113 protein-coding genes, 1 other RNA gene and 3 pseudogenes (2 of these 117 running past the window's edge) are annotated in these 110369 nt (G+C 65.5%); 51 read left to right on the plus strand and 66 right to left on the minus strand.

The genetic code is table 11. The features are described from left to right. Nucleotides 1-294, minus strand: the beginning of a protein-coding gene (locus tag AC3A6M_RS06835) for an RHS repeat-associated core domain-containing protein (protein ID WP_487851978.1). Its footprint begins 360 nt before the window's first position; 294 of the gene's 654 nt are visible here — the first part of the coding sequence; it begins with the start codon at nucleotides 292-294; its stop codon lies beyond the left edge, outside the window. 237 nt (nucleotides 295-531) lie between these two features. Here AC3A6M_RS06835 and AC3A6M_RS06840 point away from each other — a divergent pair. The 3 genes and pseudogenes from AC3A6M_RS06840 to AC3A6M_RS06850 all read left to right on the plus strand — a co-directional run. Further along, nucleotides 532-1427: pseudogene (locus tag AC3A6M_RS06840) on the plus strand (IS3 family transposase); the annotation flags it as partial. 68 nt (nucleotides 1428-1495) lie between these two features. After that, nucleotides 1496-2872: an IS30 family transposase gene (locus AC3A6M_RS06845; protein WP_487851979.1), complete on the plus strand. Its 1377-nt coding sequence runs from the start codon at nucleotides 1496-1498 to the stop codon at nucleotides 2870-2872. Between the two features lie 4 nt (nucleotides 2873-2876). Continuing rightward, nucleotides 2877-3167 (plus strand): annotated as a pseudogene (locus tag AC3A6M_RS06850) (integrase core domain-containing protein); the annotation flags it as partial. Nucleotides 3168-3552: 385 nt separating this feature from the next. Here AC3A6M_RS06850 and AC3A6M_RS06855 read toward each other — a convergent pair. The 4 genes and pseudogenes from AC3A6M_RS06855 to AC3A6M_RS06870 all read right to left on the minus strand — a co-directional run bounded on the left by AC3A6M_RS06855 (nucleotide 3553) and on the right by AC3A6M_RS06870 (nucleotide 6613). After that, nucleotides 3553-4011, minus strand: a complete 459-nt coding sequence (locus AC3A6M_RS06855) for a hypothetical protein (RefSeq protein ID WP_487851980.1) — start codon at nucleotides 4009-4011, stop codon at nucleotides 3553-3555. Between the two features lie 11 nt (nucleotides 4012-4022). Next, complete coding sequence (locus tag AC3A6M_RS06860; RefSeq protein ID WP_487851981.1) at nucleotides 4023-5312, minus strand: RHS repeat-associated core domain-containing protein; 1290 nt, start codon at nucleotides 5310-5312, stop codon at nucleotides 4023-4025. 102 nt (nucleotides 5313-5414) lie between these two features. Continuing rightward, nucleotides 5415-6218 (minus strand): annotated as a pseudogene (locus AC3A6M_RS06865) (IS5 family transposase). A 95-nt stretch (nucleotides 6219-6313) separates the two neighbouring features. Continuing rightward, nucleotides 6314-6613, minus strand: a complete 300-nt coding sequence (locus tag AC3A6M_RS06870) for a hypothetical protein (RefSeq protein WP_487851982.1) — start codon at nucleotides 6611-6613, stop codon at nucleotides 6314-6316. A gap of 931 nt (nucleotides 6614-7544) precedes the next feature. Between AC3A6M_RS06870 and AC3A6M_RS06875 the strand changes: the two genes are divergently transcribed. Beyond that, the gene (locus tag AC3A6M_RS06875) at nucleotides 7545-7742 is read left to right on the plus strand and encodes a YcxB family protein (protein WP_487852185.1); all 198 of its coding nucleotides are present in this window, start codon (nucleotides 7545-7547) and stop codon (nucleotides 7740-7742) included. Between the two features lie 7 nt (nucleotides 7743-7749). Here AC3A6M_RS06875 and AC3A6M_RS06880 read toward each other — a convergent pair whose 3' ends face one another. The 6 genes from AC3A6M_RS06880 to AC3A6M_RS06905 all read right to left on the minus strand — a co-directional run bounded on the left by AC3A6M_RS06880 (nucleotide 7750) and on the right by AC3A6M_RS06905 (nucleotide 12336). Continuing rightward, complete coding sequence (locus AC3A6M_RS06880) at nucleotides 7750-8166, minus strand: hypothetical protein (protein WP_487851983.1); 417 nt, start codon at nucleotides 8164-8166, stop codon at nucleotides 7750-7752. An 18-nt stretch (nucleotides 8167-8184) separates the two neighbouring features. Beyond that, entirely contained in the window at nucleotides 8185-8643 is a 459-nt protein-coding gene (locus AC3A6M_RS06885; protein WP_487852186.1) for a hypothetical protein, read from the minus strand. A gap of 125 nt (nucleotides 8644-8768) precedes the next feature. Then, nucleotides 8769-10265: a glycerol kinase GlpK gene (gene glpK / locus AC3A6M_RS06890; RefSeq protein WP_487851984.1), complete on the minus strand. Its 1497-nt coding sequence runs from the start codon at nucleotides 10263-10265 to the stop codon at nucleotides 8769-8771. Then, nucleotides 10262-10723: a hypothetical protein gene (locus AC3A6M_RS06895; RefSeq protein WP_487851985.1), complete on the minus strand. Its 462-nt coding sequence runs from the start codon at nucleotides 10721-10723 to the stop codon at nucleotides 10262-10264. The genes glpK and AC3A6M_RS06895 overlap by 4 nt, the downstream gene beginning before the upstream one ends. A gap of 83 nt (nucleotides 10724-10806) precedes the next feature. After that, an RNA gene (rnpB, locus tag AC3A6M_RS06900) (RNase P RNA component class A) lies at nucleotides 10807-11151 on the minus strand. 33 nt (nucleotides 11152-11184) lie between these two features. Then, complete coding sequence (locus AC3A6M_RS06905; protein ID WP_487851986.1) at nucleotides 11185-12336, minus strand: S41 family peptidase; 1152 nt, start codon at nucleotides 12334-12336, stop codon at nucleotides 11185-11187. 136 nt (nucleotides 12337-12472) lie between these two features. Between AC3A6M_RS06905 and AC3A6M_RS06910 the strand changes: the two genes are divergently transcribed. Continuing rightward, a complete protein-coding gene (locus AC3A6M_RS06910; protein WP_487851987.1) occupies nucleotides 12473-14182 on the plus strand; it encodes a thiamine pyrophosphate-binding protein in 1710 nt (569 codons plus the stop codon). A gap of 95 nt (nucleotides 14183-14277) precedes the next feature. Here the strand turns inward: AC3A6M_RS06910 and AC3A6M_RS06915 are convergent, their stop codons facing one another. Continuing rightward, complete coding sequence (locus AC3A6M_RS06915) at nucleotides 14278-14487, minus strand: hypothetical protein (protein WP_487851988.1); 210 nt, start codon at nucleotides 14485-14487, stop codon at nucleotides 14278-14280. Nucleotides 14488-14771: 284 nt separating this feature from the next. Here AC3A6M_RS06915 and ftsY point away from each other — a divergent pair, with 284 nt between their 5' ends. The 4 genes from ftsY to rpoH all read left to right on the plus strand — a co-directional run bounded on the left by ftsY (nucleotide 14772) and on the right by rpoH (nucleotide 18929). Then, entirely contained in the window at nucleotides 14772-16013 is a 1242-nt protein-coding gene (gene ftsY / locus AC3A6M_RS06920; protein WP_487851989.1) for a signal recognition particle-docking protein FtsY, read from the plus strand. A gap of 6 nt (nucleotides 16014-16019) precedes the next feature. Beyond that, nucleotides 16020-16679, plus strand: a complete 660-nt coding sequence (locus AC3A6M_RS06925) for a cell division ATP-binding protein FtsE (protein ID WP_487851990.1) — start codon at nucleotides 16020-16022, stop codon at nucleotides 16677-16679. Then, nucleotides 16676-17596, plus strand: a complete 921-nt coding sequence (gene ftsX, locus AC3A6M_RS06930) for a permease-like cell division protein FtsX (protein ID WP_487851991.1) — start codon at nucleotides 16676-16678, stop codon at nucleotides 17594-17596. The genes AC3A6M_RS06925 and ftsX overlap by 4 nt, the downstream gene beginning before the upstream one ends. Before the next feature lie 442 nt (nucleotides 17597-18038). Continuing rightward, nucleotides 18039-18929 (plus strand): RNA polymerase sigma factor RpoH, encoded by an 891-nt coding sequence (gene rpoH, locus AC3A6M_RS06935; protein WP_435571046.1) that lies wholly within the window; start codon nucleotides 18039-18041, stop codon nucleotides 18927-18929. A gap of 141 nt (nucleotides 18930-19070) precedes the next feature. Here the strand turns inward: rpoH and AC3A6M_RS06940 are convergent, their stop codons facing one another. Next, nucleotides 19071-19955, minus strand: a complete 885-nt coding sequence (locus AC3A6M_RS06940; protein ID WP_487851992.1) for a dienelactone hydrolase family protein — start codon at nucleotides 19953-19955, stop codon at nucleotides 19071-19073. Nucleotides 19956-20031: 76 nt separating this feature from the next. On the opposite strand from AC3A6M_RS06940, the gene AC3A6M_RS06945 reads away from it, so the two are divergent. Beyond that, nucleotides 20032-20574, plus strand: coding sequence for a tetratricopeptide repeat protein (locus AC3A6M_RS06945; RefSeq protein WP_487851993.1), 543 nt, complete (start codon nucleotides 20032-20034; stop codon nucleotides 20572-20574). A gap of 8 nt (nucleotides 20575-20582) precedes the next feature. Here the strand turns inward: AC3A6M_RS06945 and AC3A6M_RS06950 are convergent, their stop codons facing one another. Both AC3A6M_RS06950 and AC3A6M_RS06955 read right to left on the minus strand, forming a co-directional pair. After that, nucleotides 20583-21050 carry an MgtC/SapB family protein gene (locus AC3A6M_RS06950; protein WP_487851994.1) on the minus strand — a complete coding sequence of 156 codons (468 nt, stop codon included), beginning with the start codon at nucleotides 21048-21050 and terminating at the stop codon, nucleotides 20583-20585. Between the two features lie 82 nt (nucleotides 21051-21132). Further along, complete coding sequence (locus AC3A6M_RS06955) at nucleotides 21133-21552, minus strand: DUF2141 domain-containing protein (protein WP_487851995.1); 420 nt, start codon at nucleotides 21550-21552, stop codon at nucleotides 21133-21135. Between the two features lie 32 nt (nucleotides 21553-21584). On the opposite strand from AC3A6M_RS06955, the gene AC3A6M_RS06960 reads away from it, so the two are divergent. After that, on the plus strand, nucleotides 21585-22115 hold the full coding sequence (locus tag AC3A6M_RS06960) for a sterol desaturase family protein (protein ID WP_487851996.1): 531 nt from the start codon (nucleotides 21585-21587) through the stop codon (nucleotides 22113-22115). Here the strand turns inward: AC3A6M_RS06960 and crtB are convergent. From crtB to AC3A6M_RS06985, 5 genes are read right to left on the minus strand one after another with little or no spacing between them, the layout of a single operon-like run. After that, nucleotides 22018-23040 (minus strand): 15-cis-phytoene synthase CrtB, encoded by a 1023-nt coding sequence (gene crtB / locus AC3A6M_RS06965; protein WP_487851997.1) that lies wholly within the window; start codon nucleotides 23038-23040, stop codon nucleotides 22018-22020. The two genes, AC3A6M_RS06960 and crtB, sit on opposite strands and share 98 nt — an antisense overlap. Then, nucleotides 23037-24551, minus strand: coding sequence for a phytoene desaturase (locus tag AC3A6M_RS06970; RefSeq protein WP_487851998.1), 1515 nt, complete (start codon nucleotides 24549-24551; stop codon nucleotides 23037-23039). The genes crtB and AC3A6M_RS06970 overlap by 4 nt, the downstream gene beginning before the upstream one ends. Then, on the minus strand, nucleotides 24548-25720 hold the full coding sequence (gene crtY / locus AC3A6M_RS06975) for a lycopene beta-cyclase CrtY (RefSeq protein ID WP_487851999.1): 1173 nt from the start codon (nucleotides 25718-25720) through the stop codon (nucleotides 24548-24550). Before crtY ends, AC3A6M_RS06970 begins: the two co-directional genes overlap by 4 nt. Next, nucleotides 25717-27021, minus strand: coding sequence for a glycosyltransferase (locus tag AC3A6M_RS06980; RefSeq protein ID WP_487852000.1), 1305 nt, complete (start codon nucleotides 27019-27021; stop codon nucleotides 25717-25719). Before AC3A6M_RS06980 ends, crtY begins: the two co-directional genes overlap by 4 nt. Before the next feature lie 14 nt (nucleotides 27022-27035). Continuing rightward, nucleotides 27036-28034, minus strand: a complete 999-nt coding sequence (locus AC3A6M_RS06985; protein ID WP_487852001.1) for a polyprenyl synthetase family protein — start codon at nucleotides 28032-28034, stop codon at nucleotides 27036-27038. A 178-nt stretch (nucleotides 28035-28212) separates the two neighbouring features. Between AC3A6M_RS06985 and AC3A6M_RS06990 the strand changes: the two genes are divergently transcribed. From AC3A6M_RS06990 to AC3A6M_RS07005, 4 genes are all read left to right on the plus strand, one after another. Next, nucleotides 28213-28611 (plus strand): hypothetical protein, encoded by a 399-nt coding sequence (locus AC3A6M_RS06990; protein ID WP_487852002.1) that lies wholly within the window; start codon nucleotides 28213-28215, stop codon nucleotides 28609-28611. Further along, nucleotides 28608-30368, plus strand: coding sequence for a gamma-glutamyltransferase (gene ggt / locus AC3A6M_RS06995; RefSeq protein WP_487852003.1), 1761 nt, complete (start codon nucleotides 28608-28610; stop codon nucleotides 30366-30368). Before AC3A6M_RS06990 ends, ggt begins: the two co-directional genes overlap by 4 nt. 107 nt (nucleotides 30369-30475) lie before the next feature. Then, the gene (locus AC3A6M_RS07000) at nucleotides 30476-31633 is read left to right on the plus strand and encodes a GGDEF domain-containing protein (RefSeq protein ID WP_487852004.1); all 1158 of its coding nucleotides are present in this window, start codon (nucleotides 30476-30478) and stop codon (nucleotides 31631-31633) included. A 129-nt stretch (nucleotides 31634-31762) separates the two neighbouring features. Next, nucleotides 31763-31924: a hypothetical protein gene (locus AC3A6M_RS07005; RefSeq protein ID WP_487852005.1), complete on the plus strand. Its 162-nt coding sequence runs from the start codon at nucleotides 31763-31765 to the stop codon at nucleotides 31922-31924. 401 nt (nucleotides 31925-32325) lie between these two features. Here AC3A6M_RS07005 and AC3A6M_RS07010 read toward each other — a convergent pair whose 3' ends face one another. From AC3A6M_RS07010 to AC3A6M_RS07025, 4 genes are all read right to left on the minus strand, one after another. After that, the gene (locus AC3A6M_RS07010; RefSeq protein ID WP_487852006.1) at nucleotides 32326-32910 is read right to left on the minus strand and encodes a TerD family protein; all 585 of its coding nucleotides are present in this window, start codon (nucleotides 32908-32910) and stop codon (nucleotides 32326-32328) included. 31 nt (nucleotides 32911-32941) lie between these two features. Then, nucleotides 32942-33640 carry a TIGR00266 family protein gene (locus tag AC3A6M_RS07015; RefSeq protein ID WP_487852007.1) on the minus strand — a complete coding sequence of 233 codons (699 nt, stop codon included), beginning with the start codon at nucleotides 33638-33640 and terminating at the stop codon, nucleotides 32942-32944. Nucleotides 33641-33709: 69 nt separating this feature from the next. Beyond that, a complete protein-coding gene (locus AC3A6M_RS07020) occupies nucleotides 33710-34285 on the minus strand; it encodes a TerD family protein (protein ID WP_487852008.1) in 576 nt (191 codons plus the stop codon). Nucleotides 34286-34446: 161 nt separating this feature from the next. After that, nucleotides 34447-35517 (minus strand): DUF475 domain-containing protein, encoded by a 1071-nt coding sequence (locus AC3A6M_RS07025; RefSeq protein WP_487852009.1) that lies wholly within the window; start codon nucleotides 35515-35517, stop codon nucleotides 34447-34449. Between the two features lie 123 nt (nucleotides 35518-35640). Here AC3A6M_RS07025 and nhaR point away from each other — a divergent pair, with 123 nt between their 5' ends. The 9 genes from nhaR to AC3A6M_RS07070 all read left to right on the plus strand — a co-directional run bounded on the left by nhaR (nucleotide 35641) and on the right by AC3A6M_RS07070 (nucleotide 45208). After that, nucleotides 35641-36546, plus strand: a complete 906-nt coding sequence (gene nhaR / locus AC3A6M_RS07030; RefSeq protein ID WP_487852010.1) for a transcriptional activator NhaR — start codon at nucleotides 35641-35643, stop codon at nucleotides 36544-36546. Between the two features lie 63 nt (nucleotides 36547-36609). After that, nucleotides 36610-37962, plus strand: coding sequence for a hemolysin family protein (locus AC3A6M_RS07035; RefSeq protein WP_487852011.1), 1353 nt, complete (start codon nucleotides 36610-36612; stop codon nucleotides 37960-37962). Between the two features lie 116 nt (nucleotides 37963-38078). After that, on the plus strand, nucleotides 38079-38945 hold the full coding sequence (locus AC3A6M_RS07040) for an ABC transporter ATP-binding protein (protein WP_487852012.1): 867 nt from the start codon (nucleotides 38079-38081) through the stop codon (nucleotides 38943-38945). Then, nucleotides 38942-40510 (plus strand): hypothetical protein, encoded by a 1569-nt coding sequence (locus AC3A6M_RS07045; protein ID WP_487852013.1) that lies wholly within the window; start codon nucleotides 38942-38944, stop codon nucleotides 40508-40510. Before AC3A6M_RS07040 ends, AC3A6M_RS07045 begins: the two co-directional genes overlap by 4 nt. 4 nt (nucleotides 40511-40514) lie before the next feature. Then, the gene (locus AC3A6M_RS07050) at nucleotides 40515-41609 is read left to right on the plus strand and encodes a DUF5694 domain-containing protein (protein WP_487852014.1); all 1095 of its coding nucleotides are present in this window, start codon (nucleotides 40515-40517) and stop codon (nucleotides 41607-41609) included. 106 nt (nucleotides 41610-41715) lie between these two features. After that, on the plus strand, nucleotides 41716-42201 hold the full coding sequence (locus tag AC3A6M_RS07055) for a nuclear transport factor 2 family protein (RefSeq protein WP_487852015.1): 486 nt from the start codon (nucleotides 41716-41718) through the stop codon (nucleotides 42199-42201). 18 nt (nucleotides 42202-42219) lie between these two features. Further along, nucleotides 42220-43251, plus strand: coding sequence for a sensor histidine kinase (locus AC3A6M_RS07060; RefSeq protein WP_487852016.1), 1032 nt, complete (start codon nucleotides 42220-42222; stop codon nucleotides 43249-43251). Beyond that, nucleotides 43248-44024, plus strand: coding sequence for a LytR/AlgR family response regulator transcription factor (locus AC3A6M_RS07065; RefSeq protein WP_487852017.1), 777 nt, complete (start codon nucleotides 43248-43250; stop codon nucleotides 44022-44024). Before AC3A6M_RS07060 ends, AC3A6M_RS07065 begins: the two co-directional genes overlap by 4 nt. 11 nt (nucleotides 44025-44035) lie before the next feature. Continuing rightward, entirely contained in the window at nucleotides 44036-45208 is a 1173-nt protein-coding gene (locus AC3A6M_RS07070; protein WP_487852018.1) for an acyltransferase family protein, read from the plus strand. Here AC3A6M_RS07070 and AC3A6M_RS07075 read toward each other — a convergent pair. Both AC3A6M_RS07075 and AC3A6M_RS07080 read right to left on the minus strand, forming a co-directional pair. Beyond that, nucleotides 45186-45548 (minus strand): hypothetical protein, encoded by a 363-nt coding sequence (locus AC3A6M_RS07075; RefSeq protein ID WP_487852019.1) that lies wholly within the window; start codon nucleotides 45546-45548, stop codon nucleotides 45186-45188. The genes AC3A6M_RS07070 and AC3A6M_RS07075 overlap by 23 nt on opposite strands. 917 nt (nucleotides 45549-46465) lie before the next feature. Then, the gene (locus tag AC3A6M_RS07080) at nucleotides 46466-46855 is read right to left on the minus strand and encodes a DUF6228 family protein (protein ID WP_487852020.1); all 390 of its coding nucleotides are present in this window, start codon (nucleotides 46853-46855) and stop codon (nucleotides 46466-46468) included. A 680-nt stretch (nucleotides 46856-47535) separates the two neighbouring features. On the opposite strand from AC3A6M_RS07080, the gene AC3A6M_RS07085 reads away from it, so the two are divergent. Beyond that, on the plus strand, nucleotides 47536-47808 hold the full coding sequence (locus tag AC3A6M_RS07085; protein ID WP_487852021.1) for a hypothetical protein: 273 nt from the start codon (nucleotides 47536-47538) through the stop codon (nucleotides 47806-47808). A 442-nt stretch (nucleotides 47809-48250) separates the two neighbouring features. On the opposite strand, the gene AC3A6M_RS07090 is transcribed toward AC3A6M_RS07085, so the two are convergent. The 6 genes from AC3A6M_RS07090 to AC3A6M_RS07115 are packed head-to-tail and all read right to left on the minus strand — an operon-like array spanning nucleotide 48251 to nucleotide 53308. Further along, nucleotides 48251-49318 carry an AI-2E family transporter gene (locus AC3A6M_RS07090; protein WP_487852022.1) on the minus strand — a complete coding sequence of 356 codons (1068 nt, stop codon included), beginning with the start codon at nucleotides 49316-49318 and terminating at the stop codon, nucleotides 48251-48253. 10 nt (nucleotides 49319-49328) lie between these two features. After that, nucleotides 49329-49928, minus strand: a complete 600-nt coding sequence (locus AC3A6M_RS07095) for an SCO family protein (protein WP_487852023.1) — start codon at nucleotides 49926-49928, stop codon at nucleotides 49329-49331. A 1-nt stretch (nucleotide 49929) separates the two neighbouring features. Continuing rightward, nucleotides 49930-50835: a heme o synthase gene (cyoE, locus tag AC3A6M_RS07100; protein WP_487852024.1), complete on the minus strand. Its 906-nt coding sequence runs from the start codon at nucleotides 50833-50835 to the stop codon at nucleotides 49930-49932. After that, nucleotides 50832-51986 (minus strand): COX15/CtaA family protein, encoded by a 1155-nt coding sequence (locus tag AC3A6M_RS07105; RefSeq protein ID WP_487852025.1) that lies wholly within the window; start codon nucleotides 51984-51986, stop codon nucleotides 50832-50834. The genes cyoE and AC3A6M_RS07105 overlap by 4 nt, the downstream gene beginning before the upstream one ends. A 10-nt stretch (nucleotides 51987-51996) precedes the next feature. After that, entirely contained in the window at nucleotides 51997-52551 is a 555-nt protein-coding gene (locus AC3A6M_RS07110; protein WP_487852187.1) for an SCO family protein, read from the minus strand. 28 nt (nucleotides 52552-52579) lie between these two features. After that, a complete protein-coding gene (locus AC3A6M_RS07115; RefSeq protein ID WP_487852026.1) occupies nucleotides 52580-53308 on the minus strand; it encodes an SURF1 family protein in 729 nt (242 codons plus the stop codon). A 31-nt stretch (nucleotides 53309-53339) separates the two neighbouring features. Between AC3A6M_RS07115 and AC3A6M_RS07120 the strand changes: the two genes are divergently transcribed. Continuing rightward, the gene (locus AC3A6M_RS07120) at nucleotides 53340-53540 is read left to right on the plus strand and encodes a twin transmembrane helix small protein (protein WP_052233521.1); all 201 of its coding nucleotides are present in this window, start codon (nucleotides 53340-53342) and stop codon (nucleotides 53538-53540) included. A gap of 142 nt (nucleotides 53541-53682) precedes the next feature. Here the strand turns inward: AC3A6M_RS07120 and AC3A6M_RS07125 are convergent, their stop codons facing one another. The 7 genes from AC3A6M_RS07125 to AC3A6M_RS07155 form a co-directional block, all read right to left on the minus strand. Continuing rightward, nucleotides 53683-54540, minus strand: a complete 858-nt coding sequence (locus AC3A6M_RS07125; protein WP_487852027.1) for a cytochrome c oxidase subunit 3 — start codon at nucleotides 54538-54540, stop codon at nucleotides 53683-53685. Nucleotides 54541-54607: 67 nt separating this feature from the next. Continuing rightward, complete coding sequence (locus tag AC3A6M_RS07130; protein ID WP_487852028.1) at nucleotides 54608-54808, minus strand: DUF2970 domain-containing protein; 201 nt, start codon at nucleotides 54806-54808, stop codon at nucleotides 54608-54610. Next, on the minus strand, nucleotides 54805-55383 hold the full coding sequence (locus AC3A6M_RS07135; RefSeq protein WP_487852029.1) for a cytochrome c oxidase assembly protein: 579 nt from the start codon (nucleotides 55381-55383) through the stop codon (nucleotides 54805-54807). Before AC3A6M_RS07135 ends, AC3A6M_RS07130 begins: the two co-directional genes overlap by 4 nt. A gap of 10 nt (nucleotides 55384-55393) precedes the next feature. After that, entirely contained in the window at nucleotides 55394-55522 is a 129-nt protein-coding gene (locus AC3A6M_RS07140) for a hypothetical protein (protein WP_487852030.1), read from the minus strand. Between the two features lie 7 nt (nucleotides 55523-55529). Then, complete coding sequence (gene ctaD, locus AC3A6M_RS07145) at nucleotides 55530-57134, minus strand: cytochrome c oxidase subunit I (RefSeq protein ID WP_487852031.1); 1605 nt, start codon at nucleotides 57132-57134, stop codon at nucleotides 55530-55532. A 24-nt stretch (nucleotides 57135-57158) separates the two neighbouring features. Beyond that, nucleotides 57159-58349 carry a cytochrome c oxidase subunit II gene (gene coxB / locus AC3A6M_RS07150; RefSeq protein ID WP_487852032.1) on the minus strand — a complete coding sequence of 397 codons (1191 nt, stop codon included), beginning with the start codon at nucleotides 58347-58349 and terminating at the stop codon, nucleotides 57159-57161. A 358-nt stretch (nucleotides 58350-58707) separates the two neighbouring features. Further along, entirely contained in the window at nucleotides 58708-59628 is a 921-nt protein-coding gene (locus tag AC3A6M_RS07155; RefSeq protein ID WP_487852033.1) for a methyltransferase domain-containing protein, read from the minus strand. 291 nt (nucleotides 59629-59919) lie between these two features. On the opposite strand from AC3A6M_RS07155, the gene AC3A6M_RS07160 reads away from it, so the two are divergent. Then, nucleotides 59920-60486, plus strand: coding sequence for a ComF family protein (locus AC3A6M_RS07160; RefSeq protein ID WP_487852034.1), 567 nt, complete (start codon nucleotides 59920-59922; stop codon nucleotides 60484-60486). Nucleotides 60487-60512: 26 nt separating this feature from the next. Here AC3A6M_RS07160 and AC3A6M_RS07165 read toward each other — a convergent pair whose 3' ends face one another. Next, nucleotides 60513-61091, minus strand: a complete 579-nt coding sequence (locus tag AC3A6M_RS07165; protein ID WP_487852035.1) for a hypothetical protein — start codon at nucleotides 61089-61091, stop codon at nucleotides 60513-60515. Nucleotides 61092-61261: 170 nt separating this feature from the next. On the opposite strand from AC3A6M_RS07165, the gene trmL reads away from it, so the two are divergent. Together trmL and AC3A6M_RS07175 are read left to right on the plus strand one after the other, a co-directional pair. Beyond that, complete coding sequence (trmL, locus tag AC3A6M_RS07170; protein ID WP_487852036.1) at nucleotides 61262-61732, plus strand: tRNA (uridine(34)/cytosine(34)/5-carboxymethylaminomethyluridine(34)-2'-O)-methyltransferase TrmL; 471 nt, start codon at nucleotides 61262-61264, stop codon at nucleotides 61730-61732. A gap of 87 nt (nucleotides 61733-61819) precedes the next feature. Beyond that, a complete protein-coding gene (locus AC3A6M_RS07175) occupies nucleotides 61820-63397 on the plus strand; it encodes a dienelactone hydrolase family protein (RefSeq protein WP_487852037.1) in 1578 nt (525 codons plus the stop codon). 26 nt (nucleotides 63398-63423) lie between these two features. Here AC3A6M_RS07175 and rfaE2 read toward each other — a convergent pair whose 3' ends face one another. Together rfaE2 and AC3A6M_RS07185 are read right to left on the minus strand one after the other, a co-directional pair. Continuing rightward, nucleotides 63424-63906, minus strand: a complete 483-nt coding sequence (rfaE2, locus tag AC3A6M_RS07180) for a D-glycero-beta-D-manno-heptose 1-phosphate adenylyltransferase (RefSeq protein ID WP_487852038.1) — start codon at nucleotides 63904-63906, stop codon at nucleotides 63424-63426. A 106-nt stretch (nucleotides 63907-64012) separates the two neighbouring features. Further along, nucleotides 64013-65197, minus strand: coding sequence for a PilT/PilU family type 4a pilus ATPase (locus AC3A6M_RS07185; protein WP_487852039.1), 1185 nt, complete (start codon nucleotides 65195-65197; stop codon nucleotides 64013-64015). Between the two features lie 120 nt (nucleotides 65198-65317). Between AC3A6M_RS07185 and AC3A6M_RS07190 the strand changes: the two genes are divergently transcribed. Further along, the gene (locus tag AC3A6M_RS07190) at nucleotides 65318-66268 is read left to right on the plus strand and encodes a hydrogen peroxide-inducible genes activator (RefSeq protein WP_487852040.1); all 951 of its coding nucleotides are present in this window, start codon (nucleotides 65318-65320) and stop codon (nucleotides 66266-66268) included. Here the strand turns inward: AC3A6M_RS07190 and AC3A6M_RS07195 are convergent. Then, nucleotides 66246-66815, minus strand: a complete 570-nt coding sequence (locus AC3A6M_RS07195; RefSeq protein WP_487852041.1) for a hypothetical protein — start codon at nucleotides 66813-66815, stop codon at nucleotides 66246-66248. The genes AC3A6M_RS07190 and AC3A6M_RS07195 overlap by 23 nt on opposite strands. Nucleotides 66816-66952: 137 nt before the next feature. Between AC3A6M_RS07195 and ubiA the strand changes: the two genes are divergently transcribed. The 4 genes from ubiA to AC3A6M_RS07215 are packed head-to-tail and all read left to right on the plus strand — an operon-like array spanning nucleotide 66953 to nucleotide 68846. Further along, complete coding sequence (gene ubiA / locus AC3A6M_RS07200) at nucleotides 66953-67807, plus strand: 4-hydroxybenzoate octaprenyltransferase (RefSeq protein WP_487852042.1); 855 nt, start codon at nucleotides 66953-66955, stop codon at nucleotides 67805-67807. Nucleotides 67808-67847: 40 nt separating this feature from the next. Then, nucleotides 67848-68168: an ElaB/YgaM/YqjD family protein gene (locus tag AC3A6M_RS07205; protein WP_487852043.1), complete on the plus strand. Its 321-nt coding sequence runs from the start codon at nucleotides 67848-67850 to the stop codon at nucleotides 68166-68168. After that, the gene (locus tag AC3A6M_RS07210; protein WP_487852044.1) at nucleotides 68168-68563 is read left to right on the plus strand and encodes a phage holin family protein; all 396 of its coding nucleotides are present in this window, start codon (nucleotides 68168-68170) and stop codon (nucleotides 68561-68563) included. The genes AC3A6M_RS07205 and AC3A6M_RS07210 overlap by 1 nt, the downstream gene beginning before the upstream one ends. Beyond that, nucleotides 68556-68846, plus strand: coding sequence for a hypothetical protein (locus tag AC3A6M_RS07215; protein ID WP_487852045.1), 291 nt, complete (start codon nucleotides 68556-68558; stop codon nucleotides 68844-68846). The genes AC3A6M_RS07210 and AC3A6M_RS07215 overlap by 8 nt, the downstream gene beginning before the upstream one ends. Before the next feature lie 22 nt (nucleotides 68847-68868). Here the strand turns inward: AC3A6M_RS07215 and AC3A6M_RS07220 are convergent, their stop codons facing one another. Beyond that, nucleotides 68869-69063, minus strand: a complete 195-nt coding sequence (locus AC3A6M_RS07220; protein ID WP_487852046.1) for a DUF1059 domain-containing protein — start codon at nucleotides 69061-69063, stop codon at nucleotides 68869-68871. A 281-nt stretch (nucleotides 69064-69344) separates the two neighbouring features. Here AC3A6M_RS07220 and AC3A6M_RS07225 point away from each other — a divergent pair, with 281 nt between their 5' ends. Next, nucleotides 69345-70991 carry a sensor histidine kinase gene (locus AC3A6M_RS07225; RefSeq protein ID WP_487852047.1) on the plus strand — a complete coding sequence of 549 codons (1647 nt, stop codon included), beginning with the start codon at nucleotides 69345-69347 and terminating at the stop codon, nucleotides 70989-70991. Nucleotides 70992-71001: 10 nt separating this feature from the next. Further along, the gene (locus AC3A6M_RS07230) at nucleotides 71002-71679 is read left to right on the plus strand and encodes a response regulator (protein ID WP_487852048.1); all 678 of its coding nucleotides are present in this window, start codon (nucleotides 71002-71004) and stop codon (nucleotides 71677-71679) included. Nucleotides 71680-71694: 15 nt separating this feature from the next. On the opposite strand, the gene proC is transcribed toward AC3A6M_RS07230, so the two are convergent. Both proC and AC3A6M_RS07240 read right to left on the minus strand, forming a co-directional pair. Continuing rightward, nucleotides 71695-72510 carry a pyrroline-5-carboxylate reductase gene (proC, locus tag AC3A6M_RS07235; RefSeq protein ID WP_487852049.1) on the minus strand — a complete coding sequence of 272 codons (816 nt, stop codon included), beginning with the start codon at nucleotides 72508-72510 and terminating at the stop codon, nucleotides 71695-71697. 10 nt (nucleotides 72511-72520) lie between these two features. Next, the gene (locus AC3A6M_RS07240) at nucleotides 72521-73222 is read right to left on the minus strand and encodes a YggS family pyridoxal phosphate-dependent enzyme (protein WP_487852050.1); all 702 of its coding nucleotides are present in this window, start codon (nucleotides 73220-73222) and stop codon (nucleotides 72521-72523) included. 107 nt (nucleotides 73223-73329) lie between these two features. Here AC3A6M_RS07240 and AC3A6M_RS07245 point away from each other — a divergent pair, with 107 nt between their 5' ends. After that, nucleotides 73330-74373, plus strand: coding sequence for a type IV pilus twitching motility protein PilT (locus AC3A6M_RS07245; RefSeq protein WP_487852051.1), 1044 nt, complete (start codon nucleotides 73330-73332; stop codon nucleotides 74371-74373). A gap of 9 nt (nucleotides 74374-74382) precedes the next feature. Further along, a complete protein-coding gene (locus AC3A6M_RS07250) occupies nucleotides 74383-75519 on the plus strand; it encodes a PilT/PilU family type 4a pilus ATPase (protein ID WP_487852052.1) in 1137 nt (378 codons plus the stop codon). A 22-nt stretch (nucleotides 75520-75541) separates the two neighbouring features. Here AC3A6M_RS07250 and AC3A6M_RS07255 read toward each other — a convergent pair whose 3' ends face one another. Next, a complete protein-coding gene (locus AC3A6M_RS07255) occupies nucleotides 75542-76318 on the minus strand; it encodes a FadR/GntR family transcriptional regulator (protein ID WP_487852053.1) in 777 nt (258 codons plus the stop codon). Nucleotides 76319-76562: 244 nt separating this feature from the next. Here AC3A6M_RS07255 and AC3A6M_RS07260 point away from each other — a divergent pair, with 244 nt between their 5' ends. From AC3A6M_RS07260 to AC3A6M_RS07290, 7 genes are all read left to right on the plus strand, one after another. Further along, the gene (locus tag AC3A6M_RS07260) at nucleotides 76563-78215 is read left to right on the plus strand and encodes an L-lactate permease (protein WP_487852054.1); all 1653 of its coding nucleotides are present in this window, start codon (nucleotides 76563-76565) and stop codon (nucleotides 78213-78215) included. Between the two features lie 24 nt (nucleotides 78216-78239). Continuing rightward, nucleotides 78240-79727: an FAD-linked oxidase C-terminal domain-containing protein gene (locus tag AC3A6M_RS07265; protein ID WP_487852055.1), complete on the plus strand. Its 1488-nt coding sequence runs from the start codon at nucleotides 78240-78242 to the stop codon at nucleotides 79725-79727. Between the two features lie 36 nt (nucleotides 79728-79763). Beyond that, entirely contained in the window at nucleotides 79764-80852 is a 1089-nt protein-coding gene (gene glcE / locus AC3A6M_RS07270) for a glycolate oxidase subunit GlcE (RefSeq protein WP_487852056.1), read from the plus strand. A gap of 22 nt (nucleotides 80853-80874) precedes the next feature. Further along, entirely contained in the window at nucleotides 80875-82149 is a 1275-nt protein-coding gene (glcF, locus tag AC3A6M_RS07275) for a glycolate oxidase subunit GlcF (protein WP_487852057.1), read from the plus strand. A gap of 94 nt (nucleotides 82150-82243) precedes the next feature. After that, a complete protein-coding gene (locus AC3A6M_RS07280) occupies nucleotides 82244-82726 on the plus strand; it encodes a glutathione peroxidase (RefSeq protein ID WP_487852058.1) in 483 nt (160 codons plus the stop codon). A 152-nt stretch (nucleotides 82727-82878) separates the two neighbouring features. Then, on the plus strand, nucleotides 82879-83934 hold the full coding sequence (locus AC3A6M_RS07285) for a type IV toxin-antitoxin system AbiEi family antitoxin (RefSeq protein WP_487852059.1): 1056 nt from the start codon (nucleotides 82879-82881) through the stop codon (nucleotides 83932-83934). Continuing rightward, entirely contained in the window at nucleotides 83912-84766 is an 855-nt protein-coding gene (locus tag AC3A6M_RS07290) for a nucleotidyl transferase AbiEii/AbiGii toxin family protein (protein ID WP_487852060.1), read from the plus strand. Before AC3A6M_RS07285 ends, AC3A6M_RS07290 begins: the two co-directional genes overlap by 23 nt. Before the next feature lie 29 nt (nucleotides 84767-84795). Here the strand turns inward: AC3A6M_RS07290 and AC3A6M_RS07295 are convergent, their stop codons facing one another. The 9 genes from AC3A6M_RS07295 to AC3A6M_RS07335 all read right to left on the minus strand — a co-directional run bounded on the left by AC3A6M_RS07295 (nucleotide 84796) and on the right by AC3A6M_RS07335 (nucleotide 93224). Beyond that, complete coding sequence (locus AC3A6M_RS07295) at nucleotides 84796-85371, minus strand: hypothetical protein (RefSeq protein WP_487852061.1); 576 nt, start codon at nucleotides 85369-85371, stop codon at nucleotides 84796-84798. Next, entirely contained in the window at nucleotides 85311-85652 is a 342-nt protein-coding gene (locus AC3A6M_RS07300; RefSeq protein WP_487852062.1) for a hypothetical protein, read from the minus strand. Before AC3A6M_RS07300 ends, AC3A6M_RS07295 begins: the two co-directional genes overlap by 61 nt. Nucleotides 85653-85768: 116 nt before the next feature. Beyond that, nucleotides 85769-86092 (minus strand): low molecular weight protein tyrosine phosphatase family protein, encoded by a 324-nt coding sequence (locus AC3A6M_RS07305; RefSeq protein WP_487852063.1) that lies wholly within the window; start codon nucleotides 86090-86092, stop codon nucleotides 85769-85771. Between the two features lie 13 nt (nucleotides 86093-86105). Beyond that, complete coding sequence (locus tag AC3A6M_RS07310; protein WP_487852064.1) at nucleotides 86106-88169, minus strand: glycoside hydrolase family 97 protein; 2064 nt, start codon at nucleotides 88167-88169, stop codon at nucleotides 86106-86108. Between the two features lie 42 nt (nucleotides 88170-88211). Continuing rightward, nucleotides 88212-88526, minus strand: a complete 315-nt coding sequence (locus AC3A6M_RS07315; protein WP_487852065.1) for a hypothetical protein — start codon at nucleotides 88524-88526, stop codon at nucleotides 88212-88214. A gap of 72 nt (nucleotides 88527-88598) precedes the next feature. Beyond that, the gene (locus AC3A6M_RS07320) at nucleotides 88599-89213 is read right to left on the minus strand and encodes an NMCC_0638 family (lipo)protein (RefSeq protein WP_487852066.1); all 615 of its coding nucleotides are present in this window, start codon (nucleotides 89211-89213) and stop codon (nucleotides 88599-88601) included. 194 nt (nucleotides 89214-89407) lie between these two features. Further along, nucleotides 89408-90649, minus strand: a complete 1242-nt coding sequence (gene glcF, locus AC3A6M_RS07325) for a glycolate oxidase subunit GlcF (protein WP_487852067.1) — start codon at nucleotides 90647-90649, stop codon at nucleotides 89408-89410. 2 nt (nucleotides 90650-90651) lie between these two features. Continuing rightward, nucleotides 90652-91719: a glycolate oxidase subunit GlcE gene (glcE, locus tag AC3A6M_RS07330; RefSeq protein WP_487852068.1), complete on the minus strand. Its 1068-nt coding sequence runs from the start codon at nucleotides 91717-91719 to the stop codon at nucleotides 90652-90654. Nucleotides 91720-91742: 23 nt separating this feature from the next. Further along, a complete protein-coding gene (locus AC3A6M_RS07335) occupies nucleotides 91743-93224 on the minus strand; it encodes an FAD-linked oxidase C-terminal domain-containing protein (protein WP_487852069.1) in 1482 nt (493 codons plus the stop codon). Between the two features lie 74 nt (nucleotides 93225-93298). On the opposite strand from AC3A6M_RS07335, the gene AC3A6M_RS07340 reads away from it, so the two are divergent. Both AC3A6M_RS07340 and AC3A6M_RS07345 read left to right on the plus strand, forming a co-directional pair. Beyond that, entirely contained in the window at nucleotides 93299-93853 is a 555-nt protein-coding gene (locus AC3A6M_RS07340; RefSeq protein WP_487852070.1) for a cob(I)yrinic acid a,c-diamide adenosyltransferase, read from the plus strand. Nucleotides 93854-93856: 3 nt separating this feature from the next. Further along, the gene (locus AC3A6M_RS07345) at nucleotides 93857-95047 is read left to right on the plus strand and encodes a rhomboid family intramembrane serine protease (RefSeq protein WP_487852071.1); all 1191 of its coding nucleotides are present in this window, start codon (nucleotides 93857-93859) and stop codon (nucleotides 95045-95047) included. Nucleotides 95048-95058: 11 nt separating this feature from the next. On the opposite strand, the gene AC3A6M_RS07350 is transcribed toward AC3A6M_RS07345, so the two are convergent. Beyond that, entirely contained in the window at nucleotides 95059-96228 is a 1170-nt protein-coding gene (locus tag AC3A6M_RS07350; protein ID WP_487852072.1) for a diguanylate cyclase domain-containing protein, read from the minus strand. Nucleotides 96229-96408: 180 nt separating this feature from the next. On the opposite strand from AC3A6M_RS07350, the gene AC3A6M_RS07355 reads away from it, so the two are divergent. Next, a complete protein-coding gene (locus AC3A6M_RS07355; RefSeq protein ID WP_487852073.1) occupies nucleotides 96409-97125 on the plus strand; it encodes a 2OG-Fe(II) oxygenase in 717 nt (238 codons plus the stop codon). 116 nt (nucleotides 97126-97241) lie between these two features. Here AC3A6M_RS07355 and AC3A6M_RS07360 read toward each other — a convergent pair whose 3' ends face one another. The 4 genes from AC3A6M_RS07360 to AC3A6M_RS07375 are packed head-to-tail and all read right to left on the minus strand — an operon-like array spanning nucleotide 97242 to nucleotide 101244. After that, nucleotides 97242-98186 (minus strand): MYG1 family protein, encoded by a 945-nt coding sequence (locus AC3A6M_RS07360; protein WP_487852074.1) that lies wholly within the window; start codon nucleotides 98184-98186, stop codon nucleotides 97242-97244. 2 nt (nucleotides 98187-98188) lie between these two features. Next, a complete protein-coding gene (dxs, locus tag AC3A6M_RS07365) occupies nucleotides 98189-100060 on the minus strand; it encodes a 1-deoxy-D-xylulose-5-phosphate synthase (RefSeq protein WP_487852075.1) in 1872 nt (623 codons plus the stop codon). Then, nucleotides 100061-100957, minus strand: coding sequence for a polyprenyl synthetase family protein (locus AC3A6M_RS07370; protein ID WP_487852076.1), 897 nt, complete (start codon nucleotides 100955-100957; stop codon nucleotides 100061-100063). After that, nucleotides 100954-101244 (minus strand): exodeoxyribonuclease VII small subunit, encoded by a 291-nt coding sequence (locus tag AC3A6M_RS07375; protein WP_487852077.1) that lies wholly within the window; start codon nucleotides 101242-101244, stop codon nucleotides 100954-100956. The genes AC3A6M_RS07370 and AC3A6M_RS07375 overlap by 4 nt, the downstream gene beginning before the upstream one ends. Before the next feature lie 414 nt (nucleotides 101245-101658). Here AC3A6M_RS07375 and AC3A6M_RS07380 point away from each other — a divergent pair, with 414 nt between their 5' ends. The 3 genes from AC3A6M_RS07380 to AC3A6M_RS07390 are packed head-to-tail and all read left to right on the plus strand — an operon-like array spanning nucleotide 101659 to nucleotide 104587. Continuing rightward, on the plus strand, nucleotides 101659-102774 hold the full coding sequence (locus AC3A6M_RS07380) for an aromatic ring-hydroxylating oxygenase subunit alpha (RefSeq protein ID WP_487852078.1): 1116 nt from the start codon (nucleotides 101659-101661) through the stop codon (nucleotides 102772-102774). Then, nucleotides 102774-103691 (plus strand): DMT family transporter, encoded by a 918-nt coding sequence (locus AC3A6M_RS07385; protein ID WP_487852079.1) that lies wholly within the window; start codon nucleotides 102774-102776, stop codon nucleotides 103689-103691. The genes AC3A6M_RS07380 and AC3A6M_RS07385 overlap by 1 nt, the downstream gene beginning before the upstream one ends. Nucleotides 103692-103729: 38 nt before the next feature. After that, on the plus strand, nucleotides 103730-104587 hold the full coding sequence (locus AC3A6M_RS07390) for a sulfurtransferase (protein ID WP_487852188.1): 858 nt from the start codon (nucleotides 103730-103732) through the stop codon (nucleotides 104585-104587). 3 nt (nucleotides 104588-104590) lie between these two features. Here AC3A6M_RS07390 and AC3A6M_RS07395 read toward each other — a convergent pair whose 3' ends face one another. The 5 genes from AC3A6M_RS07395 to polA all read right to left on the minus strand — a co-directional run. Continuing rightward, nucleotides 104591-104734 (minus strand): hypothetical protein, encoded by a 144-nt coding sequence (locus tag AC3A6M_RS07395; protein ID WP_487852080.1) that lies wholly within the window; start codon nucleotides 104732-104734, stop codon nucleotides 104591-104593. Nucleotides 104735-104807: 73 nt separating this feature from the next. Beyond that, nucleotides 104808-105629, minus strand: coding sequence for a ZIP family metal transporter (locus AC3A6M_RS07400; RefSeq protein WP_487852081.1), 822 nt, complete (start codon nucleotides 105627-105629; stop codon nucleotides 104808-104810). Nucleotides 105630-105698: 69 nt separating this feature from the next. After that, nucleotides 105699-106547: a dienelactone hydrolase family protein gene (locus AC3A6M_RS07405; RefSeq protein ID WP_487852082.1), complete on the minus strand. Its 849-nt coding sequence runs from the start codon at nucleotides 106545-106547 to the stop codon at nucleotides 105699-105701. Between the two features lie 89 nt (nucleotides 106548-106636). Continuing rightward, nucleotides 106637-107854, minus strand: coding sequence for a DUF4382 domain-containing protein (locus tag AC3A6M_RS07410; protein WP_487852083.1), 1218 nt, complete (start codon nucleotides 107852-107854; stop codon nucleotides 106637-106639). 397 nt (nucleotides 107855-108251) lie between these two features. After that, nucleotides 108252-110369, minus strand: partial view of a DNA polymerase I gene (gene polA / locus AC3A6M_RS07415; protein WP_487852084.1) — the 3' portion only. Its footprint extends 636 nt past the window's final position; the window shows 2118 of its 2754 coding nt (coding positions 637-2754); its start codon lies beyond the right edge, outside the window — the gene reads right to left on this strand; it ends in the stop codon at nucleotides 108252-108254.

Consider the following 110369-nt stretch of genomic DNA (forward strand, 5'->3'; position numbering starts at 1 on the left):
TGCCGAGATCGTGCCCTGAATCGCCTGCTGAGCGAACCTAGCACCCGCCATACCTGTAATCGCCGCCCCCGCGCCACTGATAAGTGCACCTTTGTAGTCAATATCACGCCAAGCTTTGTGCTCCACAGTGTGCTGCAGCCCTACGTCAATTACAGCGCCAATCGCGACCGCCACAGCGATTTGAATCCATCGCCCATCCGGGTCGATATATCTGTAGGGATTATTACTAGCATAGACGTAACGATTAAAAGCATTCGCATTGTTTGCATCCGTCACCACCGGATCAATGCTCAAGAATCGTCCACCCGACATGCGCTTGTCGTAGACGAGCCGATTTTCCCTAGTCCGCTCAAGGACTTGGCGCAGGATTTTGCTGGCGGATTGTGCGTAAAGAGCGAATTTTCCCTAGACGCGATTTTGGCTCGCGCGCACGCGCGAGGCAAGCTGTTTGTTTGCCTGTTTGTTAATGTATGAGGTATTCTGATTTTTTCGGACACTCTTGTTTGGTAAAGTTCACCAACAGGAGCCTTTATGAAGACATTGAAGAAGACGTATAGCCCGGAACTCAAAGAAGAAGCCGTGAAACTGGTGCTGGTGCAGGGCCTGTCCATTGAGCAGGTGGCAGCACGGGTGAGCATCCCAAAAGGGACGCTGGCCAACTGGGTAGTTGCAGCCAAACGCGGGCCAGCTGGAGCAGCAGCACCTGGAAGCCGCTCCGTGGCCGAACTGGAGGCAGAGAACGCAAAGCTGCGCAAGCAGCTAGCCCAGGCAGAAATGGAGCGGGACATCGTAAAAAAAGCGGCGGCGTACTTTGCGCAGGAGTCGCTGCCAAGTACGCGTGGATAAAGACGATGCGAATCGACTTCCCTGACTATCCTGTCAAGCTGATGTGCCAGGTGTTGAACGTCTCGCGCAGCGGCTACTACGACTCGCTGCGGGCCAAGCCATCGACACGCAAGCAGGACGACGCTCGGCTGAAAGTCTTGATCACTGCAGTGCATCGGCAGACCCGGGAGACCTACGGGGTGCCTCGGATAAAGCGCGAGCTTGCTGCGCAGGGCCATGAGGTTGGTCGCGATCGTGTTCGCCGGCTGCGCCAGGAGCTGAATCTGCGCTGCAAGCAGCGGCGCAAGTTCATCGCCACGACCAATTCGAACCACAACCTTCCGGTAGCTGAAAACCTGCTGGAACAGCGGTTTGCGCCGAGCCGGCCTAACGAGGTGTGGGTGACGGACATAACCTATGTGCCCACCGCCGAAGGCTGGCTGTACCTGGCTGGCGTGAAGGACGTTTTCACCTGCGAGATCGTCGGCTACGCGATGGGCGAGCGCATGACGCAGGAACTGACAACGCAGACCTTGTGGCGCGCCGTGAGCCACAAACGGCCAGTGCCAGGGCTGATCCATCATTCAGACCGCGGAAGCCAAGGCGGATTCAACCGGTCGTCGCAACACCTTAAATCAAGGAGGTGTTTATGGGACGACCAGCGGGGTGGATGCAAAAGTTAACAGGACGAAGCACGATGCGCTCGCCAGGTGCGCCGTCGCATCGCCGGGAAATCGAGCGACGATTCTGGGAGCAAATAGCAACGGGCATCACAAGTGAAAAGGCTGCTGAGGCGGTTGGGGTATCGCAGGCAGTTGGGACTCGCTGGTTTCGTCATAATGGTGGCATGCCACTTTCTTTGTTGAGCCCAATATCTAAAAGGTACTTGTCTTTCGCGGAGCGAGAAGAGATTGGTCTTCTTTCGTGTCAGGGCGTCGGAGTCCGAGAGATTGCTCGCCGTATCGGACGCAACGCATCAACGGTTTCCCGTGAACTGACACGTAACGCCGCCACGCGCTGCGGCCGACTTGAGTATCGAGCTTCGGTTGCGCAGTGGAAGGCGGAACTGGTTGCTAGAAGACCCAAGCCTTCGAAACTGGTGACTAATCAACGGTTGCACGACTATGTTCAAGACCGCCTGGAGGGCAAGGTTCGCGACGCTGATGGCCGTGACATTTCCGGGCCTCGGTCAGCGCCGTTCATAGGTAGAAACAAGCCGCATCGCGGCGACCGTAAATGGGTCACTAGTTGGTCGCCTGAACAGATTTCCAACCGCCTGCAGGTTGACTTTCCGGATGACGAATCCATGCGCATCTCTCACGAAGCCATCTACCAAGCACTCTATATCCAAGGACGAGGAGCTCTTAAGCGCGAGCTGGTTAGCTGTCTGCGCACTGGGCGGGCGTTGCGCGTGCCGAGGGCAAGGGCACAAGCCAAAGCCTGGGCACACGTTAGCGAGGATGTGATGATCTCCAACCGACCTGCAGAAGCCGAAGATCGTGCTGTGCCGGGACATTGGGAGGGCGACTTGATTATCGGCCTGAATCGGTCCGCAATCGGAACGCTGGTCGAGCGATCAAGCCGATTTACCATGCTTGTCCACCTGCCTCGCGAGGAAGGCTACGGTTTGATACCTAGGACAAAGAATGGCCCTGCACTGGCTGGCTACGGAGCTGTCACAATGGCCAACGCACTCAATAATACCGTGGCTGACATGCCTGCCCTTTTGTGGCAGTCATTGACTTGGGATCGTGGCAAAGAACTGTCTGATCACGCCCGCTTCACGGTCGAGTCCGGGGTGAAGGTATTCTTCGCCGATCCGCACAGTCCATGGCAACGCGGCACAAACGAAAACACGAACGGCCTATTGCGGCAGTACTTTCCAAAGGGCACTGACTTGTCTCGGTGGAGCGCCCGAGAGCTCCACGCCGTTGCCAATACCCTAAATTCCAGGCCCCGTAAAACGCTTTGTTGGAAGACGCCGGCCGAAGCACTGGACGAGTACCTAAAATCTGTACAACAATCTAGTGTTGCGACGACCGGTTGAATCCGCCCAATATTGCGCCCATGCCTACCAAGAGCTGGTGGCGCAGTTCGGCATGCGCGCGTCGATGTCGCGCCGAGGGCACTGCTATGACAACGCGCCGATGGAGAGCTTCTGGGGCACGCTGAAGAATGAGCTTGTCCATCATCGCCGTTATGCCACTCGTGCCGAGGCAAAGGCCTCGATCCAGGAATACATTGAGATTTTCTACAACTGACAGCGGCGCCATTCCCGCATCGGCTTTGTTCCGCCAGCGTTGTTCGCCGAATCCTTCAGCGAACAGCCGCAGGCGGCTTAAGACAAGCGTGTCCGTTATTGACAGTACACCTCATTCGTCACTTCGCCCGTCTCTGGGTCGACCCAATGCATCTGGAACACGCTCTTGGCCAGGTCCACGCCGTAGACAATCGGTGCATTGCTCATGATTCGCTCCTCACTTCAGACTGGTTTCTGACCAGTTCACTGGCAGAGCAATGACTCTGGTCCAAGGAGCCTCGATTGTCCCCTTGCGTAGCTTACGGCGGCGCTTTGATTTGAACAGGAGGGAGGCGTCCATTCCATTTCTCTCAAGAGTTGGAGCCTCCATCAAATCCGGGGCGGTTCAGAGTGGGCGTTGTAGTAGGCATCGCAGTGAATGCGTCCTGTATGGTGAGCCGATGTGCCTTCGCGTTTCTGTTTTCAATTCAAAACCCTCCTGAAGAGCACAGACACGGTAGCGTAGACCCTACATCAAGTAAATTATCCTGGCCAAATACGTTTTTTTTAAGGTCCCCATCAATTGCAATATTAGCCAGATTCGGCGGGATTTCCGTAATTTTAATAGGCCGCAGGGGGATTGCAACTAAATCATATCCAGGCTTTACCTCTGACCTGCCACGATGCGCATTCTGCCAGTCATATATAAACAACCCTCGTTCGGCCAACGCTATGAAACTTTCCGGCGACGGAATCTTTGCCACCAGGTCAACTTGTGTAACTACAGGCAACTCTAGCAACTTAGATTCGATCTCAAATATCGGCATTTCGTTTTTGAGAATTCTCTCTGGAATAGGTCCAACACCGGCTGTAATGAAAGCAGCTATGTGACCGAGAGAGTCAACGGCTAGCCATACACAGTCCATTTGCTCTGGATACTCTTGCATAACAATCCCTTTTATTGCTGGTCAGTCTTGAATTTTGTAGTTCCCTTCGGAAAGGGCTCCCTACCATACGTGTTCTCGCACCGCTCGCACACTGGCACTTGCTGGCCTGTACGAGGTCGAACTGCCTCAGTAAATTTAACATCCTCTTTTTTACCTCCAAGCGCGGAAACAACATGGTCTTCTGCACATTTACCGCCGCCGCAAGCTCGTGCCGCAACTTCGCCAGTCTTAGTGTTCACGCCTGCCGTCACTGTTGCGGGCGCTTTGGATCCAGCCGGCTTAAGTTCAGCTGCGAGCTGGTCGCGGGCAATTCTAGCCTCTCCTATGCCGCTTGGCCGGACACTTAAAAGCCCTAACATAGCGCCATCACCAGCCGCATCAAGGACCCCGCCAATACCACCCCATTTAACTTCGCCGGTTGCGGAATACTGCATCGCCGCATTCAATCCCCCGCTGATCACGGCTCCAGTAGCCATGGGTACAGCAAACAACAACAACAGCGGATTACGACCATCTGGATCAACGTATTTGTATGGGCTATTGCTCGCATACGCGTACCGATTGAAGCTGCCACCGGTGTTGGCATCCGTGGTAACCGGATCAATGCTCAAGAACCGCCCCGCCACCGGATCATAGAACCGCTGCTGCATATCCACCAACCCCAGGTTCGCAGCGTTCAAATGCCCCGTGAACCCGATCGTCGGCTCGGTTCCCGCAGCGGTCGCACCATACGGCTCATAACGCGTACGGCTGATCAGGCCTGCGGTGGAACTGGTCTTCGCCACCGGGCTTCCCAGCCCGTCCGTGTGATCGTACACCACCCCACCGCCATTGACCTCGGCGACGACATGCCTGTTCAGATAGACATACTTCGTGCCCGACGCCAGCGCCTGCCCGGTCGTGGTTTCGTACAGCAGCTTCCCTTCCTGGCCGTACACGTAGATGTGATTGACGCCATCGGTGCCCACGACGCTGGTGCGCCGCCCCAGACCATCGTACGCGTGGGTCGTTATCCCGGGCGCGCTCCTCATCCGGTTACCGATGTCGAAGCTGTAGCTTTGTCCGCCGCGCAGGATGATATTGCCCTGGCTATCGTACTGGTAGCCCAGGGTATAGCTGCCGGTAATGCTGTCGAGGCGGTTGTTGCTGTAGTTGATGTTGTGGGTTAGCGTACGCGCCGTGGCTCCGGCCGTCACCTGACTGGACGTGAGATTGTCCAGTGCGTCATAGCCGTACCAGGCGTCGCCCCACAGCGCAGGCGCACTGACGCGCTTGAGCCGGTTGAGGCCATCGTACTCCATGGTGCGGGTCGTGACGCCCTCGGCCTGATCGGTGATCGAGGCGACGTTGGCGTTGTTATTGTAGGTGTACAGGTCCTTGAGTACATAACCGTCTAAGAGCGCCTAACAAAACCTCTCGACATACCGCCAACAGATGAGCGAGCAGGCAAGCGACAGGAACGCTTGGGGCATGTCTGCTCGCCGCTCATGCCGGATGCGCAATCTGCGAAAGCGGTGTAGCTAACCCAAGGTTCGCTCGACGACCCAACGCCACCGCCCAAGCCTTTCGCGCGACTCCACGCCGTAGCGCGCGATACGAGCCGCGATGCCCCGACTGCGCAGCCAAGCCCGATGGGCTCTCGAAGCGTACGCTCGATCGGCATGCAGCTTACCTAGGCGTTTGCGGGCACGGCCTGCCAGCCCCTTAACTGCCGGGATTGACTCTACCAACCGGATGAGGAAACGTGAATCGTGCACCTGCGCGCCCGAGATCTGGGCCACTAGGGGAAGCCCACGCTCATCCACCAGCAAATGGTGTTTGCAGCCGAGTTTGCCGCGATCGGTTGGGTTTCGTCCCGTGTCCTCGCCTCCAGCAGGTGCCGGTACGCTTGCAGCGTCAACGCAAGCTCGATCCCACATAATCTGGTCGTGCTCTCGGAGCCGTCGAAGAATCGCCTCGTGGATACGCTGCCAAACGCCGGCTAGCATCCATTCGTGAAGGCGACGCCAGCATGTCATGCCGCTGCCGCAGCCGAGTTCGCGCGGCAGATACTCCCATGGTATTCCAGTCTTGAGAACAAACAGGATTCCAGTCAGGGCCGCGCGATCATTGATGCGCGGGCGGCCGCCTTTTGGCAATGGGCTATGGGTTGGAAGATGAGCTGCTATAAGGGACCACAGGTCTTCGGGAAGAAGTGCGCGGGCCATGGCATCAGTCCGTCTACAAACACGGATGCCATGTTAGTGCTCTGACTGAGCCTGCGTACGTCCGCTATCGACCCATTCCAGACGTTGGCACGTTACTAAGCAAGAGTTTTTTTCAAGTTGTGAATTCTGTTGTCAAGTTCCGCCATGTTTTCGCGTAAGTTTATTTCTTCCGCAGCGGACCTCAACAGACGAAGAAGCGGAAGGCAAGTTGGCTGATCTTCGTAAGTAATCGACTCAAGCCATTCAAACGCCAGTCCAAGTTCATTGGCATCCAAAAACTCATCGAACTGCCGCAGGTCGGTTTCGTTGGCTGCGGCAACGTCCGGCAGGAGTAATGTCTTTGCTGTCGCCAACAGGCGTTCCGTTCTTTGCCAAGAGGCTTGATAATCCGACATTTTTCAGCTAGGTGTGGTCAAAGGTAAACGTCCGCTCGTGGCCGATAGCGGACGGTCGGCACGACTCAGTGTACCCGGCTGTTGCCCTTGGAGCAACTACAGGGTTTTGTTAGGCGTACTTAACCTATCCCTGCGCTAGCTGAGGTTTTGACCGTGATGAATCAAATTGCATGACGCCCTCTTAGTCCTTTCTCAGGAGATAGCTGCTTGCCCCTTCATGCCTGCAAACGAACTCGACACCGTCTGCCACATACACGTCATTCTTTTTGTAGAACCGAACTCCATCGACCCTACCGTCTATGGCGCTGCAAGGCAGTCGCTGAAATTTCGATATGACATCAACCTCAAGGTGTGCGCGCCTCAGGTCACTTCGAGCGTATTCGAGCGTCACGTTTGCATCGACTACCCTATAGACCAAGTAGGCACACAAGCCGCCGACTGCAAGCAATCCAATGTAGACCCCTCGAACTCTCATTTCTCACCTGCCTTGATAACGTCGTCTCGGACTGTCTTGCAATTGTTGTCAATGATCGAATACTTCTCCCGATTCGGATCGTTGGCTAGCGAGTTAATCGCCCCCTGCACCTTGGACGCGTCCGTACCGAATGAAGATGACCGAAGGAACAGCTTCGAATCAGGTTTTCTCTCTTGCATGATTGCCTCCCTGCAATGTTTTATGCAGACAATCATACATATAAGAAATAAAAAATATGCGCAAATTGTCACGAATTTGATTTGCTGTGCATGGATTGTATTTTTTCATATTGGAGATCTCGACTTTCCTGAGAAATTATCGCTCAACGAGTGACAGCGCTGGCAGACGAAAGAACTCCCTAACGGACGTCTGCATGCCGCTCATGATCGATTCGCAGTTTGCGGAAGCGTCGAAGCGATACAAGGGTGGCTCAATTACCAGCGCCATCGGCCGAACATCGAGCGCAAGTCGCGGCTCGGGACATTGGCGAGAACTTGGGATGAGGTGAAGATGGTGCGCCGCTACCGCCGCGGCTACCTGCTGATGTTCGCGAAAGGAGGGATTCCGATCCCCTTCCGCTGCCTGGACCAGCACCAGCAGGAACGGCTGCGCGCCTACACCGCGGCACGTGGCCACGCCGACAGCGTGATCTGAGATCGTCTTACTTTGACGGCGCCTGCACCGGCGCATCCTGCCCCGGCTGCTTCGGCACATGCACCCAGCGCCCTTCTACCCGTCGGAAGTCGAGCGTATCGAAGTAATGCGCGATGCCGCCGCGTTCGATCGTGACCTGGGCGGTGTCCGCGTTCATGCGGGCGCCGGCGAAACGGCTGTGCGGTTCGCCGTGGGTAGCGACGCAGCCGGCCGCGAAGGGACCGCCGCGGTCCGAGACGTCGGGGCCTATGACCAGGCGGATGTCGGATGGGAGGTCGGCCAGGGAGGCGACTTCGCCCGGCTGCAGTTGCGTGGCCTGCGGCGAGGACACGGCTGCTGCCGGGACGCCGGCACTGCCGGCAATGACGAAGACGAGGAGCATGATCGAGTTCCGGTGGCGCATCGCGATTCCTTCGGGAGTCATGCTGAACATTCTACGCCTCTACCCCAGCTTCTTGTCCTCGCTTTTCGCTTCTTTCATCGCTTCCGGTTCCAGCAGCTCGGCTTCCTTGTTGAAGCGGATGAACAGTCCCCAGCCCGCCAGCAGGATACCGGATGCGACCAGCACCGAGGCTGCATGCGGCAGCAGTTCCGGCTCCTCGTGCAGGGCCTTGAAGGTGCCGACCAGGCCCTCGATCGACAGCGCCACCACCACCACGACCATGAAGCGCGACAGGTAGCGGCGCACGCGCGTCGGTGCGCTGATGTGGGCGTCGCGGATGACCTCCTCTTCGGCAATGGTCTGCGAAATCTGCAGCGAGACCACCGCGATCGCCAGCAGGCCGATCGCCTCGATCGCGCTCTCGGCGCCCGCGGCCAGTTCGGCGCCGATGGCTTTCCAGCCCGTCATCGCGGCCATGATCATCAGCCCGAAGGAGATGGCGACGAACAGCGCGGCCATGACGGCGTGGGCGGCGGAAAAGAAGGCTTTCAAGACGGCTCCTGCGAAATTGGTGTCCGCCGATTGTGCCTTATCCCCCGGCGCCGGCTCGCACGGCAGCCATGCCGGAGCCCGGGCGGCGGACCTCAGTGCTGCCCCGGCTCCGCCCAGCTCTTCGCATGCGCCACCGCCTTCGCCCAGCGCGCCATCGATTCCTCGCGGCGCGCGGCCGGCATCCGCGGTTCGAAGCGGCGCTCGGCCTGCCACTGGGCCGCAATCTCTTCGCGCGATTCCCAGAAGCCGAGCGCCAGCCCGGCCAGGTAGGCGGCGCCCAGCGCGGTCGTCTCCGTGACGCGGGGACGGACGACCGGCACGCCCAGCAGGTCGGCCTGGAACTGCATCAGCATGTCGTTACGCGCCGCGCCGCCGTCCGCGCGCACCTCGTGCACTGCGCAGGCGGCATCCTTCTGCATGGCGGCCAGCAGCTCGGCGCTCTGGTAGGCGATGCTTTCCACCGCGGCGCGGGCGATGTGGGCGGCGCTGGTCCCGCGCGTCATGCCGACGATGGTGCCGCGCGCGTAGGCGTCCCAGTGCGGCGCGCCCAGGCCGACGAAGGCCGGCACCAGCATCACGCCGGCGCTGTCGGGCACGGACAGCGCCAGCGCTTCGACGTCGGCCGACTGCTTGATGATGCCGAGGCCATCGCGCAGCCACTGCACCGTCGCGCCGGCCATGAACACGCTGCCCTCTAATAGATAATCCGTGCGTCCGTCGACGGTCCAGCCGACCGTGGACAGCAGCCGGTTGTGCGACATCGGCGGCGACTCGCCCGCGTGCATCAGCATGAAGCAGCCGGTGCCATAGGTGTTCTTGACCATGCCGCGGCGGTGGCAGGCCTGGCCGAAGGTGGCGGCCTGCTGGTCGCCGGCGATGCCGGCCAACGGGATCGCGCGGCCGAACCATGCTTCCATCGTCGTCGCCACCTGCCCGCTGCTCGGGACGACTTCCGGCAGCATCGACACCGGCACCTCGAACAGCGCCAGCAGCTCTTCGTCCCAGCGCAGGCTGTTGATATTGAAGAGCATGGTGCGCGAGGCGTTGCTCACGTCGGTCACGTGGCGGCCGGTCAGCTTGAAGGCGAGCCAGCTGTCGACGGTGCCGAAGGCGAGCTCGCCCCGTTCCGCGCGGGCGCGGGCGCCCGGCACGTGGGTCAGCAGCCATTGCAGCTTGGTGGCGGAAAAATAGGCGTCGAGTTCCAGCCCGGTCTTGCGCTGGATGAGGGCCGCGTGGCCGCCGGCGCGCAGGACGTCGCACAGTTCCGCCGTGCGCCGGTCCTGCCAGACGATGGCGTGGCACAGCGGCTCGCCCGTGCGGCGGTCCCAGACCACCGTGGTCTCGCGCTGGTTGGCGATGCCGATCGCGGCCACCTGCGCGGCGCCGATGCCGCTGTCGCGCAGTACCTGGCGCGCGCAGGCGAGCTGGCTGTTCCAGATGTCGAGCGGATCGTGCTCGACCCAGCCGGGCTGGGGGAAGTATTGCGGATATTCCTGCTGGGCGGTGGCGGCGACCTGGCCCTCGCGGTCGAACAGGATGGCGCGCGAACTGGTGGTGCCCTGGTCGAGGGCGAGGATATAGGTCGTCATGCGCGGATGTCCTCCGGAGAGGGTAGAGGCCCGATGGCGCAGGCAGTCCGCGGCGCGTCCGTAAATTCGCGGCTGAGCGGGCTGAGATAGGCCAGCGCCAGCAATGCTCCCCAGAGCATTTCACCGGCCTGGCCGAATGCCATTCCCCAAGACGAGGACAGATCCGCGCCCAAGAAGGGATACAGCGAGAACCCGACTACCGTCGACCAGAAGGACACACTGCGGCCCCACGACCTGAAGCGAACCATGCCGACCATCCCGGCGACGATCACTGTCAGATAGGGTATGAACAATGCCAGCATCAGCCACGGATGCTCATCCATCCACGGATTCGGCTCGGTCTCGTAGGCCAGCTTCAAAGCGGGCGACACATTGCCTTCGCCGAGCAGCAGGCTGGTGAGGCTCGTTACCGCATACAGGACAAACAGACCGCGAAACCAGCTGCGGGTCAAGGTCATCGATGAAAGCTCCTATCGACATTCGATGGAAGCAGTGTCCCATAAAGAACAGGGCCGCGACAATGCGCGGCCCTGTGGAATTCAAGTAAAGCAGGCCGATAGGCCGGATTCTGTGTAGTGGTCTCCCTTGCGGGACGCCCCTATGACAGCCATTCCTCTAGGCGCCGAATTACTCCGGCGCTCAAGCTTCCTACCCGCACGCTCCGCGAGCAACCTCAACGCGTGCCTATTTGGAATTGCTCCAGGTGGAGGTTACCGCGTTTCACCGTAACTGAATACGCTCGTCTCTGTGGCCCTATTCCTCGCCTTATACCGGCTTGCGCCGGCTTTCGACGGACGGCCGTTAACCGTCACCCTGCTCTATGGAGTCCGGACCTTCCTCCCGCCGGTATCTTGCGATACCAGCCAGCGGCTGTCTGGCCTGCTTCACGGCATGCATTGTACTCGATAACCCGCCATGGCTACAGCAATCCGCCCTCGATCCAGCGCTGCACCTGCCTGAGCTCAGTCTCGCGGCCGGCTTCATCGAGCGGCTTCGGCAGCAGGATGTCCGGCGCCACGCCGATGGTGTCGATGCGCATGTCCGGCAGGCGGGTGGTGCGGGTGGTGGCGTAGTTGAGCTGGGCGCGGCCGGACGGCAGGACGTGCGGGCGCAGGTTCGAGACGTCGAGCGAGCCGTAGGTCGGGCGGCCGAGCACCTTGACGCGGTAGCTGGTGCGCGCTTCCAGCACGAACTGCTCGCAGCTGCTGCCGCAGCCGTGGTCGGCCAGCACCGCCACCCGCGCCGGCCTTTTTGCTTCCAGCTTCACCTTCTCGTATTCGATGCGGTTGGTCCCCGCCAGCACGAAGCTGCCCGGCGCCGCCGTGCGCATCTTCGCCAGCACGGGCTCCATGTGCCTGTTGCAGCCGTCCGGGTCGCTGGTCCTGGCGCAGATCTCTTCCTGGGCCTTGATGTTGGCCGGCGTGACGAAGTACTCGGTGCGGTAGCCGCGCAAATCGCCGTCCAGCAGCCAGCCCATCAGGGGCTCGTAGGTGCTGTCGGAGCCGCCGCCGTTGCCGCGCACGTCGATGATCCAGTTCTTGTGCGAGGCCAGCGCGGCGCGGTTGTCCGCCACCAGCTTCTTCATGTCGGGCGCGTAGCGGTCATTGAAGGTCGGGATCACGAACAGGATCGTGTTCCGGCCCAGTACCCGCAGGCGCGGCGCATTCGGGTCGGCGGCGGGCTGGGGGTCCAACTGAGCCAACTGAGCCGCTTGGGCCGCCTGCGGGTCGGCCTTGACCTCTTCCCTGGTTTCGTTGCCTGGCGTCGGCGACACCGAGATGTGGCCGGGGCGCCAGGTGCGCGCATAGGCGTGCATCAGCCTGCCGCAGGTCTTCATGTCTTCGGCCACGGCCGCATCCTGGCGCGCCTTGTCGAAGGCCTGGCGGATCGCCGGTCCGTGGTCGGCCAGCGCGTCCGCGGCGCCGGCGTCGTTGGCTTCGATGAAGGCGTTCAGGTCGTCCAGGTCGGCCACGCACTGGGCCGGCGTGTACGGCGTGTCGGCGGCCGATGCGCCGACGGGCAGGACCAGGACCAAAGGCAGGGCAAGCTTGCGCAGGAAGGACATAGGCATGATTTTGTTGATTAAAGGAAAATATTATCTTACGCCGTGTTCGCGATTTCTGTAATTTTGTGTCGCCATTTCAAAAGCCTGCCCGGAAGCGCTCGCATAGAATGTCCTGATAGCAAAATCTATAAGGATGACGCACATGACGCACCCCTCCCGCACCGGCGGCCAGATCTTGGTCGATGCGCTCCAGGTCCACGGCGTGGACACCGCCTTCGGCGTGCCCGGCGAAAGCTACCTCGACGTGCTCGACGCCCTGCACGATTCGCAGATCCGCTTCGTGATCAACCGCCAGGAGGGCGGCGCGGCGTTCATGGCCGAGGCCTACGGCAAGCTGACCGGCAAGCCCGGCATCTGCTTCGTCACCCGCGGTCCCGGCGCGACCAATGCCTCGATCGGCGTGCACACGGCCTACCAGGATTCCACGCCGATGATCCTGTTCATCGGCCAGGTCGGCACCGACTTCATGGACAGGGAGGCGTTCCAGGAAATCGACTACCGCCGCATGTACGGCCAGATGGCCAAGTGGGTGGCGCAGATCGACCGCGCCGACCGCATCCCCGAATACATCGCGCGCGCGTTCCAGGTGGCGACCAGCGGCCGTCCGGGCCCGGTGGTGCTGGCGCTGCCGGAAGACATGCTGGTGGCCAAGGCCGAGGTGGCGGATACGCGCCGCTACCAGCCGGTGCAGGCGTCGCCCTCCTCCGCCCAGATCGACACCCTCCGCGGCATGCTGAGGGAGGCGAAGAAGCCGCTGCTGCTGCTCGGCGGCGGCACCTGGAACGAGGCCGCCTGCGCCGACGTGCGCCAGTTCGCCGAAGCGAATGCCCTGCCGGTGGCCTGCGCCTTCCGCTTCCAGGACCTGCTCGACAACGCGCATCCGAACTACGTCGGCGACGTCGGCATCGGCATCAATCCGAAGCTGGCCGCGCGCGTCAAGGAAGCCGACCTGCTGATCGCCTTCGGCCCGCGCCTGGGCGAGATGACGACCAGCGGCTATTCGCTGCTGAGTTCTCCGGTGCCGAAACAGCGCCTGGTGCACATCCATCCGGATCCGCAGGAGCTGGGCAGCGTCTACCAGGCCGAGCTGATGATCGCCGGCGGCGCCCCGGAAACGGCGCGCATGCTGGCGGCGATGGAGCCGGTGGACGCCGCGGTTGCAGATACCTGGCGCCACACGGTCGAGGAAGCGAAGGCCGAGCTGCGCGCCTGGCAGGAACAGCCGCCCATCTTCAAGGACGGCTCTGCGCCGCTCGACCTGTGGCAGCTGGTGCAGGACCTGCAGGCAACCCTGCCGCACGACACCATCATCACCAACGGCGCCGGCAACTACGCGACCTGGGCGCACCGCTTCTGGCGCTACGGCGCGATGCGCACCCAGCTGGCCCCGACCAGCGGCGCGATGGGTTACGGCGTGCCGGCCGGTGTGGCGGCGAAGATCGTCGATCCGTCGCGCACCGTGGTCACCTTCGCCGGCGACGGCGAATTCATGATGACCGGGCAGGAACTGGCGACCGCCGTGCAGTACGGCGCCGGCCTGATCCTGATCGTCTTCAACAACAATATGTTCGGCACGATCCGCATGCACCAGGAGCGCGAGTATCCGGGCCGCGTGTCGGGCACCGAACTGCACAACCCGGACTTCGCGGCGCTGGCCCAGGCCTATGGCGGACAGGGAGAGGTCGTCCTGGAAACCGCCGACTTCGGGCCGGCCTTGCAGCGCGCGGTGGCGTTCACGAACGAGCGCAAACTGCCGGCGGTGATCGAGCTGCGCTATGACGGGAATCTGATCACGCCGGGGGCGACGCTGGAGACGATCCGGAAGAATGCCGAGGCGGCGAAGGGGAAATAAGTACCAATATCCCGTCGTTCCCGCGAAGGCGGGAAACCAGGTTGGTTTGCAGGCCGTTCACGCAAACTTGGGTCCCCGCCTCCGCGGGGACGACGTTAGATGCCCGGATTATCCAGTCCCAGCTCCGCCGGCCACGGCACCGGCGCATCGAACATGCTGCGCGGTCCGCCCGAAGGATGGGTCAGGAATGCGGCTACCAGGGCAATGAATACCCAGACGATGACATTGCGCAGCGAGGCAGCTGTGCCGCCCGTCACTTCGTCTCCGGAAATAAGTCGTTTGAGGTATCTGGACAGAATCTTCACGATGATCCCTTGCAGGAAGCATTGTATTTGTGGACGCTCACAATCTATACCAGTCGACGCCGTTTTTCCAGCAAGCGTATTGATGCATAAGCTGATGAGCGGCATTCTAGCGACAATATGGATGAGATGTCGCACAGCTTGCGCCCGCGCGCGGGAACAAATGGCTTTCCTGGCGGCCAGACCGGGACGGGGCTTCGCCGCAACGCTCTGGTAGAATACCGCGATCGTTGACATGCCCGGAAAAATCGGGCATATGCATGCAGTTCCCCTCCCCGACTACATCCATGTTTAGTTTCTTCAAAAAGAAAAAACCTGAAGCCGAGACGCCCGTCCAGGGCGAGTCCGCCGCCGCATCTCCCTCTTCGGCTGCGCCGGAGACACCTGCGGAAGCGCCCGCCCAGCCGGGCTTCCTGCGCCGCCTGTTCGGCGCCAGCGACGATACCTTCGTGCCCACGCCCGAGAGCGCGGCGCCGGCCGAGCCGGTCCCTGAAGAGCCGGCCGCACGCGAAGCCGAGGTCCCCGATCCGGTCGCCACCCAGATTGCCGAACAGGCCGCCGCCCTGTCGAACGCCTACGAAGGCCAGCTCTTCCCGGAGACCGCCGAGCGTCCCGGCAGCGAGCTCGAAAAGAAAAAATCCTGGATGGCGCGCCTGAAGGCCGGCCTGTCCAAGACCTCGAACAACCTGTCGCTGCTGTTCGTCGGCGCCCGCATCGACGAAGACCTGTACGAAGAACTGGAATCGGCGCTGCTGATGTCGGATGCCGGCATGGACGCCACCCAGTACCTGCTCGACAGCCTGCGCCGCAAGGTCAAGGAAGAGAAGCTGCTCGACGCCGCCGCCGTGAAGGCTGCGCTGAAGGAGCTGATGGTCGACCTGCTGCGTCCGCTCGAAAAGCCGCTCGAACTCGGCCGCCACGAGCCGCTGGTGATGATGATCGCCGGCGTGAACGGCGCCGGCAAGACCACCACCATCGGCAAGCTGGCCAAGCACATGCAGCGCTATGAACAGTCGGTGCTGCTGGCCGCCGGCGACACCTTCCGCGCCGCCGCGCGCGAGCAGCTGATGGTCTGGGGCCAGCGCAACAACGTCACCGTGATCTCGCAGCAGTCGGGCGACCCGGCCGCGGTCGCCTTCGACGCGGTGCAGTCGGGCCGCGCGCGCGGCGTCGACGTGGTCATGGTCGACACCGCCGGCCGCCTGCCGACCCAGCTGCACCTGATGGAAGAGCTGAAGAAGATCAAGCGCGTGATCGGCAAGGGCATGGAAGACGCCCCGCACGAAGTGCTGCTGGTTATCGACGGCAATACCGGCCAGAACGCGCTGGCGCAAGTGAAGGCCTTCGACGACGCCCTGCAGCTGACCGGCCTGGTGATCACCAAGCTGGACGGCACCGCCAAGGGCGGCATCCTGGCCGCGATCGCGCGCACCCGCCCGGTGCCGGTGTACTTCATCGGCGTGGGCGAAAAGCTGGAGGACCTGCAACCCTTCAGCGCCGACGAGTTCGCCGAGGCGCTGCTGGGGTAAGGCCAGATGATCGAATTCCAGTCCGTCTCGAAAAAATATTCCGCCGACGCGCTTGCCTTGAATGACGTGTCGTTCAACATCGCCAAGGGCGAGCTGGTCTACCTGGCCGGCCCGTCCGGCGCCGGCAAGTCGACCCTGCTGAAGATGATCGCCGCGGTCGAGCGTCCGACCAGCGGCCGGGTGGTCGTCAACGGCCACGACATCGGCAGGATCAAGCGGGCCGGCGTGCCTTTCCTGCGCCGTAACCTGGGCGTGATTTTCCAGCAGCAGCGCCTGCTGAACGACCGCTCGATCCTGGCCAACGTGATGCTGCCGCTGATCGTCACCGGCGCCGCCAAGGGCCAGGCCGAGCAGCGCGCCAGGGCCGCGCTCGACAAGGTCGGGCTGCTGGACCGCGCCAGCGCGCTGCCGCTGGAACTGTCCGGCGGCGAGCAGCAGCGCGCGGCGATCGCGCGCGCGATCGTCAACCGTCCGCAGATCATCCTGGCCGACGAGCCCACCGCGAACCTCGACCGCGCCGCGGCCGACCGCGTGATCGACGCCCTGCGCGCCTTCAATTCCGTCGGCGTGACCTGCATGATCTCGACCCACGACGAGCAGATCCTGGACTCGGGCGCGCGCGTGATCCGCCTCGAGCACGGCCAGCTGGTGGAGGGCGCCGTATGAACATCTGGTTCCGCCAACACCGCTTCGCCCTCGGCGCCGCCTTCGCGCAGGTGCGCAAGGCGCCGGGCAGCTTCCTGTTCAACGTGCTGGTCGTGGCGGTGGCGCTGGCCCTGCCCTTCGCCGGCGTGACCCTGCTCGACAACGTGCGCCCGATGTCGGAACAGCTCTCGGTCGATCCCGAGATCAGCCTGTTCATGAAGACGGATGCCCCGCGCGAGCAGGCGCAGGCGCTGGCGCCGCAGCTGCGCCAGATCCTCGCTTCCAGCCGAGCCAAGGTCAGCTTCGTGCCGCGCGAGCAGGCGCTCGACAGCCTGAAGACCAAAAGCGGCCTGGGCGACGTCATCGAGACCCTGGGCGACAATCCCCTGCCCGACAGCTATGTGATGAAGCTGGAAGGCTTTACCAGCCGCGCCGACGCCGCCCGCGTGGACGGCATCGCCGAGCAGATGCGCGCCTTGCCGGGCGTGGATTCGGTGCAGGTCGATTCGGCCTGGGTGAAGCGCCTGGCGGCCCTGCTGGGCGTACTGCGCCTGGTGCTGCTGCTGCTGGCGATCACGCTCGGCGTGGTCGTGATCGCGGTGGTGTTCAACACTATCCGCCTGCAGGTGCTGACCCAGCGCGACGAGATCGCCGTCTCCAAGCTGCTGGGCGCGACCGACAACTTCATCCACCGCCCGTTCTACTACACCGGTGCCCTGCTCGGCCTGTGCGCCGGCGCGGTGGCGCTGGGGGCGGTTTCGCTGGCATTGCATCCGCTGAATGCGGCCATTGCCGAGTTCGCGCGCCTGTATGCGTCGGAATTCCAGCTGTCGGCGTTGCCGCCGCTGGGCCTCGCCGGCCTGCTGGCCATCAGCGCCGGGCTCGGGCTGGTGGGGGCGATGCTGTCGGTGCAGCGGCACCTGGCGCGCCTCAACTGATTGATCTTTCGTTAACCCGTCCGCCGCTGGCCAGAGAAATCGGAGCCGGCGGCGGGGTTTACGCCTACAAGAGTAGGTGCGCCACCTCACAGACCTCGCAGCATACGAGGCATAACCTGTCTTCTACCTAATTCAATTAGTACCAGCGTCACGTTTGACCCCTATCAACTGTACCGCTTGTACCTGCTCTACAGTTGAATCAAGCCGGAAATTCGATTCCTTAGAGCAATACTTTGGCAGGACTTAAGGGCGTCGTCAGGGATATGGTGGCGGCTAGCACTCACCTCAAGAGAGTGCTAATATTACGTTTGACTATGACGTAAGTGGCTCCTTGAAGCACACGTTCCGCATCCCGTAACAAGCCGTAAAAATTGCGCCTTCGGGGCTTTTTTTCGGTCACATTGACGATGCAGCACAGATTATTCTACGAGGGAAAATGACTATGTCCGCACAATCCGCATTGGTTCCTGTTGGCAGCCGTGCTCTGGGACTGGGTTTCACCGGCAATCTCGGCAATATCGACGCCTATATCTCGGCCGTCAACCGTCTGCCGATGCTGTCCCACGAGGAAGAGGTATCGCTGGCAAAGCGGCTGCGGGACAACAATGACCTGGATGCCGCACAGAAACTGGTGATGTCGCACCTGCGCCTGGTGGTGTCGATCGCGCGCGGCTACCTCGGCTATGGCCTGCCGCACGCCGACCTGATCCAGGAAGGCAATATCGGCCTGATGAAGGCAGTCAAGCGTTTCGACCCGAACCAGGGCGTGCGCCTGGTGTCCTATGCCATGCACTGGATCAAGGCCGAGATGCACGAATACATCCTGAAGAACTGGCGCCTGGTAAAGGTCGCGACGACCAAGGCCCAGCGCAAGCTGTTCTTCAACCTGCGCAGCAACAAGACCGGCCTGGACGCGATGTCGCCGCAACAGGTCGACGACCTGGCCAAGATGCTCGACGTGAAGCGCGAAGAAGTGATCGAGATGGAAACCCGCCTGTCGGGCCGCGACATCGCGCTGGAAGCGCCGACCGACGACGAAGACGACAAGTTCTCGCCGATCGCCTACCTGTCCTCGGACCAGCAGGAACCGACCAAGGTGCTGGAAGCGAACGACACGGTGCGCCTGCAGTCGGAAGGCCTGGAAACGGCCCTGGGCAAGCTGGACCCGCGTTCGCGCCGCATCGTGGAAGCACGCTGGCTGGCCAACGACGACGGCTCGGGCGCGACCCTGCACACGCTGGCCGAGGAATTCGGCGTGTCGGCCGAGCGCATCCGCCAGATCGAAACGGCGGCGCTGAAAAAGATGAAGACCGCGCTGGCGGCCTACGTCTAAGCGATCTCCGCTTGAAAAGCAAAGGCACCTTCGGGTGCCTTTTGTTTTGCCCCAAACCGGGGTCAGACTCCCGATTTTGGAAATAGCGCAGAAGATATTGCCAAAATTCGGAGTCTGACCCCGGTTTGAGCGAAGTTGACGTTAGGTCAGCTTTTCCTTGAAGAAGGCGACCGTCCGGCTCCAGGCCAGCCTGGCGGCTGCCTCGTCGTAGCGCGGCGTGGTGTCGTTGTTGAAGCCGTGCTCGGCGCCGGCGTAGACGAAGTGCTGGTAGTTCACCTTGTTGGCCTGCAGCGCGGCTTCGTAGGCGGGCCAGCCTGCCAGGATGCGCTCGTCCTTGCCGGCATCGTGGATCAGCAGTGGCGCGCGGATGCGGGCGACCTCGCCTGGCGCCGGCTGCGAACCATAGAAAGGCACGGCCGCCGCCAGTTCCGGCAGTTGCGTGGCCAGGTAGTTGGCGATGCCGCCACCCCAGCAGAAGCCGACCACGCCGATCTTTCCCGTTCCCTGGGGCAGCGCGGCGAGGCCATGGGCCGCGGCGATGAAGTCGGCGCGGGTCTTGCCTTGCTCCAGCTTCGCAAACAGCGCACGCGCCTTGTCCTCATCGCCGGGATAGCCGCCCAGCGGATATAGCGCGTCCGGCGCGTAGGCGATGAAGCCCTCCAGCGCGAGGCGGCGCGCGATGTCTTCGATATGCGGATTCAGGCCGCGGTTCTCGTGCACGACCAGGATCGCCGGCAGCTTGCCCTTGGCGTTGGACGGCATGGCCAGGTAGCCGCGCACCGTGCCGTAGCCCTGCGGCGAGGGGAACTCCTGGTAGCTCGTCTTGAGGCGCGCATCGGCGGGACCCACCAGCGGCGCCGCGAACGATGGCGACAGTTGCGCCAGCAGGGTGGCCGCGGTGACGCCGCCCGCCGCGTAGCGCCCTGCCCGCAAGAGGAAATCGCGGCGCGACAGGCGCCCATGCACATAACCATCGAACAGTTTCAGCACTTCCGGATCGAAATCTGCGGCGGTCAAACGCTTCATGCTTGTCTCCCTTGTCATATTCCAGATATCGTACACCCGGAACGGCCCCGTTGCGCCGTCGACGAAAGGAACTCCGATGCTGAAAAACGCCGCCATCGCCGCCCTGCTGCTGGGCGCCTGCCTGCAGGCTGCCGCGCAGCCCCAACCGGCGAGCGACTACAACCGCGGGGTGGATGCCTACCGCACCAAGGATTACGCGGCGGCGCGCCGGCACTGGCAGAAGGCCGTCGAACAGGGGGATATCGATGCGCACAACAACCTCGGCTACCTGCTCTACAACGGCCTTGGCGGCGAGCAGGATCCGGCCCGCGCGGTATCGCTCTGGCAGCAGGCTTCCATGAAGGGCCAGCGGGAATCGCAATGGCACCTGGGGTATGCGTACGAGTCGGGTAAAGGCGTCGCGCGCGACGACGTCGCCGCCTATGTCTGGTTCCGCTGCTCGGACGCGTCCTTCCCTACCATTCCGCCGGTCGACGACGGCGAGGCCGGCATGGCGAAAGACCTGACGGCATCCATCGCGCGCACGCTGGCCAGGATCCCGGAGGCGCGGCGCAAACAGGCCGATGAGCTGGCCCAGCGCTATATCGACAGTTTTTCGGCCGGCCGCACCAAGGATTGAAGTGACGCTCAGTCCTTGTCCCGGCGCCGCAGCAGCGACAGGATCACGAACGCGAACACGGCGCTCACCACCGCCGTCGTCTCCCGTCCCATGCCGGCCGCGACCCCGATGGCGGCCGTCAGCCACACGCTGGCCGCCGTGGTCAGGCCCTTGATATCGTTCCGTTCGCGCAGCTTGAGGATGGCGCCGGCGCCGAGGAAGCCGATCCCCGCCGTCACGCCCTGCAGCACGCGCGACAGGTCCTCGATCTTCATCCCCGCCTGTAGCGGGATCAGGATGAACAGCGCCGAGCCGAGCGCCACCAGCATGTGGGTGCGCTGCCCCGCCGACGCGCCGACCGACTCGCGTTCATAGCCCAGCAGGCCGCCGAGCAGCATCGCGACGATCAGGCGCACGACCACGCGCGTGATGTCGTCGGCATTGCCCAGGTCCGAAAATTCCTCCCGTATCGTCAGCCAGCTTTGTTCCCACCACATACCGTCCTCCATGCGCATTGCCGTGCATGATGCCAGCCGGGCCGGATCGGCGACGCACGCCGGCTTGCTCGGTGCAGCCGGCTCAGTGCAGCCTGACCTTGGCCGCCACCGTCGCCTCGTCGCCGACCTGGATCGCGGCATCGTCGAAGCCCGGCGGCCCGAACCGGCTGGCGGCGTCGCGGCTGAAGCCGTAGCTCTCCCTGGGAATGCCGAGCAGGTTGCGGTCCAGTTCACCGTTCTCGTTTGCGTCCTGGTAGACCAGCACGGCCCAGCTTCCCTTCGGCACGCCCGGCACCGCGATCACGTTCTCGCCGTCGCGGGCCGGCGCCGACGCGGTGTAGGCGCACTGCTTCAGGAAGCGCTCCCTGTCGCAGACGGCGACCCTGAGCTGGCCCTTGCCGGCGGCGACGGCCGAGACGTGGACTTCGACGGTGGCGGCGCCGGCGCCGGCGGCGGCCGACAGCAGCAGGAGGCCCTGCAGGAACTGGTTGAAGCGGGACATGCGTCTCCTTTCGATTATGGTAGGCTCGTTTCATGCTTTCCAACGCCCTCATCCTAATCGCGACCGTGGTCCTCATGGAAGTGTTTTCCATCGTCGCGCACAAGTACGTGATGCACGGCTTCGGCTGGGGATGGCACCGCTCGCACCACGAACCGCGCAGCGGCTGGTTCGAGAAGAACGACCTGTACGCGCTCGTGTTCGCGGGCGTGGCGATCGCCCTGATCTACGCGGGCGCCACGCGCGGCCACCATCCGCTGGAATGGATCGGCGCCGGCATGACGGCCTACGGCCTGCTCTACTTCGTCGCCCACGACGGCCTGGTGCACCGCCGCTGGCCGTTCAGCTACGTGCCGCGGCGCGGCTACCTGAAGCGCCTGTACCAGGCCCACCGCATGCACCATGCGGTATCGGGCAAGGACGGCGCGGTGTCCTTCGGCTTCCTGTACGCGCCGCCGGTCGAGGCCCTCAAACGGCGCCTGCATGCGCTGCACCGGGGACCGCTTCGCCGGCCGCGCCGGGACGCTGCCACAGGCCGGCCGGACGCGGCCGCGTCACCGGATTGAGCCGCCGCAGGCGCGAAGCCAGCGCCTGCACGCCCGCTTCCGCCAGCAGGCGCAGCTTGGTCGCCTTCGAAGTGCCGGCGCGCTCGTCCCAGGCGTGCATGCCGCGGCGCTTGACCACGACCCCGATCTCCCGGTACACCTTGCGCGCGCTGGCGATCGCCCAGGCCGAACGCAGCGGCAGGCCGGCGATGCCCTCCAGGGCCGAGCCGTAATACGGTTCGGCGTAGTCGACCAGGCGCGCCGCCACCTTCGCCAGCGCCGCGCGGTGGCGCGGCAGCGCGACTTCATCCGGCGGGATGCCGGCCTCGCGCAGCCACTGCGCCGGCAGGTAGCAGCGGCCGATCTGCGCATCCTCGACGATGTCGCGCGCGATATTGGTGAGCTGGAAGGCCAGGCCGAGGTCGCAGGCGCGGTCGAGCAGGTGCGCCTGCGGGACGCCCGGGTCGCGCGCGCCCATGATCGAGGCCATCATCAGCCCGACCACGCCGGCCACGTGGTAGCAGTAGCGCAGCGTGTCCTCGATGCTGTCGTAGCGCGCGCCTTCCACGTCCATCGCGAAGCCGGCCAGGTGGTCGAAGGCGAAGCGCGGCGCGATGCGCGGCACCCCGGCATGGCGCAGCGCGACTTCCTGGAAGGCGGCGAAGGCCGGGTCGGTCATGGTCTCGCCGGCATAGGCGCGGCGGGTCTGTTCGCGCAAGCCTTCCAGCTTGGCCGCGGCGTCGTCCTGCGCGCGCGGCACCGCATGGAAGCCGAGTTCCTGGCCGTCGACCACGTCGTCGCAATGGCGGCACCACGCATACAGCATCAGCACGCCGCGCCGGGTGGCCGGGTCGAACAGTTTCGCGGCCGCGGCGAAACTCTTCGATCCCACTGCGATGGTGTGCGTGGCATGGCCGAGCAGGCCTCCGTTCATGGCCTCGCTCATGCGCGGACTCCTTCCTGCATCGCTTTCAGCATCAGCCCGGCGGTGGCCTTGGCCGAGCCGATCACGCCGGGCACGCCGGCGCCGGGATGGGTGCCGGCGCCGACCAGGTACAGGTTGGCAAGCGTCGCGTCGCGGTTGTGCGGGCGGAACCAGGCGCTCTGGGTCAGCAGCGGTTCGAGCGAGAACGCCGATCCCACGTGGGCATTCAGCTGGTCGCGGAAGTCCAGCGGCGTGAAGATGCGGCTGGTGACGAGCTGGCTGCGCAGGCCCGGCATGTAGCGCCGTTCCAGGTAGTCGAAGATGCGGTCGCGGTACTTCGGCCCTTCGGTTTCCCAGTCGATCGGCGCATTGGCCAGGTGCGGCACCGGCGCCAGCACGTAGTGGCTGCCGCAGCCCGGCGGCGCCAGCGAGGGGTCGGTCACGCAGGGTGCGTGCAGGTAGAGCGAGAAGTCCTCGGCCAGGGTTTCGCCCTTGAAGATGTCCCGGATCAGTTCGCGGTAGCGCGGGCCGAAGCAGACCGTATGGTGGCGCAGCTGGCTGTGGTGGCGGTCGAGGCCGAAATACAGCACGAACAGCGAATTGCTGAAGCGCTTCTTCGCCAGCGCCTCGCCCTGCGCCACGCCGCGCGGATGCTGGCCCAGCAGCTTGGCATAGGTGTGGACCACGTCGGCATTCGAGGCCACCGCATCGGCCGCGAACACGCGCCCGTCCTCCAGCTGCACGCCGGTCACGCGGGCCTCGCTCGCGTCGATGCGGGCGACTGGCGCGTTCAGCTCGATGCGCCCGCCGATGTCCTCGAACAGGCGCACCAGCGCGCGCACCAGGGCGCCGGTGCCGCCGCGCGGGAACCACACGCCCCATTCGCGTTCCAGCGCGTGGATCAGGGTGTAGATCGAGGACGTGGCGAAGGGATTCCCGCCCACCAGCAGCGAGTGGAAGGAGAAGGCCTGGCGCAGCTGCTCGTCCTGGATGAAGCGCGCGACGATGCCGTACACGCTGCGCCAGGCCTGCAGGCGCGCCAGCTGCGGGCCGGCGGCGATCATGTCGCGGAAGGACAGGAAAGGCACGGCGCCCAGCTTCAGGTAGCCTTCCGCGAACACGGCCTTTGAATACGCCAGGAAGCGCCGGTAGCCGGCGACGTCGGCCGGGTTGCGCGCATGGATCTGGCGGTCCAGCGCTTCCTGGTCGTTGGCGTAGTCGAAATGGCTGCCGTCTTCCCAGCACAGGCGGTAGAACGGCGCCACCGGCAGCATCTCGACGTAATCGGCCATGCGTTTGCCGGCGGCCGCGAACAGCTCTTCGATGCACGAGGGATCGGTGATGACGGTGGGGCCGGCGTCGAACACGAAGCCCTGGTCCTCGTACACGTAGGCGCGGCCGCCCGGCTTGTCGCGTCCTTCCAGCAGCGTGGTCTGGATGCCCCTGGCCTGCAGGCGGATCGCCAGGGCCAGCCCGCCGAAGCCGGCGCCGATGACGACCGCGCGGCGCGGTTCGATGTTCCGTGCGTTCATTCTGCTTTTCCGATCTGGTGAGGGTGGATCTTGCAGGCGGCGGCGAAGGCCTGGCCGACCGGCACCGGTGGCTTGCCGCTCAACAGGCGCGCCTTGTCATGCAGATTCAGGCGGCCGGCGTAGAAATGCGTGATCAGCGAGGCCGGCAGGCGGTAGAAGCGCTGCATCACGCGCCAGCGGCGGTCCGGGCTGCCGGCCAGGAACAGCATGCGGTTCAGCAGCCGGAAGAAGCGCTGGCGCCGCCATTCCAGCGCGGCCTCGGCGCGGATCGCGGCAAACAATGCGGGCGCGTCCAGCGCGTCCAGGGCGGCGATGCGCTCGGCCGTTCGCACCGCGTGCGGCAGCGAGTAGCCGGTGGTCGAGTGGAATAGCCCGGCGCGCAGGCCGGCGCTGGGCTGGCCGGCCAGGTCGTCCCAGTAGGCGTCGAAGTCGCCCGCCAGCACGATCGGCAGCCTGCCCTCCTCCTCGCGCTGCACCTCGAGAATGCGCCAGCGGCGCGCCCGCGCATACGCGGCGATGTTGGCGCGCAGGCGTCCGGGGTCCCAGGCGTCGCTGTCGACGTAATGGGTGTCTTCGATCAGCAGGCGGCGCTCGTCGAACGGCAGCACGTAGACGAAGCGGTAGCCGCCCTGCTGCTCGACGCCCGCATCCATGATGATGGGGTGTTGTAATCCATGCGGCCCGGCGAGCCGCACTTCCTGGCCGAGAAAGGTCTGGCAGCCCAGCGCCAGGCGCGGACTGGCGCGCAGGCCGCGGCCGTCGATCACGGCGCGCGCCTCCAGCACCTCGCCGTCCGCCAGCTCGACCCGGGTCGGCGCCAGCCTGGCGATGCGCGCCCGCAGGCGCAGCGCCGGGCCGAGCGCGGGTTCGATCACGCGCGCGAAGTCATCCGACGCGATGCTGGCGTAGCCGCCTTCCAGCGTGCGCGCATGTTCCGGGAACACGACCTCGTAGCGCGGCCAGCGGTGCGATACCAGCGGCGCGATCCACGCGTGCTGGGCGGGATCCAGGTCGCCGTCGTGGAAGGACCAGGTGTGGTTGCCGCCCAGGCGCGCATCCTGTTCGAGCACGAGGATGCGCAGGCCGGGACGCGTCATCCGCAGGCGCCAGGCGATCAGGCCGTTCGCCAGGCCGCCGCCGGCCAGGATCAGGTCCCAGGCCGCGCTCATGCCGGGATGTCCGCCTGCGCCGGCCTGTCTTCGCTGCGGCGCAGGCGCAGGGCCGCCTCGACGATGTCGGCCGCGCGCGGCGTGCCGCCGGCCCTGGCCAGGCTCGCCGCCTGCACATCGAGCCTGGCGCGGAATTGCGGCTCCTCGCACAGGCGCCGCAGCTGGCGCTCGATGGTGGCGGGGCCGGCCAGGTGCTTCGATGCGTACAGGCCGATGCCGGCATGCAGGACGCGCGCGGCGGTGCCCGGCTGGTCGAAGGCGACCGGCAGCGCCAGGATCGGCGTGCGCGCCTCGATCGCGTCCATTACCGTGTTGATGCCGGCATGCGAGACCACCGCGTCGGCGCGCGCCAGCGCTTGCCGTTGCGGCGCGAAGGCGCACACCCAAGTGGCGCCGGCGCGCTCCAGGGCCTGTTCCTGGGCCGCATCGAGGCCGCCGCAATGGGCGACCAGCAGCTGGGCGTCGAGCCGGCGGCAGGCCCTGGCGATGCGCCTGAAGATGCCGAAGCGGTGGCCCTGCAGGGTGCCGAGCGAGGCGAACACGAAGCGCCGCCCGGGATCCGGCTCGGGCATGGGCGCGGGCGCCGCCGCGCCGGTGTCCCCGGCGGCGCGCAGCGGCCCCACATGGTGGAAGTGCGGCGGCAGCGCGCGGCGCGGGAACTCGAAGGCTTCGGTGGTCTGGCCGATCTGGGCCAGCGGCGACAGGCACTCGTGCAGGCCGTCGCGCGCGGCCAGACCGAGGCGGCGCGCCTGGGCCGCGATCGCGGCGCGGTGCGGTCCCATCATCCAGTCGTAGACGCGGGTGCTGCCCTCCACGATCCGATGCGCCCGTTCGCTGTCCTCGTACGCGAACGGCATCACGGCCAGCGGAATGCCGGGCTCGCGGTTCACCGGCATCGCGCAGGCGACCGATACGAAGGGCATGCCCAGCGCCTCGGCGACCAGGCCGCCGGCGGCCTCCATCTGGTCGGCGAGGATGGCGTCGATGCGCAGCGCTTCGATGGCGGCGGGCAGTTCGCGGCACAGCATGTCGGTGCCGCGCGCCATGTCGAGGATCACCTGGCGCAGGCCGAACAGGCCGGGACTGGCCGCGCGCCGCAGCGAGCCGGCCAGCGAGCCGGGCGGATGGGTGCCGTGCCCGAGCGCGTGGAAGCCGATCCGCGCATCCTTCAGGTAAGCGGCGCCGTCCGGGCGCTGCAGGAAGGTCACGCGGTGCCCGCGCGCGATGAGTTCCAGCGCCAGCGCCGACAAGGCGCTGAAGTGGCTGTAGAACGCCGGTGCAACCACGCCGAAGTGGGCCATGCGCCTCTCCGCTGTCAGTGGCGCGCCAGGCTCACCCGCGCGCCGGCGCCCTGCCGGTGCGCGCCGGGCGCGGGCGCGAACGCCAGGCCCGGATGGGTGCGCGCGAACAGGCCGGCGACGAAGCGCCGGGTATATCCCGCTCTGCCCAGGGCCGCGTTCAGGTGGCGCTCGGCGGCGTCGAGGTGGCGGTTCAGCTGCCGGCGCGCTTCCTCGTCGCCCACCGTGTTGACCAGGGTGGCCTTGCCGAGATCCTGGCCGGTGTCCTTGCCGGTGACGGCGCTGTCGTTGCCGGGGCCGTCCTGGAAGTCGTCGCGGATCTGGAAGGCGTGGCCCGCCGCCAGCGCGAAGGCGCGCAGCGACGCGGCCACGCAATCGTCGGTTTCGGCGATGATGGCGGCCATGTCGACCGCCACGCCCAGCAGCACGCCGGTCTTCAGCTCGTTCGTCACGGCGATCTCGTGCTCGGTCTGCCCGCCGCCGCGCAGGTCGAGGAACTGGCCCTTGACCAGGCCCTGGTCGCCGATCGTTTCCGACAGCCTCGCCACCAGGCGGGCGCGGATCGCGGGCGGGATTTCACGGGCGGAAGCAAGGATGCCGAAGGCGCGGCTGAGCAGGCCGATGGCGGCCAGGATCGCGACGTCTTCGCCGAACTGCACGTGGATGGTGGGCTTGCCGCGGCGGAGCATGGCGTTGTCCATGCACGGCATGTCGTCCAGAATCAGCGAAGCCGCATGCACCATCTCGACCGCGCAGGCGACGTCGAGCAGGGCCGGCGAATCGCAGCCGAGGTCGCGCGCTACCAGCATCAGCAGCAGCGGGCGCATGCGCTTGCCGGCACCGAGCGCGCCAGCGCGCATGGCACGCGTCAGGAGGTCGGCCTGGTCCGGACTCTCCGCCAGGAAGTGGCCGATGCGTTCTTCGAGCTGCCGGCGCAACAGTTCGAGCTCGCGGGGCGCGGCATCGTCCAGTTCGTTCATCCCGGTTCCGTCGAACCGCCGTGCCTGTGTGCTCATGCGCATCTCGCCAGATTTGATGAAATTGAGGCTCATGATACCGGAAAAGATGTTAAAAAATAATTAACTATGTCCAAACGTGCGCGCCCGCACGACACAATTGCGCAACACAGGGGCATCCTGCTCTGCCTGGCAACTTTGCTATGATTGGCTTTCCGCAAATAACCGGAAAGATGCAATGAAGTTGTTCGCCCTGGTTGCCCTGCTGTCCCTGTCCGCCTGCGCCGGCGCGCCGATCAAGGACGGTACCTATCCGCTGCAGCCGGGCCAGCACGTGGCCCTGTCCGGCAACACCACCCTCACTTACGACAGCTTCAGCGACAGCCGCTGCCCGGCCAATGCGCGCTGCGTCTGGGCCGGACGGTTGAGTTTCCAGTTCGTGCTGGACGGGCCGGACGGCCGCGAAGAATTCTCGCTCGGCCCGGACCAGCTGGCCGCCGCGCCCCGGTCGCTGCACGGCGCGCGCGTGGCGCTCGACCCCGGCGGCATTCCGCCCGCGCGCGGCAGCAGTACGAACCGCCCGGCTTACGTCATTCCGGTCACGCTCAAGATCACCTCATCCTCTACCCGCCCATGACCACTTCCGCGAAAGCGCTCGCCAGCGCCCTGATCCTGTCCATCGTCCTCGCGCCGCCGCTGGCGCTCGCGAAGACGCCCGTCGCCACCGGCACCGGAGGGGCGGTCGCCACCATCAGCGAAAAGGCGTCCGCCTCCGCCATCGCGATCCTCGACAAGGGCGGCAATGCGATCGATGCCGCGGTCGCGGCCGCCGCCACGCTGGGCGTGACCGACCCGTTCAGCTGCGGCATCGGCGGCGGCGGCTTCATGGTCATCTACCTGGCCAAGGACAAGCGCGTGATCACGATCGACCACCGCGAAACGGCGCCCTCGTCGTTCAGCCCGACCGTGTTCCAGGAAAACGGCAAGCCGGTCGACTTCGAGACCGCGGTCGCCAGCGGCGCCTCGGTCGGCGTGCCGGGCACGGTGCGCGGCTGGCACGAAGCCCTGCAGCGCTACGGCACCATGTCGTTCAGGCAGGTGCTGGCGCCGGCGATCGAGGTGGCGACCAGGGGCTTTCCCGTGAGTGAAACTTTTCATAAGTTAACGGCTGAAAATGAAAGGAAATTTCAGCTGTTTACGAGCACCAGCCGGCTCTACCTGAGGAACGGCAAGGCGGTCCCGGCCGGCACGACGCTGAAGAATCCGGACATGGCCAAGGCCTACCGCGAGATCGCGGCGCGCGGCTACAAAGCCTTTTACGAAGGACCGATGGCGCAGGCGATCGTCGGCGCCGTGAACCGCCCGCCGCTGGCCAGGGGCGCGGACGTGCGGCCCGGCACGATGAGCCTGGCCGACCTGGCCAACTACGAAGCGCGTATCCGCCAGCCGGTGCGTTCGACCTACCGCGGCTACGACATCTACGGCATGCCGCTGCCCAGCAGCGGCGGCATCGCGGTGGCCGAGGCCCTGAACATCCTCGAGGGCTACGACCTGAAGAGCATGCCGCGTCCGAACGTCGAGCACCTGTACCTGGAAGCCAGCCGCCTCGCCTTCGCCGACCGCAACGCCTACCTCGGCGACCCGGAATACGTCGACGCGCCGGTCGACGGCATGCTGTCCAAGCAGTTCGCGGCCCAGCGCCGTTCGCTGATCCGCCCGGACAAGGCGGCGGCCGTGGTTCCCGCCGGCGACGCCTTCCTGTACGAGAACGACCAGAGCTTCCCGCTGCGCCCGCGCCAGAACCTGATCCAGCAGGAAGGCACCCACACCACCCACCTGACCGTGTCGGACAAGGAGGGCAACGTGGTGTCCTACACCTTCACCATCGAATCCTGGGGCGGCAGCGGCATCGTGGTGCCGGGCTACGGCTTCCTGCTGAATAACGAGATGACGGACTTCGACTTCACCGGCCCGGCGCCGAACATCCCGGAAGCCGGCAAGCGTCCGCGCAGCAGCATGGCGCCGACCATCGTCATGAAGGACGGCAAACCGGCCTTCACCATCGGCAGCCCGGGCGGGGCGACCATCATCACCACGGTGCTGCAGACCATCGTCAACCACATCGATCTCGGCATGAGCATGGACAAGGCGATCGACGCGCCGCGCCTGTCGCAGCGCAACGCCAGGGAGACCTCGGTGGAGCCGGGCTTCGCCGGCACCCAGCAGGCGCGCGGACTGGAGACCTTCGGCCACAAATGGGAAACCAGCCCGGCGCCGGAAGAGATCGGCGCGGCGAATGCGATCGTGTTCAATCCGGATGGCACCGTGACGGCGGTCAGCGAAGGCCACCGCCATGGCGTGGGGACGGCGCTGGTGCAGAAGCGCGGGCACTGAGCTGCGTGAGAAAGCGTGAGAATTTCCGTGCGTTAACCTGCCACAATACCGATTACCTTTTGTGCATAAGCATTACTCATGTCTTTCCCTTGTAGCAGGCGGTCGCCATGAACCTGGCCGACGCCCCGATGGAATTCGATTCGCTGACCGGAGAGTTCGCCATGCCGGCGGACGAGGCTGCGTTCCTGCGCCATCGGCAATCGGCAACGCAGCGCCTGCTCGGCTTTACGCTGGTCTTTTGTACGCTGTTCTACGTGGCCTTTGCCGTCACCGACCTGGCCGCGCTCGGCTACGGGACGGATTTCCTGTCGCTGCTCGGCGCGCGCATGGTGGTGGCCGTCACCGCGGGCGCCTGCGCCTGGCTGGCTTACCGCAGGCGCCTGAGCGTGAGCGCGATGCGGATCGCGGCCTCGGTCGCGGAAGCCACGGCGCTGGGCTGCTTCATGTTCATCGCGATGCTGCGCCCGGCGGAGTTCCACTGGCACGCGATGTCGCTGGCGATCATGCTGATCGTCGTCTATCTCTACATTCCAAACAGTTTCGTCAACGCGATGGTGCTCGCCTTCGCATCGACCATCGGACTGCTGGTGCTCGCCTTGCGCCTGGCGCACATGACGCCCGCCGACGTCGTCACGATGAGCATGCTGCTGGTGCTGGCGAACGCCTTCGGCGCCCTGGCGGCGCGGCGCTTCAACCGCGCATCGCGCGAGGAATACCGGGCGCAGACGCAACTGCAGTACGCGGCGGAGCGCGACCACCTGACCGGCTGCTATAACCGGCGCTACCTGGTCGACCGGCTGATGCGCCCGCAAGCGGGCCTGTCCCTGCCCCGCAAGCGCAGCCTGACCGTGGTGCTGTGCGACATCGACAACTTCAAGCGCATCAACGACACCTATGGCCACGCCGACGGCGACGAGGTGATCCGCAGCTTTGCCAGGCTGCTCGACAGCATGACCCGCGACGGCACGGACAGCGTCATCCGCTACGGCGGCGAGGAATTCCTGGCGATCCTGCCCGACACCGGCCTCGAAGGCGGCATCCGGTTTGCCGAGCGGCTGCGCACGCAATTTGCGGCAACCGCCAGCCCTGCCGCCGACGGCCGCGGCACGGTGACCACGACCGCCAGTTTCGGCGTCGCCTCCGCCGAGCTGTCGGAGGACGGCGCCGGCCCGACGCTGCACGAGCTGATCTCGACCGCCGACAAGCTCATGTACGAAGCCAAGCGCGGCGGACGGGATTGCGTGCGGTCGATGCAGCTGGCCTGACCGTCAGTCGCAGTGCGGCGGGCCGCCTGCGTACTGGCCGTTATTGTATTGATCGAGTACCCCCAGTAGCCCTGCGTGTAGGCGCATCCCCCGCCGGTCTGGGCGCAGGGTTTCACCGTGCCGGTGTAGGTGAATTTCGTCTCGGGTCCCTTCGGCACCGTCGAGCCGGAGTGGTTCGTGATCGTGACGCTCGCCACATTGCGCACCGTTCCCGCTAAGCGCCCGCCGTCGACGCTGTACGGGAAGATGGTGGCGGTCTCCAGGGTCGTGCCGGCCGGAATCTCGGCATAGACGGGGATCGGCACGTTCAAGCCCAGCACCCAGTCGGTTCCGGTTTTGTACTCGATCCTGTCGCTGATCGCCAGGCCCGTGGTCGCAATCGCACCGTCGTTCCATACCGCGATATAACCCGAATAGCGCCAGGTGGTGGGAGAAACCTCGCAAATGTCGAGCGTCTTGTAAGCGGCAAGCGTCGTTCCATTAAGTGACAAACCGGCTTTCCATGAACAGGCTTTTATCCTCCATGAATGGTACGTTTGTCATGGCTGACTTGACGCGACCGGTTTCATGACCGGAAAAAAAAGACGGCTCCCGAAGGAGCCGTAAAAGGAACCCGGACGCCAAGCCGTCCGGGCCGGGAACACGCGGACGGAGACGATGTCCGCGTGGGAACTGCTAAAAACGGTATGCGCTTACAGGTGCGGCACGATCAGCGGCATCAGGTCGTCGAAAGTGCGGCCGCTGCCGTTTTCGCCGATCGCATGCATCTTCCATTCGCCGTTGTGGCGGTACAGCTTGGCCATGATCTGGGCCGTGTGCGAGCCCTGCACCGACAGGTCGTAGCGCGCGATCTCCTTGCCGTTGTTGGTGTCGAAGATGCGGCAGAACGCGTTCTGGACCGTCGAGAAGTTCTGGCCGGTGAAGCTGTTCACGGTGAACACCAGCGACTTCACCTGCGGCGGCACGGTGCGCAGGTCGACGATGATCTGCTCGTCGTCGCCATCGCCGGCGCCGGTGCGGTTGTCGCCGGTGTGCACAATGCTGCCGTCCTTGCTTTTCAGCTGGCGGAACCAGACCACGTCGACCGGACGGTTGGATTCGTCGAACAGGACCACCGAAGCGTCCAGGTCCACCGGCTGGCCCTGGCCGCCGCCGAAGCCGAAGAAGCCCTTGCTCTTGGCGACGTCCCAGCCCAGGCCCATCGTGACGCGCGACAGCGCGCCGCCGGCTTCCTTCTCGAGCGAGATCTTCTGCCCTTTTTGCAGGTTGACTGCCATGTCGCTACTCCTTTATGTGTGTGAGGTCCGCTCAGCGCGCCGGCGCCTGCATCCAGGCCTTGAAGGCGGCGCGGTTGCGCGAACAGACGTAAATCTTGCCGCGACCGGAAAAGCGCAGGACGATGCCCTCGCCGCTGGTCTGGCTGTTGATCAGGTTGCCCAGGAAGCCGCTGCTCTGGCCGGTCGTCATCGAAATCTCGTAGCGCAGGGTCGAATCCCAGGCCACCACGTGCGAGTTGTCGATGATCGCGTCCTTGCCCGGCTCGACTTCCAGCATGCTCATCGAACCGAAGCCCGACACCACCACCTCGCCGCTGCCCGAGGTCTCGGTGACGAAGAAGCCGCCGCTCTGCGCGAACAGGGCGTTGCCCAGGCTCTGGGTACGCACCTTCAGCTCCACGCCGGAACTGGCGGCGACGAAGGCGCCGTCGCTGATGATGTATTGCCTGCCGGGGCCGCAATCGACGACCTGCATCGCGCCCGGCAGGGTCGGCGACAGCAGGCAGTCGCCGTCGCCGCGGGTCGCCTCGATGTGCTGCTGGAAGAAGGACTCGCCGTTGGCGAAGGTGCGCATCAGCGCGCTGCCCAGGCCACCGCGCATCTTGCCCTTCAGGTCGAGCGTCGATTCCATCATCACCATCGCGTCGGATTCGCAGTAGATGGTTTCGCCGTGGCGCATGGACACGTGCAGGAAAGGATCGACATCACCGGTAACAGTAAACTTTGGCATTTGCTTGGCTTCCTTTTATTCTGGTCGCGCCCCGCCGCGGACGACGGCGGGGCGGCAAAACGATAATGCTTAGACGTTTACGCCGTAGTTCTTGGCGAGGGGGCCGAGGCCGCCGTTGAAGCCCTGGCCGACTGCGCGGAACTTCCAGTCCGCGCCGTTACGATATACCTCGCCGAAGATCATGGCCGATTCGGTAGAACCGTCCTCGGACAGGTCGTAGCGGGCGACTTCGCTGTCGTTGGCGGCGTTGACGCAGCGGATGAAGGCCTTGCCGATCATGCCGAAGTTCTGGCGGCGCACGTCGCCTTCGTGGATGGTCACGGCCAGCACCACGCGGTCGACGTCGGCCGGCACCTTGCTCAGGTCGATGTTGATGGTCTCGTCATCGCCCTCGCCGGCGCCGGTGCGGTTGTCGCCCGAGTGGGTCACCGAGCCGTCGGCCGACTTGGCGTTGTTGTAGAAGATGAAGTCGGCATCCGAGCGCACCTTGCCCGACTGGTTCAGCAGGAATGCGACACCGTCCAGGTCGAATGCGGCGCCATCGGTGGCGCGCACGTCCCAGCCCAGGCCCAGTTTCAGGCTGGTCAGGCCCGGTGCTTCTTTCGACAGGTTGACGTTACCGCCTTTTTGCAGACTGATAGCCATGTTGACTCTCCTTGTTTTGGTTGAACACCACGGGTAACACGTGCAGCGAACTGGTGTTCTGCCATTCGCCGCATGTTCTTTGCGGACCATGTTCGTGGGCTCGGGGAGCCCACCCTACCGCGATCCGTAGGGTGGGCACCCGTGCCCACGCCCCACATTCGTCATTTCACGTCCACTAATTCCTTGTGGCCCACGCCCATCGCTTCCATGCGCTTGCGGTAGCGGATCGAGCTCCACACCGAGGCGCCGATGAAGGCCACGCCAGCCAGGCCGGTCACCAGCTCGGGCACGTGGAACTTCATGCTCGCCAGCATGATCAGCGCCAGGATGCCGATCGCGTAGTGGGCGCCGTGCTCCAGGTAGACGAACTGGTCGAGCGTGCCCTTGTCCACCAGGTAGACGGTCAGCGAACGCACGAACATCGCACCGATCGCCAGGCCCAGCATGATGATCACGACGTCGTTGGTGATCGCGAAGGCGCCGATCACGCCGTCGAAGCTGAACGATGCATCCAGCACTTCCAGGTACAGGAAGCCGCCGATACCGCCGCGCTTGACCATGTCGCCGACCTCGCCGCCGCCCTCTTCCGACTTCTCGAGCAGGTTGCTGAGCACGTCGACGCCGACGTAGATCAGGATGCCCCACAGGCCCGACACCAGCACTACCATCTTCTGGGCTTCCGGCACCAGCGACAGGCTGGCCATCAGGGCGCCGATCGCGATCATCACGGCGATCGAGGACACCTTGCCGAGCGAACCCAGCTTCTCCTCGAAGTGGCCCAGCCAGTGGTGCTCCTTCTCTTCGTCGAACAGGAAGTTCAGGAAGACCAGCAGCAGGAACATGCCGCCGAAGGCCGCCACCTCGGCGTGGTGGTTGGTCAGGTGCATCGAGTACTCTTTCGGGTTCTCCAGCGCCATCTTCCAGACGTCGCCCATGCCCAGGTCGGCCGCCACCGCCACGATCACCAGCGGGAACAGCAGCCGCATGCCGAACACGGCGATGATGATGCCCACGCCCAGGAACAGCTTCTTCCAGAACTCGTCCCAGGTCTTCAGGACCGAGGCGTTGACCACCGCGTTGTCGAAGGACAGCGAGACTTCCATCACGGCCAGGATGGCGGCGACGCCGATCGCGGTCAGCGCGCCCGTCATGCCTGCGTGCTCGTATCCCCACCAGCCCGATGCGGCCAGGCACAGTGCGGTGACGATGAACGACACCCTGAAATGTTTCATCTTGGTTTTCCTCTTCTTGTGTTTCGTTGTTGATATGGCGCAGTGTAGAGGGGTGACGGGAAAGGAAAAAGCGAAGATAATGAGAGAATTACTTCGTTAAAACCTGAGTTATCGATCCGAACGATGAAAAGCGACCTGAATTTCCGCCACCTCTACTACTTCTGGGTAGTCGCCAAGGAAGGCGGCATCACGCGTGCCGCCGAGCGCCTGGGCCTGGCCGTGCAGACCGTCAGTTCCCAGCTGACCCTGCTGGAACAATCGCTGGGCAAGACCCTGTTCTCGCAGCAGGGCCGGCGCCTGGTGCTGACCGAGTCCGGGCGGGTGGCGATGAATTATGCGGACCAGATCTTCCTGCTGGGCCTGCAGATGCAGGAAGCGGTGAGCGAGGCCGACAGCGGGCGCATCCGGCTCTCGGTCGGCATCTCCGACTCGCTGCCCAAGCTGTCCGCCTACCGCATGCTGGAAGCGGCCATGCGCATCGACAAGCAGGTGCGCCTGGTCTGCTACGAAGACCAGTTCGAGGCCCTGCTGGCCGACCTCGCCCTGCACAAGCTGGACGTGGTGCTGACCGACCGCGAGGTACAGCCGGGCAGCGCGCTGAAGGTGTTCAGCCACCAACTGTTCGAAAGCGAGATGCTGGTGGTGGGCGCGCCGGAGCTGGCGGCCCAGTACGGAAAAGATTTCCCGGGGAATCTGAACGGCGCGCCGTTCCTGCTGCCGACGCGTAATAATGCCCTGCGTGGCAAGATCGACGAATGGTTCGTGCAGGCCAGCGTCAAGCCCGACGTGGTCGGCGAATTCGAAGACAACGCCCTGCTCAATACCTTCGGACGGCGCGGCCTGGGCCTGTTCTTCGCCCCGGCGGCGCTGGCGTCCGAGATCGCCGAACAGTTCGGTGCGGTACAAGTCGGCGCAGTCCCCGGCGTGCGCGAGCAGTTCTACGTGATTTCGAACGAACGCAAGATCAAGCACCCGGCGGTCGAGGCCATCCTCGGCGCCGCGCAAAAAGCGATGCCCGACGCCGCCTGAAGGCAGGGTTGCACGGTACCTGTACAATGCTTCGGCTGTGCTTGTTAACAAACTTACATCTGTATGGAAAATATATTGTTTGTCGTTCTGGCGCTGTTGCTGGTGGCGCTGAACGGCTTCTTCGTGGCGGCCGAGTTCGGCATCGTCACGCTGCGCAAGACCCGCGTGCGGGCGATTGCGAAAAGCGGCGGCCTGCAGGGCCGCATCCTCTACAAGGTCCATAGCCAGCTCGACGCCTACCTGTCCGCCTGCCAGCTCGGCATCACCCTCGCCTCGCTGGGCCTGGGCTGGGTCGGCGAACCCGCCTTCGCGCGCCTGCTCGAGCCGGTGTTCGCCCTGCTCGGCGTCACCAGCCCGCAACTGATCCACGGCGTATCGTTCGTGATCGCGTTCGGCGTGATCTCGTTCCTGCACATCGTGGTTGGCGAACTGGCGCCGAAATCGCTGGCGATCCGCATCCCGGAAGCGGTCGGCCTGTGGAGCGCGCTGCCGCTGTATGGCTTCTACTGGGCGATGTATCCGGCCATCTGGCTGCTGAACGCCAGCGCCAACATGGTGCTGCGCGTGGCCGGCCTGTCCGGCGCCGGCAGCCACGAGACCCATTACTCGAACGAAGAACTGAAGATGATCCTGCGTACGAACACCAGTACGACGGGCGAGAAGGAAAAGTTCACCCACGACGAGCGCCACATCCTGGCGCAGTCGCTGGAATTCGGCGAGCACTCGGTGGCGGACCTGATGCGCCCGATTAACGAGGTGAGCGCCCTGTACGCCAGCCGCAGCCTCGCGCAGAACCTCGACACGATGCGCCGCAACCGCTTCTCGCGCTACCCCTGGTTCGACGAGGAAGGCGAGGAAGTGCTGGGCGTGATCCACCTGAAGGACCTGTTCTTCGCCCAGCAGGGCGGCAAGGACGTGACCGACCTGACGGAATTCCTGCGCCCGGTCGAGACGATCTCGGCGCGCACCCCGGCCATCGAACTGTTCCGCCGCTTCCGCACCGGCGCGCCGCACTTCGCCCTGATCGGCGAAAAAGGCAAGCGCCCGGTCGGCTTCATCACGCTGGACAACCTGCTCGGCGCCATCGTCGGCGAGATCCGCGACGAGTTCCGTCTCAACGAAAACGACTGGATCAGGCAGGCCGACGGCACCTTCATCGGCAAGGCCAGTCTTCCGATCGTCTCGCTCGAACGCGTGCTCGGCATCGACATCGACAACGAAGCGATGGGCCTGGACGAAGTGGAATCGGTGGGCGGCCTCCTGATGGCCAAGCTGGGCGACATCCCCAAGCAGGGCCAGCGCATCGAATTCCCGCGCTTCGACGTGGTGGTCAAGAAGACCAACGGCCCGCGCATTTTGCTGGTGAAGGTGATCCCGCGCCTCGAGCGGGGCGCCGACGAGGACGAGCTGGACTGAACGTTCTTCCTGCCTCGCTGCAGTTCATCCCGCCCAGGCTGCAGCCTGTCGCATGGCGGACACCCGGACGTCCGCCTCCGCCTACAGTAGCGTATCGCCACTGTACGGAGCTCGCCATGCTGGAACTGCAGGACGTCACCAAAACCTTCGGCAAACAGGTCGTTGCGGTAGACGGCCTGTCGCTGCGCCTGGAGCCCGGTGTGGTCGGCCTGATCGGCCACAACGGCGCCGGCAAGACCACCCTGATGCAGATGATCGCCACGCTGACGCGGCCGACCGCCGGGCGCATCCTGTTCGATGGCGAGGACATCGCCGCCAGGCCCGAGGCGATCCGGCGCCGCCTGGGCTACCTGCCGCAGGACTTCGGCGTCTACCGCAACGTCTCGGCGCTCGAATTCATGCAGTACTTCGCGGCGCTGAAGGGCGTGCGCGACCCGGGCCGCATCCGCCGCCTGCTCGAACTGGTCAACCTGCACGACCAGGCCGGGCGCCAGGCCAGCACCTTCTCGGGCGGCATGCTGCGCCGCCTCGGCATCGCCCAGGCCCTGCTGAACGACCCGGACGTGCTGGTGGTCGACGAACCCACCGCCGGCCTCGATCCGGAAGAGCGGCTGCGCTTCCGCAACCTGCTGGCCGAGCTGGGTTTCAATAAACTCGTCATCATCTCGACCCATATCGTGTCCGACGTCGAAAGCATCGCCGGCCGGCTGGCGATCATGCGCAGCGGCCGCCTGGTCGCCTGCGACACGCCGGACGCCATCCTCGGCCGCGCGCGCGGCCAGGTGTGGTCCGCGAATGTCGACACCGACGAATACGAGCGCCTGCGCGCCACCACCCACGTGCTGCATGCGGCGCGCCAGGACGGACGGGTGCTGCTGCGCATCGCCCATCCGGACCTGCCCTGCCCCGGCGCCCAGCTGTCGGAACCGAGCCTGGAAGAAGCGCTGATGGCGCAGCGCTATTCGGTGAAGGAAGCGGCATGAACGGGCACGCCGTCCGCACGCTGGCGCTGCTCGAAGCGCGCGTGCGCCTGCGCCGCCTGTCGACGCTGGTGACCTTGCTGGTGGTCGTGGCGATCAGCTGGCTGGTGATCTCGGACCCGGCCGGCGGTCACACGCTGATCTCGGCCGGTAGTGCGCGCGTGCGCTATACCAGTTCCGCGCTGGCGCTCGGCAGCGCGTCGCAGGCGACCCTGTTGTTCGCGCTGGCCGGCTTTTACCTGCTGCGCGGGCGCATTGGCGAAGACCTGCGCAGCGGCCTGGGCGGCGTGATCGGCGCCAGCCAGGCCAGCAATGCCCTGTGCGTGATTGGACGCTGGTGCGGCGGCGTGCTGTACCTGGCGGCGCTGGTTGGCGCCTTCATGGCCACCGTGCTGGTCTGCCATGCCGTGCGTGGCGAGGGACCGATCGAGCCGCTGGTCTACCTGCAGACCTATGTGCTGGTGCTGGGGCCGATGGCGCTGTTCACCGCCAGCTGCGCCATGCTGTTCGACGGCTGGGCGCCGCTGATGGGCAAGCGCGGCGACCTGCTGTATTTCCTGCTCTGGGTCGGCCAGATGGCAATGCTGCCCGCCGTGACCGAAAGCGCGGGTCCGCCCTCCGCCATTCCGGTCGACTTCAGCGGCATGAGCGCCATCGTCACTGCGTTTTCAAAGCATCTGGACATCCACAAGATCATGCTCGGGATCGGCGATTTCGACCCGAAGCTGGCGCCGATCACGCTGCCGTCCTGGATGTGGGACGGCGCAACGGTGGCGATCCGCTGCATCACGGCGCTGCTGGCCTGCCTGCCGCTGCTGCTCGCGGTGCGCCTGTTCCACCGCTATTCACCCGACCACGTCAAGCCGGCACGGTCGCGCGCGCGCCGCTCGCCGCTGGCCCTGCTCAACGGCTGGCTGCGGCCGCTGGCGCGGCTGGCGCAACCGCTGTTTGCCCTCTCCACGCGGCTGCCCGGGATCGCCGGCCAGGCCCTGGCCGACGTCGCCCTCACGCTTGCTTCGGCCCCGGCCGCGATCGCCCTGCTGCTGCTGGCGCAGATACTGGCGCTGGCGCTCGACGTGCATGCGCTGGCGCCGCTCGCATTGGCCTGCGTGGCCTGCTGGGGCGTGCTGGCGAGCGACCTGCCGACGCGCGACGGCGACGCCGGCTGCGCCCTGCTCGGCGCCGCGGTCTCCGGCGGCAGTGCGCGGCGCTACTGGCGCCAGCTGGCCGCGTCCCTGTTGCTGGGCCTGATGTTCACCGGCGCGGCGATGCTGCGCCTGGCCACATCCGACCCGCTGCGCGCGGCCGCCCTGCTGGCCGGCGTGTGCGCCCTGGCCGCCCTGGCCAGCCTGCTCGGCCGCACCAGCGCCACGGGACGGACCTTCCTGGTGCTGTTCCTGCTCGGGCTGTATATCGGCATCCAGGTCAATAACGTGCCGCTGGCCGACATGGTCGGCTTCCACGGCACGGCGACCCCGGCTTCCGTGCTGGCCTGGCTGGGTGTGGGGATGGCGGCCGCGTGGGGCGGGCATCTGTGGAACCGGATTCATTCTGACAAAAGGAGATGATCGAATGCTGCAACGAGTGACTGGCCTGCTGGCCACCGCCGCCCTGCTGTGCGCCGCGGGCGCGCACGCGCAGGAATCCGCAGGGACCTTCGACCCCAGCAGGCTGAAGGGGCCTGCGAAGGGCGTGCCGAATGAAGTGATGGTGCTCGGCACCGCCCACCTGAAGTACCTGCCGGCCAGCTTCCAGCCGGCCAGCCTCAGGCTCCTGCACGAACGCCTGCTGGCCTGGAAGCCGCGCATCATCGCCATCGAGAACCTGTCCGGCACGCAGTGCGCATTCATGCGCCAGTACCCGCAGCGCTACAAGGATTCGATCGAATCCTATTGTGCGTGGGACCCGGCGCCGGCCCGCGCGGCCACCGGCCTCGACGTGCCGGCCGCGACGGCCGAAATCGACCGGCTGCTGGCAAGCTGGCCCGCGGCCCCGACGCCGGCCCAGCGCCGCCGCCTTGCCGCCGTGTTCCTCGCCGGCGGCGAACCGGTATCGGCGCTGGTGCAGTGGCTGCGCCTGCCGGAAGCGGAACGCCGCGCCGGCGACGGCCTCGACGCCACCCTGGTCGCGGCGCTGCAAAAACGGCTCGTCGGACGCGGTGGGCGCGGCGAGGACACGCTGATCGCCGCGCCGCTGGCGGCCGCACTGGGCCTCGAACGCGTGATTGCGATGGACGACCACACGGCCGATGCGCCGGACGCCGACCCGAAGGCATCCGGCGAGGCCATCGCGAAGGCCTGGGACAATCCCGCGGTCGCCAGGCGCAAGCAGATGGACGAGCGTCTGCACGCGCATGTCGGCGATGCCGAAGGCGTCATGGCGCTGTACCGCGCCATCAACGATCCCTCGCAGGCCCGGCTCATCTTCGACAGCGACTTCGGCGCCGCGCTCGAAGAGCCCTCGCCGCAGCAGTTCGGCCGCGGCTATGTGGGCTACTGGGAGACGCGCAACCTGCGCATGGCCGCCAACATCCGCGAAGCCATCGGCTTCCTCCCCGGCAGCCGCACGCTGGTCATCGTCGGCTCTTCGCACAAGTGGTACCTGGAGGATTACCTGAACCGGATGCACGACGTGCGCATCGTCCCGGTCACGCAGGTGCTGCGCTGACGGCCGCCTCACCGTTCATCGCATGCCATGCACGGGTCGGCGCATTCCAGTGGACCGCCGGCCCGCCTCCCTCTACCTTGGAAGCTTTCCTGCTCCCGAGGTTCCCATGCGCCTGCTCCTCTCCTTCCTTCTCTTCGTCCTCCTTTGCCTGACCGGCCCGGCCCGCGCCGCGGACAGCCATGAAGCCGACGTGGCGGCGATCCGCCAGGTCGTCGAGCAGTTCAAGGCCGCCATCATCGCCCGCGACGGCAAGACCCTCGGCAGCCTGTTCGTGCAGGACCATGACAGCTGGCTCTCGGTGGCCGACGCCGATACCTGGGCCGCGGTCAAGACCCGCAATCCGCAGGCGCGCAAGGTCCTTCCCGGCAGCTGGAAGAAGTTCGCCGAGTTCGTACAGACCGCTCCCGGGCCGATCGAGGAACGCTTCTACAACGTGCGCATCGACAGCAACGGCACGGTGGCCTCGGTCTGGTTCGATTTCGACTTCCTCATCGACGGCAAGGTGGGCAACCGCGGCAGCGAAAGCTGGCAGCTGGTGCGCGCGGAAGATGGCTGGAAAATCAGCTCGATGCTGTATTCGATGGGCCATTAAGTCGTTAGAATTGTAATAATGAAAGTCGAAACGCCCCTGCTCGTCCCGGTGCTCGCCGCCCTGCTGCCCTGCGTCTGCATGGCGATCCTCGGGCTGCCATCCTTCGGCCACGGGTATTCGGCCGCCTTCCGGACACTGTTCTTCGTCGCCTGCCTGGCCTGGCTGGTGCCGCTGACGCTGTTGCAGCGTGCGGGATGGCGCCGCGAATGGCACTGGCTGCCGACGGCACTGCTGCTGCTGGCGGTGACGTATGCGATGTCGGTCTTCAATGCCCTGCTCGGCCAGCGCCTCGCCATCGAACTCGGCCTGGAGACCGGCTACCAATGGCGCGATCTGTTCCGCGGCCTGGACAGCTGCTGGCTCGCGCTCACCTCCTTTTGCGCGATGCACGCGGTAGCGGTCTACTACCTGTCGCTGCAGCGCACGCAGCTGCATCTCGCGCAGGCGCAGGCGGCCGCGCGCGACGCCGAACTGCGCGCCCTGCGCCTGCAGGTCAATCCGCATTTCCTGTTCAACTCCCTGAACGCGGTCTCGGCGCTGGTGTCGGCCCAGGCCAACCGCGAAGCCAACCGCATGCTCGGCTGCCTCGCCGACTTCCTGCGCGCCACGCTCGCCCACGACGGCCGCCACGAACACACGCTGGCCGAGGAACTCGCCCTCACCGAAGCCTACCTCGAGATCGAAAAGGCGCGCCTCGGCGAACGCCTGCGCCTGACCATGAAGGCGGGGCCGGACCTGCTGGACAGCGCCGTGCCCTACCTGATGCTGCAGCCGCTGGTCGAGAACGCGGTCCGGCACGGCATCGCGCCCCTCAGTACGCCCGGCCGCCTCGACATCCGCGTCGAGCGCGACGGCGCGCGCCTGCTGGTCGAGGTGCACAACGACGGGCGCAGGCCGGCGCAGGCCGGCGATGGCATCGGCCTGGCCAATGTCGCCGGGCGCCTGCGCCACCTGTACGGCGCCGAGCAGCAGCTCGATGCCGGCTGGCGCGCCGACGGCCGCTACGGCGTGCGCCTCGCCCTGCCCCTGCGCCCCATGGAGACGGCATGAGCACACCGATGCGGGTGGCGATCGTCGACGACGAGCCACTGGCCCGGCTCGCGGTCAGGGCCCGGCTGGCGCGCCGCGCCGACGTCGAGGTGGTCGCGGAATGGGGCGATGGCGACAGCGCCGCCACCGGCATCGCGTCGCTGTGCCCGGACCTCGTGTTCATGGATGTCGAGATGCCCGGCAAAAGCGGGCTCGAAGTACTGGCCGCGCTGCCGCCGCGCGAGCGGCCGATGGCGATCCTGCTGACCGCCTACGACTGCTTCGCCCTGCGCGCCTTCGACCTGGCCGCCCTCGACTACCTGCTCAAGCCGGTCGACGACGAGCGCCTGGACGAAGCCGTGGAGCGCGCGCTGACGGCGCTTCCTTACCGCCGCCGCGACGCCGGCTCGCCGGCGCCTGCGCCGACGCCGGTGGAATGGACGCGCAGCTTCGCGGTGCGCGCCGGCACGCGCACGGTGCTGGTCCAGGCCGCGGAGGTCGAACGCATCGAGGCCGACGGCGACTACGCGACCCTGCACGCCGGCGGCAAGACCTGGCTGGTGCGCGAACGCCTGCACACCCTGGCCACCCGGCTCGACCCGCAGCAGTTTCAGCGCGTGCACCGCTCGGCGATCGTGCGGCTGGATATGGTGGCCGAACTACGCGCCCTCACCAACCGCGACGCCCTGCTGCGCCTGCGCGACGGCAGCCTGCTGCGCGCCAGCCGCACCTACATGCGGGCGCTGAACGAGGCGCTCGCGCGCCACGGCGCCGCTTCCACCACCACTATTTAGCCAAGGACTGCATGATCCCCGCTGTTTCCTCCACTCGCCTGGCGGGACTGGACCTCCTGCGCGCCGCCGCCATCCTGCTGGTGCTGATGTCCCACTACAACGGCTTCGTCAACCAGGGGCCGACCTTCGGCTTCATCGGCGAAATCGGCTGGGCAGGGGTCGACCTGTTCTTCGTCCTGAGCGGCTACCTGATCGGCAACCAGCTCCTGGCGCCGGCGGCGCGCGGCGAAAGCCTGTCGCTGAAGACCTTCTTCGCGCGACGCCTGTTGCGCACGCTGCCGAACTACTACGTGGTGCTGGCCGTCTACCTGCTGCTGCCGCACAGCCCGATCTGGGGCAAGACCATGGCGCCGGTCTGGCGTTATCTCACCTTCACCCAGAACTTCGGCCTGCGTTATGGCGAGACCTTCACGCATTCGTGGTCGCTGTGCATCGAGGAGCAGTTCTACCTGGTGCTGCCGCTGGCGGTGCTGGCGCTGGTGCGCCGGGGCGGTTCGCCGCGCCTGCTGTGGTGCGCGATCCTGGCGGCCATCGCGGCCGGCATGGCAGGGCGCGCCATGGCTTACATGAACGGCCAGGAAGCCTTCGCGGCGCCGGTGTACTACGCCACCTTCGCCCGCTTCGACGAGCTGCTGCCGGGCGTGGCGATCGCGCTGCTGAAGAACTTCCATCCTGGCTTGTTCGGACGCTTCCTGCGCCACGGGAACGCGCTGCTGGCGGCCGGCCTCGGCATGGCGGCGGCGGTGCTGTACGGCGTGACGAGCGAGGCGCCGAACGCCTTCCTGGCATCCACCTTCGGCTTCTCGCTGGTGGCCATGAGCTTCGCGCTGCTGACCTGCGCGGCGCTCAGCCCGGACTGCCTGCTCAACCGCCTGCGCGTGCCCGGCGCGGCCAGCCTGGCGCTGTGGTCGTATGCAGTCTACCTGGTGCACAAGCCGGTGTTCATGGCGCTGCGGCCGGAGCTGGTCCGCAGGGGCATCGATACCGGCGCGCCGCTGACCATCGCGGCGGTGATGGCGGCCGGCGTGTTCGGTGGCTGGCTGCTGTACCGGCTGGTCGAGACGCCGTTCATGCGGCTGCGGGCGCGGTGGTTTCCGGCAGAATCGGAAGCCGCCCCCGAAGCAGCCGAGGCGGATGCCGGCGAATCAGGATCGACCCTGCTTACTGCACCGACGGTGCGCTGAAGGCGGTCCGGCAGATCCGGGCTGCCTGCCATCCCAGCCAGGCGGCGTTGGTCCAGAAGAAGACATACGGCAAAGCGGCGACGGCCATGCCGGCCGTGCCCGTGCAGAACGACAGCAGGATCGTAAGCGCGCCGCAGAACGAGGCGAGCACGAACGCCGCCCCATGCTGCGCGGCCGTTTCCGATGTGCCGGCCGCGAAGCCGATCAGCAGGGCGATCGCGAGGCAGATGGCGATGGTGGCGACCGAAGCAATCCCGGAAAAGCCATGGTACAGGCGGGCAAGGACGACGACTGTCGCCAGGTATCCACCCAGGAAGACGGTAAGTTGACGCAATTTCATTGGAAGATCTGGCAAGTGATGGCATCGCCGATTAACGCGCGCGACGATACGTAACTGCCCAAGTATACATGCGCTTAGGAAAATCTGCTGGGGCTGACATTTGGATAGAGGAGCGAAGCAATTTTCCTGAATGCTTAGCAGGCGCCCACACTGTGAAGATTGTCGGTGCCGACGTGGACGAACAGGGATGTCGGAACGCCGTCCGCGGCTAAGGGCCGCTTCTGGCCGGATGGGGTCCCTCTGCCAAGTCCAATTACGCCCCTAAGCGGACGGTCGAATAGTGGCCAATCGTGGTTGTGCATTGATGAATAGCACCAGATCACGAACCGTATTTATCTTTCCGTAGAAAGGGTTGTTTTCGGTCTCATTGAGCGAGTGTCCAGACCGCGCGGCAATGCCCACCAACAAGTCCTCGATGTCGTCGGAGTCCATGTGCAAGTCGTCTAGGAGTAAGTCCGACGCACGCACGGGGAACGCCGGTATGTATGACTTCATCAGTTGCTGGATCTCCTGATGTGCTGCACGAATGACCCAAGTATCCACATGCCTAGTCGAGAAGCTTCGTGCAAAGGTACATATCGATTCCTCATCACGAGTGGTGCACATCCCTTCAAATCTGCGCTTTTCCCGTCTGTTGATGACGCTCACGTAAAAACAGAACGCAAGGATCAGAAAGGCTGTAATGCACCGGGCCATGCTCGACAAGGAATAGACAAAATACCCGAACCCAACCAATAAAGCTCCCAGCAGCCATACCTACGAGATGGCCTTTTCGCTACGAGGTGGAATGAGTCTTGATGGAGAACGCATAATTTTCACCTTGTCGATAGGTCGAAGCGAATGCCCGCTTTTGGCCGAAAGCAGACTCATTGTAGCGTCCGCTAACGACCCAGAGCAGACGGTCGGCCCACGAGGGCTTAGCGAGTCATTTCGGAACCAGACCCTTGAAACACGCGTTCAAGTTGGCCCAGTTCGTAGTCAATGCCAGCGGTGACGGCCCATTCTTCAGCTGCGCCCTGCAATCCATGCAGCTCGACGTTGAAGACAACGTTACCAAGTGCAGTACAGGTCGCGGACAGCTTGAAATCACCTTCAATCGACTGCCATTCCCTTGCGCCATTCCAGGGCCGACCTTGCTTGCCCAGGTCTGCAAGGAACGCTTGAAGTCCAGCAGCATCGCCGGTTTCAACCCAGACTTCGACCTTTGCAGAAACGGGGAAACCAACGAGCTCAGCGAGCAAACAGGAGCCGCTTACGTAGCTGACTCTAAGTTCGCGATTCGAGCTACAGGATCGGATGTTGATCATGGGAGCGTGTATTTGTGAGGTCGGCGTTGCAGGTCCGCTTCTGGCCGGTTGCAGCCTAACACGGCCGTCCACTTTCGACTCAAAACTGACACATCAACGCGAGAAATAAACTGTAGCGAGCGTAGATTGGCCTTGCTGTCTGCTATGTAAGCTCAGCGTGCAAATGCCGAAGTATCGCGTCGCCTGCGTCTGAATTCGCGAGCAGATAGCTGCCGCTCCAGTTGTCCCACCCGGCGGAAATTTCAAGCTCGGCACGAAAAAACGACGGGCTCACGCCTTCATCGAGCCCCGCTACAGTCTCTCCACACCGAATAAACCCTAGTTCGGTTTCAAGTTTGGCGCATGCTTGTTGGTACAGCACGGAATCGTAATTGCCGAAGTCGAGACTTACGTGCCCGCTAGCAGCGATGGATATGGTCGGGTTCATAGCGATGCTATTTTATTGCTGGATTCAGACGACATACCATTTCCACGTAGGTTCGCTCCTGATGCCCATGAAAAATAGAGTGCGGATAGAGCTTAGGTGTATTTTTAACAACATATTGCGAACCGTGCAGAGGTGTTGCATGGATGTTTGCTAGACTGTGTCTAGCTGGAAATCGTATTGTGCCCTTGTGTGACATTGGCGTGATTTCCGTTTGATACCAGTAGCAGAGCACCTGACGACAGGAGGGTTCATCATGGTACGGTGGCTTGCAAACTTGATTTCTCATAACGCTCCTACGCCTGAAAAACACGCAAAACGGTCGCTCAACGACCTGCGCATGGAGTTGTATCAATCCGAGCAACATTTGATGGAAATGCAGTTGCGTGCAGATTACTACCGGGCTCGTATCGCTTTCCTGGAAGAAGTAACAAAGAAGGGAATCGAGCAGGTATCTGACCAGCGCAAACGTCAACAGGATGCTTCTCAGGCACTGCGGCCCGGACTCAAGCTCACGGCAGCGCAATAGCGCCGAATCCGCAGCCAGACAAGGCCGCGCGGCAGATTGGCATTCACGAGTACCGAGTACGATCTGCCTCGGCTCGGCTCTTCCTGGTTACGGTGCGGCCGTCGGAGAAGAGCTCGCGCAAGAGCCGCTTCGCTTACGACGGCGCGCCATCGTCGTTGTCATCGAGTGGCCTCCTGTCACCGCTGGCAGCGCTCCCGAGCAGGGCCTTCGAGCGACGCATCCCCTCGACGCTCGACGCATAAACGCTCGGATGCCGGGCCATCCGCCCTCGTATTTCTTCCTCAAATCCGCAAGTGTCCGAGTTTGTTATCGGGGCAAGAAAGAGGATTGTCAGGCGATCTTGAAATGCTGAATGCGTAGGACAGCTCTCTGACAGGACTCCGAAAGTGTAGAGGGCGCGGCGTCCGCCATTGGCCGATTGCAAACCTTTCCAGCACACGCCCTAATTCCCCTCCCCGCCCCGCTTCACGATCGGATTGCGCGTATGCGTCCACCCGCTCATCAGCGAATACCCCACCGCCAGCAGGGTCGGCCCGATGAACAGCCCGACGAAGCCGAACGCGATCACGCCGCCCAGCACGCCCAGGAAGGTCAGCAGGAACGGCAGGCTGGAGCCGCGGCTGATCAGCATCGGCCGCACCACGTTGTCGACGCCGCTGATCGCGAAGAAGCCCCACACCAGCATGAAGATGCCCCAGCCGGTGCTGCCCTGGGCGAACAGCCAGATCGCCGCGCCGCCCCAGATCAGGGGTGGGCCGACCGGGATCAGGGACGATACGAACACCAGCACCGACAGCAGCAGCACCGCCGGCACGCCGGCGATGGCGAAGCCGATTGCCGCCACCAGGGCCTGGGCCAGCGCCGTGCCCAGCAGGCCGTACATCACGCCGCGCACGGTCTGGCTGACGGTTTCCGTCACCGATTCCGCTTCCTCGTTCATGATGCGCTGCACGGCGGCGCCGATCACGGTGCTCAGGGCTTCGCCGTCGCGGTAGAAGAAAAAGCTGACGAAGGCCGCCAGGGCCATCTGCACCACGCCCGCGCCGAGCACGATGCCGCCCGCCACCAGGTAGTGGCGCGCCGGCTCCGCCATGCGGCGCGCCAGTTCCATCATGCGGTCGCGGCTGGCCAGCAGTTCGCGCAGGTAGAGGTCGATCTGCTCGCCGAGCAGCGGGATCGACGGTATCCAGGGCGGCGGCTGCAGGTTGCCGCGGCCCAGCTTGCGCAGTTCCTCGAAGGCGGCGGCGGCGTTGTCGGCCAGGTTGTAGGCGACCAGCGCCAGCGGGATCACGACCAGCAGGGTCAGGGTGAGCGTCATGGTCAGCGCCGCCAGCGTGCGGCGGCCGCGCATGCGCTGGCGCAGCCTCAGGTACAGCGGCCAGGACGAGATGACGACGGCGGCCGCGAACAGGATCGCGGCCAGGAAGGGTCGCAGGACGTACAGGCAGCCGAGCGTGAGGAGGATGACGGCGGCGGCGCGGGTGGTGTTCCTGCCTGGCCGCTGGTCCATGCCCTTGGCCTCAGCCCAGCAGCTGGCGGACGTCGTGGACGATCGAATCGGCGGTGACGCCGTGGCGGAGGAACAGGCGCAGCCTGCCGTCCTTGTCGAACACATAGCTGCCGGCCATGTGGTCGATGGTGTAGCTGCCCGGCTCCTTGCCCGGCACCTTCGAGTAGAACACCTTGAAGTCCTTGGCCGTCTTCGCGGTCTGCTCCGGCGTGCCGTACAGGCCGACGAAGCGCTTGTCGAAGGCCGGCACGTAGCTGGCCAGCAGCTGCGGGGTATCGCGCTCGGGGTCGAGGGTGATGAACAGCACCTGCACCTGGTCGGCCTGCGGGCCCAGCTTCTGCATCACGCTGGCCATTTCCGCCATCGTGGTCGGGCACACGTCCGGGCATTGGGTGTAGCCGAAGAAGACGATCGCGACCTTGCCCTTGTAGTCGGCCAGGGTGCGCGGCTTGCCGGTGTGGTCGGTCAGGCTGAAGCCCTTGGCGTAGTCCAGGCCGGTGACGTCGGTGTTCTGGAAGCTGGCGGCCTGCTTGCCCGGAAGCTTGTCGCATGCGGACAGGGAGAACGTCAGGGCGCAGGCGGCGACAAGTGCGGGCAGCAGTTTTTTCATGTCAGAAGTTCAGGTATTGCTTGACGTAGTGGTCCACCAGCAGCGCCGCGAACAGCAGCGCCAGGTAGATGACGGACCAGGCGAAGGCCTTGCGCGCGACCTGGTCGCTGTAGCGCTTGTGGACCAGCCAGCCGTGGCGCAGGAACACGGCGTTCAGGCCGATCGCCGCCAGCAGGTACAGCCAGCCGCTCATGCCGACCGCGAACGGGAACAGGGTGCAGGCCGCCAGCGCGACCGAGTACAGCCAGACCTGCTGGCCGGTGTACTGCATGCCGTGGGTCACCGGCAGCATCGGCAGGCCGGAGCGCACGTAGTCGTCGCGGCGGTACATCGCCAGCGCCCAGAAATGCGGCGGGGTCCAGACGAAGATGATCAGCACCAGCAGCCAGGCTTCCATCGGCACGGTGTTCGCCACCGCCGCCCAGCCCAGCGCCGGCGGCATCGCGCCGGACAGGCCGCCGATCACGATGTTCTGCGGCGTGTTCGGCTTCAGCAGGACGGTGTAGATCAGCGCATAGCCGACGAAGGTGACGAAGGTCAGCCACATGGTCAGCGGATTGACCATCGTGTACAGGATGCCCATGCCGGCCCCGCCGAGGATGGCGGAGAAGAACAGGGTCTGGGTGGTCGACAGTTCGCCCATGGCGGTGGCGCGGCGCGCGGTGCGGGCCATGCGGGCGTCGACTTCGGCCTCGATCAGGCAGTTGACGGCGAACGCGGCGCCGGCCAGCAGCCAGATGCCGAGCGTGGCCCAGAACAGCACGTGCCAGCCTGGGAAGCCGTCGGTGGCCAGGAACATGCCGATCACGGCGCAGAAGACGGCGAGCTGGGTGACGCGCGGCTTGGTCAGCGCCCAGTACTGTGAAACGCGGCTGGGCGGTTTATGGGTGGCGGTTTGGGTAATCATGAATGGCCCGCGGACGCCGCTGCCGGGTAGGAGCGGGCTTGCGGCTTCGATCCGAGTTGATACTGTACCTTGTAGTTTAACATGGTCACCAGCAGGACAAGGAGGGCCGCCCCGGCGTTATGCAGCACGGCGATGGCAAGCGGGAAACTGAAAAACACGGTCGCCATGCCCGTGAACGCTTGCACCGATAATACCAGGGCAAGGTTTCGCGCGGTGCCGTGCAGGCCCGGCAGGCGCCAGGCGCGCCAGGCAGCCAGCCCCAGCACCAGCACCACCACTGCGGCGAAGTTGCGATGCACCCAGTGGATGGCGGTCAGGGCCGAGAACGGCAGGTAGTGGCCGGCGGCCGTCTTGCCCAGTTCGCGCCACAAGGTGAAGCCATGTTGAAAATCCATCTCTGGGACAATTTGTCCTTGGCAGAGTGGAAAGTCGGTGCAGGCAAGCGTCGCATAATTGGTACTCACCCACCCTCCCAGGGCCAGTTGCACCAGCAAAACGACCCCGGCCAGCCAGGCCAGCGGGCGCAGGCGGCGCAGTTTCAGGGCGTCCGCGGGGGCCAGCGTCGGGGCCGGATGCAGCAGCTTGTCTTCGCGCCCGCCCAGCCAGGCGGCCAGCGCCAGCAGGGTCATGCCGAACAGCAGGTGCAGGGTAACGATGACGGGCTGCAGCTTCAGGGTCACGGTCCAGGCGCCGAACGCGCCCTGCACGCAGACCCACAGGAACAGCACCGTCGGCAGCCAGGGCGACGCGGTCTTCCCTTTCGAGCGGCGCCATTGCACCCACGACGCGATCATCAGGCCGATGATCAGGAAACCGATGCCCATCGCCAGGAAGCGGTGGATCATCTCGATCCAGGCTTTCATTTTGGTCACCGGCCCGGTCGGCATCAGGGCCTCGGCGGCGGCGATGTGTTCGTGGGCCAGGAAGGGGTTGGCTTCGCCGTAGCAGCCCGGCCAGTCGGGGCAGCCGAGGCCGGAATCGGTCAGGCGGGTGAAGCCGCCGAACACGATCAGGTCGAAGGTGAAGAACACGATCACCCACGCCAGCTTGCGGTAGCGGTGGGTGCCGGTTGCCATCCAGACCATGGACAGCGGCACGGAAGCGGCCAGGATGCCGGTCAGGGCCAGCAGGATGAAGTTCGAGGCTTGCATATCTTGTTACTCAGCCGACCGAGGATGCCTTCAGCAGCTTGTAGATGTCCTTGTGCACTTTGCGCGGCTCCGGATCCTTCGGGAAGCGCATCATCAGGTGGCCCAGCGGGTCGATCATGTAGATGTGGTCGGCCACGCTGGTGCCCGGGTCGGCCGGTAGCCAGTTCGCCACCGCCCGGGCGTCGGCGCGCAGCATGTGGGTGCCGTCGTATTCGCGGATCACGATGGTGTCGAGCGGCTCCCTGTCCGTGATCAGCCAGACGCGCTCGATGCGCTCCATGTCCTTGCCCTGCATGAGGCGCAGCTGGCGCATCGCGAACAGCTGCTTGCGGCAGGCGTCCTCGCAGGCGCCGGGCGCGGCCATCAGCATCACCCACTTGCCCTTGAACTGTTCCAGCGCCGCCGGCTTGCCGTCCAGGGTCGTGGTCGCCATCGCCGGGACCGGGTGGGCGCGCTGGTCGATCAGGGTGCCGTAGTTGTTGCGCTTCTCGGGCTTGAGCACGTAGAAGGTGAAGTAGGACGCGATCATCGGCGAGGCGCAGACCAGCAGCACCAGCCAGAGCATCCAGCGGCCGCGTTTGCGTTGTGGGAGTTCAGCCGGCTTTTTTTGTTCCACTTCGAAATCCTGTTATCACAAAGAATAGAAAGGCCATCGCCGCCAGCGCGTACCACTGCACGGCGTAACCCTTGTGGCGGTCGATGTCCAGGCTGGGCGCCGGCCAGCGGCGCACCAGGGCGTCGCCGGGCAGGTCCGGCCCGGTCTGCTCGACGACGACCGGCAGCAGGTCGAGGCCGCTGGCGCGGGCCAGTTCGGCCGGCTCGAGGTTTTGCACGATCGCATCCGGATGGAGCGCCGCGGGCGTCCCCAGCTGCATCACGCGGGCCAGCTGGCGCACCGCCCTGCCCTCGATCGTGACGCGGCCGGCCGGCGTGGTGTATGGCGGCAGCCGGTCGTGTTCGGCCGTATTGCGCGGCAGCCAGCCGCGCGCGACCAGCACGAACTTGTCCGATCCCGCTATTTTAAACGGCATCAGCAAAACGAATCCGCTGCGGCCTTCTTGCGGCCGGTTGTCGAGGAACAGCGGCCAGTTGGGGACGAATTCCCCCGTCACAATGACCCGGTGGAATTCCAGACGCACCGGATCGACGGGGCTGCCGTCGAGCGCCAGCGCCGGCGCCGCCATGCCCTGCTCCAGCCGGGCCTGCAAGGCGGTCTTCTCGGCCGCGCGGCGGGTCTGCCAGTTGCCCAGCGCGATCCCGAGCAGCACGAGGATGAGGGTGGCTACGAACGGGACTGTCCTGAAACGGAAGCGAAGTCGCATACAATGTCACTATTCCAACTCAGGGCACATCATGAAGATCGTCGTCGCCGTTGCGTTCGTACTCATCCTGGGCAGCCTGGCCTCCGCGCTGTTCTTCCTGATGCGCGACAAGGGGCGCAGCAACCGCACCGTGCAGGCGCTGGCGATGCGGGTCGGGCTGTCGATCACGCTGTTCCTGCTGGTGCTGTTTTCGTACAAGATGGGGTGGATCCAGCCGACGGGGTTGCGCTGAGCGCTAGCGTGTAAACGTCGTCCCCGCGCAGGCGGGGACCCAAGTTCTGCATGAGTTATCGGAACGCTCGCAAACTTGGATCCCCGCCTTCGCGGGGACGACGTTCAAGGTGCGCAGTTCCTCGTTCAAGCTGCGCCGGTTTTTACAGCCAGTACACCACGACGTACAAGCCCAGCCAAACCACGTCCACGAAGTGCCAGTACCACGCCGCCCCCTCGAAGGCGAAGTGGTGGTCCGGCGTGAAGTGGCCCTTCAGTACGCGGTACAGCACCACCGACAGCATGATCGCGCCCATGGTCACGTGGAAGCCGTGGAAGCCGGTCAGCATGAAGAAGGTCGAACCGTAGATGCCCGACGAGAGCTTCAGGTTCAGCTCGGTGTAGGCGTGGTGGTATTCGTAGGCCTGGAAGCCCATGAACACGGCGCCCAGCAGGATGGTGGCGAACAGCCAGATCGCGGTCTGGGCGCGGTGGCCGGCGCGCAGGGCGTGGTGGGCGATGGTCAGGGTGACGCCCGAGGTCAGCAGCAGCGCGGTGTTGATGGTCGGGATCGGGAACGGGCCCATCGTGTTGAAGGACTCGACGGTGCCGGCCGGGCCGACGCTGCCCCAGTGGCCGGCGAAGTCAGGCCAGATCACCTTGTGGTCGAGGTCGGCCAGCCACGGCATGCTGATCGAGCGCGCATAGAACAGCGCGCCGAAGAAGGCGCCGAAGAACATCACTTCCGAGAAGATGAACCAGCTCATCGACCAGCGGTAGGAGGTGTCGATGCGCGCGCTGTACTGGCCCGACTCCGACTCGCCGATGGCGTCGCCGAACCAGAAATACAGCACCACGAGCATGGCCAGGATGCCGGCGATGCACACGCCCGGCCCCCAGGTTGCGGAATTGACCCAGCCGGCGGCGCCGACCATCGTGACGAGCATCGATAGGCCGCCAGCCATCGGCCACCGCGAGGGGCCGGGGACAAAGTAGTACGGCGCATTTTGTGGCGAACTCATTCTCATCTCCTCAAACGAACTTTTGATTTGTCGAATTCTTGCTCTGCTCTTGATTCTGCTTTGATTCTTATTTCGCGACCGCCATCCGCACCACGAACAGCAGGATGCCGATGAAGATCGCCACCCCGATCAGCGCGCCGATGATGACGTGGATCGGGTTCAGGTTGGCGGCGTCGTGCTCGTAGTCCTTGCGCTTGCGCACCCCGAAGAAGGACCAGAACACGGCCTTCATGGTGGCGCCGAAGCTCGCCTTCCGCGGTTGATTCATTGTCCAGGCTCCTTCGAGGCCACCGCGCCGCCCACCTCGAAGAAGGTGTACGACAGCGTGATGTTCTTCACTTCGCGCGGCAGGGCCGGATCGATGAAGAACACCACCGGCATCTGGCGCGCCTCGTTCGGGCCCAGCACCTGCTCCTTGAAGCAGAAGCACTCGACCTTCTTGAAGTGCGGGGTCGCCGACTGCGGCGCGTAGCTCGGGATGGCTTGCGCCTTCACGGTGCGCGCCTGGGTGTTGACGACCTCGTAGATCACGGTCGCCATCTCGCCCGGGTGCACGGCTATGCTGCGCTGGGTCGGGCGGAAGCGCCATGGTCCCTGCGCATTGCCGTCCAGTTCGACGGTGATGGTGCGCCCCATATCGACCTGGGTGTTGGCGGGCCGCTCCACCGTGCCGTCCTTCTGCGTCAGCACGTTGATCCCCAGGACTTCGCAAACCTGGCGGTAGACCGGCACCAGCGCATACCCGAAACCGAACATCACGCAGGCCACCACCACCAGCTTGAAGAAGGTGGTGCGGTTCAGCGCCAGGTAGCCGCGCTGTCCGGTTTTCGGTGCATCGCTCATCTCGGCCCAGTCAGCTCAGCCAAAGCCGCTTGACGAACAGCAGCACGAAGAAGAACAGGGCCAGCCCGCCCACCCACAGGGCGGTGCGCAGGTTCTTCCTGCGCATCTCCTCGGCGCGCTTGTGGCCATCTTCAGCCATGATCATCTCACTTCACCAGCGGCGGCGTCTCGAAGGTGTGGAACGGCGCCGGGCTCGGCACGGTCCACTCCAGGCCTTCGGCGCCTTCCCACGGCTTGGCTTCCGCCTTCTGGCCGCCGCGGATGGTCGGCAGCACCACGAAGAACAGGAAGTACACCTGGCTCAGGCCGAAACCGAAGGCGCCGACCGACACGATCTGGTTGAAGTCGGTGAACTGCACGGCGTAGTCGGCGTAGCGGCGCGGCATGCCGGCCAGGCCCAGGAAGTGCATCGGGAAGAAAGTGATGTTGAAGGTGATCAGCGACAGCCAGAAGTGCGCCTTGCCGCGGCCTTCCGGATACATGTGGCCGGTCCACTTCGGGGCCCAGTAGTAGAAGCCGGCGAACAGGGCGAACAGGGAGCCGGCCACCAGCACGTAGTGGAAGTGCGCCACCACGTAGTAGGTGTCCTGCACCTGGATGTCGATCGGGGTCACGGCCAGGATCAGGCCGGTGAAGCCGCCCATCGTGAACACGAAGATGAAGCCGACCGCGAACAGCATCGGCGTCTCGAAGGTCATCGAGCCCTTCCACATGGTGGCGACCCAGTTGAACACCTTCACGCCGGTCGGCACCGCGATCAGCATGGTGGCGTACATGAAGAACAGCTGGCTGGTCACCGGCATGCCGGTGGTGAACATGTGGTGGGCCCAGACGATGAAGGACAGGATCGCGATCGAGGCGGTCGCGTACACCATCGAGGCGTAGCCGAACAGCGGCTTGCGGGCGAAGGCCGGGATGATCTGCGAGACGATGCCGAAGGCCGGCAGGATCATGATGTACACCTCGGGGTGGCCGAAGAACCAGAAGATGTGCTGGTACATGACCGGGTCGCCGCCGCCGGCCGCGTTGAAGAACGAGGTGCCGAAGTGGCGGTCGGTCAGGGTCATGGTGATGGCGCCGGCCAGCACCGGCATCACGGCGATCAGCAGGTAGGCGGTGATCAGCCAGGTCCAGCAGAACATCGGCATCTTCATCAGGGTCATGCCGGGCGCGCGCATGTTCAGGATGGTGACGATGATGTTGATGGAACCCATGATCGACGAGGCGCCCATGATGTGCAGGGCGAAGATCGCCATGTCCATGCCCGGGCCCATCTGGGTCGACAGCGGCGCGTACAGGGTCCAGCCGGCGGCGGTGGCGCCGCCCGGCACGAAGAAGGAGCTGGCCAGCAGGATCGCGGCCGGCGGCAGCAGCCAGAACGAGAAGTTGTTCATGCGCGCGAACGCCATGTCGGACGCGCCCACCTGCAGCGGAATCATCCAGTTGGCGAAGCCGACGAAGGCCGGCATGATCGCGCCGAACACCATCACGATGCCGTGCATGGTGGTCAGCTGGTTGAAGAACTCGGGGCGGAAGAACTGCAGGCCGGGCTGGAACAGCTCGGTGCGGATCATCAGCGCCAGCACGCCGCCCGAGAGCAGCATGGTGAACGAGAACCACAGGTACAGGGTGCCGATGTCCTTGTGGTTGGTGGCGAACAGCCAGCGGCGCAGGCCGTGCGGATGGTCGTGTGCGTGATCGTGCGCATGGTCGTGCGCATGGTCGTGTGCGTGATCGATGGTGGAACTCATTTCAAGGTCTCCGATTCCAAACGCTTATTTGCCGCGGGCGGCCAGGACTTCCGAGGGCTGGACGATGTTCTCGTCGGCCTTGTTGGTCCAATTGTTACGGGTGTAGGTGATCACGGACGCGATCTCGGTATCCGACAGCTGCTTCCATGCCGGCATGGCGCTCGGGTACTTGCCGCTGTGCTTACCGTTCAGCAGCACGTTGATCTGCTCGGCCTTCGGACCCAGCACGACCGGCGAACCGACCAGCGCGGCGAAGGCGTTCGGCACGCCCTGGCCGCTGGCCTGGTGGCAGGCCACGCAGTTGGCGGCGTAGACCTTCTCGCCCTTGGTCTTCAGTTCGTCGATGGTCCAGACCTTGTTCGGATCGTCGGCCAGGGCCGCCATTTCCTTCTTCTTGGTGTTGACCCAGGCGGTGTAGTCCTCGGCGGAGACGACTTTCACGACGATCGGCATGAAGGCATGTTCCTTGCCGCACAGTTCGACACAGTTGCCGCGGTAGGTGCCGACCTTCTCGGCCTTGAACCAGGTGTCGCGCACGAAGCCGGGGATGGCGTCCTGCTTGACGGCGAAGGCGGGGATGGTCCAGGAGTGGATCACGTCGTTGGCGGTCAGGACCAGGCGGACCTTCTTGTTGACCGGCACGACCATCTCGTTGTCGACTTCGAGCAGGTAGGTCTCGGTGCGCGCGGTGGTCGGCGCGACGCCCGGCTCGCCGACGGCGGAGCGCGGGGTGGACAAGTTCGACAGGAAGCCGATGCCCTCGCCCTCGCCCTTCAGGTAGTCATAGCCCCATTTCCACTGCATGCCGGTGACCTTGATGGTCAGGTCCGGGTTCGAGGTGTCCTTCATGGCGACGACCGCGTGGGTCGCGGGCAGCGCCATGCCGATCACGATCAGGAAGGGAACCACCGTCCATGCGATCTCGACGGCGGTGGATTCGTGGAAGGTGGCCGGTTTGTGGCCGAGCGATTTGCGGTGCTTGAACACCGAGTAGAACATGACGCCGAAGACGCCGACGAAGATGATGAGGCAGACCACCATCATCCAGTTGTGCAGGCTGTAGATATAGTCGCCGATGCCCGTCACGGCAGGCTGCATGTTGAGCTGGTGCTCCGCTGGCCGCCCAATCACCTCGGGCTCGGCCCACGCCAGGGCCGGGATGCCGGCCACTGCGAGGCCGCACATCGCCGCTTTTAATCGCTTTGCATAAGTCATGTTGTCCCCAACCACCCAAAAAAAATGAATTTTCTTAAAGAGGCCGGCAATTCCATGAACGAACTGCCGCCGCTCCGAAATCCTTCCTGCAAACATCGACCATCAGGGACTACAAGGACCTCGATGAACCTGCTTGCTCGGGCCCCGGCACCGTCAACGAGACGATTTCCGAAGCCTTTGGTGTTGCTGCAACCAGTTCGACTTCACGCTGTTTTTGCTGAAGTTTTTAGCGTGATGACTGCTCAAGTCGAAAAAAGTGTCATTGATTATACTGAAATCGCTAATTTTTATTCAAGGAAAATTACTCCAACGGCATGGATGTTGCGTGATGCACTGCGGCAATTCCGTGGCGCCGCCGCTACGCCTTCGGCGGCTGCGGCCTCGGCTGGAAGCGCACGATCGCCTCGCCCGCGGCCGTGACCTTCGGCGCCGGCCGGAACGCATGGCCGTAGATGACCTCGAAAGTCAGGCCGAGCTTGCCATCCGGCCGGCGCTGGCTTTCCAGCGCGTCCAGCATGCGCCGCCAGGCCGCGCGTCCGACCAGGCCGCGGCGCCGGGTGGCCAGCGGGTTGCCGCCGAAGGCGCGCACATCCAGCAGCAGCGCCTCCGCCGTGTCGTAGGTGACCGTGATCTGTTCCATGTCCATCACCGGCGTGGTGAAGCCCGCCTCCACCAGCTGGTCGCCGAAATCGTGCATGTCGACGAAAGGCAGGGTATGCGGGGTTTCATCCATCGCTGCAAAGGCGTTGCGCAGCTCGCGGAAGGTGTCCGGGCCGAAGTTCGAGAACATCAGCAGGCCGTCCACGCGCAGTACGCGCCGCCATTCCGCGAACACGCGGTCCGGCTGCGGATGCCAGTGCAATGCCAGGTTCGACCATACGAGGTCGAGCGAGTTCGGGCCCAGTGGCAGCTGCCCGAAGTCGGCGCAAACGAGATCGATGCCGCTCTTGGCCGGCAGCAAACGGCTGAGGAAAGAACGCGGCGCCTGGGCGGATGCACCGGCGGCGGCCAGCATCGCCGGCACCGCGTCCATGCCGATCACCTGGGCGGCGGGATAGGCTTTCTGCAGCTGGGCCAGGTCGGCGCCGGTACCGCAGCCGGCATCCAGCACTTGCTGCGGGGAATTCTTCACCAGCGACAGGCGATCGAACATGCGGCCGGAAATTTCGCGGCGCAGGAAGTCGGACGGCGCCACCCGGCCCGGATCGGCGAACAGCTGGCAGACGCGCGCCTGGTCGATCGGCGCACTCATTTTGGAGGGAGGTTGGGGCGAAGCCATGGTCAACTGCGGTCAAAGAGAAGAATGGCGGAAGTGTACATGATGGGGGCCGATCCGATTTCCGAGCGCCCCGAAGCCATGCCCACCCACGCCTTGCCCTGGGCCCGCCGCTGGCCGCGCGCCCTCCTCCACCTGCTGCTGCCCTCGCACTGCGCGCTGTGCGGATCCGGCTGCGACGGCGTGGTATGCGCCCCCTGCCGGGATCATTTTTGCTTGCCAGTCACAAATCGCTGTGCCAGGTGCGCCAACCCCATCCCGTCGTCCCCGCGCAGGCGGGGACCCAGGTTCTGCATGAACGAAGGCAGCCAGGAAACCACCTGCGGCACCTGCCTGTCGATCCCGCCCTCCTACGACGCCACCATCTTCGCGGTCGACTACGCCCCGCCCCTCGACCACCTCGTCCTGCAGCTGAAATTCAGCGCCCGCCTCCCCCTCGCCCCCTGGTTCGCCGGACTGCTGCGCGACGCCATCCTCGCCCGCCCCGGCCTGCCCCTGCCCGACCTGCTGTGCCCGGTACCGCTGGGCCCATCCCGGCTGGTCGAGCGCGGCTTCAACCAGGCCCTCGAAATCGCCAGGCCGCTGGCCGCCATGCTGGGCGTGCCCCTGCACCCGCGGCTGGCGGCGCGCCAGGTGGACACCCGCGCCCAGTCCGGCGTCTCGCCGCACGAGCGGGCCGAGAACATCCGCGGCGCCTTCGCCATCGCCGATCCGGACCTGGTCGACGGACGCCACGTCGGCATCGTCGACGACGTCATGACCAGCGGCAGCACGCTGGAGGAACTGGCGGCCACCCTGAAACGCTGCGGCGCCGCGCGCGTGACCAACCTGGTGTTCGCGCGCACGCCGCCGCGCGCCTGAAGACCGGCGCGGCGGCAGCGGGCCGCTCAGGGCCCGGGATGCGGATTGTCGGGCAGTGACGGAATCGCGCGCAGGTACTCGTAGACGGCGTACAGGTCGCGGGTCGTCATCTTGCCGAACGCCGGCCAGGGCATCACCTGCAGGATCTGGCCGGCCGGATCGTGCGGATTGTGGCCGGTGCGCAGGGTCTGCACGAACTCGTCGCGCGTCAGGCCCGCCGGGCGGCCGGCGTGGTCCGGCGTGATGTTGGCGGCGGTGATGAACGGCCCGAACATGCGTCCGCCCGACATGTACTGCTCGGCGTTGATGCGCTCCGACTGGCCCCGGAACGGGTCGCCGCCCGGCGAATAGCTGGGATGGGTGTGGCAATCGACGCAGCCGGTCGTGTTGACGATGTAGCTGCCCAGCCAGACCATGCCGGGCTGCTTGCCCCTCAGGTTCAGGACCACGCCTGGCGGGACGATCTCGCGGCCCCGCTGGACGCGGCCGTCGTTGTCGTCGAGCGACGTGCCGGGCCCTGCGCCGGCGAGCAGCGGCGAGACGCTGGCCGCGGCCAGGACGATGGCCATCCACAGATGGCGGCGGGCAATACCAGATCCGTTCATGCTTCCTCCTCGTGTTGAAATACACCGGTGGCCGAAAACGAACCCATTCAGTATAGGCAGAGCCTGTCAATACGATAGGGCGAGATTGCAACGCTGGCGCCGATCTGCGCTATGCTCCCGCTTCGAGCGGCAGGACGCCGCCGCTGCCGTCCATTGTCAAGGAGAAGAATTTGTTTCATGTAGTACTGGTTGAGCCGGAAATCCCGCCGAACACCGGCAACGTCATCCGCCTGTGCGCCAACACCGGCGCGCAGCTGCACCTGATCGAGCCGCTGGGCTTTCCGCTGGACGACGCCAAGATGCGCCGCGCCGGCCTCGACTATCACGATTACGCGACCATGAAGGTGCACAAGAACTGGGAAGCGTTCCTGCGCGACGCGCAACCGGACACCACCCGCATGTTCGCCATGACTACCCACGGCTCTTCGCCCTTCGCCGACGCGACATTCAAGCCCGGCGACGTGTTCGTGTTCGGCGCCGAGTCGCGCGGCCTCGATCCGGCGCTGCGGGAATCCTTTCCGCCCGCCCAGCGCATCCGCCTGCCGATGATGCCGGGGAACCGCAGCCTGAACCTGTCGAACACGGTGGCGGTGGTGGTCTACGAGGCCTGGCGCCAGAACGGCTACGCGGGCGGGGCCTGAGCTCGCCCGCACTGCTAGATTTACCAGCTAGGCCCGCGGCGGGCCGGCGGCTAGGATGAAGCCTTTCCACTTCATCCATTTTCCATAATGCGCAGACTGATTTCGCTCCTGTTGCTGGCCGCATCGAGCGCCGGTGCCGCCGGCGCCGCCGACAGCTTCGTCTTCTCCAACGAGCCCGGTCCGTACCCGGTCGGCGTGCAGGTGAAGGCGCAATACGATACCTCCCGCGTCTACCGCCCCGCCTTCGACCTGGTGACGGGCCAGCCCGAGACGCACGAGCGCGCGCGGCCGATCCAGTCGCTCACCTGGTACCCGGCCAGCGCCAAAGGCAAGCCGCTCGCCTGGCGCGACTACATGATGACCAAGGCGACCGAGGATGCGCCGTGGCTGTCGCCGGCCGAGGCACAGCAAGCGGGCGACGCGATCATCAGGGACAACCTGGCCAACCTGGCGCCGGCCCTCGGCCGCCAGGTGCTGGCGCAGCCGATGTGGGCCAGCAAGGACGCGCCGGCGGCCGGCGGCAAGTTCCCGGTGGTGATCTACGCGCCCAGTTTCAGCGCCTCGGCCACCGAGAACGTCGACCTGTGCGAATACCTGGCCAGCCACGGCTACATCGTGATCGCCAGCCGCTCGCTGGGGGCGCACACGAAGTCGATGACGACCGATCTCGAAGGGCTGGAGGCGCAGGCCGGCGACATCGCCTTCCTGATCGGCCAGGCCCACGCCATGCCGCAGGCCGACATGTCGCGCATCGCCGTGGTCGGCTTCAGCTGGGGCGGCCTGGCGAACGTGCTGGCGGCGGCGAAGGACGACCGCATCCGCGCGCTGGTGAGCCTGGACGGCTCGGTGCGCAGCCATACCCGGTTCGTCGACGGCGGCAAGGACGCCGCCAAATATGCGACCCCGGCGCGGCTGGCGGTGCCGATGCTGTTCGTCGGCCGCGAGCGCGACTCGATCGAAGACCTCGTGAAGGAAAAGAAGAAGCTCGACTACAGCCTGTTGAACGAGATGACGTATGCGGACATGACCATCGTGACCATGCGGCCGATGATCCACCAGGATTTCGCCTCGGACGGCCTGCGCTTCGCGAACGGGGAGCGCTTCGGCGAATACTCGCGCGACGAAGTCTCGATGGCGCACAGCTGGGCCGCGCGCTACGTCGAACGCTTCCTCGACGCCTACCTGAAGGACGACCGGCAGGCACTGGCCTTCCTCGACAACAAGCCTTCGGCCAACAGGGCGCCGGCGCACATGCTGTCGGTCGAACGGCGCAAGGGCGCGGGCACGCCGCCGACGCTGGAAGCGTTCGTACGCGCCCTGCAGACCGGCGGCTACGAGCATGCACAGGATGTCTACGACAGGATGCACGCCGCCAACCCCGCATTCACCGTGGAGCCGGTCTGGTGCAACGTGTACGGCTACCAGTTGCTGCGCGCGGGGCGCGCGAAGGATGCGGTGCCGATCTTCCGCCTCGGGACCAGGCTGGAGCCGGGGTGGAGCGGCATCGCCGACAGCCTGGGCGAAGCCTACGAGGCGGTGGGTGAACGCCAGCTGGCGATCGACGAGTACCGCCGCGCGCTGTCGCTCAATCCCGCGGAGGGGCACTCGGTCGCGCGCCTGAAAGCGCTGGGCGTGGAAGCGCCGGCAAAGGCCAGCGCAGGCTGAGTTCCAGCGCGCATATCGGCCGCCGGTCAGCCGCCGAACTGGCGAATCCGAGCCACCAGCCTGGTGGTCGAGCGGTCGTGCGCGAAGTCGATCGCGACCGCCTTGCCGCCCTGGGCGATGACTTCCTTCCCTTCCGGGATCTCGGTCATCACGTAGTCGCCGCCCTTGGCGTAGATGTCGGGGCGCGCTTCCTGCACCACCTCGAGGGCGGTGTCCTCGTCGAATTCGACCACCAGGCTGACCGACTCCAGCGCGGCCAGCACGGCCATGCGGTCTTCCATGGAGTTGAGGGGACGGTCGTCGCCCTTGCCCAGGCGCTTCACGGAAGCGTCGGTGTTCACCGCGACCACCAGCGAGGCGCCCAGTTCGCGGGCCTGGGCCAGGTAGGTGACGTGGCCGCGGTGCAGGATGTCGAACACGCCGTTGGTCAGCACGACGGGCTTCGGTAGTTGGGCGACGCGCTCGCGGAGGGCGGCGCGGGTGGTGATTTTTTGTTCGAAGGTCGGCATGGGTATGAGAACTTGGGTCCCCGCCTGCGCGGGGACGACGGGTTAAGTGCGCGGGGACGACGGGTTAAGTGCGCGGGGACGACGGGTTAAGCGCGGGGACGACGGGTTAATTATCGCCCTCTTCCGGTTCTTCTTCCAGCATCATCGACAGCTCGGCCGGTTTCGCGGCGCCGCTGTCGCCGGCCGGGGCGCGGCGTTCGCCGGACAGCTTGATCTGCAGGCGCAGGCCGTTGGCCGAGTCGGCGTTGCGGATCGCTTCGTCGTAGCCGATGTGGCCGGCGTTGTAGAGCTCGAACAGCGCCTGGTCGAAGGTGCACATGCCCAGTTCGCGCGACTTGTGCATGATCTCCTTGATGGCGTGGAAGTTCCCCTTCAGGATCATCTCGCTGATGGTCGGGGTGTTCAGCAGGATCTCGATCGCCGCCTTGCGGCCCTTGCCGTCCTCGGTGCGGATCAGGCGCTGCGAGACGATCGCGCGCAGGTTCGCCGACAGGTCCATCAGCAGCTGCGGCCTTCTCTCTTCCGGAAAGAAGTTGATGATCCGGTCCATGGTCTGGTTGGCATTGTTCGCGTGCAGCGTGCCCAGGCACAGGTGGCCGGTCTCGGCGAAGGCGATCGCGTGTTCCATCGTTTCGGTGTCGCGGATCTCGCCGATCAGGATCACGTCCGGCGCCTGGCGCAGCGTATTCTTGAGGGCGTTGTGCCAGGAATGGGTGTCGACCCCGACTTCGCGGTGCGTGACCAGGCAGTTCTTGTTCTTGTGGACGTATTCGACCGGGTCCTCGACCGTGATGATGTGGCCGGCCGAATTGCTGTTGCGGTAGTCGATCATGGCCGCCAGCGTGGTCGACTTGCCGGAACCGGTGCCGCCGACGACCAGCACCAGGCCGCGCTTGGTCATCACGACATCCTTCAGCACTTCCGGCAGGTCGAGCTTCTCGAAGTTCGGGATCTCGGAGGCGATCGTGCGCACCACCATGCCGACGCTCTGCTGCTGCACGAAGACGTTGACGCGGAAGCGGCACACGTTCGGCAGCGAGATCGCGAAGTTGCACTCCATCTCGGCTTCGAACTCGGCGCGCTGGCGCTCGTTCATCAGCGACAGGGCCAGGGCGCGCGTCACCTCGCCCGTCAGGCGCTGGTTGCTGAGCGGCTTCATGGCGCCCTGGTGCTTCATGCTGGGCGGGAAGTCCGCCGAGATGAAGAGATCCGAACCGCCCTGGTGCTGCATGACGGTCAACAGCTTGTGCATGTACGCCTGGGCTTCCGCCGGGCCGAAGGTCGAGGACATGGTGGCCTTTTTGTTAACGTTGGGCAACATTACCCGGAACGGCCCATTATATCGACTGCTTTCTCGGTAAAATAGTGCTCATCTGCCCATTTTGACGGCGCTGTTGTAATCTCGAAGCCCATGACCCTGACCGAACTCAAATACATTGTGGCCGTCGCCCGCGCCCGCCACTTCGGCCACGCCGCGGAGGCCTGCTTCGTGGCGCAGCCGACCCTGTCCGTCGCGATCAAGAAGCTCGAGGATGAGCTGGGCGTGACCCTGTTCGAGCGCGGCGGCTCGGAAGTGTCGGTGACGCCGCTGGGCGCGCAGATCGTGGCCCAGGCCGAGCGCGTGCTGGAGCAGACCGCCGCGATCAAGGAACTGGCCAAGCAGAACAAGGACCCGCTGTCGGGCCCGCTGCGCCTGGGCGTGATCTACACGATCGGCCCCTACCTGCTGCCGCCGCTCGTGAAGAACCTGATCGAGCACGTGCCGCAGATGCCGCTGGTGCTGCAGGAGAACTTCACGGTCAAGCTGCTCGACCTGCTGCGCCAGGGCGAGCTGGACGCCGCCATCATGGCCCTGCCGCTGCCGGAACACGGGATGGCGGTGCAGCCGCTGTACGACGAGCCCTTCGTCGTCGCGATGCCGAAGAACCACCCATGGGCCACGCGCAAGGACATCTCCGCCGAGGACCTCAAGAGCGAGACCATGCTGCTGCTGGGCGCCGGCCACTGCTTCCGCGACCAGGTGCTGGAAGTCTGCCCGGAGATGGCGCGTTTCTCCTCGTCGCCGAGCGCCGGCAACGGCATGCAGCGCACCTTCGAAGGCTCGTCGCTGGAGACGATCCGCCACATGGTCGCCAGCGGTATCGGCCTGACCGTGCTGCCGCGCGCCTCGGTGCCGGACATGAAGGACCCGAACGGCATGCTGACCTTCGTGCCCTTCCAGGACCCGGCGCCGTCGCGCCGCGTGGTGATCGTCTGGCGCAAGAGCTTCACGCGCCGCGCCGCGATCGATGCCGTGGTCAATGCCGTGGCCGAGTGCGGGCTGCCGGGCGTGGAGATGGTCAGTCTCCAGGCCGCAGCCTGAGGCCGGCCGGAATCGGCGGCTGGATCGGCGCCTGCGCCGTCGCCCGGGACGGCGCGGGGACGGCGTCGGCCGCGCCGGACGGCAGGACGCCGGCCAGGGCGCATGTTCCGGGAGGCCGGCTGGCGGCGACGGATTCCAGCAATTCGGCGCCATGGTGCGGCATCGCGCCGGTCGATACGCAGCGCACCGGCGCCCAGGTGGTGCTGGACTGCCTGAACTCCACCGCCTTGAACTGGCGCGCACGCCCGCCCTGCTCCAGCGCCACCAGCGCCTTGTCGCCGCTCACCAGGCCGAGCACGAAGCGGCGCGCCGGCGGCATCCCGTCCGCCCACACATCGCTGGCATTGAAGTTTTCGCCGCGGTCGGCAATCCCGCCGTCGTGCGGCGACAGACCGACGCCGAGCAGGACCTGGACGCCGGGAGGCAGCTCGCGCAGCGATTGCGCTTCGGTCCAGTCGCCCTGGAGCCGATCCGCGCGGGACTGCCCGGCCAGCGCACAGCAGCCGATCGCCAGGCCGGCCGCCGCCACGATACGTGCGAACTGCATGCATGTCTCCTCATGGATTTGTCGTCGAAAGCCGGCATCGTAGCCCGGCCGGGTCCGTCATACTTTGTCCATCATCGATCGCGCGCCATGAACAGGCTAAAATCCTGACCTTGCATATTTTCAATTCAGAACAAGCGATGAACAAGCTGGCGCTCTACTTCCGCCTGATCCGTGCCGACAAGCCGATCGGCATCCTGCTGCTGCTATGGCCGACTATGTGGGCCTTGTGGATGGCGTCGGGCGGGCGGCCCGATCCGATGGTCGTGCTCATCTTCGTGCTCGGCACCGCCCTGATGCGATCAAGCGGTTGCGCGATCAACGACTATGCCGACCGCGACTTCGACCGCCACGTCAAGCGCACCGTCGACCGCCCGCTGACCAGCGGCCGCATCAAGGGCTGGGAAGCGCTGATGGTGGCGGCGGTGCTGGCGATCGTGTCCTTCCTGCTGATCCTGCCGCTGAACACGCTCACCAAGGAGCTGTCGGTGGTGGCCGTGATCGTGGCCGGCAGCTACCCGTACTTCAAGCGCTTCTTCGCCATCCCCCAGGCCTATCTCGGGATCGCGTTCGGCTTCGGCATCCCGATGGCCTTCGCCGCGGTGCAGGGCGCGGTGCCGGCGCTGGCCTGGTGGCTGCTGGTGGCGAACGTGTTCTGGGCCGTGGCCTACGACACCGAGTATGCGATGGTCGACCGCGACGACGACTTGAAGATCGGCATCCGCACCTCGGCGATCACGTTCGGCAGGTACGATGTATTCGCCATCATGCTGTGCTACGCGGCGGCGCTGGGGATCGACCTGGTGTGCGGCTGGCTGCTGGGCCTGCGCTGGTGGTTCGTGGCCGGCGTCGCGGTGGCGGCCGGCATGGCGCTGTACCACTACACCCTGATCCGCGGGCGCGACCGGATGCGGTGCTTCGCAGCGTTCCGCCACAACAACTGGTTGGGTGCCGCACTGTTCGCAGGTGTCGCGCTAGACTATGCATTCGGTTAATATTGTCCTTAATACACAACCAACATCGACGAGGTTCACCATGATGGAAAAAATCCCGACCCAGACCGGCGCCCGCGACCAGCTGCTGTCCGACCTGAAGACCGTGATCCAGGACGCCGAAGCCTGGCTGCGCCACAGCGGCTCGCTGACCGGCGAGGAACTGAAGGCCGCCAAGGCCAAGTTCGAGCGCACCATCGTCAAGGCCAAGGATGACATCATCCGCCTGGAAGAAGCCGTGGTCGAGAAGACCAAGATTGCGGCCAGGGCGACCGACGAGTACGTCCAGGAAAATCCGTGGAAGTCGGTCGGCATCGGCGCCGCTGTCGGCGTCGTGATCGGCATGCTGATCGCCCGTAAATAATGGCCCTGTTCGCGACGGCGGGCCGGATCGCGTCGACCCTGGTCGCCATGGTCGGCACGCGGCTGGAACTGGCCGCCGTCGAATTCCAGGAAGACGCGCGCCGCCTGCTCGGCTACCTCGCGTGGTCGCTGCTGGCGGTGTTCCTGGCGGCAGGCAGCATCATGCTGGCCGCGCTGTTCGTCATCCTGCTGTTCTGGGATACCTACCGCCTGCAGGCCGTGGCCGCGATGGCCGCCGTGCTGGCGATCGGCGCGGGACTGATCGTGATGTCGGTCCGCTCCAGGCTGAATGCCCAGACGCCCCTGTTCGCGGACACGCTGGCCGAGCTGCGCAAGGATGTCGAGTACGTCCGCCACGCGGCCGCCGGTGCCCACGCGGGAGCCATCGATGAATAAGCCTTCACTGGCCGCGCGGCGCGCGGAACTCGTCGAGCGCTGCGCCGAGCAGCGCACCGGCCTGGCCTGGGAGCTGCAGTCGCTGCGGCCGTCGAACGCGCCCGGCCACCCGCTTGCCGGCTACCTCGTCGGGCACAAGAAACTGGCGCTGGGCGCGCTCGGCACCACCCTGGCACTGGCGCTGCTGCGGCGCAAGCGCCTGCTGGCGGTGGCCGGCTCGGCCATGTCGGCCTGGCGCATGGCGCAGGGTGCGCTGGCGATGCTGGCGCAGCTTCGCCGCTGACGCTGCCCTGCCTCTGGTTCGCCTAATCCGGCGGCCTGCCCTCGTGCATGATCCCCTTCAGCTGCTGGCGCAGCTCGGGCGTGTCGGCATGCTTGTGCACGGCGACCGCATGCTGGGCCGCGGCGTCGATCAGCTCTTCCTCACGGTCGGCCGCGATCGTGACGCTGCAGTTCATTTCGCTCGGAAACTCACGGCAGTCGATGTATTTGCGTGTCATGACGATCTCCTGACAGGACTCCCACCTACAGTATAGGCCGACCCGCCGCCGCATCAAGCGGAGGCGGCGCCTGACCGGCCATCCCACCGACAGCAGCGAAGCCCCGGCCGGCCCCGCCCCGCGCGCAACAACAAAAAAGAGCAATATAAACAATACCTGTTGTTAATTACAATTTTATCTTGCACTTTTAGCCACTGTTGGATAGATTGGTTGCTCGCTCGCATTTACGGCAAGCCGACAGTCCAATCTCTATGCTATTTTCCTCGTCTGCTCATTCGGGTATGTCCGGACTGTCGTTCGAGACCAGTCCATCCCTGGTCGCCGGGGTACGCCTGGCCCTGATCAGTACCGTCCTGCTCGCCTACCTGATCGACGTGCCCGGCCATGTCGCATCCACCCACCTGACCTGGGCGGCGATCGCCGGCTACCTGCTGTACAGCCTGGTCCTGTATGTCTTTCCGGATACGCTGCGCGCGATCGCCGCGCATCCCTGGCAGCACTGGCTCGACCTGGCCTGGTACGGACTGCTGACCGCGGTCACCGACCCGGTCACCAGCGGCATTTTCCTGTTTTACCTGTTCGCCATCCTCGCTACCTCGTTCAGGCAAGGCAGCGCGGCCGGCATCGGCATCACCTTCGCCAGCGCCGGCGTCTACCTGGGGATCGTGTTCGCGCTGTCGCGCCAGCAGGCCGGGTTCGAATGGTCGGCCTTCTTCCTGCGCAGTTTCTTCCTGATCAGCCTGGGGACCATGATCTCGCTGTGGGGCGGCTCCGAGCTGGCGCTCAAGAAGCGCCTGGCGCTGCTACGTGAAATCAATGGCCTGTCGAATCCGCGATTCGGCGTCGACCACGTGCTCAAGGCGACCATGGAGAAACTGCGGCTGTTCTTCGAGGCCGACGCCTGCATGCTGCTGGCCTGCGATGCCGACACCGGGCGCTACACGCTGCGCGAATCGAACGCGGCCCAGTCCGCCGGCACCGCGGAGCAGATTCCCGCCGGGCTGGCCAGCTCGCTGCTGCCGTTCAGCGCCCATGAGGCTGTCTGCTTCACCGCCATCGACAGCAACGACCAGGGACGGCGCTCCCTGGCCCGCGTGGCCAACCTCGCCGACGGCCACTGGAAAAATGTCCCATCCGATCCCGCGCAGGATGTGGCCGACATCCTGAACGCGCGCGCATTCATGAGCGTTCCCCTGCAGCCCGGCCGCGACACCGGACGGCTCTATCTCAGCTCGAGCCGGCGGCGCTTCCGCGACAGCGACGCCAGCTTCCTGGCACAGGCGGTGGAGCAGGCCTTCCGCCTGATCGAGCACGTCAGGATCCTCGACCACATGGCTTCCGCCGCGGCGGCGGTCGAGCGGCGCCGTATCGTCACCGACCTGCACGACAGCGCGATCCAGCCCTATATCGGCCTGAAGATGGGGCTGGAGGCGATCAGGGAGCAGGCGAATCCGGCGAATCCGCTGATGGCGCCGATCGACGGGCTGCTGGCGATGACCGCTTCGGTCATCCATGACCTGCGCAGCTTCGTGCGCGAACTCGATCGCCAGCATGCCGCACCCGCCGATGCCCTCGCATCGAATATCCAGCAACGCGCCCGGCACTTCCGGGATCACTTCGGGATGCAGGTCGAGGTGAACATCGAAGCGCCGCTGGAGGTCAGCGACCGGCTGGCGGCCGAGATCCTGCAGCTCGTCAACGAAGGCCTGAGCAATGTGCGCAAGCACACGACCGCCAGCCATTGCCGCATCCTGCTTGCGCGCCACGCGAACATGCTGGACCTGCGGATCGAAAACCCCTGGGGCCAGGGCGAGCCGCCGCAATTCGAGCCGCGTTCGCTGACGATCCGTGCGCGGGCCCTGGGCGGCCATGTCGCGGTCGAGTCCGGGGACGGCCGCTCGGCGGTCCACATCACGATACCGACATGAGTGCATTGCCATGAGTTCCGATCCGATCCGCGTCATGGTGGTCGACGACCATCAAACCGTGCTGTGGGGACTGCGCCAGCTGATCGACAGCCGCCGGCCGGAAATGACGGTGGTGGGCGCGGCCAGCGATCCTTTTGAGGCCCTGCGGCTGGCGCGCGAACTGGAACCGGACCTGATCCTGCTGGATATGGACCTGGGCACGAGCGACGCCAACCAGCTCATCCCCGAGCTGCAGGACTGCTGCGACGCCAAGATCCTGATCCTGACCGGCGTGCGCGACGATGCCCGCACCGACGATGCCATCCTGCGCGGCGCGCGCGGCATCCTCAAGAAAGAGCTGCCGGCCGAGGTCGTCCTGCAGGCCATCGCCAGCGTCCACCGCGGCGAGCTGTGGCTGGACCGGATCACGACCGGCAGGGTCTTCCACCAGCAGCAGGAACGCGAACGCCAGCAGGGCGCGGAGAAGCTGAAGATCGCCGAGCTGACGCCCAAGGAGCGCCAGATCGTCACGGCGATCGCCATCGCGCAGGGCGTCAACAACAAGGAACTGGCCAAGCAGCTGTTCATGAGCGAACACACCTTGCGCAACCACCTGTCGGCGATCTACCAGAAACTCGGCGTCGGCAACCGCCTCCAGCTGTATGTGTATGCGGTCAAGCACGGGCTGGACCGCCGCCCCGCATACTGAGCGGCGGCGCTCCCGTCAGTCGCGGCCCAGCTCTTCGCCCAGCTCGCGCCCGCGCGCCGCCGCCGCCTTCATCGCCGCCACGATGGACTGCTTCACGCCGGCCGCTTCCATGTTGGTGATGGCCGCGTGGGTCGTGCCGCCTTTCGAGGTCACGCGCTGGCGCAGCACCTCGAGCGGCTCGTCCGACTGCGCGGCCAGCTGGGCCGCGCCGGTGAAGGTGGCGATCGCCAGTTCCCTGCCCTGCTCGCCCGACAGGCCCATTTCCAGGGCCGCCTGCTGCATCGCCTCGAGGAAGAAGAAGACATAGGCCGGGCCGCTGCCCGACACCGCCGTCACCGGATCGATGGCGTCCTCGCTGTCCAGCCAGACGGTCTTGCCGACCGCGCGCAGGATGCTGTCGGCGGCCTGCTTCTGGGTGTCGCTCACGCCCGCCATCGCCACCATGCCGGTGATGCCCTGCCCGATCAGCGCCGGCGTGTTCGGCATGGTGCGCACGATGGCCCCGTAGCCGCCCAGCCAGCGCGACAGGTCGGTGCCGCGGATGCCGGCGGCGATCGACAGCACCAGCGGCCGCGCATCCAGTTGCGACTGCAGGCGCAGCGCGACGTCGCGCATCTGCTGCGGCTTCACGGCCAGCACGATCACGTCGCTGGCGGCGACTTCCGCGCCGATCCCGGGCGCGGTCGTCACGCCATATTCGGCGCGCAGCTTGCCGAGCGCCTCCGCGTTCGGATCGACCACGTGGATGTCGTGGCCTTGCGCGACCTTGCCGGCCAGGCCGGCGATGAGGGCGGTGGCCATGTTGCCGCCGCCGATGAAGCTGATTTTCATGTTGGTCTCTTTACTCATAATGGCGGGCGCCGAAGATGGCGCTGCCGACGCGCACGATGGTCGCGCCTTCGAGGATGGCCGCGCGCATGTCGCCCGACATGCCCATCGACAGCGTGTCGAGGTGGATGCCGGACTTGACGATGTCCTGGGCCAGCGCGCGCAGGCGCGCGAAGGGAAGGCGCTGCAGCGCCGGATCTTCCTGTGGCTCGGGGATGGCCATCAGGCCGCGCAGGCGCAGGTTCGGCAACGCGGCCACCGCCTGCGCCAGCGCGGGCAGTTCGCCGGGCTGGATCCCGCTCTTGCTGGATTCGCCGCTGATGTTCACCTGCAGGCAGATGTTGAGCGGGCCGCGTCCGGGCGGGCGCTGCTCGGACAGGCGCTGGGCGATCTTCAGGCGCTCGACCGTGTGCACCCAGTCGAAATGGGCCGCGATCGGGCGCGTCTTGTTGGACTGGATCGGGCCGATGAAATGCCATTCCAGCGGGGTATCCGGTAGCGCTTTTGCGACAGCCGCGATCTTGTCGATGCCTTCCTGCAGATAGTTCTCGCCGAACGCGCGCTGGCCCGCCGCGACGGCTTCCAGGACCGCCTCCGCAGGGAAAGTCTTCGACACGGCCAGCAACTGGACCGTCGAACGGGGCCTTTCGGCAGCCCGGCAGGCGGCCTCGATTGTCGCTTCGACAGCTTGCAAGTTCCCGGCGATTGTGGACATAATGGTTTTCTATAGGAAATATTTTTGTAGCTCTGCGAAGCCACCGTCGCCCCCGCGCAGGCGGTTCCCGCCTGCGCGGGAACGACGGCGACAGGAATTAATTATAAATGGACATCTCTGAACTCCTCGCCTTCTCGGTCAAGAACAAGGCCTCGGACCTGCACCTGTCGGCCGGCCTGCCGCCGATGATCCGCGTGCATGGCGACGTCCGCCGCATCAACCTGCCGCCGCTGGAGCACAAGGACGTGCACGGCATGATCTATGACATCATGAACGACGGCCAGCGCAAGCAGTACGAAGAGATGCTGGAGTGCGACTTCTCGTTCGCGATTCCCGGCCTGGCGCGGTTCCGCGTGAACGCCTTCAACCAGGAGCGCGGCGCTTCGGCGGTGATGCGGACCATTCCGTCCAAGATCCTGAGCCTGGAAGAACTGAATGCGCCGAAGATCTTCGGCGAGCTGGCCATGAAGCCGCGCGGCCTGGTGCTGGTGACCGGCCCGACCGGTTCGGGCAAGTCGACCACCCTCGCCGCGATGATCAACCACCTGAACGAAAACGAGTACGGCCATATCCTCACCATCGAGGACCCGATCGAGTTCGTCCACGATTCGAAGAAGTGCCTGATCAACCAGCGCGAAGTCGGCCCGCACACGCTGTCCTTCAACAATGCGCTGCGCTCGGCGCTGCGCGAAGACCCGGACGCGATCCTGGTCGGCGAGCTGCGCGACCTGGAGACGATCCGCCTGGCGCTGTCGGCCGCCGAGACCGGCCACCTGGTGTTCGGCACCCTGCACACCTCGTCGGCGGCGAAGACCATCGACCGTATCGTCGACGTCTTCCCGGCCGAGGAAAAGGAGATGGTGCGCGCGATGCTGTCGGAATCGCTGCAGGCCGTGATTTCGCAGACCCTGCTGAAGACCAAGGACGGCAGCGGCCGCGTGGCCGCGCACGAGATCATGATCGGCACCCCGGCGATCCGCAACCTGATCCGCGAAGCGAAGATCGCGCAGATGTACTCGTCGATCCAGACCGGCTCCAGCGTCGGCATGCAGACCCTGGACCAGAACCTGACCGACCTGGTGCGCCGCAACGTGATTTCCTCGGCCGCAGCCCGCGCCGCGGCCAAGATCCCCGAAAACTTCCCGGGCTAAAGGACCAGCATGGAACGCGACCAGGCCTCCAAATTCATGTTCGACCTGCTGCGCCTGATGGTCAGCAAGGGCGGCTCCGACCTGTTCATCACGGCCGGCTTTCCGCCCGCGATCAAGATCGACGGCAGGATGACGCCGGTGTCGAGCCAGGCGCTCTCCGGCTCGCACACGGCCGACCTGGCGCGCGCCATCATGAACGACAAGCAGGCCGCCGGCTTCGAATTGAGCAAGGAAGCGAACTTCGCGATCAGCCCGGCCGACCTGGGGCGCTTCCGCGTCTCGGCCTTCATGCAGATGGGCTGCGTGGGCATGGTGCTGCGCGTGATCACGACCACCATCCCCCGTTTCGAGGACCTCGAACTGCCGGACGTGCTGAAGGAGGTCATCATGACCAAGCGCGGCCTGGTGATCATGGTCGGCGCCACCGGTTCCGGTAAATCGACGACCCTGGCCGCGATGGTCGGCTACCGCAACGAGAACAGCTACGGCCACATCATCACGATCGAAGACCCGGTCGAATTCGTCCATCCGCACCGCAACTGCGTGATCACCCAGCGCGAGGTGGGCGTGGATACCGACAGCTTCGAAGCCGCGCTGAAGAATTCGCTGCGCCAGGCGCCGGACGTGATCCAGATCGGCGAGATCCGCGACCGCGAGACCATGGAACACGCGATCGCCTTCGCCGAAACCGGCCACCTGTGCCTGGCGACCCTGCACGCGAACAGCGCCAACCAGGCGCTCGACCGCATCATCAACTTCTTCCCGGAAGAGCGCCGGCAGCAGCTGCTGATGGACCTGTCGCTGAACCTGAAGGGCCTGATTTCGCAGCGCCTGATCCCGAAGAAGGAAGCGAAGGGCCGCGTGGTCGCGATCGAGATCATGCTGAATTCGCCGCTCATCTCCGACCTGATCTTCAAGGGCGAAGTCCACGAGATCAAGGAGATCATGAAGAAGTCGAGGGAGCTCGGCATGCAGACCTTCGACCAGGCCCTGTTCGACCTGTACGAGGCCGACAAGATCACCTACGAAGATGCGCTGCGCAACGCCGACTCCGTGAACGACCTGCGCCTGAACATCAAGCTGAACAGCAAGCACGCCAGGAACCGCGATTTCTCGAGCGGGACCGAACACCTCGGGATCGTCTGAGGCCGCGCCCGGGCGGGCAGGCCTAGCGGCTGCCGCCCGCCTGTTTCAGCACATGCTCTTCCGACTCCGCCAGGCGGCGCGCCACATCGCGTCCGGCGCCGCTCCAGAACTCGATGTCGGCGCCGCGGATGCGCGCCGCGACGTTCGCGACGTGCGCGCGCGCCGCATCGCGCGCCCCTTCCTTGTCCTGGCGCGCGATGGCGTCGGCCACCGCCCAGTGCTCGTTCCGTAGTTGCGACTTGATGTCGCCGAAGCGCGGCTCGTTCATGCGTCCCAGGGTGACGGCTTCGTGCAGGAACTGGCGCAGGAAGCCCAGCAGCGAGGTATAGAGCGGATTCCCGGTCGCGTTGGCGATCGCATTGTGGAAGGCCAGGTCCTCGTCGACGCCATCCCTGCCCGCCGCCACCGCCTTGTCGATCGAGGCCAGCGCCTGCTGGATCTCGTCGTTCTGGGCCGCGGTGCGGCGCTCCGCCGCCAGCGCCGCCACTTCGGCTTCGAGACCGCCGCGCAACTCCATCACCCGCAGCACGGCCTGCACCGAACTTTCGACGTCGACATCGATCTGGAACCGCGCCGGCTGGCTCGAACCGACGATCAACGTGCCCTTGCCCTGGTGGGTGGCCACCAGGCCCTCGGCCTTCAGGCGCGAGACGGCTTCGCGGATGACGGTCCGGCTGACGGCGAAGCGCTCGGCCAGCGCCGCCTCGGCCGGCAGGCGCGTGCCTGTGGCAAATTCGCCACTCCTGATTTTTTCCAGCAAAACCTCGGTCACACGGTCAGCCAGGGTGCCCGGAGTCACGATTGCTTCCTTTGATGTACCAGCATGCGCCATGCATGACTCCTTACTACAGTGAACGACCGATCAGAACTCGATTGACAATTATATAGCCACTTGCCTACACTGGAAATCAACTTGTATGACATGTTATTGTCATACAAGTTGAGCCGAAGGCAGGCATAGATCAGCCTCGGCGCCGTGCACCGGCCCGGCAATAACAAAGACACACGGGCTGGCCAAATGACATCTGAGGAGAATTTGAAGCATGTGGAGCCAAGTGTATGACCCCCTGGGGAACGCCGTCCTATCGACATTGGCGGCAGCCATCCCCGTTGCCGTGATGCTTGCGGCGCTCGCTTTCTTTCACATCAAGGCCCACATTGCCGCCCTGCTCGGCCTGGCCGCGGCGCTGCTGGTGGCCATTTTCGCGTATGCGATGCCGGCCCAGACCGCGGTCTCGGCCGCCATGTACGGCGCCGCCAACGGCCTGCTGCCGATCGGCTGGATCATCCTGAACGTGATCTTCCTGTACCAGCTCACCGAGCGTAAGGGCTACTTCAAGGTCCTGCAGGAATCGATCACCGGCATCACCACCGACCGCCGCCTGCAGCTGCTGCTGGTGGCGTTTTCCTTCGGCGCCTTCTTCGAGGGCGCCGGCGGCTTCGGTACGCCGGTGGCCGTGACCGGCGCCATGCTGATCGGCCTGGGCTTCGCGCCGCTGGCCGCGTCCGGCCTGTCGCTGATCGCGAACACCGCGCCGGTGGCCTTCGGCGCGCTCGGCTCGCCGCTGATCGCTCTGGCCGGCGTGACCGGCCTCGACCTGCTGCAACTGTCGGGCATGGTCGGCCGCCAGCTGCCCTTCTTCTCGATCATCGTGCCGTTCTGGCTGATCTGGGCCTTCTGCGGCTTCGCCGGCATGGCCGCGATCTGGCCGGCCATCCTGGTCGCCGGCGCCGCCTTCGCCATTCCGCAATACCTGATCTCGAACTTCCACGGCCCGTGGCTGGTCGACGTCGGCGCCTCGATCTCGTCGATGTTCTTCCTGACCATGTTCCTGAAAGTCTGGAAGCCGGCCACCATCTGGACCAATACCGCCGGCAAGTTCAAGGGCGCCGGCACCGCCGCCGCCACCGAGTCGGTGGTCCACAACCACTCGCGCTCGGCCGTGCTGCGCGCCTGGCTGCCGTGGCTGATCCTGTCGGTGCTGGTATTCCTGTGGGGTATCCCCGAGTGGAAGAAGATGCTCGACGGCCTGTCGGTCTTCAAGGTCGAATGGCCCTCCCTGCACAAGATGGTGCAGAAGATGCCGCCGGTCGCCGCCAAGCCGACCGCCGAAGCGGCCGTCTACACGCTCAACTGGCTGTCCGCCACCGGTTCCGGCATCCTGGCCGCGTCCATCATCTCCGGCCTGGTCATGGGCTACAAGGTGCGCGAGCTGTTCGCCGTGTACTGGGACACCATCAAGCTGCTGCGCTACTCGCTGCTGACCATCGCCGCCATGCTGGCGCTCGGCTACACCACCCGTTACTCGGGCCTCGACTCGACCCTCGGCCTGGCGTTCTCGCATACCGGCGTGCTGTACCCGTTCTTCGGCACCCTGCTCGGCTGGCTCGGCGTGGCGCTGACCGGCTCGGACACCGCCTCCAACGTGCTGTTCGGCGGCCTGCAGAAGACCTCGGCCACCCAGCTCGGCCTGGACCCGGTGCTGATGGCGGCGGCCAACTCCTCGGGCGGCGTGATGGGCAAGATGATCGACGCCCAGTCCATCGTGGTGGCGTCCACCGCGACCAAGTGGTACGGCCACGAAGGCGACATCCTGCGCTACGTGTTCTTCCATTCGATCGCACTGGCCTGCCTGGTCGGCATCCTGGTGACGCTGCAGGCCTACGTTTATCCGTTCACCGCGCTGGTCCACTAAGCGCGGCAATTTAAAAAGGTAACCATGAAGATGTCTCCCGATCCGGAAACCCTGCTGGCGCGCCGCCGCCAGGTGGTGCAGGCCTTGCGTCCGGTGCTGCCGGACCGCTGCCTGCTGGCCGAGCCGGAGGACACCCGGCCCTACGAGTGCGACGGCCTGTCGGCCTACCGCCAGCTGCCGATGGTGGTGGCGCTGCCCGAAACCGAGCAGCAGGTCATCGACGTGCTGGCCGTCTGCCGCGCGCTGCAGGTGCCGATCGTGCCGCGCGGCGCCGGCACCGGCCTGTCGGGCGGCGCGATGCCGATCGCCGACGGCCTGGTGCTGTCCACCGCAAAGCTGAACCGGATCGTGAAGGTCGACCCGGCCTCGCGCACGGCGGTGGTCCAGCCGGGCGTGCGCAACCTCGCCATTTCGGAGGCGGCGGCGCCGCTCGGGCTGTACTATGCGCCCGATCCCTCGTCGCAGATCGCCTGCAGCATCGGCGGCAACGTCGCCGAGAATTCGGGCGGGGTGCACTGCCTGAAGTACGGCCTCACGGTGCACAACGTGCTGCGGGTGCGCGTCGTGACGATCGACGGCGATGTCGTCGAACTGGGCAGCGAGGCGCCGGACGCGCCCGGCCTCGACCTGCTGGCCGTGTTCATCGGCTCGGAAGGCATGCTGGGTGTGGTGACCGAAGTGACGGTCAAGCTGGTGCCCAAGCCCGCCGCGGCGCGGGTGATCATGGCTTCCTTCGACGACGTGGTCACGGGCGGCAATGCGGTCGCCAGCGTGATCGCGGCCGGCATCATCCCCGCCGGCCTGGAGATGATGGACCGCACCTCCTCGCGCATGGTCGAACCCTTCGTGAAGGCCGGCTACGACACCGAGGCGGCGGCGATCCTGCTGTGCGAGGCGGACGGCACCGAGCTCGAAGTGGCCGAGGAGATCGAACGCATGGCCGAGGTGCTGCAGGCCGCCGGCGCGAGCGCGATCACGGTCTCGCAGAACGAGGCCGAGCGCCTGCGCTTCTGGTCCGGCCGCAAGAACGCCTTCCCGGCCGCGGGCCGCATCTCGCCGGACTACTACTGCATGGACGGCACCATCCCGCGCAAGCAGCTTGCCCACGTGCTGACCAGCATCGAGAAGATGGAGACTGTCTACGGCCTGCGCTGCGCGAACGTGTTCCACGCCGGCGACGGCAACATGCACCCGCTGATCCTGTTCGATGCCAACCAGCCCGGCGAATTCGAACGCGCGGAAGCCTTCGGCGCGGCGATCCTGGCGCTGTGCGTCGAGGTCGGCGGCACCATCACCGGCGAGCACGGGGTCGGCATCGAGAAGATCAACTCGATGTGCGTGCAGTTCTCGAGCGCCGAGCTGGAAGCCTTCCACGCCGTCAAGCGCGCGTTCGACCCGCACCGCCTGCTCAATCCGGACAAGGCGATTCCAACGCTGAACCGCTGCGCCGAATTCGGAAAGATGCACGTCAGCGGCGGGGTCGCCCCGTTCGCGCACCTGCCGCGCTTCTGAGGCGCTTATTTGCTGAGGATTGAGGATCACACAAGAATGGAACAGGTACTTCAGGAATTCCGCGAGCGCATCGCCGCCGCGCACGCCGCGCGCACGCCGCTGCGCCTGCGCGGCGGCGGCAGCAAGGACTGGTACGGCCAGGCGGTCAGCGGCGAGGTGCTCGATACGCGCGCCTACCGCGGCATCATCGACTACGAGCCGTCCGAACTGGTGGTGACGGCGCGCTGCGGCACGCCGCTGGCCGAGCTCGAACAGGTGCTGGCCGAACAGAACCAGATGCTGGCCTTCGAACCGCCGCACTTCGGTCCCGGCGCCACCGTCGGCGGGATGGTCGCCAGCGGCCTGTCCGGTCCGCGCCGCCAGGGCGCCGGCGCGCTGCGCGACTTCGTCCTCGGCGTCGACCTGGTGGATGGACGCGGCGAGCTGCTGCACTTCGGCGGCAAGGTCATGAAGAACGTGGCCGGCTACGACGTCTCGCGCCTGCTGGCCGGCTCGCTCGGCACGCTCGGGCTGCTGGCCAACGTGTCGCTGAAGGTCCTGCCGCGCCCCGTGCGCGAGACGACGCTGGCGTTCGAGGTCGGCCAGCAGGAAGCGCTCGACAAGCTCAACGCCTGGAGCGGCCGCGCGCTGCCGATCTCGGCAAGCGCCTGGCTGGACGGCAGGCTGGCGCTGCGCCTGTCGGGCGCCGGCGCGGCGGTCGACGCCGCCGCGCGCGAGCTCGGCGGCGCGCATGGTGGAGAGATCACGGCCGATGCCGACCGCTTCTGGCACGACCTGCGCGAGCAGCGCGCCGATTTCTTCTTCGGCGCCCACCACGCCGGCCTGTGGCGCCTGGCCCTGCCGTCGACCACCCCGCCGCTCGACCTGCCGGGAAGCCAGCTGATCGAATGGGGCGGCGGCCAGCGCTGGCTGCTCGGCACCGCCGGTACGAACAGCGAGGCCGCCAGGATCCGCAAGACCGCCATCGAGCACGGCGGCCATGCGACCCTGTTCCGCGGCGGCGACAAGGGCCACGGCGTGTTCACGCCCCTGCAGCCGGCCCTCGCGGGCATCCACCGGCGCCTGAAGGACACTTTCGATCCCGCGGGGATCTTCAATCCTGCGCGCATGTACAACGAGTTCTGACGAGTCCTGCGAGTCTTAAATTATGCAAACCAATCTGGCTGACTTCATCAAGGGCAGCGCCGACGGCGACCAGGCCGAGGCCATCCTGCGCAGCTGCGTGCACTGCGGCTTTTGCACGGCGACCTGCCCGACCTACCAGCTGCTGGGCGACGAGCTCGATGGCCCGCGCGGACGCATCTACCTGATCAAGCAGGTGCTCGAAGGCGAGCCCGCGACCGAAAAGACGCAGCAGCACCTGGACCGCTGCCTGACCTGCCGCAACTGCGAAAGCACCTGTCCGTCGGGCGTGCAGTACGCGCGCCTGCTCGACATCGGCCGCAAGGTGGTCGACCGCCAGGTGGCGCGTCCGCTGCGCCAGCGCGTCGCCCGCCAGGCGCTGGCCGAGCTGCTGCCGCGGCGCTGGATCTTCACGCCGGCCATGCGCGCCGGCCAGGCGCTGCGCCCGCTGCTGCCGGCAGCGCTGAAACAGAAAGTCGCCCCGCGCGCCGCGCGTACTGAATGGCCGACCACCGTCCACGCGCGCCGCATGCTGGTGCTCGACGGCTGCGTGCAGCCGGCGATGGCGCCCAACATCAACGCTTCCACCGCGCGCGTGCTCGATGCGCTCGGCGTGCAGCTGGTGGCGGCGCCGAAGGCCGGCTGCTGCGGCGCCCTGCGTCACCACCTCGACGCACAGGAAGCCGCGCTCGACGACGTGCGCCGCAACATCGACGCCTGGTGGCCTTATGTGGAGGGCGAGAACGGCGCGGCGGTCGAGGCGATCGTGATGACGGCGTCCGGCTGCGGCGTGATGGTGAAGGACTACGGCCACCTGCTGGCGCACGATCCGGCCTACGCGGCGAAGGCCGAACGCATTTCGGCGCTGACCCTCGACCTGTCCGAGGTGCTGGCGCGCTTCGAGGCGCAACTGGCCACCCGCCTGGCCGGCCGCGAAGGACCGCGCGTCGCCTACCATCCGCCGTGCACGCTGCAGCACGGGCAGAAGATCCGCGGCCATGCCGAGCGCCTGCTGGCGCTGGCCGGGGTCGACGTCCAGCTGTGCAGGGACAGCCACCTGTGCTGCGGCTCGGCCGGCACCTACTCGGTGCTGCAGCCCGAACTGTCGGCCCAGCTGCGCGAGCGCAAGGTAGCCAACCTGGAAGCCACCGGCGCCCAGCAGATCGCTTCAAGCAACATCGGCTGCCTGAGCCACATCCAGGGCGGCACCGCGCTGCCGGTGCGCCACTGGATCGAGTTCATCGAGGAAGCGCTGGCGCGGCCGGCCACGGCCACCCGCGTCGCCCGGCAGGCCGCCTGAACGCGGCGGGCCTGATGGCTGCGGGGTGCAACGCCCCGCGGCGCTTTGCCGTACACTCTTGCATTGATACCCACGACAATGCAGGAGACTCCCCATGAACGTGTTCGACTTCCAGGCGACGTCCCTGGACGGCAAGCCGGTCGACCTCGCCCAGTACCGCGGCAAGGTCCTCCTCATCGTCAACACCGCCAGCAAATGCGGCTTCACCCCGCAGTACCAGGGACTCGAAACCGTGTACCGCGAACTGCATGGCCGCGGCCTCGAAGTGCTGGGCTTCCCGTGCAACCAGTTCGGCTCGCAGGAACCGGGTTCGGAAGCCGAGATCGGCGACTTCTGCGAAAAGAACTATGGCGTGAGCTTCCCGATGTTCGCCAAGGTCGACGTCAACGGCGACGATGCCCACCCGCTGTGGAAGCACCTGAAGGGCGAGGCGCCGGGCGTGCTGGGTACCGAAGGAATCAAGTGGAACTTCACCAAGTTCCTGATCGGGCGCGACGGCAAGGTGGTCAAGCGCTATGCGCCGCAGACCAAGCCGGAGGAGATTGCGGGGGATATCGAGAAGGCGTTGGGGCAATAAATCAGCCTCTTGGCCGGGCATGGCCCAATAAGGCCGCGTGTTGTTCATATTTTTTAAATGTTCACGATACGTGAACGAAAGAAAATATTGAAATCCCAGCCAGGTTTGTTCATACTTCCTCATAGTTCACGTTCCGTGAAAAAAGGATTTTAATGAACAAGGTCCATGTTCCAACCGACGAGGCTAGCCTGCTTACCAGGGCACTCGCTGAATTGAACAGCTCAATCGGCGTCCGCGGGGAAATTCTTCCTTCTTCAGATGCCGACGCCGACGCGACCATCCTGCTGCAGATTGGCGAAAAAGAACTTCAGTACGGCTGCGAGATCAAGAAAAAAGTCGACCGGTACTCGCTCGTGCTCGATCTGATCGACAGACTGGGCGCCATGCCCCAAAAATCGCTGCTGGTCAGCTCCCCCTTAAGCCAGGACATGGCAAACCGATGCCGCGAACTCGGCCTGCAGTTCATGGACACGGCAGGCAATGCCTACATCAATGACGACAAAGGCATTTACATCTACGTGACCGGACGACGCGGAAGCGAGGATTCAGAGAGCGTTATGAATGACGCAACGATGACTCCCGCCATCCTCAAGATGATGTTTGCCTTCCTGGCGGACCCATCGCTGCTGAACGCGCCTTATCGCGACATTTCGAACCGGGCAATGGTATCGACCGGTGCGATCGGCAAGGCCTTCGACACCCTGGAAGCGCGCCACCTGATCGGCATGACTACCGATGGCAAGCGCATGATGCACGCTTCGCAGCCATTCCTTAACGAGTGGGCCAGCGGTTACGCAAGCAGGCTGAAACCCAAGCTGAAAAAAATCCGCTTTGCCATCGACGACCTCGACAACCTCCGCAATACCTGGAATCCGGGACTCCGGATCTCGGCCTGGGGTGGGGAGGTCGGCGCAAGCTATCTGACCCAACACTTGCAACCTGAAGAATGCACCGTCTACATCAATATGGAAGACCCTCACGCGCTTCGGGATCTGGTACAGCGATTCCGCCTGCGGGCAGACCCCAAAGGGCGTCTTGAAGTCGTCGAGATGTTCTGGAATAGCGAATTTTTCACTGACTGGTTTCCTACAGTTCCACCACATTTGATTTACGCGGATCTGGTGGCGACCCAGGATTCACGCAATATCGCGGTGGCACAGCAGATCGCTTCGAAAGTCGACGAGCATGTACACCATCCGCGCCGATAAGCCACTCAATCCAGTCACCCTGGAGATCCTCGCGGCGATGCGGATATTGGCCCGACAGCTACACCACAGCTATATCCTCATCGGTGCAAGCGCACGGGATCTGCTGATGAGCCATGTCTTCGGCATCGAGTCGAAACGCGCGACACGCGACGTCGACTTTGCCGTCGCACTCGAGGACTGGGAAAGTTTTCACGTTCTGAGGAACGCACTGCTTGAAAGCGGCGATTTCGTGTCAGCAGAAAACAGGGCCCACCTGCTTTATTACCACCCGGGCGAACACGGCGAAGCCTTTCCACTGGACTTGATTCCCTTTGGAGGCCTGGAACAGGAAGCGCACAACATCGCCTGGCCGCCCGATATGAGCGTGGTCATGAACGTGACAGCTTATTCGGAAGCATTGGCGTCAGCACTGGAAGTCGACATTGGGAACGGGCTGACCGTCCCTGTCGTTTCAATTCCCGCACTCGCGGCACTCAAACTACTCGCGTGGAACGAACGAGGCCTGCAAGACAACAAGGACGCGCAAGACCTCTTCTTTCTCCTGCAGCACTACCATGAGGCCGGCAATCAAGAGCGGCTCTACGATGAAGCATATGCGTTACTGGAGAGCTGCGACTTCGATCCGACAAGGGCTGGCGCAGCCTTGCTCGGATACGACGCCGGTATCATCCTGAACGAAGACTCACGGGACGCTCTTCGTGCCGTGCTTGCGGATTCACGCAAACGCGACCGGATCATCCTCCACATGGCCCGGCCAACGGGAGGGAATGCCGAGACTGCGGCTGCCCTCCTGAGGGAATTCGAACGCGGTCTTCACATAAAGAAGCTTTAGACGGCGCTGGGCTGACGGTCGCCGCGGGGCTACTGCTTTGCCTGGATCTTTCTCGTCAGGCTCTCGAATTCGATCAACGCTTCATCGCTGATGGGGCGCCGCATCAGCCGGCGCCGTTCTTCTCTCAAGGACGAAAGAGACGACAGGCTCGGCACGAATCCCTTCGCTCCCTGCAGCTTCTGCGCATAGCTCACGGCTTCGGGCGGCCCCTGCCGCGCCTCCGCAAACTTCCGCAGCGCCCCGAGGCTCTCCGGCGTCGCCGCACACCACAGGGCCAGCAGCACCGACTTCACGGATGTCGCGGACTGCTGCCCTGAGAGGCGGTCCACCAGCGCCGGAACGAAGCTGTCTTCGTCCATCGGGAACAACATGTAGATGAGGGAATAGTTCTGACCGAGCCTCAGCGCGTGCAGCGGGATGCTGGCGATGAAATCCGGATCGTCCAGCACGTGCAATGCCGCGTCCCGTGTATCGAAGCCTTGCGCGGCCAGGCGGTGCACGGTCAGCAGGTAGTCGGTAGGCTGGATATCCTGCAGGTCTGCCTTCACGATCGAGCGCAAGGCCAACCGCTGGTCCTCGGCATCGCTGGACAGGGACAGCAGCAATTGGCGCCGTCGTAATGAAAGAACGAGGGATTCGACGGATTGGCGAGTTCCGCCCTCAGCAAGGGCAGCGTGCTGGTGGGATCGTCCTTCACCAGCTTCCAGAACGTATCCAGTTGCGCCGATTTTGCCGTGAGCTGCGCATCGTTCAGCGTGTGCGGCTGGAAGCTGTAGAGTTCGATGATTTTCGCGTGCAGGTCCGGCGCCGGGATCGGTGCCGCAAATGCCATCGTGGCGGCAAAGCTGGCGAGGCATGCGATGACAAGCTGGCGGCTCGAAAACATGGTGTAGTTGCCCGGATGACGAGAGGTGGAGAATGTACTTCCCTCTCCCGATACTGCCACGAAACTTGCCCGACAAGCTATCGAAAACTCACTGCCGGCCTGGAAAGCCGGCCAGGCTATCCGAGGAAGCGCCCTGCTTTCGATTCCAGCAGCGTGACCAGTTCCGGCTGCATGTACGCGTAATCGTCGGGTATATCCAGGCAGATCACCCGCTTGCCGTTGAGGTGGCGCCTGAACTTCGCGCCCAGCTGGTTCCGGTGCTTCTTCTCCATCACGAAGATGATGGTCGCCCATGCGATCTGCTCCGGCGACAGCGGCACGTCGGCATCCGCGCCCAGGCCGGCCGAATCCGTTTCGACCTCGGGCCATGTGGCAAACACATGTTCCGCGGTCGGGCTCCGCAGGCGGTTCTGGGTGCAGATGAAGAGTGCGCGTTTCACGTGAGGGCAATCCTCACTTCGGCGTGAAACGAATCGCCTGCCCGCCACCCGGCGCCAGCTTCAGCTGCAGCACATCCTTCGCCGTCACCGTGCGCGTATCAAGCACCAGGTCGAAGCGGTGCTCGTTGCGGTAGTCGGCCGCATCGCCGTCGCGGTAGATCTCGGCCACATAGGTCTTGTCCGGGTCGAGGAAGGACAACGGGAACGGCAGGGTGCGCGCCTGGCCGTCGGTGACGGCGCCGACGTACCAGTCATCCGACTTGCGGTCCTTGCGCGCGATGCTGACGTACTCGCCGACCGCGCCATTCACCACGCGGGTCTCGGCCCAGTCGGTCGGCACGTCGCGGATGAACTTGAAGGCGGCCGGGTACCTGGCGTAGTTTTCCGGCAGGTCGGCGGCCATCACGATCGGCGAATAGATGACGACGAAGTTGGCCAGCTGCTTGGCCTGGGTCGAGTTGAACACCTTGCCGTCCGCGCCGACCAGGCTGACGATGCCCGGCGTGTAGTCCATCGGGCCGCTCAGCATGCGCGTGAACACCAGCCTGGCTTCGTGGTCGACCGGGTTCACCGGATTGCCCCAGGCGTTGTATTCGACGCCGCGCGCGCCCTCGCGCGCGATCCAGTTCGGATACGTGCGGCGCAGGCCGGTGTCCTTGACCGGCTCGTGGGTGTCGACGGCGATTTTGTAGCGCGCCGCTTCCGTCACCGCTTTCAGGAAATGGCGCACGCCTTCCTGCGAATCGTAGTGGCCGAAGTGGACCTTGCCGTCCGGGCCCGCGAACTGCATGGTGCCGGCTTCGTGCACATAGCCGGACTTCACGCTGTCCACGCCCAGCTTCGCATACAGTTTATAGGCAGCAATCATCTGCTTTTCGTAGGCCGGCAGGTTGGCGCCGGTTTCGTGGTGGCCGATCAGGCGCACGCCCTTCTCTTTCGCATACGCGGCCAGCACCGGCAGGTCGAAGTCCGGATAGGGTTTGGTGAAGCTGAAGTCGGCGCCGCCATGGCCCCAGTCGCTTTCCCAGCCCTGGTTCCAGCCTTCGACCAGCACGCCGCGGAAGCCGTTCTGCGCGGCGAAGTCGATGTACTTCTTCACGTTGGCCGTGTTGGCGCCGTGCTTCGGCCCCGCGTTCCAGCTGGTGTGCTGCAGGTGCATGCTCCACCAGACGCCGACGAACTTGGACGGATGGACCCATGACACGTCGCCCAGCCTGTTCGGTTCGTTCAGGTTCAGTTCGAGGTCGGACATGTACAGGCCGGCCGCATCGTCGGCGATGCGCAGCGTGCGCCACGGGGTCGTGAAGGCGCCATGGCGCACCACCGCCGGCCCGGTCGACGACGGCGCCAGTTGCGCGCGCAGCTTCTGGCCCTCGACCTTGCGCACCCACATCGAGGCGTAGTCGACCAGCGCCGCCTCGTGCAGGGCGACGTGGGTGCCGTCTTCCAGGCGCAGGGTCAGCGGGGTGTTGGCGGTGCCGATTTCGGCGAGGGGCGCCTTCTGGATCAGTTCTTCGAGGCCGGGCAGTTCGCCGGCCGGGATCCACCAGGCGGTGGCCGGCTGGGCGACCGAGAATTCGGTCAGCTCGTCGAGGATCGCGGTGTCCCGCAGCTGCGGCTGGGCCGGGAATTCGTAGCGGAAGCCGACGCCGTCGTCGTAGATGCGGAAGACGATCGTGAGCGCGCGGTTGCTGCGGCTCTTCTGCTCGACCTCGACCCGCAGTTCGCGGTAATGGTTGCGCACGAAGCGGCGCTCGCCCCACGGCTGCTCCCAGGTCTCGTCATGCTCGCTGACCTTCTTTGCGCGCAGGCTGAAGCCGCCGTCCAGCTTGGGCGCGTTGGCCAGGTTGAAGCCCAGGCGCGACAGGCCGATGATCTCCTTGCCGCGGCGCTTGACGTCATAGCCCAGCCTGCCCATGCCGTCGATCTGCACCTCCACGTCGAGCACGCCGCCGGGAGAGGCCGCGCTGGCCACCACGGCCTGCGCCCAGGCGGCCTGGCCGGCCAGGCCGAGTGCGGCCACCAGGCCCAGGGCAATCAAACGGAAACCGGGCTTGAAACGGGGACGAACGCGCATCGGGGACACCTCCATAAAGAGATGTAATTTTACTACAGTCCGCTAGCGCGTCTCGACCCTTGCCGAGGCGTGGAGGGTGCAGCCGCGGTGCACGTTTTCGAGGAAGCGGATCGCCTCGCCAAGGCGCGCGGTGGCCGGCAGCATGCGGCCCAGCGATTCGTCGTCGTTCAACTTGTCGATGCCGAAGGCGATGGCCCGCGACACCTCGCGCGCTTCGCGACCGTCGCTGTTGTAGAGCGCGTCGTAGACCCCGACTTCTTCCCACAGCGAGACGTAGCCGGGGCCGATCGAATCCTGGAACGCGACCGACGGCGCCGCGTCCTCGTCCTGGGAGATCAATCGAAACACGAAACTCATGGGCACCTCCGCCTTACTCAAATCGGGCGCCGATGCTATCACGGCAGCCGGTTTCGCGTCGGACGCGGCGCTTCAGGGCTTGGCGTGCGGACGTCCCTGGGTCTGGCGCGCAGGCAAGGCGGTTTTTGATTTGACGGGTGCTTTCCCGTCGCCGCCGGCGATCATCGCCACCGAGCCCAGCGCCTGCAGCTCGGCCTTGCTTGACGCGGTGGTGGTCAGCATGAACTCCATCTTGCGGCGCGCGTCGGGCGGCGCCCAGGTCGACGACACGGTGCGGGTCCTGATCTTCGCCCCGGTGAGTTCTTCGCGGTCGGGACCGCGCCGCGCCACCATCGGCGAAGGCGCGTCGGCGACGATGTCGAGGAAGCCCTTCTCGACGGCGGCGGCGTTCGCGCGGCGCGCATGCAGCAGGCACAGGTTCTTCCCGGCCGGCAGCGCCAGCACGTAGTTCCCCATCTCGCCCTTGTACGGCACCGGCCAGGCGTCGCCCTCCATCCCGGACAGGAACAGCTGGGCGTCTTCCGCCGGCAGCCTGGGCACCTTGTCGTTCAGCAGACGCGCGCGGAACTCTTCCAGGTCGCCGAAGTGGCGCACGCACAGCTCCACGTACAGGTTCAGGAAGCCGTCGGCGTTCTCGTCCGCCGGCACGGCCGCCACGGCCGGCCTGGAGGCTGGCTTGGCAGCCACCTTTGGCGCCGGCTTCGTTACCGGCTTCGTTACCGGCTTCTTCACCGGCTTCGTCGCCTGCTTCGAAGACGGCTTCCGTGCCTGCTTTTGCGGGGCCTTGTGAACCTGCTTCTGCGCCTGTCCTTCCCCCGCCACCGCGATGCCGGACAGACCGCAGCCAATAAGCACCGCCAGCAGCGACGCCGCCAGGCGCCTCATCGTGCAACCGCCCCGGCAAGCGCGCGGTCGACCAGCTCGATCCAGTGCGTGACCAGCATCGCCGTCCCCGACTGCAAATGGGTGATGCAGCCGATATTCGCGGACACGATCTCCTTCGCGCCGGTCGCCTCCAGGTTGGCGACTTTGCGGTCGCGCAGCGCATGCGCGATCTCCGGGTGCAGCACCGAGTAGGTGCCGGCCGAGCCGCAGCACAGGTGGCTGTCGGCGCACAGCACCACGTCGACGCCCGCGGTGCGTAGCACGCCTTCGACCTTGCCGCGGATCTGCTGGCCGTGCTGCAAGGTGCACGGCGGGTGGAAGGCGATGCGTTCCTTCACGCGGCCGGCCATGCGCGCGCCGATCTCGCCTTCGAAGTCCTGCATGATTTCCGACAGGTCCCGCGTCAGCGCGCTGATCCTCTCCGCCTTTGCCGCGTAAGCCTGGTCGTGGGCCAGCAGGTGGCCGTATTCCTTGACCGTGACGCCGCAGCCGGACGCCGTCATCACGATGGCTTCGACCTGGCCGTTTTCCACATAGGGCCACCAGGCGTCGATGTTGCGGCGCATGTCCTGCAGGCCGCCGTCCTGGTCGTTCATGTGGTAGCGCACCGCGCCGCAGCAGCCGGCCTTCGGCGCCTCGATCAGCTGCACGCCCAGCGAATCCAGCACGCGTGCGGTGGCGGCGTTGATGTCGGGCGCCATCGCAGGCTGCACGCAGCCCGCCAGCGCCAGCATCTTGCGCGCGTGCTCGCGCCGCGGCCAGGGTCCGGCAGGGCGTGCCGGCTGCAGCTTGTCGCGCAGGCTGTCCGGCAACAGCGGCCGCGCCAGCTGCCCCGCCTTGAAGGCCGGCTTGAACAGGCTTGCGCGCGGCAGGAATTCCTTCAGCGTGGTGCGCTTGACGCGGTCGCCCAGCGGACGCGCGACGCGCTCCTCGACCACCCTGCGGCCGATGTCGGCCAGGCGGCCGTACTTCACGCCGGACGGGCAGGTGCTCTCGCAGTTGCGGCAGGTGAGGCAGCGGTCCAGGTGCAGCTGGGTCTTGCGGGTCGGTTCGACGCCCTCCAGCACCTGCTTGATCAGGTAGATGCGGCCGCGCGGACCATCGAGCTCGTCGCCCAGCAGCTGGTAGGTGGGACAGGTGGCGGTGCAGAAGCCGCAGTGCACGCAGGCGCGCAGGATGGCATCGGCCTCCCGGCCTTCGGGGGTGTCCTTGATGAAATCGGCGAGGTTCGTTTGCATGATCAATACATCCGGCCGGGGTTGAAAATGTTCGATGGATCGAATCCGGCCTTCAGGCGTTCGTGGATCTTCGCGATGGCCGGCGCCAGCGGCTGGAATACGCCGACGCTCTTGTCGCCGCCGCGGAACAGGGTCGCGTGGCCGCCGCAGGCCGATACCGTGGCGCGGATGCGCGCCGCGCTGGCGGCATCGCCGTCCGCGCGCAGCCAGCGCTGGGCCCCGCCCCACTCGATCAGCTGCGGACCAAGCGCGATGGCGCCGACGGTGGACGGCACCGACAGACGCCACAAGGGCGCATCGCCCGCGAAGAAGGCATGGCGCTGCTCGCGCAGGCCGGCCCAGAACTGCGTGCAGTCGGGCATCAGGTGGCCGCCATGCGCCACGCCCAGCGTGCGGACCGCGGCATCGACCGCGGCCTGGGCGCCCGACAGGCGCAGCGCCAGCACGCCATCAATCCAGCAACTGGCCGAGATCGGCAGCGGCTGGCCGCCCCATTCGTTCAGCTTGCGGATCGCGTCGACCTCGTTCATCTCGAAGCGGAGCGTGGCTTCGCGGTAGGCCAGCGGCAGCACCTTGACCGACACTTCCAGCAGCAGGCCGAGGGTACCCATCGACCCGGCCAGCAGGCGCGAGACATCGTAGCCGGCCACGTTCTTCATCACCTGGCCGCCGAAGGTGAGCACATCGCCCTTCCCGTCCAGGAGTTTGGCGCCGAGCACGAAGTCGCGCAGCGCGCCGCTGCTGGCGCGCCGCGGTCCGGATAGCCCGGCGGCGATGGCGCCGCCCAGGGTGGCGCCATCGCCAAAATGCGGCGGTTCGAAGGCCAGCATCTGCTTGTGCTCGGCCAGTAGCGCTTCGATCTCGGCGAGCGGCGTGCCGCAGCGCGCGGTGATCACCAGTTCGGTCGGCTCGTAGTCGACGATGCCGGCATACGCACGGGTGTCGAGGATCTCGCCGTCGAGACGCTGGCCGTACCAATCCTTGGTGCCGCCGCCGCGAATGCGCAGCGCACGTTTCTCGCGCGCGGCCGTCCTTGCCTGGTCCTGGAATCGTTCAAGGGTCTGCTGCATGGTCAGTTTCAAAAGCGTCACTTTCAAAAGCGCGGCAGGTCCGCGAACGGCAGCGCGCCGCCGCTGACCCGCATCTTGCCCATTTCGGCGCAGCGCTGGAGCGTGGGCACCGCCTTGTTCGGGTTCAGCAGCATGCCGGGATCGAAGGCGCGCTTGACGGTGAAAAAGGCTTCCAGTTCCCTGGCCCCGAACTGCACGCACATGGAATCGATCTTTTCGACGCCGACCCCGTGCTCGCCGGTGATGGTGCCGCCGACCTCGACGCACAGGGCCAGGATGGCGGCGCCGAAGTCTTCCGCGCGCTGCAGTTCGCCGGGCTTGTTGGCGTCGAACATGATCAGCGGATGCATGTTGCCGTCGCCGGCGTGGAACACGTTCGCGCAGCGCAAGCCGTAGGTGTCCTGCATTTCCTCGATCCGCGACAGCACGTGCGCCAGGTGCTTGCGCGGAATCGTCCCGTCCATGCAGTAGTAGTCGGCCGAGATGCGACCGCAGGCCGGGAAGGCGTTCTTGCGGCCGGACCAGAAGCGCAGGCGCTCGGCCTCGTTCTGCGAGACCGCGATGGCGCTGGCGCCGGCCTGCTGCAGCACGCCCGTCATGCGTTCGATCTCCTCGGCCACTTCGAGCTCGGTGCCATCCGCCTCGCACAGCAGGATCGCCGCCGCGTCGGTGTCGTAGCCGGCCTTCACGAAGGGCTCGACCATGCGCGAGGAGGTGCGGTCCATCATCTCCAGGCCGGCGGGAATGATGCCGGCCGCGATCACGCTGGCGACCGCGTTGCCGCCCGTGACCACGTCGTCGAAGGAAGCCATGATCACCTGCGCCAGCGCCGGCTTCGGCACCAGTTTCACGGTGACTTCAGTGACGATGCCGAGCATGCCTTCCGAGCCGATGAAGACGGCCAGCAGGTCCAGGCCGGGCGCGTCGAGCGCATCGCCGCCCAGTTCGATGATGTCGCCCTCGATCGTGCAGACGCGCACCCGCAGCACGTTATGCACCGTCAGGCCGTACTTCAGGCAGTGCACCCCGCCCGAGTTCTCGGCGACGTTGCCGCCGATCGTGCAGGCGATCTGCGACGAGGGATCCGGCGCGTAGTACAGGCCGAACGGCGCCGCCGCTTCCGAGATGGCGAGGTTGCGCACGCCGGGCTGGACCACGGCTGTACGCGCATACGGCTCGACCCGCAGGATACGGTTCAGGCGCGCGGTGGAGATCACCACGCCATCGGCCAGTGGCTGGGCGCCGCCCGAGAGGCCGGTGCCGGCGCCGCGCGGCACGATCGGCACCTGGAGTGTCCGGCAGACCTCCAGGATGGCCAGCACCTGCTCCTCGTTGTCGGGCAGCGTGACGATCATCGGCTGCTGGCGATACGCCGCCAGGCCGTCGCATTCGTAGGGCCGGGTGTCTTCGGGATCGTGTAGGACGCAACGCTCGGGGAGCACGGCGCGCAGGGCGCCGGCCACCTGCCGGCGGCGCTCGGGATCGACTGGAATCGAAGGAATCATAAGCCGATTGTAAGCACTATTGCATCAATTTGGCGTATGCTCCCGCTATCTTTTTTTATAGACAAGGCATAGCCATGGGCAATCGACTCTCGAAAATCGCGACCCGCACCGGCGACGACGGCAGCACCGGACTCGGCGACGGCAGCCGCACCGGTAAAGACAGCGCGCGCATCGCCACGCTGGGCGACGTCGACGAACTGAACTCCTTCGTCGGCCTGCTGCTGTGCGAGGACATGCCGGCGGCGCTGCGCGAAGAACTCGTCACGATCCAGCACGACCTGTTCGACCTCGGCGGCGAGCTGTGCATCCCCGGCTACCAGATGATCAAGGACGAGCATGTGGCCCGCCTCGACGGCCTGCTCGAAAAATACAATGCCGACCTGCCGGTCCTGAAGGAATTCATCCTGCCGGCCGGCTCGCGCGCGGCGTCACTGGCCCATGTATGCCGCACCGTGTGCCGGCGCGCCGAGCGCAGCATCGTCGCCCTGTCGAAGACGGACACGATCAACGCCCAGCCGCGTCAATACGTGAACCGCCTGTCCGACCTGATGTTCGTGCTGGCGCGCGTGCTGAACCGCCATGCCGGCGGCAGCGACGTGTTGTGGCAGCACGAACGCCAGCGCGGCTGACCGATGGCGCTGCAGTTGGAAAACGGCGCCGGCACGGCGTTCGGGGTCCGCTTCTACCGCGGCGGCCCGAACTGGCCGGCGAATCCCTTCGGCTTCCAGGGCCCGGGCCAGCTCACGATCGAACCCGACTTCGTGCTCGTGCGCGGGCTTTGCCACCGGACGTTCCGCTTCCCGAAGACGGAACAGCAGCGCCTGCGCGTGGCCGACATCGTCAACGTGCGGACCTCGGGCGAGGACGTGATCTTCGACGTCGTCGGCGTGCAGGACATGCAGGAAGTGGTGCGGGAAGTCGGCTTTTCCGCCGCCGGTCGCGAGGCTGCGAAGGCGATCGCAGCCGCCCTCCCCACGCGCTGCACGCCGCAATTCGAAATGGAGGCCCATGTCGAGCGCGAGGTGTTCAACGACCGCATCGACTACTGGAGTCCATCGACCCCGGTGATCCGGACGCTGCTGGTGGCGAACATCGCGATCTTTTTCCTGATGTGGCTGGAGCGCCAGGGCTTCGGCACGCCCTGGTTCAAGCCGCTGCCGGGCTGGGGCTCGGCCGCCGCGCTGCAGGGACACCTGCAGTTGTGGAAGCAGGGCGTGCTGAACGTCATCGGAAGCAGCGACTGGCGTCTGCCGCTGGCCTCGTTGACCGGCTTCGGCCCGGAAGTCCATCCCGCCCTGCTCCGCGAGCAGCTGGTGAAATGGGGCTCGAACCTGCCGCGCATGACGCTGGGCGCGGGGGAATGGTGGCGCGTCCTGACCTCGGCTTTCCTGCACGGGAATTTGCTGCACCTGGCGATGAACATGTTCGCGCTGTGGCAGGCGGGCCAGCTGGTCGAGCGCATCTTCGGCAGCCTGCGCTTTGCCGGCCTGTACCTCCTGGCGGCGATCGGCGGCAGCCTGGGCAGCGTGTCGTGGGGCCTGCTGACGCATCACCCCGTGAACAGCGTGGGCGCGTCGGGCGCGGTGTTCGGCATCATCGGCGGCCTGTTCGCCTTCATCGGCCGCGAGCACAGCGGCGTGCCGCCGACCGTGGTGCGGGACCTGCGCAGTTCGCTCGTCCCCTTCCTGCTGTTTAATATCGGGGCCGGCTTCCTGTATCCGCACACCGACAACGCGGCCCACATCGGCGGCCTGGCCGCCGGCTGGCTGGCCGGCCATTTGCTGGCGCGCTCGCTGCACGTGCCGGCCCAGCGCGCGGCCTGACGATCGCGCTTTTATGATGAGGCCAGGCGCTGGCGGCGCTTGGCGTCGTACATGTCCTGGTCGGCCAGGTGAACCAGTTCCTCGGCGTTGCAGGCATCGCGCGGGCACAGCGCCGCGCCGATGCTGACCGAGACGCGCAGGCGATGTCCCTTGTATTCCACCGGCTCGGCGATGGCGGCGCGCAGGGCGGCGCTCATCCGGCTCACGACCAGTTCCGCGTTGGCGTCGGCCAGCGTCGCCGCGACCACGAATTCGTCGCCGCCCAGGCGCGCCGCCAGGTCCGAACCACGGACCGCGGCGCGGATGCGCTCGGCGATCGCGGTCAGCACGTGGTCGCCGGCGGCGTGGCCGTGGCGGTCGTTGACCGGCTTGAAGCCGTCCAGGTCCAGGAACAGCACCGCCACCGTGGCGGCGCCCTGGCGTGCCGCCAGCAATTCGTCCAGCCGGCGCAGGAAGCGTACCCGGTTGGCCAGCCCGGTCAGAGGGTCATGCTCGGACCGGTACTGGCTCTGGCGCTTGGCCTCTTCCTCGAGTTTCAGTTCATGCGCCAGCGCGTTCTTCAGCAGGAAGGCCTGGCGTGAAAAGCCCTCGCGCAGGACCAGCGACACGATTCCGATCAGGTTGGCCGAAACGAGAAAGAAGACGTTCTGGGCCAGCAGCGGCCACTGCCCGTTCCTGCCCATCCCCTGCCCGAGCAAGGCCACCAGCACATAGCTGCCGACCACGGCGGCGCCGGTCAGGCCAGCCTGCAGGGGGCGCACATAGGTCCAGACGTACATGGCCAGCGACACGATGAGCAGGCCGGCGTAATACGAGCTCCAGGCAAGGTCGGTGGGACTCGACTGCAGGATGATGGCCTCGATCCCAACCGACCAGCCGAGCGCGATCGCGGACATGCACAGGCCGTAGTGGCGCACGAACACCTCGGGCCGCAAGCGCACGGCGGTCGTGAGCGCCATCGTCGCCAGTACCACGACGGCGCGCACCTTCCACGCGCCGGACACATTGCTCGGCAAGGTGACCACGTCGAGCGCGCCGAAGCACAGCACCAATACGGCGCACAACAGGCTCGCGACGTAGAGCATGCGGAGCTTGTCGCCCGCCAGGTCGGCCTGGTAGGCGGCTTCGAGGGCCGGCGAAAACGGTTCGGAAACGGGAGAAGACGGAAAAAGTCGGAGCACAGGAACGGCATGTCCGGATGAAAGAATCCGCAAGCGTACTCCATGGCGAACTGGCAAGCCATCGCAAGATGCATATATGTTGCTCATGAAATACACTCGGTGCATTCATGCCAACTTTTATGCGATGTGTTGCGAATCGCAAACGTCCAGGAATTCGCGTATGCTCGACAAAAACTTTTCATGACGACCATGGCAGACGATTTCATCGGCATCTACGACAACGCCCTGACGGGCGAGCAATGCGCCCACATCCTGCAGCGCTTCGAAGCCAGCGACAAAGTCGTGCGCGGCCGCACCGGGAATGGCGTGGACGTGGCCAAGAAGGACAGCTGGGACCTCACCCTGACCCAGTACCCGGAGTGGCAGGACGTGGCCGCCCTGATGGCGTCCACCCTGCGGCGCCACCTCGTGCAGTACGTGGACCGCTACCGCGCGCTGGTGCTGGGCGCGCTGTCGCCGATGGTCGCGCATCCGTCCACCGGCGAGCCGGTCGGGCTCTCGCTCGACAACTTCGACGAATGCGGCCGTCCCCACCTGGACGCGCTGGTGGCGTCGATGTACCGCTGCGGCCCGATCAACCTGCAGAAGTACCTGCGCGGCAGCGGCGGCTACCACCACTGGCATTCCGAGATCTACCCGCAGAACGCCAGCTGCGAGACCCTGCACCGGGTGCTGCTGTTCCAGTTCTACCTGAACGACGTGGCAGACGGCGGCGAGACCGAATTCCTGTACCAGGGCCGCAAGGTGGAAGCGAAACAGGGACGCCTGATCATCGCCCCGGCCGGCTTCACGCACACGCACAAGGGGCATGTGCCGCACAGCGGCGACAAATACGTGTCGACTTCGTGGATCCTGTTCCGGCGCGCGGAAGAATTATTTGGGCAGCGGGCCGGCTGAGATCCATCGTTCCCGCGATTAACCCGTCGTCCCCGCGAAGGCGGGGACCCAAGTTTAGCGTGCGTTACGATAGCTCATGCAGAACTTGGGTTCCCGCCTGCGCGGGAACGACGGGTTCAGGTCCCGACTTCCTTCAAAGCCTGCAGCGCCATCGCATAAATACCCTCATACGACTTGGCGGCGGCGATGAAGCGGCCGTTGTGGCAGAAGCCGGCATCGGCCACGCCGGTGACGGCGGCCAGCTCGGCGTCGCGCAGGCCGGCCCAGGATGCCGGCAGGTCGGCCCTGGCCTCGAAGGTGTCGGCGGTGGCCGGCACCGTGTGCAGCATGTAGCGCTGCTCGCCGATATTGTGGCTGATGACGAACAGGACCTTCGGCATTTCCTTGCGCACCACCGAGCTCCAGGGCAGCGCGCCGTTCTTCAGGTACAGCAGCTTCCCGCCTTCCAGCACCTCGGCCTGGCGCACCTGTTCCAGCGCCAGCATGGCGCCGACGCGGTACTTGACGGCGTTCGCCATCACGTCGGTCAGGAAGGCCATCGCGCGATGGAACTGGTCCAGGCGGTAGGCGTCCGCCCTTTCGCCGTAGCCCAGCCTTTCCTCGTCCAGCCAGCTCAGGTTGTAGCCCGAGACCACGGCCGACAGGCCATAGCCGCCGGGTGCGTTCTTGGCCGCGCCGACGTCCGACAGGTCGAGGTACTGCACGATGTCGGCATCGATGGCCCAGGCGATCTGCTGGGCGGTGTCGTCGCTCAGCTGCGCTCCGGTGTGCTGCGCGGCGAGGGCGGCGACGCAGCGGCCGCCGTATTCGCGCCACACCAGGCCGGCGCTGGCATACGGCACGCCGCTCTGGCGGGCGCCGCTGAAGCCCTTCTGGTGGTGGTCGAAGCGTCCGCTGGCCGGATCCCAGATGCCGCCGACGTCGATCACGACGTCGCCGCGCTCGATGGTGGCGGGGTCGCGCGTGCGCACGAGTTCCGCCTCGGGATGCAGCACCTTGATGACGGCGACGGCCCAGGCGTCATCCGCATGAAATTTGCCGCCGTGGGTGACGATGAGCATGATCAGTTATTGTTGACCACCAGCCGCGGCTCGCCCAGCCCGAAACGCTCGCGGATCGAGTTGCCGATGCCGTGCGCGTCCAGGCCGACGGAAGCCAGCAGCACGCCCGGGTCGCCCTGGTCGATGAAGCGGTCCGGCAGGCCCAGGATCAGCAGCGGCTTGACGATGCCTTCCGCTGCGAGGGTCTCGGCGACAGCCGAACCGGCGCCGCCCATGGTGCAGCCCTCTTCCACCGTCACCAGGTAGTCGTGGTCCCTGGCCAGGCGCTTCACCAGTTCGACGTCGAGCGGCTTCACGAAGCGCATGTCGGCCACGGTCGCGTTCAGCCCTTCGGCCGCCTTCTGGGCCGGGGCGACCATCGAGCCGAAGGCCAGGATGGCGACGCCCTTGCCCTGGCGTTTCACCACGCCCTTGCCGATCTCGATCGAGGTCAGCTCGGGCTGGATGGCGGCGCCGACGCCGGCGCCGCGCGGATAGCGCACCGCCGCCGGGCCCGGATAATGGTAGGCCGTGGTCAGCATCTGGCGGCATTCGTTCTCGTCGGACGGTGCCATCACGACCATGTTCGGGATGCAGCGCAGGTAGGCCAGGTCGTAGTTGCCGGCGTGGGTCGCGCCGTCGGCGCCGACCAGGCCGGCGCGGTCCAGGGCGAAGGTCACGTCGAGGTTCTGCAGCGCCACGTCGTGGATCAGCTGGTCGTAGGCGCGCTGCAGGAAGGTCGAGTAGATCGCCACCACCGGCTTCATGCCCTCGGTCGCCATGCCGGCGCCGAAGGTGACGGAGTGCTGCTCGGCGATGCCGACATCGAAGTAGCGCTCCGGATACTGCTGGTGGAAGCGCACCATGCCCGAGCCTTCGCGCATCGCCGGCGTGATGCCGACCAGGCGTTTGTCGGAGGCCGCCATGTCGCACAGCCAGTTGCCGAACACCTCGGTGTAGGTGAGCTTGGACGGCGCGGCGGCGGGCTTGATGCCCTCGCTCGGATTGAACTTGCCGGTGCCGTGGTACAGGATCGGCTCGGCCTCGGCCAGCTTGTAGCCCTGCCCTTTTTTCGTCACCACGTGCAGGAACTGCGGTCCCTTCAGCTTGCGGATATTCTGCAGGGTCGGGATCAGCGAGTCGAGGTCATGGCCATCGATCGGGCCGACGTAGTTGAAGCCGAATTCCTCGAACATCGTGGCCGGGACCACCATGCCCTTCGCGTGCTCTTCGAGCTTCTTCGCCAGCTCCAGCATCGGAGCCGGCAGCACGCTTTTTCCCACGTTCTTGGCGGCGGCGTAGAACTGGCCCGACATCAGGCGCGCCAGGTAGCGGTTCAGCGCGCCCACCGGCGGCGAGATCGACATGTCGTTGTCGTTCAGGACCACCAGCAGGTCGACGTCATCCTCGACGCCGGCATTGTTCAGGGCTTCGAAGGCCATGCCGGCCGTCATCGAACCGTCGCCGATCACGGCGATCGCCTTGCGCTTCTCGCCCTTGATCTTGGCCGCCTGGGCCATGCCCAGCGCCGCCGAGATCGAGGTCGACGAGTGGGCGGTGCCGAAGGTGTCGTACTCGCTCTCGTCGCGCTTCGGGAAGCCGGACAGGCCGTTCAGCTGGCGCAGGGTCGGCATGCGGTTGCGGCGGCCGGTCAGGATCTTGTGCGAATAGGTCTGGTGGCCGACGTCCCACACGATGCGGTCTTCCGGCGTGTTGAACACGTAGTGCAGCGCGATCGTCAGTTCGACGGTGCCGAGGTTGGACGACAGGTGGCCGCCGGTCTTGGATACCGAGTCGAGCAGGAACTGGCGCAGTTCGGTGGCCAGCGGGGTCAGCTGGTGTCGCGGGAGCTTGCGCAGGTCCGCCGGGTCGTTGATGGTCTCTAACAGTTTCATTTAGGCCTTCCGCTGCACGATCAGGTCTGCCAGTTCACGCAGCCGCAGTGCTTGTTCTCCGAACGGCGCCAGCGCCTCGTGCGCCTGCCGCCGCAGTTGTTCGGCCAGCGCCTTGGACGGCTCCAGCCCCAGAATCGATACGTAAGTCGGTTTGTTCGCCGCCGCATCCTTGCCCGCGGTCTTGCCGAGGGTGGCGGAATCTTCGGTCGCGTCGAGCACGTCGTCCACCACCTGGAAGGCCAGGCCGATGGCGCGCGAATACGCCGCCAGCGCTTCCAGCTCGTGCGGCGCGAGGTCGCGGCCGGCGAGTGCGCCCAGCACCACCGAGACGCGCAGCATGGCGCCGGTCTTGAGCTGGTGCATGCGTTCCAGTTCTTCCAGCGTGAGGCTCAGGCCGACGCTGTCGAGGTCGATCGCCTGGCCGCCGCACATGCCCCTGGTGCCCGCCGCTTCGGCCAGCAGGCGCAGCATCGTCACCAGCCGCGCGGGGGCGATGTCCGTGGCGCCGGCCAGTACGTCGAAGGCCTGGGCCTGCAGCGCGTCGCCGGCCAGCAGCGCGGTCGCTTCGTCGTAGGCCACGTGCACGGTCGGCTTGCCGCGCCGGAGGTCGTCGTCGTCCATGCAGGGCATGTCGTCGTGCACCAGCGAATAGGCGTGGATCATCTCGACCGCGCAGGCGGCGCGCGCTACCGCGTCCTCGCCAGCACCGAACAGCTCGCCGGCGGCGTGGGCCAGCAGCGGGCGCACGCGCTTGCCGCCGCCCAGCACCGTGTAGCGCATCGCTTCGTGCAGCCTGGCCGGCACCAGCGTGGCCGCGGGCAGGAAGCGGTCGAGCGCCGCCTCGGTGCGGGCCTGTACATCTTCCATCCAGGCGCGGAAATCGGACTGCGCGCTCATTCGTCATCCTCGCCGTCGGCACTGAAGGGCTTGAGCATTTCGCCCTCGAGCACCTTGACTTGGGATTCCACTTTTTCCAGCTGGGCGGCGCAATAGCGCACCAGCTCGGAGCCGCGCGCATAGGCGGCAACCGACGCTTCCAGCGGCAACTGGCCGCCTTCCATTTGCGTGACAAGCTGGGCCAGCTCGGCCATTGCCTGCTCGAAGGACTCGGGCGATGCGGCGTTCCGCGGTGCGGCGGCGGCGGTCGGCGCTACGGCGCTCTCCGCGCTTGTTTTATTTGGCATAATGACTTTAATCGGTTCGGGGCTCGACTTGCCTGGCGACATGTGCAACCGCACTAGTGCGAGGCGCGACAGTCTAATCGCTTATTGTAAACAATCCTACCCCTGCATGCCGGCGCGACTGGTGGTGCAAATGTAAGCAAGCATTGCCACCCAATCCACATTTTATCGCAAAGCGCTCCCCGATTCATGAAAATGATGCCTGCCAGGCAATTTTTGAGCACATGGGCACCACAACCGCGTGCCGGGCCGAGACTAGGTCAGCCGTTACAGGCTATAATCTCCGGTTCTGTCTCCGAAATACCGTATTCCGTTCTTTAAAGGCGCAGGAAAAGCCATAGGTTTTTCGACGCCCCTAAAATACTGGTTCTCGGATTCTTTCTCTTCTTTGGCTGAAATTTGTAAAGGGGGGTTGGGATGTCCGATCTGGCTACCCACGCCAAGCTGGCTCGCTCGTGCGCGCAGCTTCCGGTAAATGTTTACTTCGACCAAGCGCTATTGCAGCGCGAAATGCAGCACCTGTTCCTGAAGGGCCCCCGCTACGTCGGGCATGCATTGATGGTTCCCGAACAGGGCGATTTCGCGACCCTGAAGTCGGAGAACGAGGGGCGCATGCTGGTGCGGAACGCGCAGGGCATCGAACTGCTGTCCAACGTCTGCCGCCACCGCCAGGCGTTGATGTTCAATGGGCGCGGCAATGCCAGCAACATCGTGTGCCCGCTGCACCGCTGGACCTATGACCTGAAGGGCGAACTGATCGGCGCGCCGCACTTCGCCGATACGCCCTGCCTGAACCTCTCGAAGACGCCGCTGCAGAACTGGAACGGCCTGCTGTTCGAACAGAACGGCTACAACGTGATGGACAAGCTGGGCAAGCTGTCGGTGACCAAGGACCTCGACTTTTCGGGCTACATGTTCGACCACGTCGAGGTGCACGAGTGCGACTACAACTGGAAGACCTTCATCGAGGTCTACCTGGAGGACTACCACGTCGAGCCCTTCCACCCGGGCCTGGGCAACTTCGTCAGCTGCGACGACCTGCGCTGGGAATTCGGCACCGACTACAGCGTCCAGACCGTGGGCGTGCACCGCGGCCTGCAGAAGTCCGGTTCGCCGGCTTATAAGAAGTGGCAGGAGCAGGTCCTGAAGTTCAACAACGGGCAGGCGCCGAAGTATGGCGCGATCTGGCTGACGCTGTATCCGAACATCATGGTCGAGTGGTATCCGAACGTGCTGGTGGTGTCGACCCTGTGGCCGATGGGCCCGCAGAAGACCCGCAACGTGGTCGAGTTCTACTACCCGGAAGAGTTCGTGCTGTTCGAGCGCGGCTTCGTCGAAGCCGAGCGCGCGGCGTACATGGAGACCTGCGTCGAGGACGACGAGATCGCCCTGCGCATGGACGCCGGCCGCAAGATCCTGCTCGAGCGCGGCGTCAACGAAGTCGGCCCGTACCAGTCGCCGATGGAAGACGGCATGCAGCACTTCCATGAGTGGTACCGCAGCAAATTGGAAAACGTACCACCAGGAATCTGATGCCAGCTTTATGGATGTTGTTCGCCAGCTTCGCGTTCTCCGCCATGGGCGCGGGCGTGAAGCTGGCCTCCCCGTTTTACTCCACTTCCGAAATCGTGATGTACCGGGGCCTGGTCGGCACCGTCATCCTGTTCCTCACGATCCACCTGCGCGGCGGCAGCTTCCGCACCCTGTTCCCCAAACAGCACATGGTGCGCAGCCTGGTCGGCGTGACCTCGCTGTGGATGTGGTTCTACGCGATCGGCAAGCTGCCGCTCGCCACCGCCGTCACGCTCAACTACATGTCGCCGATCTGGATCGCGACCTGGATGTTCTTCCTCGGCTGGTGGCATGCGAAGGGCCAGACCGAATGGCCGCTGGTGCTGGCCATCGGCATGAGCTTCGTCGGCGTGACCCTGGCGCTGCGCCCGGCGGTCGAGATGAACCAGTGGATGGGCGGCGCGATCGGCGTGCTGTCCTCGATCATCTCGGCGATGGCCTACATGCAGGTGCGTAACCTGGGCCAGATGGGCGAACCCGAATACCGCGTGGTGTTCTATTTTTCGCTGACCACGACCCTGGCGGGCCTGGCCGGCACCCTGTTCGAAAACGGCGTCACGACGCCCTTCCATGCGCACACCTGGCATAGCGGCCTGCTGCTGCTGGGGATCGGCGTGCCCGCCCTGCTCGCCCAGATGGCGATGACGCGCGCCTACCGCCTCGGCAAGGTGCTGGTGGTGGCCAACCTGCAGTACACCGGCATCATCTTCTCCAGCCTGTGGGGAATGCTGCTGTGGGGCGACGTGTTCGACTGGCACGTGTGGCTGGGGATGGGGGTGATCCTGGTCTCCGGCATCGCCGCGACGTTCTACAATACCAAGGGCACGGCGCGCGGCGCCGTCGTCAAGGATACCGATCCCATCGCCAGCGAACTGTAAGGAGACCCCGCTTTATGAGCACGCCCATGAGCACGTCCATGTTCACCACCCTGATCGAACCCGCCGCCCTGGCCGCCCATCTGGAGGACGCCGACTGGGTGATCGTCGACTGCCGCCACGACCTGGCGAACCTGGACGCCGGGCGCGATGCCTATGCGGCCGGGCACCTGCCGAATGCGCTGTTCGCCGACATGGAGCACGAACTCTCCGGAGAAAAGCGCGCTGCCGACGGCGCCTTCCGCGGCCGCCATCCGCTGCCGGAAAAGGACGCCTTCGTCGAGCTGCTGCGTTCCTGGGGCGTGAACGACGGCACCCAGGTCGTGGCCTACGATGCGCATGGCGGCATGTTCGCGGCGCGCCTGTGGTGGATGCTGCGCTGGGTCGGGCACGAAGCCGTAGCGGTGCTGGACGGCGGCCTGCCGGCCTGGCAGGCGGCCGGACTGCCGGTAACCACCGGATCGCCCGCCCCGCGCGCGCGCGGCACCATCGGCGCACGCGAACCGCTGGTGACGACGGTGGACGTGAATACGGTCCTGCACAACGTGGAGCATGGCGGCCGCACGGTCATCGATGCGCGCGCGCCGGACCGCTTCCGCGGCGAGAACGAGACCATCGATCCGGTCGGCGGCCACATCCCGGGCGCGAAGAACCGCTTCTTCAGGGATAACCTGCAGCCCGACGGCCGTTTCAAGGCGCCGGAGCAGCTGAAGGCCGAACTGGGGGCGGCAGTGGGCGATCCGAAGAACGCCATCATGCAATGCGGCTCCGGCGTCACCGCCTGCCACAACCTGCTGGCGCTGGAAGTGGCCGGCATGCCGGGCGCAAGCCTGTATCCGGGTTCGTGGAGCGAATGGAGCGCGGATGCGGCGCGGCCCGTTAAAACGGGCGCTCAGTAAAAATTAATGGTGCATGTCGTATGGCGCTGGCAGGAAATCCGCCAGCGTAAATACGACGACCGACAGCACCAGGACGCACAGCACATAGCCAAACCGGGACGGCTTCTCGCGCAGTGCTACAACCAATTGATTGACCAGCCTTGCCATGCTTCCTCCATATACGGACGGTCCAGCATAGGCTGCAAGGAATTCGCCTGTCAACAGCCAGGCGCAATTTTCCTCAATGTCCGTGCGTCAGGAACAGCACGATCACCACGCCCAGGCCGATCAGCAGCAACTGCGGAATCGACTCGCGCACCGTGGCGCGGCGCTGCATCTGCGGCATCAGGTCGCTTACCGCGATGTAGATGAAGCCGGAGGATGCGAACACCAGCACGTAGGGAATCAGGCCGCTGGCCTTGTCCAGGGTGTAGTAGCCGAGCAGGCCGCCGCCGACGGCGAGCATGCTGCACAACAGGTTGAAGACGTAGGCGCGGGCGCGCGAAAAGCCCGCGTTCAGCAGCACGATGAAGTCGCCGATCTCCTGCGGGATCTCGTGGGCGACGATCGCCACCCCGGTCACGATGCCCAGTTGCGGATTGGCGAGGAAGGCCGCCGCAATCAGGATCCCGTCCGTGAAGTTGTGCATGCCGTCGCCGATCAGGATCATCCACCCGGCTTTTCCCGCCTGGTGCGCGTCGTGCCCGTGCGCGTGATGATGGCCGTCGCCCTCGTGGTGGTGCGAATGGCGCAGCAGCGCCACCTTTTCCAGCACGAAGAACGCCAGCAGGCCGCCGAGCAGGGTCGCGAACAGCGCGCGCGGATCGACATGCGACTCGAACGCTTCCGGCAGCGCGTGCAGCAGCGAGGTCGCGAGCATGATGCCGACCGACAGGCTGACCATGCGCTCGACCACCTTCGAGAGCAGGGTGAAGGAAAAAACCGCGGCAGCCGTGATGCTGACGATGCCTGCCAGTCCGGTGGCCAGCAGGATGGAGATGAGAACGGGATCGATCGTGAAGCCTCTTGTTGTTCTTGATTCGCGCTTGCGGCGCGCAGACATTGTCCGCGCTACCGCGCGCAAGCCGGGCATTGTACCGCGCCCGGCTTGCGTCCGTGCGGGCCTGCGCGATCAGGCCACGCCGTGTGCCCGGAACCAGGCCAGCGCGCGCGTCCAGCCGTCCTTCGCATCCTTCTCGACGTAGCTGGGACGGTAGTCGGCATGGAAGGCGTGGCCCGCATCCGCATACACCACGAACTCCGAACCGCTCGCCCCTTTCGAAAGGGCCGCTTTCATGTTCTCGACCGTGTCGAGCGGGATGCCGGTGTCCTTCGCGCCGTACAGGCCGAGCACCGGCACGGCGAGTCCCGGCGCGATGTCGATCGGGTGCTTCGGCGTATTCTGGCTTGCGTCGCCCTTCAGGCGGCCATACCAGGCCACGCCGGCCCTGACCTTCGGGTTGTGGGCCGAATACAGCCAGGTGATCCGACCGCCCCAGCAGAAACCGGTGATGCCCAGCCTGTCGGCGTTGCCGCCATTGTTCGCGGCCCAGGCCACGCAGGCATCGAGGTCGCCCATCACCTGGGCGTCCGGGGTCTTCGAGATGATCTCTTTCATCAGCGTGGGGATGTCGGCGATCTTCGCCGGATCGCCCTGGCGCACGAACAGGTCCGGCGCCAGCGCCAGGTAGCCCTGCTTCGCGAAGCGGCGCGCGACGTCGGCGATGTGCTCGTGCACGCCGAAGATCTCGGAGATCACCAGGATCACGGGCAGGTTGGATTTGCCCGCAGGGGCGGCATGGTAGACGGGGACGGCCTGGCCGTTCACGTCCAGGCTGACGGTGCCGGTGGACAGTCCCGCGGTGTCGGTCCTGATCACGGACTGGGCCGCGACCGGCAAGGAAGCGGCGGCGAAGCCGGTGCCCAGCGCCACTTTCAGGAACTCACGGCGGCCGACGCCGTCCAGTACCAGGTCATTCATCTGCAATCCTCCGCTCGGGGTAACAAAGGATTGCTATCTTAACAGCGCATCCGTGCGTGCGCGCTGGGCACGCACGGATGCAGGACCGCTTACGGGGTCAGGGTGAAGTCGACCTTGGTGGCGCTGGCGGCCGAGATGTCGACCACGTCGATCGTCTTGGCGGTGTAGCCGGTGCCGGATGCGTCGACACGGTACTTGCCCACGCCCGGCTGCACGGTGGCGGCCGGGGCGAACACCAGCGGCAGGGTCGCGCTGTAGGCGACGTACTGCGGCGCGGTGACCGGCAGGTTGGCGATCGTGTAGGCGCCGGTCGAGATGTCGGCGCCGGCATACTTGATGGTGACGGTCGGGCCGGCGGCGAAGGTCTGCTTGGCGGCGACATACGCCGTTTCGGTGGCGTTGGCCGGCAGGGTCACGGTGCCGCTGATCGAACCGGTGGCGCTGGTGACCAGGGCCAGCGGCGCGGTCGAGGTGCTGACCGTGGTGCTGCCGGTGGTGCTGCTGACCGGTACGGCGCCGATCACGCTGGCGGCGCTGTTGTCGGCGGTGATGACGACGTCGTAATTACCGGCCGGCAGATGGCTCAGCGTGAATGCGCCGGTGGTCGGATCCGGCGCGGTGGAGCCGACGATGGTGCCGTTCTGCTGCGCGGAGACGCTCACGTGGTTGGCCAGCGCCGAGGTGGCGACGTAGCCGGAAATGCCGGTGGCCAGGGCCGGAACGACTTTCACGACCGGCTTCAGCAGGTAGCGGCCCTTGCCTTGGGTGACGACCGACTTGCAGGCGTCGAAGTCGAGCACGATGTCGGCGGTCTGGCCGGCGGCCACGTCGAATTCGTTGTTCAGCTTGATGCCGCTCTGGACGGCGCTCGGGGTGGTCAGCGTGGTCTCGACGCCGCCGGTCGGCACCACCGAGTTGGCCAGGCCGGTGCCGGCGTTCGCGTCCAGCACCAGGCGGATCTGCGAGTAGTGGCCGGCCGGCAGGGTGGTCTGGCCGAGCGACTCGAGCACGCCATTGGTCAGGTTCAGCAGGTTGATCTTCTTGGCCGGGCTCAGCGTGATGTCGGTCCAGCCGGCATCGGTATCGCTGGCGCTGGCGCTCGAATGCACGCGCACCTTGTTGACGGTGACGTTGACAGCATCGTAGCCGCAGGCCGGGGCATCGGTCATCGACACTTTCAGGGTGCCGGCCGTGGCGGTCGGCGCCGGGGACGACGACGAACCGCCTCCGCCGCCACAGGCGGTGAGCGAAACGGCTGCAATGACACTACCGGCGAGCAGGCCGGCCTGGCGGAACGTAGTTTTCATGGGTGTTGTGCCTTTCGAGATATTGCCCGTGTGAATGGGATGTATTTAATATACGTTCTCTTTGGCAACTTTTATGTTAACCAACGCACCCTGAAACCTCTGCTTACAACTGATACAGCTTCAGCGTAATATATGTACAACTGTTAAATTATTTGAACAGCAACTTCGTTAGTAGACTTACCAGCGTCATTCCCGCGCAGGCGGGAATCCAAGGTCGTAAAGCAATCGATACGCATGCAAACTTGGATTCCCGCCTTCGCGGGAATAACGTATCAACGCCGGCATCCGTTAATGCGCGGAGGCAGATACTCAGTGTGCGGAAGCGCATCTCGTCAATGCGCGGAGGCACATACTCAATGTGCGGAAGCGCATCTCGTCAATGCGCGGAGGCACATACTCAATGTGCCTCCTCCCAGTTCTTCCCGACACCGGTTTCGGCCACCAGCGGCACCTTCAAGGTGGCCACGCCAGCCATCAGCTCGGGCAGCTTCTGCTTGACCAGCTCCAGCTCGGCTTCCGGGACTTCCAGCACCAGTTCGTCGTGCACCTGCATGATCATGCGGGTGGCCAGGTTTTCCTTCTCGATCCAGTCCTGCACCGCGATCATGGCCAGCTTGATCAGGTCGGCCGCCGTGCCCTGCATCGGCGCGTTGATCGCCGCGCGCTCGGCGCCGGCGCGGCGCGGGCCGTTCGGCGAGTTGATCTCCGGGAGCCACAGGCGGCGCCCGAACACGGTCTCGACATAGCCGCGCGCCTTCGCCTGCAGGCGGGTCTCGTCCATGTACTGCTTGACGCCGGCGAAGCGCTGGAAGTAGCGCTCGATGTAGTTGCCGGCGGCGCCGCGTTCGATGCCCAGGTTCTGCGCCAGGCCGAACGCGCTCATCCCGTAGATCAGGCCGAAGTTGATGACCTTGGCGTAGCGGCGCTGCTCGCTCTCGACCGCTTCCGGCGCCACGCCGAAGATCTCGGCGGCGGTGGCGCGGTGGATGTCTTCCCCTTGGGCGAAGGCGCGCAGCATCGCCTCGTCGCCCGAGATGTGGGCCATGATGCGCAGCTCGATCTGCGAATAGTCGGCCGACACCAGCACGCAGCCGGGCGAGGCCACGAAGGCTTCGCGGATGCGGCGGCCCTCAAGGGTGCGCACCGGGATGTTCTGCAGGTTCGGATCGTTCGAGGCCAGGCGCCCGGTGATCGCGACCGCCTGCGCGTAGTTGGTGTGCACGCGGCCCGTGTTCGGGTTGACCATCTTCGGCAGCTTGTCGGTATAGGTCGACTTCAGTTTCGACAGGCCGCGGTGCTCGAGCAGGATCTTCGGCAGCGGATAATCCTCGGCCAGCTTCTGCAGCACCTCTTCATCCGTGGACGGGGCGCCGGTGGCGGTCTTCTTGATCACCGGGAGCTGCAGCTTGCCGAAGAAGATCTCGCCGATCTGCTTGGGCGAACCGAGGTTGAACGGGCCGCCGGCCAGCTCGTAGGCCTGCTGTTCGAGTTCCGCGATGCGCGCGGCCAGCTCGCCCGACTGCTTCGCCAGCAGCTCGGCGTCGATCAGCACGCCGTTGCGCTCGATCTTCTGCAGCACCACCGAGGTCGGCAGCTCGATCTTGCGGTAGATGTAATTCAGGCCTTCGTCGCTTTCGACGTGCTTGAACATCGCCCGGTGCAGGCGCAGCGTGATGTCGGAGTCTTCGGCCGCGTATTCGGTGGCGCGCCCCAGTTCGACCTGGTCGAAGCAGATCTGGCTGGCGCCCTTGCCGCACACGTCCACGTAGGGAATGGTGGTGTAGCCCAGGTGGCGCATCGCCATGGTGTCCATGTCGTGCGGCTTGTGCGACTCGAACACGTAGGATTGCAGCAGGGTGTCATGGACGATGCCGCGCAGTTTGACGCCATGGTTTTCGAAGATGTGGGCGTCGTACTTCAGGTTCTGGCCGAGCTTGGGCTTGTCCGGGTTTTCCAGCCAGGGCTTCATGCGCGCCAGGACTTCCTCGCGGTTCAGCTGCTCGGGCACGCCGGCATAGCGGTGCGCCAGCGGGATGTAGGCGCCCTTCCCCGCCTCCACCGACAGCGAGATGCCGACCATCTCGGCCGCCAGCGGATCGAGCGAGGTGGTTTCGGTATCGACCGAGGTGAGTTCCGCCTTGTCGATCGCTTCCAGCCAGCGCTCCAGCTGCTCGTTGGTAGTGACGGTCTCGTATTCTCCCTTGATGACGGGCATGCCGGGCAGGGTCGCGGACGCGCCTTCCGGCGAATTCAGCGGCGCAGCCCCCGGGGAGACGAATTTCCCCGGATTGCCATTGCCGAGTTCCTTCAGCATGGTCTTGAAGCCGTAGCGCTGGAAGAAGTCGCGCAGCGCCTCCTTGTCCTCCGGGCGGCCGACCAGCGACTCCTCGATCGACACCAGGTGGCCCGCCAGGTCGCAGTCGGTCTTCACGGTGATCAGCTCGCGGCCCTTGGGCAGCCATTCCAGCGCCGCCTGCAGGTTCGCGCCGACCGCGCCGCCGATGGTGTGGGCGTT

Source organism: Telluria sp. Soil_C_11 (assembly GCF_057657395.1).

Coding starts and splice junctions, on each gene's coding strand:
- AC3A6M_RS06845 (WP_487851979.1), top strand. CDS start 1,496: ATGCAAAAGTTAACAGGACGAAGCACGATGCGCTCGCCAGGTGCGCCG.
- AC3A6M_RS06855 (WP_487851980.1), bottom strand. CDS start 4,011: ATGCAAGAGTATCCAGAGCAAATGGACTGTGTATGGCTAGCCGTTGAC.
- AC3A6M_RS06860 (WP_487851981.1), bottom strand. CDS start 5,312: ATGGAGTACGATGGCCTCAACCGGCTCAAGCGCGTCAGTGCGCCTGCG.
- AC3A6M_RS06870 (WP_487851982.1), bottom strand. CDS start 6,613: ATGTCGGATTATCAAGCCTCTTGGCAAAGAACGGAACGCCTGTTGGCG.
- AC3A6M_RS06880 (WP_487851983.1), bottom strand. CDS start 8,166: ATGACTCCCGAAGGAATCGCGATGCGCCACCGGAACTCGATCATGCTC.
- AC3A6M_RS06885 (WP_487852186.1), bottom strand. CDS start 8,643: ATGGCCGCGCTGTTCGTCGCCATCTCCTTCGGGCTGATGATCATGGCC.
- glpK (WP_487851984.1), bottom strand. CDS start 10,265: ATGACGACCTATATCCTCGCCCTCGACCAGGGCACCACCAGTTCGCGC.
- AC3A6M_RS06895 (WP_487851985.1), bottom strand. CDS start 10,723: ATGACCTTGACCCGCAGCTGGTTTCGCGGTCTGTTTGTCCTGTATGCG.
- AC3A6M_RS06905 (WP_487851986.1), bottom strand. CDS start 12,336: ATGCCTATGTCCTTCCTGCGCAAGCTTGCCCTGCCTTTGGTCCTGGTC.
- AC3A6M_RS06910 (WP_487851987.1), top strand. CDS start 12,473: ATGACGCACCCCTCCCGCACCGGCGGCCAGATCTTGGTCGATGCGCTC.
- ftsY (WP_487851989.1), top strand. CDS start 14,772: ATGTTTAGTTTCTTCAAAAAGAAAAAACCTGAAGCCGAGACGCCCGTC.
- AC3A6M_RS06925 (WP_487851990.1), top strand. CDS start 16,020: ATGATCGAATTCCAGTCCGTCTCGAAAAAATATTCCGCCGACGCGCTT.
- ftsX (WP_487851991.1), top strand. CDS start 16,676: ATGAACATCTGGTTCCGCCAACACCGCTTCGCCCTCGGCGCCGCCTTC.
- rpoH (WP_435571046.1), top strand. CDS start 18,039: ATGTCCGCACAATCCGCATTGGTTCCTGTTGGCAGCCGTGCTCTGGGA.
- AC3A6M_RS06940 (WP_487851992.1), bottom strand. CDS start 19,955: ATGAAGCGTTTGACCGCCGCAGATTTCGATCCGGAAGTGCTGAAACTG.
- AC3A6M_RS06945 (WP_487851993.1), top strand. CDS start 20,032: ATGCTGAAAAACGCCGCCATCGCCGCCCTGCTGCTGGGCGCCTGCCTG.
- AC3A6M_RS06950 (WP_487851994.1), bottom strand. CDS start 21,050: ATGTGGTGGGAACAAAGCTGGCTGACGATACGGGAGGAATTTTCGGAC.
- AC3A6M_RS06955 (WP_487851995.1), bottom strand. CDS start 21,552: ATGTCCCGCTTCAACCAGTTCCTGCAGGGCCTCCTGCTGCTGTCGGCC.
- AC3A6M_RS06960 (WP_487851996.1), top strand. CDS start 21,585: ATGCTTTCCAACGCCCTCATCCTAATCGCGACCGTGGTCCTCATGGAA.
- crtB (WP_487851997.1), bottom strand. CDS start 23,040: ATGAGCGAGGCCATGAACGGAGGCCTGCTCGGCCATGCCACGCACACC.
- AC3A6M_RS06970 (WP_487851998.1), bottom strand. CDS start 24,551: ATGAACGCACGGAACATCGAACCGCGCCGCGCGGTCGTCATCGGCGCC.
- crtY (WP_487851999.1), bottom strand. CDS start 25,720: ATGAGCGCGGCCTGGGACCTGATCCTGGCCGGCGGCGGCCTGGCGAAC.
- AC3A6M_RS06980 (WP_487852000.1), bottom strand. CDS start 27,021: ATGGCCCACTTCGGCGTGGTTGCACCGGCGTTCTACAGCCACTTCAGC.
- AC3A6M_RS06985 (WP_487852001.1), bottom strand. CDS start 28,034: ATGAGCACACAGGCACGGCGGTTCGACGGAACCGGGATGAACGAACTG.
- AC3A6M_RS06990 (WP_487852002.1), top strand. CDS start 28,213: ATGAAGTTGTTCGCCCTGGTTGCCCTGCTGTCCCTGTCCGCCTGCGCC.
- ggt (WP_487852003.1), top strand. CDS start 28,608: ATGACCACTTCCGCGAAAGCGCTCGCCAGCGCCCTGATCCTGTCCATC.
- AC3A6M_RS07000 (WP_487852004.1), top strand. CDS start 30,476: ATGAACCTGGCCGACGCCCCGATGGAATTCGATTCGCTGACCGGAGAG.
- AC3A6M_RS07010 (WP_487852006.1), bottom strand. CDS start 32,910: ATGGCAGTCAACCTGCAAAAAGGGCAGAAGATCTCGCTCGAGAAGGAA.
- AC3A6M_RS07015 (WP_487852007.1), bottom strand. CDS start 33,640: ATGCCAAAGTTTACTGTTACCGGTGATGTCGATCCTTTCCTGCACGTG.
- AC3A6M_RS07020 (WP_487852008.1), bottom strand. CDS start 34,285: ATGGCTATCAGTCTGCAAAAAGGCGGTAACGTCAACCTGTCGAAAGAA.
- AC3A6M_RS07025 (WP_487852009.1), bottom strand. CDS start 35,517: ATGAAACATTTCAGGGTGTCGTTCATCGTCACCGCACTGTGCCTGGCC.
- nhaR (WP_487852010.1), top strand. CDS start 35,641: ATGAAAAGCGACCTGAATTTCCGCCACCTCTACTACTTCTGGGTAGTC.
- AC3A6M_RS07035 (WP_487852011.1), top strand. CDS start 36,610: ATGGAAAATATATTGTTTGTCGTTCTGGCGCTGTTGCTGGTGGCGCTG.
- AC3A6M_RS07040 (WP_487852012.1), top strand. CDS start 38,079: ATGCTGGAACTGCAGGACGTCACCAAAACCTTCGGCAAACAGGTCGTT.
- AC3A6M_RS07045 (WP_487852013.1), top strand. CDS start 38,942: ATGAACGGGCACGCCGTCCGCACGCTGGCGCTGCTCGAAGCGCGCGTG.
- AC3A6M_RS07050 (WP_487852014.1), top strand. CDS start 40,515: ATGCTGCAACGAGTGACTGGCCTGCTGGCCACCGCCGCCCTGCTGTGC.
- AC3A6M_RS07055 (WP_487852015.1), top strand. CDS start 41,716: ATGCGCCTGCTCCTCTCCTTCCTTCTCTTCGTCCTCCTTTGCCTGACC.
- AC3A6M_RS07060 (WP_487852016.1), top strand. CDS start 42,220: ATGAAAGTCGAAACGCCCCTGCTCGTCCCGGTGCTCGCCGCCCTGCTG.
- AC3A6M_RS07065 (WP_487852017.1), top strand. CDS start 43,248: ATGAGCACACCGATGCGGGTGGCGATCGTCGACGACGAGCCACTGGCC.
- AC3A6M_RS07070 (WP_487852018.1), top strand. CDS start 44,036: ATGATCCCCGCTGTTTCCTCCACTCGCCTGGCGGGACTGGACCTCCTG.
- AC3A6M_RS07075 (WP_487852019.1), bottom strand. CDS start 45,548: ATGAAATTGCGTCAACTTACCGTCTTCCTGGGTGGATACCTGGCGACA.
- AC3A6M_RS07080 (WP_487852020.1), bottom strand. CDS start 46,855: ATGATCAACATCCGATCCTGTAGCTCGAATCGCGAACTTAGAGTCAGC.
- AC3A6M_RS07085 (WP_487852021.1), top strand. CDS start 47,536: ATGGTACGGTGGCTTGCAAACTTGATTTCTCATAACGCTCCTACGCCT.
- AC3A6M_RS07090 (WP_487852022.1), bottom strand. CDS start 49,318: ATGGACCAGCGGCCAGGCAGGAACACCACCCGCGCCGCCGCCGTCATC.
- AC3A6M_RS07095 (WP_487852023.1), bottom strand. CDS start 49,928: ATGAAAAAACTGCTGCCCGCACTTGTCGCCGCCTGCGCCCTGACGTTC.
- cyoE (WP_487852024.1), bottom strand. CDS start 50,835: ATGATTACCCAAACCGCCACCCATAAACCGCCCAGCCGCGTTTCACAG.
- AC3A6M_RS07105 (WP_487852025.1), bottom strand. CDS start 51,986: ATGCAAGCCTCGAACTTCATCCTGCTGGCCCTGACCGGCATCCTGGCC.
- AC3A6M_RS07110 (WP_487852187.1), bottom strand. CDS start 52,551: ATGCTCTGGCTGGTGCTGCTGGTCTGCGCCTCGCCGATGATCGCGTCC.
- AC3A6M_RS07115 (WP_487852026.1), bottom strand. CDS start 53,308: ATGCGACTTCGCTTCCGTTTCAGGACAGTCCCGTTCGTAGCCACCCTC.
- AC3A6M_RS07120 (WP_052233521.1), top strand. CDS start 53,340: ATGAAGATCGTCGTCGCCGTTGCGTTCGTACTCATCCTGGGCAGCCTG.
- AC3A6M_RS07125 (WP_487852027.1), bottom strand. CDS start 54,540: ATGAGTTCGCCACAAAATGCGCCGTACTACTTTGTCCCCGGCCCCTCG.
- AC3A6M_RS07130 (WP_487852028.1), bottom strand. CDS start 54,808: ATGAATCAACCGCGGAAGGCGAGCTTCGGCGCCACCATGAAGGCCGTG.
- AC3A6M_RS07135 (WP_487852029.1), bottom strand. CDS start 55,383: ATGAGCGATGCACCGAAAACCGGACAGCGCGGCTACCTGGCGCTGAAC.
- AC3A6M_RS07140 (WP_487852030.1), bottom strand. CDS start 55,522: ATGGCTGAAGATGGCCACAAGCGCGCCGAGGAGATGCGCAGGAAGAAC.
- ctaD (WP_487852031.1), bottom strand. CDS start 57,134: ATGAGTTCCACCATCGATCACGCACACGACCATGCGCACGACCATGCG.
- coxB (WP_487852032.1), bottom strand. CDS start 58,349: ATGACTTATGCAAAGCGATTAAAAGCGGCGATGTGCGGCCTCGCAGTG.
- AC3A6M_RS07155 (WP_487852033.1), bottom strand. CDS start 59,628: ATGGCTTCGCCCCAACCTCCCTCCAAAATGAGTGCGCCGATCGACCAG.
- AC3A6M_RS07160 (WP_487852034.1), top strand. CDS start 59,920: ATGAACGAAGGCAGCCAGGAAACCACCTGCGGCACCTGCCTGTCGATC.
- AC3A6M_RS07165 (WP_487852035.1), bottom strand. CDS start 61,091: ATGAACGGATCTGGTATTGCCCGCCGCCATCTGTGGATGGCCATCGTC.
- AC3A6M_RS07175 (WP_487852037.1), top strand. CDS start 61,820: ATGCGCAGACTGATTTCGCTCCTGTTGCTGGCCGCATCGAGCGCCGGT.
- rfaE2 (WP_487852038.1), bottom strand. CDS start 63,906: ATGCCGACCTTCGAACAAAAAATCACCACCCGCGCCGCCCTCCGCGAG.
- AC3A6M_RS07185 (WP_487852039.1), bottom strand. CDS start 65,197: ATGTCCTCGACCTTCGGCCCGGCGGAAGCCCAGGCGTACATGCACAAG.
- AC3A6M_RS07190 (WP_487852040.1), top strand. CDS start 65,318: ATGACCCTGACCGAACTCAAATACATTGTGGCCGTCGCCCGCGCCCGC.
- AC3A6M_RS07195 (WP_487852041.1), bottom strand. CDS start 66,815: ATGCAGTTCGCACGTATCGTGGCGGCGGCCGGCCTGGCGATCGGCTGC.
- ubiA (WP_487852042.1), top strand. CDS start 66,953: ATGAACAAGCTGGCGCTCTACTTCCGCCTGATCCGTGCCGACAAGCCG.
- AC3A6M_RS07205 (WP_487852043.1), top strand. CDS start 67,848: ATGATGGAAAAAATCCCGACCCAGACCGGCGCCCGCGACCAGCTGCTG.
- AC3A6M_RS07210 (WP_487852044.1), top strand. CDS start 68,168: ATGGCCCTGTTCGCGACGGCGGGCCGGATCGCGTCGACCCTGGTCGCC.
- AC3A6M_RS07215 (WP_487852045.1), top strand. CDS start 68,556: ATGAATAAGCCTTCACTGGCCGCGCGGCGCGCGGAACTCGTCGAGCGC.
- AC3A6M_RS07220 (WP_487852046.1), bottom strand. CDS start 69,063: ATGACACGCAAATACATCGACTGCCGTGAGTTTCCGAGCGAAATGAAC.
- AC3A6M_RS07225 (WP_487852047.1), top strand. CDS start 69,345: ATGTCCGGACTGTCGTTCGAGACCAGTCCATCCCTGGTCGCCGGGGTA.
- AC3A6M_RS07230 (WP_487852048.1), top strand. CDS start 71,002: ATGAGTTCCGATCCGATCCGCGTCATGGTGGTCGACGACCATCAAACC.
- proC (WP_487852049.1), bottom strand. CDS start 72,510: ATGAAAATCAGCTTCATCGGCGGCGGCAACATGGCCACCGCCCTCATC.
- AC3A6M_RS07240 (WP_487852050.1), bottom strand. CDS start 73,222: ATGTCCACAATCGCCGGGAACTTGCAAGCTGTCGAAGCGACAATCGAG.
- AC3A6M_RS07245 (WP_487852051.1), top strand. CDS start 73,330: ATGGACATCTCTGAACTCCTCGCCTTCTCGGTCAAGAACAAGGCCTCG.
- AC3A6M_RS07250 (WP_487852052.1), top strand. CDS start 74,383: ATGGAACGCGACCAGGCCTCCAAATTCATGTTCGACCTGCTGCGCCTG.
- AC3A6M_RS07260 (WP_487852054.1), top strand. CDS start 76,563: ATGTGGAGCCAAGTGTATGACCCCCTGGGGAACGCCGTCCTATCGACA.
- AC3A6M_RS07265 (WP_487852055.1), top strand. CDS start 78,240: ATGAAGATGTCTCCCGATCCGGAAACCCTGCTGGCGCGCCGCCGCCAG.
- glcE (WP_487852056.1), top strand. CDS start 79,764: ATGGAACAGGTACTTCAGGAATTCCGCGAGCGCATCGCCGCCGCGCAC.
- glcF (WP_487852057.1), top strand. CDS start 80,875: ATGCAAACCAATCTGGCTGACTTCATCAAGGGCAGCGCCGACGGCGAC.
- AC3A6M_RS07280 (WP_487852058.1), top strand. CDS start 82,244: ATGAACGTGTTCGACTTCCAGGCGACGTCCCTGGACGGCAAGCCGGTC.
- AC3A6M_RS07285 (WP_487852059.1), top strand. CDS start 82,879: ATGAACAAGGTCCATGTTCCAACCGACGAGGCTAGCCTGCTTACCAGG.
- AC3A6M_RS07290 (WP_487852060.1), top strand. CDS start 83,912: ATGTACACCATCCGCGCCGATAAGCCACTCAATCCAGTCACCCTGGAG.
- AC3A6M_RS07300 (WP_487852062.1), bottom strand. CDS start 85,652: ATGTTTTCGAGCCGCCAGCTTGTCATCGCATGCCTCGCCAGCTTTGCC.
- AC3A6M_RS07310 (WP_487852064.1), bottom strand. CDS start 88,169: ATGCGCGTTCGTCCCCGTTTCAAGCCCGGTTTCCGTTTGATTGCCCTG.
- AC3A6M_RS07315 (WP_487852065.1), bottom strand. CDS start 88,526: ATGAGTTTCGTGTTTCGATTGATCTCCCAGGACGAGGACGCGGCGCCG.
- glcF (WP_487852067.1), bottom strand. CDS start 90,649: ATGCAAACGAACCTCGCCGATTTCATCAAGGACACCCCCGAAGGCCGG.
- glcE (WP_487852068.1), bottom strand. CDS start 91,719: ATGCAGCAGACCCTTGAACGATTCCAGGACCAGGCAAGGACGGCCGCG.
- AC3A6M_RS07335 (WP_487852069.1), bottom strand. CDS start 93,224: ATGATTCCTTCGATTCCAGTCGATCCCGAGCGCCGCCGGCAGGTGGCC.
- AC3A6M_RS07340 (WP_487852070.1), top strand. CDS start 93,299: ATGGGCAATCGACTCTCGAAAATCGCGACCCGCACCGGCGACGACGGC.
- AC3A6M_RS07345 (WP_487852071.1), top strand. CDS start 93,857: ATGGCGCTGCAGTTGGAAAACGGCGCCGGCACGGCGTTCGGGGTCCGC.
- AC3A6M_RS07355 (WP_487852073.1), top strand. CDS start 96,409: ATGACGACCATGGCAGACGATTTCATCGGCATCTACGACAACGCCCTG.
- AC3A6M_RS07360 (WP_487852074.1), bottom strand. CDS start 98,186: ATGCTCATCGTCACCCACGGCGGCAAATTTCATGCGGATGACGCCTGG.
- dxs (WP_487852075.1), bottom strand. CDS start 100,060: ATGAAACTGTTAGAGACCATCAACGACCCGGCGGACCTGCGCAAGCTC.
- AC3A6M_RS07370 (WP_487852076.1), bottom strand. CDS start 100,957: ATGAGCGCGCAGTCCGATTTCCGCGCCTGGATGGAAGATGTACAGGCC.
- AC3A6M_RS07375 (WP_487852077.1), bottom strand. CDS start 101,244: ATGCCAAATAAAACAAGCGCGGAGAGCGCCGTAGCGCCGACCGCCGCC.
- AC3A6M_RS07380 (WP_487852078.1), top strand. CDS start 101,659: ATGTCCGATCTGGCTACCCACGCCAAGCTGGCTCGCTCGTGCGCGCAG.
- AC3A6M_RS07385 (WP_487852079.1), top strand. CDS start 102,774: ATGCCAGCTTTATGGATGTTGTTCGCCAGCTTCGCGTTCTCCGCCATG.
- AC3A6M_RS07390 (WP_487852188.1), top strand. CDS start 103,730: ATGTTCACCACCCTGATCGAACCCGCCGCCCTGGCCGCCCATCTGGAG.
- AC3A6M_RS07395 (WP_487852080.1), bottom strand. CDS start 104,734: ATGGCAAGGCTGGTCAATCAATTGGTTGTAGCACTGCGCGAGAAGCCG.
- AC3A6M_RS07400 (WP_487852081.1), bottom strand. CDS start 105,629: ATGTCTGCGCGCCGCAAGCGCGAATCAAGAACAACAAGAGGCTTCACG.
- AC3A6M_RS07405 (WP_487852082.1), bottom strand. CDS start 106,547: ATGAATGACCTGGTACTGGACGGCGTCGGCCGCCGTGAGTTCCTGAAA.
- AC3A6M_RS07410 (WP_487852083.1), bottom strand. CDS start 107,854: ATGAAAACTACGTTCCGCCAGGCCGGCCTGCTCGCCGGTAGTGTCATT.